Here is an 85,171-nt window from a genome sequence, read left to right as displayed (position 1 = left end):
CGCGAAGGACGCCCCGCCGTCCTTCCGCACCGGTGAGGCGCCCTTCTTCGCGGCCGCCTCGCCCACGTCCGTGAAGATCGAACCCGGCAGCTCCGTACTGCCGTTCCCGTTTGCTGCTGGATCCCGCGGGCATGGTGCGGCTCCTCTCGTGTCCTGGGACGGGCGGCGCGGTCGGCCGGGGCCCCTGTCCCCACCGCTCCCTGTCCGCCGACTACCCGATGCGGAAGGGCGCATTCACCCCGCCGCGGCGGGGTGCGGATAGCCGCGGGCGGTACGGGTACGCGCCCCGGTGAGCGAGCCGGGAGGAGGCTGCCGTCATGGCCGCGAAGGACAGACTGGCCGAATACCACCGCCGCCGCGACTTCGGGCGGACCCGCGAGCCCGAGGGGCGCGGCCGCCCCGGCGCGGACGGCGGCGAGGCGTCCTTCGTCGTGCAGATCCACGACGCCACCTCGCTGCACTTCGACTTCCGGCTGGAGGCCGACGGCGTGCTGAAGTCCTGGGCGGTGCCGAAGGGGCCGTCGGACGACCCGCACGACAAACGGCTCGCGATGCCCACCGAGGACCACCCGCTGGACTACCGCGGCTTCGAGGGCGCCATCACGGCGGGCGAGTACGGCGCGGGCACGGTCATCGTGTGGGACGAGGGCACGTACGAGAACGCCACCGAGGACCGCCGCGGCCGCCCGGTGCCCCTCGCCGAGGGCGTGGAGCGCGGCCATGTGTCCTTCCGGCTCGCGGGCCACAAGCTGCACGGCGGCTGGTCGCTGACCCGTATCCGCGGCTCCGGCGACGACGGCGGGCGCGAGGCGTGGTTGCTCGTCAAGCGCGCCGACGCGCAGGCCGGGCGGCACGCCACGCCCGACCCGCGGCGCGCCCGGTCCGCGCTCAGCGGCCGCACGCTGGGGCAGATGCGCGCGGCGGCCGACGCGGGCGAGGCGGCGACCTGGGAGAGCGACCGGTCCGGCGACGGCGGGCACGGGTCGTGAGCCCGCGGCTGCTGGACCGGCTGGACGAGCGGGAGCGCGGCATGCTGCGGCCCGCCGGTCCGGACCCGGGTGCCCCGATGCTGGCCCAGCTCAGCGATGTGCGGGACTTCGGCGAAGGCTGGATCTTCGAGCGCAAGCTGGACGGCATCCGCATGCTGGCCTCGCGCGACCGCGAGGGACGGGTGGAGCTGTGGTCCCGCACCGGGCAGCGGCTGAACGCCACCTACCCGGAGGCCGTCGAGGCGCTCGCGGGCCAGGCCTGCCAGGACTTCGTCGTGGACGGCGAGATCGTGGCGCTGCACCGCGGCCGTACGGACTTCGCCCTGCTCCAGCAGCGCAGCGGCCTCACCGCCCCGGCCGCCGTGCGGGCCAGCCCCGTCACCGTCACCTACTACCTCTTCGACCTGCTGCGGCTCGGCGGCGTGGACACCACCGGGCTGCCGCAGCGGGCCCGCAAGGCGCTGCTGCGCGACGCGCTGGACTTCCGGGCGCCGCTGCGCTTCACTCCGCACCGCAACCACGGCGGCCAGGAACTGCTGGACCGGGCGTGCGGCTGGGGCTGGGAGGGCCTGATCGCCAAGCGCGCCTCGGCGCCGTACGCGCACCGCCGGTCGCCGAACTGGCTCAAGCTCAAGTGCGCCGCGGGCCAGGAGCTGGTGGTGGGCGGCTTCACCGAGCCGGCGGGCGCCCGGACCGGCTTCGGCGCCCTGCTGGTCGGCTACCACGAGGACGGGCGGCTGCGGTACGCGGGCAAGGTCGGCACCGGCTACGACACGCGCACGCTGCACGCGCTGCGGGAGCGGCTGGACGCGCTGGAGACCGGCCGTTCGCCCTTCGCCGACCCGGTCCGCGAGCGCACCGCGCACTGGGCGCGCCCGGAGCTGGTCGCACAGGTCGCCTTCACCGAGTGGACCCGCGACGGCAGGCTGCGCCACCCGCGCTTCCTCGGCCTGCGGGAGGACAAGCGGCCCGCCGACGTGGTCCGCGAGAAACCGCCGGGGAGGCGCTGACGATGCCGGACAAGCCCTACGAGACGGTACGGGCGGGCCGCCGTTCGGTCCGGGTCAGCCGCCCGGACAAGGTGCTCTTCCCCGCGGACGGGCTGACCAAGGCGGATCTGGCCGCGTACTACAAGACCGTCGCCCCGCGGATGCTGCCACAGCTGCGCGGGCGCCCGCTCATGCTGGAACGGCACCCGGGCGGCATCGGCGACCACGGCTTCATGCAGAAGGACACCCCGGACCACGTGCCGGACTGGGTGCGGCGCGCCGAACTGCCCAAGGAGGGCGGCACGGTCACCTACACCGTGTGCGACGACACCGCGACGCTGGTCTACCTCGCCGACCAGGCCTGCGTGACGCTGCACCGCTTCCTCTCCCGCGCCGACCACGCCGACCGCCCCGACCGGCTGGTCTTCGACCTCGACCCGCCGGACTCCGACTTCGCGCCGGTCCGCGAGGCGGCCCGGCACGTGCGCGGGCTGCTGGACGAACTGGAGCTGCCGAGCACGGTGATGACGACCGGGTCGCGCGGCCTGCACGTGCTGGTCGCGCTGGACGCGCGGTCCCCCGTGGACGAGGTGCGCACCTTCGCACGGGACGCGGCGGAGCTGCTGGCCGCCCGCCACCCCGGCAGCCTCACCGCCGAGCCACGCAAGGCCGCCCGCCGCGGCCGCCTCTACCTGGACGTCCAGCGCAACGCGTACGGCCAGACGTCGGTGGCCCCCTACGCGGTCCGCTCACTCCCCGGCGCCCCCGTCGCGGCGCCGCTGACCTGGGACGACGTGGACGACCCGGAGATGACGGCGCGCCGCTGGAGCCTCCGGGACGCCGACGCGCTGGCCGCGGCGGACCCGTGGCACGGCGCGCCCCGCCCACGGGCCCTCGGCCCGGCCCGGCGGCGGCTGGACGCCCTGCGGGACGGCTGAACCTGCCATCAGGGTGGCATCGTTGCTCCACTGGAGTGCACCCTCAACCTCACCCTAGAGTTGAGGTCGAGGGTTTGCAAGGGGTCAGATCTGCCCGCGCGCCCGTCCGGACGGCAGCAGCTCACCCAGGTCCGCCGAGAAGTCGGCGGCGACCTTGTCCATCAGCTCCGGGGACAGCGCCCCGTCCAGGACCTCCAGCACGGCGGCGCTGTCCCGGACCGCCGCGTCGTCCGGCACCCCGGCGCGGCCGGAGACACGTCCGGCGAAGGCGGTCAGATCGAAGCGCTCCCCCGCCCCCCGGCCGCGTCCGTCGCGCCCGGCGTCCCGGGCCGCCGCCCGCAGGGGCGCGCCGAGGTCCGGGGGCAGTTGCGCGGCGACGTGCTCGGCGAGCCCCGGGGCGACGCGTTCGCCGAGGGTGCGCAGCACCGCGCCGGTGGCGCGCTCGGCGGAGTCGCGGTCGGGCAGCCCGGCCAGTTCCTGGACCTTTCCGATCATCTCGTTGCGCTGCATGGCTCACTCCCCGCGCGGCCCGTTCCGTCGTCGGCCGCGGAGGGCGGCTCGGGGCGCGGCTCAGGGCGGCGCACCGGAGCGGGTACCCGTTCGGGCCGGGTTTACCGCCCCCGGACCGCCCCGGACCGCCCTCGTGTCGAGCCCGCGCCGTGCCCGTGTCGAGCCCGCGCGGTGATCGGCGCGGGGACAGGCGGGACGGGGCCGGCCGGACCGGCGGGTGCCGGGTGAAAGACGATCACCTCTCGGGAAGGACGGGCCCGTTCGACGGGCGCCGCGGCGCCGAAAGCTGACGGGCCGACCCCGCCATTCGTCATGTTGCTGCATGCGATGCGTTGTTGCAAGTTCTTCGCAATAGAGGTCTAGGGTGGTTTCCGGAAGATCACCCACCCGGAAAACCCACCACGGAAAGGGGCCGTGCCTGATGGGCACTTACGCGCTGCCCGACCTCCCGTACGACTACTCCGCGCTCGCCCCGGCCATCACGCCGGAGATCCTGGAGCTGCACCACTCCAAGCACCACGCCGCCTACGTCAAGGGCGCCAACGACACCCTCGACCAGCTGGCCGAGGCCCGCGACAAGGACGCGATCACCCCGACCGGCCTGGTCGGGCTGGAGAAGACCTTCGCCTTCAACCTCTCCGGCCACGTCCTGCACACGCAGTTCTGGCAGAACCTCTCCCCCGACGGCGGCGACCGCCCCGACGGCGTGCTCGCCGACGCCCTCGACGAGAACTTCGGCAGCTTCGAGGCCTTCAGGAAGCAGCTCACCGTGGCCACCACCTCGGTGCAGGGCTCCGGCTGGGGCGTGCTCGCCTGGGAGCCGCTCGGCCGGCGGCTGATCGTCGAGCAGGTCTACGACCACCACGGCAACGTCGGCCAGGGCAGCACCCCGCTGCTCGTCTTCGACGCCTGGGAGCACGCGTACTACCTGCAGTACCGGAACGTCCGCCCGGACTACGTCACCAAGCTGTGGGACCTGGTCGACTGGACCGACGTCGCGGCCCGCTACACCGCCGCGTCGTCGACCGCGGCCTGAGGCGGGGCGACCCGCACCCGCACCGGAACGGCCCGCAACCGCACCGGGACGGCACCGGAACGGCCCGCGGGCCGGGAAGCCCGTGCGGCTTCCCGGCCCGCGCGGCAGCGGGAGATCCGGCGGTCAGCGGGCGACCGCGTCCCTGACCCGGTCCACCATCGCCGCGAAGGGGCCGGTCAGCGCCAGTACGGCGGGCCTGCCCGCGGCGGTGGGGTGCGGGTGGGTGGGCGCGAGGCGCTCGATCATGAGCAGCCGCTCGCCCATCGCCCGGCGTCGCTCCTCGGTGCAGTCGCGCATGAGCGCGGGGAACTCCTCGGACTCCTCGTGGTCGGCGTGGTCACCGACCGCCTTCTCGAACTCCGCGAGCGCCTCGGTGAACGCGGGGCTGTCGAGGTCCATCTTCTCCAGCCGCCGCAGCACCGCCGCGGCCTCCGCCTCCTCGTGGTCGCGGGCCGCCGCCTCGCGCTCGCCCGCGGAGCGCTTGGCGACCGGCCGCACGACCACCTCCTCGGCGACCTCGTGCACGGCCAGCAGCGCCCGCAATGCGTCGAACGCCTCCTTGCGGCCCTCGCCCCGGCTCTCCCGGACGGTGCCGAACAGGTCGCGGATCCGCGCGTGCTGCGTCAGCAGCACCGCGACCACGTCGCCGTCGGGCAGCCGCGCCGCCTGGGTCCGCTCGGCTGTGGCAGAACTCATCGTCCGCTCCTTCTGCGTCGTCGTCCTCGATCGGTTTCCCGGTCCTGTCGTCCTGTCGGTCCTGTCGGTCCTCGTACGACCGTGCCGCCCCGGCGTACCGGACGGCGTATTCGGGTCCGGTTATCCGCTCCCGCCGCCCGCAAACAGGCCGTGCCGCCGAAGCGCCCGTCCCCGGGGCGTCCGCGGCTCCCGCCGGAACGCACCGGGGGGCGGCACCCGCGCAGTTCACGCCGCTGCGGCAGGGGCAGGCGGGCGGCCTTCGCGGCATCGCACACAGGTGTCGGATTTCTGCCAGCCAAGGGCCGTGAGCCGATGGTTCGCTCGTCCCATGCACACCGACACGCGCGGCGACAAGGCCCGCCTCTTCCGCTCCCTCCACTCCCCCGCCCGGCCGCTGGCCCTCGCCAACGCCTGGGACGTCGCGAGCGCCCGCGTCGTCGAGGCCGCGGGCGCGCCCGCCGTCGCCACGACCAGCGCGGGGGTCGCCTGGGCGCTGGGCGCGCGGGACGGGAGCGCCGTCCCCCGCGACCGGGTCGTGGACCTGGTCGCGCGGATCGCCGCGGCCGTCGCGGTCCCGGTCACCGCCGACATCGAGGACGGATACGGCGCGGGGCCCGCCGAGGCCGCCGAGACGGCACTGCTGATCGCCGAGGCCGGGGCCGTCGGCGTCAACATCGAGGACGGCACACTGCCGCCCGCCGAACTGGCGGCCCGGCTGACCGCGGTACGCGGCGCGGCCACCGGCCTGTTCCTCAACGCGCGCATCGACACCTACCTGCGCGGCCTCGGCGACCCCCAGCACCGGCTGGACGAGACGCTGGAGCGGGCCCGCCGCTACGCGGACGCGGGCGCCGACGGGGTCTTCGTCCCCGGCGTCACCGACCCCGCCACCGTCCGCGCCCTCGCCGCCGGTGCCCCCGTACCGCTCAACGTCATGGCCGGCCCCGGCGCCCCCTCCGTCGCCGAGCTGGGCGCCCTCGGAGCCGCGCGCGTCAGCCTCGGCTCGGGCGTGGCGCAGGCCGCGTACGCCGCCGCCCGCCGCGCCACCGCCGAGCTGCTCGGCGACGGCACGTACGGCACGCTCACCGACGCCATCCCCTTCCCGGAACTCGACGGCCTGTTCACCCTGCGGCACTGAGCCACCCGCCCCCCGTGTGAGGCGCGCCGCCCGTGGTACGCGGAGGGGATGCAACCGGACGTCCAGCGACGGGGGGCCGTCATGCACGGCCTGTAGAAGGAGACAGCCCGCGACGACTTCGCGGTCAACGTCACTGGCTGTGTCAGTTCTCAGGGGGAGTCGTTTGTCGGTGAAGCCGCTGTTCGCGGAAGATCAGTCTTCGTCGTCGGCAAGTCGTTGGGGAGTGTTGCCGCCTCACTCGTCGGCGAACGCGGCTTCCCGGCCGTGTGGTTGACTCCGCTTCTCATCGGTCCGCTGGTAGTGGCGGGACTGCGCGCTGCCCGAGCGGCGCGAGATCAAGACGATCGCCAGGTCCAGGCCGGTCGAACACGGCCTGCCGTTCTCGACCTGGAGCCTGGTGAACCTGGCCGACTTCCGAGGGCCTGCGCATCTTGCTCCGCGAGGAGGGCGTCACCTTTCAACGCCTGAAGACCTGGAAGAAAAGGCCCAGAGCTGCATGATCCGCCGCTACATCATCTGGCGGAACAAGAACACCGCCTGACCCGCTACGGAAGGCGGCATCACCACAGGTGCAGGAAACTCCGCACGTCGTCGTAGCCGTCGACGGCGCGGCCGTCCACGTCCGTCGGCTCCGCCTCAGCCCGCGCGGCCAGCGACTCCGCCAGCGCCAGGGCTTCACCGCCGAGACGGCCAAAGCGTCGAGCGGTGTGTCCCAGGCACAATCCGGCCAGGCCCAGCAGCGGACTCCCCGGCACAGCCCGCGTCCCCACCTGCACGCACCAGAACTCGACGAAGCCCGCGTCGTCGTCGTTCAACGCAGTCCCGACCAGAACTCCCGCCGCCTCGCCCTCTGCGGAGCGGTCACGAAGAGCCCGTTCCAATGTCTCAACCACCACCGCGTGAGGCAACGCTGGAGGATTCTCGAAGCTCAGATGAGAATGCACCCCGCGAGACTACGCGCGATGCGCATCGCCACCCGCGAAGGTGACCGGCGGTGCAGACTCCTGCCGCGCCGGCGTGCGCTGGTGCATCGGTATACCTGCGTCGCCACGACACCCTCGCCCGCATCGCGGCGGGCTCACGCCCACCGGGCCAGCCGCGGATCTTCCGCTGATCCCGCATCAGCCCCAACCGGATGACCGTCACCGGCAAAGCCGTCCTCACCCTGGAGAGGCAACGCTGAAACGCTCCGAGTCGCTTGTACGAACCGCGCGGGCGCGGGCCGGGGTGCGTCCGGCCGGGTCGGGGTCAGGGGATGTACGTGGCCGCGCTGTAGGCGGGCGTGCTCACGCCGGTGGTCCCGTCGGGGAAGGTGACCGCGGCCTGGGCGCCGGTCTGCCACGTCCAGCCCGGGGTGTACGCGTACTCGGTGTCGGCCGCGCCCTGGAGGGTGGAGTAGGTGAACGTCTCGTTCGAGGCGACCGCCGTAGTGCTCCTGAACAGCACCACCAGCAGGTCGATGGTGTTCACGACCTGGTCGCACGTGGTGTGTGCCAGGCCCTCCACGCCGCTGCCGCTGGGGTAGTGGACGGGGCCACCGTAGAAGCGGAACGGGCTGGAGGCCGTCACCTGGCAGTTGATGGTGACGGCGGGCGAGACCTCGGGCGAGCGCGTGACGGTGACGTGGGCGCCGCCGGCCGTGGCCTGGTAGGTCGTGACCCCCGGCGGGATGGAGAAGGTCGTGCTGGTCTCACCTCGTGTGAGGTGGGAGGCGGTCGGCGCGACCGCCTGGGCCGTGGGGACCGCGACCAGGGTTCCGGCGGCGGCCAGCACGGCGACGGTGGCGGCGCCGAGAGCGCGCCCGCGGGGCGTCGTGGTTCCTCTGTTGAACATCACACTGTCTCCTCGGGCTCTTCGCTCGAATCTTCGCGGGATTTCCCCCGCGAACGCATTGCCTCGCGCATGCGGGCTTTTCGAGGCAAACGGTATGGCCCTGGAATGGTCTGGCGACGCCGGTTACCGCGTCAAGGACGACATATACACATGTCCGGAAATCGGCCCCGCGGACCCGCGGGACCAGCGGCTTCCCGCGCCGCCACTATCGGCCATTCCGGAGCAGAGCGAGTCCCACCAGGACGGTGGTTCCCGGGCCGGGGGATGCCCATGTGGTCATGGGGGGTTGCTCAGACCGTGACCGGTTTGGCGAGGCCGACGGTGCCGTCCTCGCGGAGGTCCGGCACGAGGACATAGCCCTGGCGCCGGTAGAGGGAGAGGTTGTGGTGACTGGCGGCGCCGGTGCGCAGGACGATCCGGGTGCAGCCCTCGACGGCGGACTCGGCTTGTTGCAGCAGCCATCGGCCCACACCGAGTCCGCGGAGGTCAGGTGCCACGGCGAGCCGCCCGACGTGCAGGTCGGTCCCGGCGCGTCGGGTCCGGACCATGCCGAGGAGCCGGCCGTCTCGCCACAGGCCCGACGTGTGCCAGTCGGCCAGCCATGCGCGTACGTCGGCGGGTGACTCGTGGAGCGCGGGGATGGCCAGCGTGTCGTTGGCGAGTGCCTCCTCCACCCAGCAGCAACGCTGCAGCACGGTCACCTCGGAGGCGTCCTGCGGGCCGAGCCGGCGTGCGTAGGAGCCGGGGAGCGGTCCCTCGATGGACGCCGGGTGCTCGCGCTCGCGCATCGGGGTCAGGGCACAAGCGGTCCGAACGAGTTCCTTCAGCAGGCCCTGCGCCGCCTCTGCGTGGCGGGGACCGGGCTCCGGACGGTCACCGTGCACCACCTCCGCGATGCGCAGTGCCACGGTGGCTCCCACGGGCACCAGTCGCAGCGTGGTCACGACCTGCTTGGCGTGCTGGACCGCACGGGTACCGGCCGAGGTGTGGCCGTAGCTGACGAAGCCGACCGGCTTCCAGGCCCATTCGGGTCCCAGATAGTCCAGGGCGTTCTTCAAGGTCGCCGGCATGCCGTAGTTGTACTCGGGCGTCACGATCACGAAGCCGTCGGCCTCGCTGACCATCCGGCTCCAGCGGCGGGAGTGCTCGTGGCGGTGGACGCCGGTCGAGGGGTGCTCCTCCTCGTCCAGGAACGGCAGTTCCAGGTCGCCGATCGATACAGCTACGAGATCCACGCCGAGCGCCTCGGCGCTCGGCGTGAGCGTGTCCGTCAACCAGCGCCCGACGGCCGGGCCGAGCGCGTTGGGGCGGGAACTGCACACGAGGACGAGGACTCGCGGGGTTTTCGTTGTCATGGAAACGAAATTACTTGGTATTTTGGTTACATGTCAACGAGAAGCCCCGACTCCGCCATCGACTGGCTCACACCCGACGAGGAGCGCGACTGGCGGGCGTATCTGCGCATGATCACCGCCGTCCAGGTCCGCACCGCGCACGACCTGGCCGCACTCGGCCTCTCCGAGCCGGACTACGAGGTGCTCAGCACCCTGTCCGAACGCACGGACGGCACCAGCACGCTGCACGAGCAGGCCGCCAAGATGGGCTGGTCGCGCAGCCGCCTGTCCCGGCACGCCTCCCGCATGGAGACCCGCGGTCTCATCCGCCGCGCACCCGATCCGGCCGACGGCCGAGGCTGCCTGCTCGCCCTCACCCCCACCGGCTGGGAGACACTCCGGGACGCCGCCCCTTCCCACCTCGCCTCCGTACGACGCCACTTCATCGACCGCCTCACCCCCGACGAGCTCGCGGCCCTGGGCCAGATCGCACGGAAGCTCTCGTGCGACGGGTAAGGCAGTGCCGCAACGTTCACGAACGCGGCCGTCCAGCAGGCCACCCTGGCACCCGCGCTCGGACAAGCCGTCCGCGAAGCACCAGGCAAGGCTTTCGTCCTGCTCGACGGCACTGCCCTGCCCGGAGCCGGCTCTGGCTCAACTTCTGCGGAGCGGCCTGGAAAGGCCGCCACCACAGCACAGTCCTTATCGACATCGAAACCCGCCGCCCCGTCGACCTGTTGCCCGGCCGGGCGGGCAGGCCCATGGCCGAGGCCGTCCCGCCGGGAGAGCAGCGGCCCTGCCAGGGGCGCGGGGAACCGCGCGACCGGCCACGACGCGCCGACGATCCGGCCGCGGCGCGCAGGCGGCCGTCCCGGAGGGCCGCCGGGGCCGGTCCGGGCAAGCGCCGCACGGGCTCAGCGCAGGGCCGAGCGGCCCGAGCGCCACGCGGTCAGCAGGTGGGCGGAGAAGCGGTCCTCGACGAAGGTCGTGGCGTCCGCGCCGAAGGCGACGTCCGCGGCGAGGCCGGGTTCGGCGGCCAGCAGGCCGTCGACGACGCGGTGGCGCACCACCTGCTCGTGGACGGCGTCGGCCTCCACGTGCTCGTCGTAGAAGCGCTGGGCGGCGGGCCCGGCGCCCGCACGGCGCAGGCCCGCGGCCAGTCGCCGGGAGCCGGGCGAGGAGGTGACCTCGACCCAGGCGAAGTGGCCGACCAGCGCGCCGCGCAGGGCGCGGTGCAGGCCGAGCAGCGACATCAGGTTCACCACGGCGAGCATCTGCGCCGGGGCGCGGTCGAGGTAGCGGCCGTAGGACGGGTCGAGATCCAGGTCGGCCATGAGGTCGGCGAACAGCCGGGCGTGCACCTGGTCGGCCCGCCCGGCGCCGAACTCGTCGTACTCGATCGCGGCCATCGCCGCCTTCGCCTCGCCGTGCAGCCGCGGCAGCACCCAGGCGTGCGGATCGGCCTCTTTGAGGTGGTACAGGGAGCGCAGGGCGGCGTACTGGCGGAACTGGTCCAGGTCGCCGTGGCGCCGCAGGTGGTGGGCGACGGAGCCGGAGATGTCGGCGGGCTCGACGAGCAGTTCGGCGAGGACCTGCGCCGGGTCGCGCGGCGCGGGCACGTCGCGCCGCAGGGCGCCGAGGAAGCGGTCCTCCAGCGCGCCGCGGACGGCGAGCAGTGCGGGGTCCCACTCGCGGTCGTCGGCGACTCGCGCGAAGCCGCGGTAGTGCAGCTCGTAGAGGACGTGGAGGGCGAGCTGGAGGTCGTCGCCGTACGGTGCGGCGTCCGCGGCGCGCCGCGGCAGCCCGGCGACGGGGGTCCGGCCGGTGCGCAGTGCCTGGACCACACCGTGCGAGAGCGGCCCGCGGACGGCGGGAAGCGCGGGTGCGTACGGGAGCGCGGGCGCGGTCACGTGCCGCCGTCCCCGCGGCGGGGGCGCTCGTGCGCGCGGTGGCTGGTGTCGCACCAGGGGTAGGTGGCGCTGCGGCGGCAGGTGCAGATCGCGACGGCGAAGCGGTGCGAGACCGCCACCGTGCCGTCGTCGGTGACGACCTCCACGGGGCCTTCGACGACCACGGGCCCGCCGCTCTCGACGGTCACCCGGCGTGTGGGCGCGGACGCGTCCGGCCGGGCAGCCGCCGCGTCCTCCCGGGCGGTGCCCCGCACCGGGTCGCGCTCATCGGCGTTCGGCACGGATCACCACCAGCTCCTCCTGGTCGTCGGTCGCCGCCAGCAGGCCGCTGGCGTGCAGCCAGGGCAGCCGGGAGCGCAGTACGGGGCCGAGCGGGACGTGGGCCCGGGTGCGGATCTCGGCGGACAGGCCGAGGCCGGTGAGGTGGTCCACGGTGCGCTGCGGCCCGCACAGCGCCGAGTGCACCATGAGCAGCACCCCCCGGTGGCGCAGCAGCCCGGCGGAGGCGGTGCACAGCGAGTCCACCAGCTGCCGCCCGTCGGGCCCGGCGTCCCAGGCGCGGGCCGCGCGGTGCGCGGTGGCGGGGCCGTCGGGCGGCGCGGGGACGTAGGGCGGGTTGCTGAGGACCAGGTCGTAGGCGGGTGCGTCCGCGCGGTCGGCGAGGCGGCGGATGTCGCGGCGGTGCACCTCGATCCGGCGGCCGGCGCGCAGCGCGTTGACGCGGGCGGCGGCGAGTGCCCGCCAGGAGACGTCGACGGCCTCGACGCGGGCGCCGAGCCGGGAGGCGTAGAGGGCGAGCGCGCCGCTTCCGGTGCCGACGTCGAGGACGTCGCTGCCGGGCAGCGATTCGCGGTGGAGCGCGGCGGCGAGCAGCGCGGTGTCGGCCTGCGGGCGGTAGACGCCGGGGAGGCGCCACACGCGGTCCAGCGCGGGCAACGCGTCCGGTACCGGGACGGTGGCGGTGACCTGGTTCGGCACGGCGGCTCCTGTCGGTCGGGGGTCGTGGGCACCCGGGCCGGTCAGACCGGCGGGTAGGGCGCGCCGCGCAGCACGCGCGCGAGGTGCGCGGTGGTGGCCGCGAGTGTCGCGGTGGTGGTCTTGACGCTGTCGGGCGTCTCCTCCAGGTCCAGGTAGTCGGTGCCGTGCATGGCCTCACCGACCCAGTAGGTGACGGCGTTGGGCGCGAGGGAGAAACCGACGTCGCCCAGCCCTTGGAAGAGGTCGGCGCTCACCTTGTGGGCACCGTCCTCGTTGCCGACGACGGCGACGGCGGCGGCTTTGCCGTAGGTGCGCATCCGGCCCTGCTCGTCGGTCTCGGACAGTTCGCCGTCGAGGCGTTCCAGCACCCGCTGGGCGACGCTGCACGGGTGGCCGAGCCAGATGGGCGTGGCCAGGACGAGGATGTCGGCGGCGAGCATCCGGGCGCGGATGCTCGGCCAGGCGTCGCCGTCGCCCACCGCGCCGGCGGTCACGCCGGGCCGGACGTCGTGGTCGGCGATCCGCACCGCCTCCCCGCTGACGCCGTGCCCGCGCAGCGCGTCGAGCACCTGCTCGGCCAGCAGGTGGGAGCTGGACGGCGCGGGGCCGGGCTTGAGGGTGCAGACCAGGGCAAGTGCCCGCAATTCACCGTCGGTCATACTTCGCGAATAACCCGGTGACCGGCCCGGAAACATTTGCGCGGTGCCCCTGGGCCCGCCGCAGGGCGCGGCGGGTCGAGAGCCGGTGGTCGTCGGGTCCCGCGACCGCGAGGACGCCGGCGGCGAAGACCGCCCCGCCCGGCACCTTCCGCGCCCGCGGGTCGGACCTGCGGCCCTGCCGCCCGGCAGGGCGTCGGGCACCGGGCGCAGATGGTCCGGCGTGCGGGCCGGTACGCGCGCCGTTCCCCGGACGGCGGATGCCCGGCCGCGCATGCATGGCGGGACGATCAGCGGGCAGCCGCAGGCCACACCGCTTTGCGGAAGGAGTGCCGTCATGAGCGACGAGACGATGGGCGACGAGGTCTATCAGCCGACCGGTGACGAGGACGAGCAGGCCGACCCGCTGGACATGGAGGACGCCCTCGGCGAGGACGACTACGACGCCGAACTGGACAAGGGCTACTCCCCACCCGAGCGGCCCTATGCCATGGACGGCCCCGGCACCACCGCCGAGGAGCAGCGCGAGGGCGAGTCGCTCGACCAGCGCCTGGCCCAGGAGAGGCCGGACGTGCAGCCGGGCGCCGGTGACGGCATCGGCGACACCTCCGACACCGAGGGCGAGCCGGTGGACCCGGAGGCGGGTGACGCCCGCGCCGGGCGGCTCGTCGCGCCGGACCAGGGCATGGAGCGGGCCACCCGCGACCCCGTGACGGCCGAGGACGTCGGTGTGGACGGCGCGGCGGCGGGCGCGGAGGAGGCGGCGGTGCACGTGACGGAGGACCCGGAGAGCCCGGGACGCGAATGAGCGCGAGGCCGCCGGTCTACCGGCCCGACGTGGCGGACGGTTCGGCGGGCGGGCTGAGGACGGCGCCGGTCAGCGGCCCGTACGCCGTCCAGCCCAGGTGCTCGTAGAGGGCGCGGCCCTCCGTGGTCGCGCCCAGGACGGCGGTGGGGGATCCGGCGGCGGCCGCCGCGTTGCACAAGGTGCGCATGACGAGGCTGCCGAGACCATGGCGGCGGTGGCCCGGCGCCGTCTCGATCTGGTCGATCACGGCGGCGGCGCCGGGTGCGGGGACGGCGATCTGGCCGCGGGCGGCGAAGGCGTGGTCGCCGGTGGTGACGAGCGCGCGGGTGAGGCCGCCGTGGGTCCAGGTGCGCAGCCGGTAGCCGCCGGGGCAGCGGGGCTCGGGCCCGGGGGCGAGCCGGGTGGCCATCAGGAAGCCGGGGGCGTCGAGTTCCCAGCCCGGGGCGAGCCAGGCCGCGACGGTCTCCGCTTCCAGGAAGCACTTGATCCAGGTGCCGGGCGCGGTGACGGTCCGCACGAACATGCGGACGAGCGCCTCGTCCGCGTCCGGCAGCACGTACCGCCGCACCTGCGGCACCAGACCGACGTCGACGGTGAAGCCCCACGGCTCCTCGACCGGCGGCGCCGCCGCCCGGGAGACCACCCAGCCCTCGACCCACGCGCGCTTCAGCTCCGCGAGGCCGAGTCCGTCCGTGCTGCCGACACCTGATGAAGTAATGGTCCCAGTCACGAAGTGAACCTTACACAGGTGCGCCCGGCGCGTCAGCCCGTTTCCGGTCCCCGTCGGTCCGGCGGCAAAGGAGCGGTGTGCTCAGGCCGACGCGTCCGGGAGGGCGGGCAGCACCTTGCTGCGGTAGGCGTCGAAGAACTGCCGCTGTTCCGGGCCGATCTGGGCCACGTAGACCTCGTCGAAACCCGCCTCGGCGCACGCGCGGACCGCGCGGACATGGCTGTCCGGGTCGTCGCCGAAGGTGCCCGCCGCCTCGGCCGCGTCCCGGGTGACGAGGGTGGACGCCTGCCCGATGTGCTCGGGGGCGGGCAGCACCTGGGCCAGTTCGCCCGGCAGTTGCTCGCTGGGCCACAGCCGGTGCACGGTGTCGATCGCCCGCTCCCGCGTGTGGAGGCGGGCGTTCGCCACGGTGCAGTGCGGACCGCGGTGGGTGACGCGGTCGCCGGTGCAGAGCTTGCGGACGACCTGGAGCGCTTCCTCAGGCGTGCGCGTACGGACGGGCGCGTCGGGCCAGGCACCGCCGGTGATGTGCTCGTTGAGGGCCTCGCCGGCGCCGGCGCCGAAGCGGAAACCGCCGTCCAGCAGCGTCGCGGAGGTAGCCGCGGCCTGCGCGGTGACGGCGGGGTGCATCCGCACGGTCGGCCAGGTCACGAGCCTCGTGACGGGCCGTGACGTCACCTGGGCCGGCGCGCCGATCACCGCGGACGAACCCGCTCTCGCCCTGCTCGTCGTTCCACGGGTGGTAGTGGTCGGAGATCGCCGGCGCCGTGAAACCCGCCTGCTCGGCCATGCGTGCCCTGGGCGGTGGGCCCTGGGCGGTGGACCCGGCACCCGCGGATCCCTTCCTCTCCCGGGGCCCGTCTCACGCCGGAACGGCGCCCGCCGTCTCCAGGCGGCCGGGAGCGGTCGCGGCGCCGGGCTCTTCGCGGGCCGTCCGGGCGCGTTCGGCCCAGCGGGCGGCCGGTCCCATGGCGTAGGCAGCCGCGGCCGTCACCGCCCCGAGCAGCAGCCAGCCGGGCGTGCCCCAGTCCAGCAGCAGGGTGGTCAGCACCAGGGGGCCGAGCGTGCGGGCGACGGTCACCCCGGTGCCGAAGAAGCCCTGGTACTCGCCGATCCGGTCGGCCGGGGCCAGGTCGAAGGACAGCTGCCAGGACCCCGCGGACTGCTGCATCTCGGCGACGACCTGGAGCACCGCGCCGGTGACGAGGACGACCGCGGCCGGTCCGGCCGAGCGCCCCTCCGACAGGGCGAGGACGGCGCAGCAGGCGAGCATCACCAGGCCCGACAGCCGGACCGCCCGCAGCGCGCTGCCGATGCCGGTGACGCTGCGCGCCGTCCGCACCTGGAACAGCGTGACCGCGAGGGTGTTGAGGACGAACAGCCCGGACGCCAGCCAGGCCGGAGCCCCGGTCCGCTCGGTGATCCACAGCGGCAGCACCAGGCTGAGCAGCGGCAGGCGCAGCATCAGCACGGCGTTGAGCAGCGCCACCAGCGCGTACGGCCGGTCGCCCAGCACACCGGGACGCCGGACCGGTGCCACGGCGGGCGCCTGGGCCGTACCCGTCCCGGGACCGGCCGCGGGAAGGCGCAGCAGGAGCAGCGCGCAGCCCGCGAAGCACAGCGCGTCCAGCCCCAGCGCGGCGCGGTAGGCCAGGGCCGTCCCGATGCCCAGCGCGAGCCCGCCGACGGCGGCGCCCACCGCGAGGCCCCCGTTGAGCGTGGCCTGGAGCCGCGCCAGCAGCCGGGTGCGGTCACCGGGCGGGACGAGGCGGGCGAGCAGCGCCTGCCGGGACGCCGCCAGACCGGACTGCGCCGCGGTGTAGACGCAGGCGACGGCGACGAACGCGGCGAAGCCCCGTACCAGCAGGAAGGAGCCCACCGCCGCGGAGGTGGCGAGCGCCAGCAGCACCGCGGTGCCGCGCGGCCCGCGCCGGTCGGCGAGCCGGCCGAGGGGCACACCGACGAGCGAGCCCACGCCCCAGGCGAGGGTCAGCCCGAGTCCGACGCGCCCGGCGGACAGCCCGCAGGCGCGGGTGAAGTACAGCGCCGACGTCGTGTAGAAGGCGCCGTCGCCGACGGAGTTGGCAAGCTGGGCCAGCGCGAGTCCGCGCTGCGGAGGGGTCGTCACACGGACGACGTTACGGGGCGGGCGGGCCGGTGTTCAGGCCCAGTTCCGGCGTATTTTCCTGGCCCACTTCCGCCGTCCGCCGCGCGGTGCGCGCTCACAGCTGCGCGGCGAGCGCCACCATGAGCCCGGCCAGGCCCACCATCAGCCAGGCGACGTAGTCGCCGATGTGGCCGGAGTGCAGACGGCGCAAGGGGACGACGAACCGCCGCTCGGCGGACCGCACCGCCGCACGCAGCGGGCGCCCCGCCGGGTACAGCGCCAGGAGCGCGACCGCCGCCGCGGCGCCGGCGGACAGCAGGCCGAGCAGCACACCGGGCACGGTCCACGCGGCCTCGGGCGCCGCCGGGGGCAGCGGTACGGGCGCGCCGTGGACCTGCGCCAGGTAGCCGGTGCGGTCGGCGAATGCGGCGGCCGCGGTGCCGAGCGACCGGCCGGTGGCGGGCCACAGCCCGATCGCGAGGGCGCCCAGCAGCAGGGCGGCGGGCACGGCGGTCATGGTGCGCGGCGCCCTGCGGCGCGGGTCGCGCACCTCGGGCTCCTCGCCCGAACCGCTGGTCTCGACGTCGGAGTGGCTCGGCTCGGGCCGCGGCCCGGCGCCGCGGAAGATACGCAGGCCCGCGCGCAGCACGGCGCCGCCGGTCAGCGCCGACACCAGGACGTAGAGCGCGGGGAGCCACGGCAGGTGCTCCCCCGCCGCGTGCTCGGCGACGGCCTTGCCGAGCGCGGTGCCGAACGGCGGGAGCCCGGCGAGCGCGAGGGCCCCGGTGAGGAACAGCGCGCCGGTGTACGGCGAGCCGCGCTCCGTGCCGTACAGGCCGTGCTCGTCGACCGAGCCGTGCCGGTCGAGCAGGACGCCGGTCAGGCCGAAGAGCGCGGCCTTGACCCCGGCGTGCCCGGCGACGTAGAGCGCGGTGCCCGCGGTGGCGTCCGCGCCGTGCAGGCTGAGGCCCAGCAGCCACAGCCCGGAGTGCGCGATCGTGGAGAAGGCCAGCATCCGCTTGAGGTGCCGCTGCTGCCAGCACATGACGGCGCCGGTCAGGGCGGTCAGCGCGCCGAGCGTGCCCAGGGTGCGGGTCACCGCTTCCGCGGGGATGCCGCCGGGACCCGCGAAGACCGTGAGGTAGACGCGCGCGGCGCCGTACAGGCCCAGCTCGACCATGACGCCGGACATCAGCATGCACACCGGGGTGGGCGCCACGGCGTGCGCGTCCGGCAGCCAGAAGTGGAAGGGCACGATCGCCGCCTTGACCAGTAGCCCGGCCATGACGAGGACGAAGGCGGTGACGGTGAGCGCGTCGGCGCGGTGTCCGGCCAGCGCGGCGCCGGTCTGCGCCATGCCCAGCTCGCCGGTGCGGGCGTAGAGCAGTCCGATGCCGAGCAGCGAGCAGTACGCGGCGAGCGAGTTGACGACGCCGAAGGTGAGGGCGCCGTGCAGCGGGCGCGGGTCCTCGATACGGAAGCCCGTCAGGGCGTAGGCGACGACGCCCATCAGCTCGAAGAACACGAACGCGTCGAAGAGGTCGCCGGTGAGCGCGAAGCCGCACATGCCCGCCTCGAAGAGCAGCAGCAGCGCGGGGAAGGTGCCGCGGTGCCGGGCGGGCGGCTCGTCGAAGTAGCGCCAGGAGTAGACGAGGACGGCCGTGACCAGCAGCGCGACGAGCAGGGCGAGGCCGGCGCCGAGCCGGTCGGCGACCAGGACGATGCCGACGCTGTGCCCGCCGTGCGGCGTCCACCCGCCGGCCCAGGACACCACGCGTCCGCCGCAGTTTCCGATCCGCGCCCACAGCAGGGCGATCTCCGCGGCGGTCCCGGCGGCGAACGCGGTGGCGAGCGCGTCCATGGCGGTGCGCGGCAGCACCCGCCCGGCCAGCACCAGCACCGCGGCGCCCAGCAGCGGAAGCGCCACGGCGAGCGGCAGCAGATCGGCGGTTCCCCCTCCGGTGGACGGCACGCGGACGCCCTCAGCCCCTCAGGTCGGTGAGCGCTTCCGGGTCCACCGTCCCGGTGCGCTTGCGGATCTGGATGACCAGGCTCAGCAGCAGTGCGGTGACGGTCGCCCCGACCACGACGTCGGTCAGGACCAGGGCCTGCACCACCGGATCGACCACGGTCGTGCCGACGGGGATGTCCGAGAAGACCGGGGCGGTGCCGCCGCGCCGGTAGCCGATGCCGAGCAGCAGCACGTACGTCGAGGACTGGGTCACCGCCAGGCAGCCGACGGCGTGCACCAGGTTGCGGCTGGTGACCATGCCGTAGACACCGACGAGGAAGATCCAGCCGGCCGCGAGGAAGGGCAGCACACTCACCGTTCGTCTCCTTCTTCGCGCGGGCCGCCGGGGGGTGTGGCGGGGTGTGCGGCGGGCTCGTCGATCTCCACGGCCTGGTCCAGGAACTGCGCGACCAGCACGATCACGCCCGAGGCGACCTCCACCCCGACGGCGGCGTTCACCAGCGGCACCAGACCGCCGGAGGCCAGCTGGTTGAAGGTGCCCAGCGGCAGCACGTTCTGCAGGAAGGCGCCGCCCGCGACGAGCCCGGCGAAGCCGAGCACGGTGAACGCCCCCGCCCCGACCGCGTCCAGCGCGGCGAAGACCGCGAGCGGGCGCACCCGGCGCAGCACCCGGTAGTCGGCCGCCACGTACGCCAGGTGCAGACCCGTCGCGAGCAGCACCCCGCCCTGGAAGCCGCCGCCGGGGCTGAGCTGGCCGTGCGCCACGACGTACCCGCCCACCAGCACCGTCACCGGCAGCAGCCCCGCGCCGAGCAGCAGCGTGGACGGCAGGACGGGGTGCGGCGCGGGCTCCGCGCGGTCCTCGTCGCGCGCCCGGCGCAGCAGGACGACGGAGCCGAGGACCGCGCCGAAGAGGATGGACTCCTCGCCGAGGGTGTCCAGGGCGCGCTGGTCGAAGTTGACCGACGAGATCACGTTCGCGGTGTGCTGCCGCACCGACGCCGCGACCGCCCTGGTGCCGTACGGGTGGTCGGCGGTGCCGAAGTGCGGCAGGCCGGTGCACGCGAGCGTGAAGAAGACCGCGAAGACGGCGGCGGCCAGCAGGAAGACGATGCCGCGGGCGCGCCGGTTCACCGCCCGCTCCCCCGCTCGCGCCGCGCCGCCCCGCCGTCCCGCGGGCGGTCGCGCGCGCCGCGGCGCACCTTGCGGACCGTCAGCAGGATCAGCAGCGGGGTGATCGCGCTGCCCACCGCGAGCTGGGACAGGGCCACGTCGGGCGCCTGCACCAGCAGGAACAGCAGCGCCAGGCACACCCCGAGCGCCGAGAGCAGCACCGACTGGCGCACCGGGTCGCGGGTGAGCGCGGCGGCCGTCGCGGCGGCCACCACCAGGACGAGCGCGGCGCCGACGAGGAAGTCGGCTGCCGCGGTGGGGGTGTTCACGTCGGCGGCTCTCCTTCCGCCGCCCCGTCCTGGTCCGTCCGCGCCCCGGTCGCGGGGGCGGGCGCCGCGCCGGTACGGATCATCGTGCGGCCGATGACGATCGTGACGACCGGCCCCGACACGGCGGTGAGCGCGCCGACGACCAGCAGCTTCACCGCCGCCCGGCCCGCGCCCGCGTCCACGGCGAGACCCAGGCACAGCAACGGGACGCCGAGGCCCGTCGCGGGCGCGAGCGCGTGCAGCCTGCCGTACGCGGTGGGCAGCACCGCGAGCGCCACGGCGGCCAGCAGCAGGGCGGCCGCGCCGCACCACAGCAGCGCGAGCGCGAGGACGTGGGTGGCGCTCACCCCGGCTCCTCCGCCTCGTCCGAGCCGTCCGCCCCTCCCGCGAGGCAGCGGGCGTACACCAGCGTGGACGTCGGCGCGAGCACCGCCGCGACGAGGGCGACGTCCACGTACGACGAGCGGTGCATGCCGCGCGCGGCCAGCAGGAAGACGGCGACCGCCATGGTCCCTGCGAGCGAGGTCGCCGCGAGGCGCTGCGCGGGCGCGCCGCGGCACGCCCGCCACACGCACGGCCCCACACCCGCGGGCAGCAGCACGCACGCGGCGAGCAGCCAGGCGTTCACTCCGGCCGCCGCACGCCGAGGGCCCGCTCGACCGGTGAGGGCCGCCGGTCCGTGCCGCCCAGCAGATGGACGGCCAGTTCCGGGGCCGGACCCGGCGCGATGTCCACGACGCACGCGCCCGGCGTCGCGGACAACAGCACCGCGACGACGGCGGGGTCGCCGCCCGCGGGGAGGCGGACGGCGACCGGGCCGTCGTCGGCGGACCCGCCGTCCCGGCGGAACAGGGCGCGGACGACGGCGCGGGCCAGCTCCGCCGTCTCGCGCAGCAGGGCCGCGGGCAGCGCGGCGAGCGCCGCGGCGGTACGGCGGTCGGCCCGGACCGCGGGCCGCTCCGCACGGCGGACGGCGTCCGCGGCGCAGCCGCCCAGCAGGGCGAGGCCGCCGCCGACGGCCCACTCCAGGGGGGTCACGGCCGAGATGAGGATCACGTAGAGAACGAGCAGGAGGCCCGTCCATGCGAGGACGGTGACGGCCGAGGCGAGCGCGTGGTGCGTCCTGCGCACTTCCTGGCCTCCCTCCCGCGCGTGCGCGGTGCGGCCGGGTCGGCCGCGCCTACGCATGGGCTACGCCATGGCCACCGTCTGTCCCGCGCGCCGCGCCGGAAACCCGGCGGGTGCCGCTCGTGCGGCGTAGGGGGCCTGGCCCGCTCCCGCGGGTTGGCTGCGCTCCTGGGGCGGTACGGGGGTGCGCCTTGCGGTGGGTGCCGCGGCCTTCCCGCCGCTGTGGCTGAGCGCGCAGTTCCTCGCGCCCCGGACGCCACCGGCTGCCCCCTTACGGTGGGTGCCGCGGCCTTCCCACCGTCGGAACTGGTCGCGCAGTTCCTCGCGCCCCTTGACGCCACGGGGTGCACCCTGCGGTGGGTACCGCGACCCTCCCGCCGCTGGGGTTGAGCGCGCAGTTCCCCGCGCCCCTGGGGCGCTACGGGGTGCGCCCTGCGGTGGGTACCGCGGCCTTCCCACCGTCGGGGCTGGTCGCGCAGTTCCCCGCGCCCCTGGAAGGTGCGGCCCTGGGGGGTGGGGCATGGCGGGGGTCAGGGGGAGAGGTCCGTGTCGTCCTGGGCTGCGGCTGCGCGGTCGATCGCGTCGCGGTGGGCTGCGGCGCGGGCGCGGTCGGTGGTGTCGGCGTCGACGATGTCGAGGAAGATCTCGGTGAAGGCCGGGCAGCGGCGGTGGAGTTCGGCCTTGATGCGGACGCTGACCTCCTCGACCTGCTCGCTGTCGATGCCCGCGCGCAGGTCGACGCGGGCGGCGAGCAGCGCGGTGTCGACGCCGAGGCGCATGGTCTGGAGCGCGGTGACCGTGTCGATCTCGGGCTGTTCGGCGAGGATGCCGTAGGCCTGCCGCTGCTGGCGCGGGTCGGCGGCCTGGCCGACGAGCAGGTCGCGGGCGGCGCGCCCGAGGCCGTAGGCGACGAGGACCAGCAGGACGGCGATGGCCAGCGCGGCGGCGGCCTCCCAGCGCTGGGAGCCGGTGAGCTGGTGGCCGAGGACGCCTCCGGCGGCGAGCAGCACGCCGAGGACGGCGGTGGCGTCCTCGGCGAAGACGGTCCGCACGGTCGGGTCGTCGCTCGCGGCGACCTCACGGGCGAGGGTGCGGCCGTGGGACCGCGCGCGGGCCCGCAGCTGGGCGGCGGCTCGCAGCAGCGAGGTGCCCTCGGCGACGAGGGCGACGCCGAGGACCGCGTACGTGGCCACGAAGCCGCCGGTGGACTGGTGCTCGGGCATGAACCAGGCGTGCAGGCCCTGGTAGAAGGAGAAGCAGCCGCCGGTGACGAAGATGCCGACCGCCGCGAGCAGCGCCCAGAAGTAGCGTTCCTTGCCGTAGCCGAAGGGGTGGAGGGCGTCGGGGCGGCGCCGGCTGCGGCGGACCGAGGCGAGCAGGAACACCTCGTTGAGGGTGTCGGCGACGGAGTGCGCGGCCTCGGCGAGCAGGGCCGGGGAGGCGGTGAGCGCTCCGGTCACCGCCTTCGCGAGGGTGATCAGCACATTGGCCAGCAGCGCGACGACGACGGTGCCGGTGGTGCGGCCGTCGTCGTCTGCCTGCCGCGGCGGGTCCGTGCCGTCGCCGTCGCCGGGAGTCACGGGCGACCGGGGCGCGCCGCGGGGGCGGCGGTGTCGGCGGCTTCGTCCATCGTGACGTCTCCTTGGCTCCTACGCGGCCGGCATTGTCCCTGGTCTGGCGCGTACCCGTCCTGTGCGGCGGCAATCGGCGGGGGCGCGGGACGGCGATGCATACCGGCGTTCCGGTCGGGCACGCGTGGGAGGACGGTGCGCAGGCACCCGGGAAGGGAGCAGCCCATGGCCGGCAACGATCTCCAGGGGCGCAGGGTCCTCACGGTGGTCACGAACTACGGGGTCGAGCAGGACGAGCTGATCGTCCCCGTCGACCATCTGCGCGGCAACGGCGCCGACGTCGACGTGGCGGCGGTGTCCGGGGAGCCGGTGCAGACGCTGGTCGGCGACAAGGACCCGGGCCGCAGCGTCCCGCCGACGACGACGCTCGACGACGCCGATCCGGCGGGTTACGACCTGCTGCTGGTGCCGGGCGGCGCGCTGAACGCCGACCATCTGCGGATGGACCACCGGGCGGTGGAGACGGCCCGCGCCTTCGCCGCCTCGGGGCGGCCGGTCGCGGCGATCTGCCACGGCCCGTGGGCGCTGGTCGAGGCGGACGTGGTGCGCGGCAAGACGCTCACGTCGTACCCGTCGCTGCGTACCGACATCGGCAACGCGGGCGGCCGCTGGGTGGACCGCCCGGTGGTCGCCGACGGCACCGGCGGCTGGACGCTGATCACCTCGCGGACGCCCGACGACCTGGACGACTTCCTCCGCGAGGTGGAGGCGGCGCTGGTCACATCACCCTGAGAGGCAGGCACCATGGCGACCAGGGCCCAGACCCCCGCCGCGGCAAAGGCCGCACCCTCGGGCGGACAGGCGCAGCAGGGCGAGGTCCACCGCTGGTGGACGCTGACGGCGGTGTGCGTCGGCACGTTCATGCTGCTGCTGGACATCACGATCGTGAACGTCGCGCTGCCGGACATCCAGCGGGAGCTGCACAGCAGCTTCTCCGACCTCCAGTGGGTCGTCGACGCCTACGCCCTCACCCTCGCCTCGACGCTGCTGACGTGCGGCTCGCTGGCGGACCTCTTCGGGCGCAAACGCGCCTACCTGGGCGGTCTCACCGTCTTCACGATCGCCTCGCTGCTGTGCGGGCTGGCCACCGGCACGCTCTTCCTGGAGCTGTCGCGCGGGCTCCAGGGCATCGGCGGCGCGGCGATGTTCGCGGTGTCGCTGGCGATCCTCGCCGAGACCTTCCACGGCCGCGAGCGCGGGCTGGCCTTCGGGGTGTGGGGCGCGGTCACCGGCCTGGCCGTGGCGGTCGGGCCGGTCGTGGGCGGCGCGCTGACCTCGGGGATCTCCTGGCGCTGGATCTTCTTCGTCAATGTGCCGGTCGGGCTGCTGGCGCTCGCGGTGACGTGGAAGCGGGTCCGCGAGTCGCGTGACCCGCGGCCGCGGCGGCCGGACTGGTGGGGCTTCGCGGCCTTCACCGGCTCGCTCGCCTTCCTGGTCTTCGCGCTGATCAAGTCCGGCGAGCGGGGTTTCACCGACACCCTCGTGCTGGAGTGCTTCTCCGCCGCGGCACTGCTCTTCGGCGCCTTCCTGGCGATCGAGGTCGCCGGACGCCACCCGATGTTCGACCTGTCGCTGCTGCGCAAGCCCACCTTCTCCGGCGGGCTGGTCGCCGCCTTCACCATGTCCGCGTCGATCTTCGCGATGTTCCTGTACCTGACGCTCTACATCCAGGACGTGCTGGGCTACTCCGCCTTCGGCACGGGTCTGCGGCTGTTGGTGGCCTCCGGGCCGATCTTCGTGGTGGCCGCGGTCTCCGGGCGGCTGTCGGCGCGCGTGCCGGTGCGGCTGCTGATCGGGCCGGGCGGCATCGTCGTGGGCCTGGGCCTGCTGTGGATGCGCGGGCTGGGCGCGAGTTCGGACTGGACGCACCTGATCCCCGGCCTGCTGCTCGCGGGCGTCGGCATCGGCATGATCAACCCGCCGCTCGCGTCGACCGCGGTGGGCGTCGTCCCGGCCCGCCAGGCGGGCATGGCCTCGGGTGTGAACTCGACTTTCCGGCAGGTCGGCGTCGCGACCGGCATCGCGCTGCTGGGTTCGCTGTTCGCCACCCGGGTGCAGTCGGTGGTGATGGAGCAGCTGAGCCGGATCCCCGGGCTCGGTCCGCAGGCCCCGCAGTTCGCGTCGGCGCTCACCAACGGCGAGTCCTCCGCCGCCATCGCGCACCTGCCGCCCGCACAGCGCCCCGCGGCGGCCGCCGCGGCCCGCGCCGCCTTCACCTCGGGCCTGGACCACATCCTGCTGGTCGCGGCGGTCATCGCGCTGGTCGGCGGCGTGCTCTCGCTGCTGCTGATCCGCAGCCGGGACTTCGTCTCCCCGACGGAGGGCTGACCGCACCCCCGGCTCCCCGCTCCCCGCTCTCCGCCTTCCGGCCGGGAGACGGTCCGGGCGCGTAGGCTCGGGGGATGCTGGTGTGGATCAACGGGCCCTTCGGGGGCGGCAAGACCGCGACCGCGTACGAGCTGGCCAGGCGGGTCGCGGGGAGTGTGGTGTGCGACCCGGAGAACGTCGGCTTCGGGCTGCACCGGGCGATGCCGCGGGCGCTGCGCGGGGACTTCCAGGACCTGAGGGCGTGGCGGGAGGGGGTCTTCGAGGTCCTCGACATCGCGGCGACCCGGCATCCGGGGGCGGTGATCGTGCCGATGACGGTCGTGGAGCCGGGGTATTTCGCCGAGACGGTCGGACGGCTGCGCGAGCGCGGGCACGACGTACGGCACTTCGCGCTGCTCGCCGAGCGGGAGACCGTCGTGCGGCGGCTGCGCGGCCGCGCCTTCGGGTGGGCGGTCGGGGCGGTCGCCGGGAAGGACGTCCCGCTGCGGCGGGAGAGCTTCGCGCTCGGAAAGCTGGATCTGTGTCTGGAGCGGCTGCGCGGGCCGGAGTTCGCCGAGCAGCTGTGGACCGACCGTATCGGCGTCCCGGAGGTGGCCGGGCGGATCGCCGCCCGCGCCGGGCTGGACGCGGCGCCCGACACCGACGGCCCGCTGCGGGGCGGGCTGCGGCGGACCTGGGTGAGCGTCAGGCACATCCGCCTCGGCTGACCGGGCGGAACGGCCTCAGACCCGGCGGTCCAGGACCTGTCCGGGCCAGCTGCCGGACAGGAAGCTCTCGGTGCGGGTGAAGCCGCAGCGCTCGTAGAACGCGACCAGGCCGCCCCCGCCGCCCGCCCAGCAGTCGACGCGCAGCAGCGACACGCCCGCCTGCCGGGCCTGCTCGGCGGCGTGCTCCAGCAGCGCCGCGCCGATGCCCTGCCCGGCGCGCCGCCGGTCGGAGACCAGCAGCCGGACGTAGCGCTCGGGTTCGGCGGCGGGCGCGATGGGCATCTGCGGGCTGGGGCCGGTGTCGAGCACCAGCGCCCCGGCGGGCACTCCGTCCACCTCGGCGACGAAGGGCATGTTCTCGGTGGTGTAGCGCTGCACCCGCTCCACCCCGCCGGGCTTGCGCGAGTACGGGGTGGTGCCCCACTGCTCGGTGTTGCCGCGGCTGTTCATCCACGCCACGGCGCCGTCGAGCATGTCGAGCACGGCGGGCGCGTCGGCGGGGCCGCCGGGCCGGATGCGTATGCGGGGCGCGCTGTCGTCCATGGGCGCCCAGCTTAGACGTCGTTTCTGATGGCGTGATCGTTCGTTGAGTAGTGCATGACGGATCTGGTTGAGCGGTTGGTGCCGGACGAGTTGTGGACGCTGTTCCGGCGGGTGGTCCCGCCGACGGAGGTCATACGTCCGCAAGGCGGCGGGCTGGTGACCGCGAATGCCTGGCGGCGATCATCTTCGTGGCCACCTCGGGCTGCACCTGGCGGCAGCTGCCTCCAGTGTTCGGGCCGGCCTGGCCCACCGTCTACCGGCGCTTCGCCCAGTGGAGCCAGGCCAGGGTGTGGGCCCGGCTCCACCGGGTCGTCCTCGACGAACTCGGTGCGCGGGGCGCGCTGGACTGGTCGCGGTGCGCGATCGATTCGGTCAGCGTCCGGGCGGCAAAAGGGGGCCTTTGACCGGACCGAATCCGACCGACCGTGGCAAGAGCGGATCGAAAATCCACCTCATCACCGACCGGAACGGCGTGCCGCTGTCGCTGGGCATCTCCGGCGCGAACATGCACGACAGCCTTGGCCTGCAGCCGCTCGTGCGCGGGATCCCGCCCATCCGCTCCCGCCGCGGACCGCGCCGCCGGCGTCCTGCCAAGCTCCATGCCGACAAGGGCTACGACTACGACCACCTGCGGAAATGGCTTCGCGAGCGTCGCATCCGCCACCGCATCGCCCGCAAGGGCATCGAGTCTTCCACCCGGCTGGGCCGATACCGCTGGGTCGTCGAAAGAACGGTCTCCTGGCTGGCCGGCTGCCGCCGCCTGCACCGCCGCTACGAGCGCAAGGCCGAACACTTCCTCGCCTTCGTCGGCATAGCCGCAGCCCTCATCGCCCATCGCCGACTCGCCAAGTGAAACGACGTCTTAGTGCCGCCGGGAGGTCGGGACGGGGCGGGCGGACGGGCCGGGCGGATAAGCGGTGGCGGCGGCCGCACGGCAGCGGGCAGGCTGGCCCGATGCTGATCAGGGAAGCAACCGACCAGGACTGGCCGGCCGTCTGGCCGTTCTTCCAGCACATCATCACCGAGGGCGAGACGTTCACCTACCCGCCGGATCTGACGAGCGGGCAGGCCCGCGACTGGTGGATGCTCGCGGAGCCGTTCCGTACCGTCGTCGCGGTCGACGACGAGGGTGCCGTGCTGGGCACCGCGAAGATGAACCGCAATCACATGGGCAACGGCTCGCACATCGCGAGCGCCAGCTACATGGTCGACCCCGCCCACCAGGGCAAGGGCGTCGGGCGCGCACTGTGCGCGTACTCGGTCGAGTGGGCGCGGGCCGCGGGCTACCGGGCGATGCAGTTCAACGCCGTCGTGGCCTCCAACACCCCGGCGGTGGCGCTCTACCGGTCGCTCGGCTTCGAGGTCCTCGGGACGCTTCCCGAGGGCTTCCGCCACCCGCGGCTCGGCTATGTCGGCCTGCACATCATGCACCGCGCGCTCTGACGGGGCCCGCCGTACGGGACGTCGGCCGGCCCCGTACGGCGGTACGCCGGTCAGGCGGCAGGCGTCCCCCAGCGCCCGAGCGCGGCGAAGGCGGGCTGCCACTCGGCGGCGAGCTGGGCGCGCACCGGCTCGGGCATCGGCCGCAGCGTCACCTCGGCGTCGGCGACGTCCGCGCCCTCCAGCAGCCACGGCAGCACCTGCGGCACCTTCGGGCCGAAACCCTTGCTGTGCTCGACCCCGAACTCCTGCAGCACCTCGGGCGTCGCGTGGGCGTCGACGATCGGGAGACCCTCGTCCTCCTCGTGGGCCAGGTGCGCCGTCAGCCCCTCGGTCAGCAGCCCGAGCGCGGCGGCCAGGGCGCCGTCGTCCGGGCCGTCGGCGGCGACGGCGGCGTCCACGGCCTCCAGCGCCGGGTCGATGTGCGCGTGCTCGGCCTCCATCGCGTCCAGGACCGCCAGCAGCTCCGGCTTGCCCTCGACGGCCTCCCGTATCCCCGGCCACAGCGCGGCGTCCTCGGCGCTGTGGTGGACCAGCAGGACGTCCTTGAAGAGCTGCCAGCCGGGCGCGCCGCGGAAGACCTCGCGGGGATCGATGTCCGTACGGGCGGCGAGGGCGTTCATGTGGCCCAGCTCCCGGCGGAGGGCGTCGTGCATCACGTACATCATGGTGAAATCGGTCGACAGGTCGGGATTGCGCATCAGGTCTTCCTCTCACAAGGACGCGCCCCGCGGGTGCGTGCGGCGCGTAGGACGGTCGTCCCTGTGACGATTCCGGCGCGGGAAGTGTGACGGGCCGCGCTCCCCCGCGAGTGCGAGGGGGCGCGGCCCGGTGGTGCACGGCCCTGTGCGGGCCGGTGGCTGCGGCCGGCTCAGCCGGCGGTGCGGCCGTAGCGGCGGCGGAAGCGTTCGACGCGTCCGGCGGTGTCGAGTTCGCGGGCGCGGCCGGTGTAGAAGGGGTGGCTCGCCGACGAGATCTCCACGTCGATGACGGGGTAGCTCTGCCCGTCCGTCCAGACGACGGTGCGGTCGGCGGTCGCCGTGGACCTGGTGAGGAAGGCGAGGTCGCCGGCCTTGTCGCGGAAGACCACGGGGCGGGACTCGGGGTGGATGCCGTGCTTCATGGGTGTCCTCTCGCGGTGGGGTCGGGGGCCGGTGCTGCCGTGGGCCGTGCGGTCAGCGCGCTTCGCGGAAGAGCACGTGCGCGCGGGCGACGGGGTCGTACTTGAGCAGCGTCAGCCGGTCGGGGTTGTTGCGCCGGTTCTTGCGGGTCACGTAGCTGTGCCCGGTACCGGCGGTGGAGCGCAGGGTGACCACGGGGCGCTGTTCGCTGCGGGCCATGGGACCACTTCCTCTCCGACATGGTTGTCGTTTTCGCCTTGCGGTCGGGTCAACGCACCCGGTCCCCCGGGCATTCCCGATCCCCGCGCGGCCCGTCGGTGAGCGCACGGCCGTGCGCCCCGCGCGCGTACCCTGGGGCGGATCGGCAACGGCGACCCGGCGGAGGCTTAGGTGGCGGCCACGAAATCGGCGCGGACGGCACGGGCTGCGGATCTTTCCCGTACGGCGGGGGCGGCCCGGACCGCGCGCGGCGGCGTCGACGGCAGGGTCGCGCGCGGCAACGAGACCCGGCGCCTGGTGCTGGGCCACGCGGTCGCCGTGGCGTCGGTCGAGGGCCTGGACGGGCTGACGGTCGGGCGGCTGGCGGGCGACCTGGGGCTGAGCAAGAGCGGGGTCTTCGCGCTCTTCGGCTCCAAGGAGGATCTGCAGCTCGCGACCGTGCGCACCGCGATCCGCATCTTCCTGGAGCATGTCGTGCACCCGGCGCACGAGCTGCCGCACGGCGTCGACCGGCTGTGGCAGCTGTGCACGGGCTGGCTCGCGTACTCGCGGGGGCGGGTCTTCCCGGGCGGCTGCTTCTTCTACGCCGCCGCCGCGGAGTACGACGCCCGGCCGGGCCGGCTGCACGACACGATCGCGGCGGCGCGGCGGAACTGGTTCTCCTTCCTGGAGCAGACGCTGCGCGAGGCGCAGCACGCGGGGCAGGCGCGGGCCGACGTGGACCGGGCGCAGCTCGTCTTCGAGATCTGCGCGCTGATGGAGCTGGCCAACGGGGAATCGGTGCTGCATGGCGACGACTCCGGCTACCGGATGGCGGCCCGCGGCATCCTGAACCGGCTGCGGGACGCGGCGACGGACCCGGCCCTGCTGCCCGCCGAGCCTGCGGAAACCGCCGAGCCTGCCGGGGCCTGAAGCGGCGTTCCCCGGTGGACCACGGGCCCGGAAAGGGTCCAGCTTTTAGCACGACCGTTCGTGTATATTCTGCGGCACACGGGCGGAAGGCGGGGGCATGGAGCAGTGGCAGGGCCGAAGCGAGGGCCAGGGTCGGAGCCCGCGGACGGCCGGGCGGTCCGCGGGGCCCAACCAGTGGGTCAAGGACCAGATCGACGCGATGATCGACGCGGCGCCGCTGCCGCCCATCCCGCCGCCGGGCCCGATGGGGCGCGGCTGCCGGGCGCTGCGTTCGGCGCTGCGGCGCGGACGGGCGGCCCGGACCGCGGGCGCGCTGCCCGCTACCGCTCCGTCGTCGACGAGCGCGCGAACACCGTGAACAGCCCGCCGTCCGGATCCCGGATGTCGGCCCAGGGCCCTTCGGCGTTCTCACCCGCGTCGACGACGGTGGCGCCGAGGACGCGCGCGGCCTCGACGGTGGCCGGCACGTCCTCGACGGCGAAGGCCACCGACCAGTGCGGGCGGGCGAGCGGGTCCGGCGCCGCCTCGACGGCGCCGGAGGAGATCCGGGCGACGACGCTGCTGCCCGTCCGCACGACGACCTCGGCCTGGTCGAACTCGTAGCCGACGGTGCAGCAGTCGGCCTCGTCGTCGGCCCACTGGAGCACGCCGCCGTAGAAGATCGCCGACTCGAAGGCGTCCCGGGTGTGCAGGCGTACGACGACGGGGCCGCGGTCGTGCCAGGACTGCCAGCCGCCGGGCAGCCGGCCGTCCCAGACGCCGAAGACCGCGCCGTCCCGGTCGGCGGCGAGCACCGCGCGGCCGGAGGCGAAGGACACCGGGCCCAGCGCGACGGTGGCGCTGCGCTCGCGGATCCGGGCCGTCGCCTCGTCGGCCTGCGGGACGGCGAAGAAGGGCGTCCACACGACGGCGACCTGCATGTCCCCGGCGACGGCGCCGATCGTGGCGACCGGCCGGCCGTCACTGAGGGCGACCGCGAACCGCGAGCCGAGCGTGGTCGAGCGGAACTCCCAGCCCAGCACGGTGCCGTAGAACTTCTCCGAGGCGGCCAGATCGCGCGCGGTCAGGCTGACCCAGCAGGGGGCACCGCGCGCCACATCCGTGCCGGGCGCACCGGCGGGGTGGGGGTGGGTGTGCGACGGCTGTCGCCGGGTCATCGCACCGACTCCGTTCCATGGCTCAGGGATCCCTGGCGCGCAGGGATGGTGATGCTCCGCCTGCCCGCTTTCGCAACGATCAATCATGCGATCTTTCGGCGGGCGGAACGCGGGGGATCGCGGGCACCGGGCGGCGCACGGTCAGGCCCGTGCACTGCCACGCCAGCTCGTCCGTGCCGGGCGCGGGCGGCAGGTGGCCGTACCGCCCGGCGGCGACGCTGACGCTCACCACGGGCCAGGCGCGCCAGTGCGGGCCGACGCCGCGGTTGTCGGCGTAGAGCAGGCGCCCGTCGGCGTACCACTCGACACTGCGGGCGCCGAGGACGACGCGCAGCAGGAACGGGACCCCGGGGGTGACGGCGCCCTCGGCGTAGTGCCCGGCGGCGCGGACGTGGTTGGTCAGCTCCAGCATCCGCGGGTGGTCGGGGTGGTACTCGAAGGCGTCGACCTCGCCGTGGCCGGGCTGCGGACCCTGGCCGGCGTCGCGCCCCCACGTCCACAGCGCGGGCCAGACGCCCTGGACGTCGTGGACGACGCAGGTGGCGCTCAGCTCGTCCTCCGGCAGCAGCTCGAAACCGCCGGGGGCGTACTCGGTGGAGACCAGCGCGCAGTGCCAGGCGCCGTCCGGCGCGCGGCGGGCGGTGAAGACCCCGTCGGCGGTCGGCGCGTAGCCGGGGCCGATGCGGTCGAGCTTGTTGTCGCCGGGGTTGCGCCCGTCCTCGGGATAGGCGGAGGTGCGGCCGGCCGCCCAGGCCGTCCGGTCGGTGAAGGGCGCGTCGAAGACCACCGCTGCGGCGGTGCGGTCGGTCATCATGCGGGGGCTCCCTGCTGCTGGTCGACGTAGGCCGGAATTGCCCCTATTGAATCGGGTTCGACCGGGTGACCGGCAGCGGCGTGCGGGAGCGCGCACCCGGCGCGAACCGGACGGCGTACGCCCCCACCCGTGCCGGGCACCTCCGCGGACCTGCCCCGTGTTGCCGGAACGGCACCGGCATTTGCCGTTCCGGGCGGCCTGCGCCGACGATCGCGGGCGAGGAGGCACCTGACATGACGCACACCCATCCGTACGACAGCCCCGCCGCCCACCACGAGGTCCTGGTGATCGGCGGTGGCGCCGCGGGACTCGCCGCGGCCGCGACGCTCGCCCGCGCCCGCCGCTCCGTCCTGGTGATCGACGCCGGCCGGCCGCGCAACGCGCCCGCGTCCGGCGTCCACACCTACCTCGCCCGCGAGGGCACCCCGCCCGCCGAACTGCTCGCCGCCGGACGCGCGGAGGTACGCGGATACGGCGGCGGGATCCGGCAGGGCACCGCCACCGCCGCCGAGCGCACCGCGGACGGGGGTTTCCGGGTCACGCTCGACGACGGGACCGTCCTGACCGCGGCCCGGCTGCTGGTCACCACCGGCCTGACCGACGAGCTGCCCGCCGTCCCGGGCCTGGCCGAGCAGTGGGGCCACGGCGTGCTGCACTGCCCCTACTGCCACGGCTGGGAGGTGCGCGACCGCGCCGTGGGCGTGCTCGGCACCTCGCCGCTGGCCGTGCACCAGGCGCTGCTGTGGCGGCAGTGGACCCAGCACGTGACCCTCTTCCTGCACACCGCGCCCGAACCCGACGACGAGGCGTACGAGCGGCTGGCGGCGCGCGGCATCGCGGTCGTCGACGGCGAGGTCACCCGGATCGTCGCGGAGAACGGCCGGCTCACCGCCGCCGAGCTGGCCGGCGGGCGGCGGGTCGGCGTCGACGCGCTGGCCGTCGCCACCCGTCTCACCGCCAACTCGGCGGTCCTGGACGGCCTCGGCCTGGCGGCGGAGGAGGTGCAGATGGGCGGGCTGTCGATCGGCACCCGTATCCCCGCCGACCCGACGGGCGCCACGGACGTGCCGGGCGTGTGGGTCGCCGGCAATGTCGCCAACCCGGTGGAGCAGGTCATCGGCGCGGCTGCCGCCGGGGTGCGCGCGGGCGCGGCGGTCAACGCCGACCTCGTCGAGGCCGACACCCGGCGAGCGGTGGAGGCGGCCCGCGCGGCTGCCGGGGCGTAGTCACCGGCGAACGAGGGCTTTTTGCCTCTGGGGCAAACTTTTTGCCCCAGAGGCACGCACTGCTGTTCCATGGACCCATGGCAGCCACCGACCACCCGGCCCCCGCACCGACCGCGGCCACAGCACCCGGCGACGACCTGGTCCTGGCCCCGCGGCTGCGGGACCTGCGGCAGGCGGCGGGCCTGACGCTGGAGAACGCCGCCGCCCGCGCCGGACTGTCCGCCGCGCACCTGTCGCGGCTGGAGTCCGGGCTGCGCCACCCGTCGCTCCCGGTGCTGCTCGGGCTCGCCCGGATGTACGGCACCACCGTCTCGGACCTGCTCGGCGAGACCGCGGGTGAGCCCGACCCCATCGTACGCGGTGCCACCGCCGCCGCGGTGCCCGCCGGAGGCTGGACGTACTGGCGGGCCGGCGGCAACGGGCGGGCCATGCAGGCGCTGCGGCTGCACATCCCGGCCGAGGCGGGCGCGCAGCGCGCGCTGGTGCGCGTGCACCCCGGCGAGGAGTGGCTGTTCGTCACCGGCGGCACGCTGGAGCTGACCCTCGGCGAGCGCGTCCACACGCTGGCGCCGGGCGACTCCGCGCACTTCGACTCGCTCGTGCCGCACCGCCTCGCGGCGGTCGGCGGCTCCGGGGCCGACGTGCTGTTCGTCCACACGCTCATGCAGAGCGAGACGTCGGCCCTGTGTGTCGGCGCCCCGTCGTCCCGTACTCCCGCGGCACACCGCGGACCCACCACCCACTGAGGCACATGACGCCGGGCACCCCGGCACCTTGGAGGAGCAGGACATGACCACCACCGACGGCACCCCGCACGACGTCCGCCCGCTCACCCCCGCCGTCGTCCCCACCACGAACGGCACCGAGCGCCGCAAGCAGCGCGGCGTCGTCCTGCGGGTGCTGGTCTACGTGGTCGTCGCGCACGGCCTCGCCGCCTACCTCTACTTCCTCTTCACCATCGCCGGCAAGAACTGACCCCTCCCCCGTCCCCGCGCCATGTCAGCGCCCCGCGGCTGTCCGCGGGGCGCTGACATGGTCGAATGGTCGGCAGCAACCGCGCCGCCCGACCGCGGGCGGCCCACGGGAAGGGGATCCGATGGCGCTGCCCGACGACACCTGGCGGACCGACCTCCTGCCGGACCTCGAAGCGCTCTACGAGGACCTGCACCGCCACCCCGAGCTGTCCGGCCAGGAGCGCCGCACCGCCGCCAAGGCCGCGCAGGCCCTCGAGACGGCGGGCTACGAGGTGACCGAAGGGGTCGGCGGCACGGGCGTGGTCGGGGTGCTGCACAACGGGCCGGGTCCGGTGGTGATGCTGCGGGCCGACATGGACGCGCTGCCGGTGCGCGAGAACACCGGCCTCCCCTACGCCTCCGAGGTCTTCGCGACCGGCCCCGACGGCGAGAGCGTGCCCGTCGCGCACGCCTGCGGCCACGACATGCACGTCGCGGCGCTGGCCGGGGCGGTGGCCGTGCTGGCACGGCTGCGGGCGCGGTGGTCGGGCACGGTCGTCGCGGTCTTCCAGCCCGCGGAGGAGCTGATGTCCGGGGCCAGGGCGATGATCGAGGACGGGCTCCTGGAGCGCTTCCCCAAGCCGTCGATCGTGCTGGGCCAGCACGTCGGGCCGCTGCCCGCGGGCTTCGTCGGCCACCGCGAGGGCGCGGTGATGGCGGGCGCCGACGTGGCCGACGTGCGGCTGTTCGGCCGCGGCGGCCACGGCTCCCGCCCCGAGGCGACCGTCGACCCGGTGCTGATGGCCGCCTCGATCGTGGTGCGGCTGCAGGGCATCGTGGCGCGCGAGGTGCCGGCCGCCGAGACCGCGGTGGTCACGGTGGGGCGGCTCCAGGCGGGCACCAAGGAGAACATCATCCCGGACACCGCACGGCTGGGCATCAGCGTCCGGTCCTACACCCCGGAGGTGCGGCGGCTGGTCGTCGAGGCAATCGAGCGGATCGTCCACGCCGAGGCCGCCGCCAGCGGCGCGCCCCGGCCGCCGGAGATCAGCTGGGCCCCCGGCGCGCCGGTCCTGGTCAGCGAACCCGACGCGACACGCGCGGTGGCCGCCGACCTGGCCGCGCACTTCGGCGCCGACCGGATGCTGCCGCTGCCGCCGATCGCCGCGAGCGAGGACGTCGGCCTGTTCGGCGAGGCCGCGGGGGTGCCGACGGTCTTCTGGTTCTGGGGCGGCACCGACGCCGCGGCCACGATGGCCGCCTTCCAGGAGGGCCGGATGGACCAGCTGCCCAGCAACCACTCCCCCGAGTTCGCGCCGGTGGTCCAGCCGACGCTCACCACGGGTGTGGAGGCCCTCACGGTGGCGGCGCTGGGGCGCCTCGCGGTACGGGACGCGTCCTGACGGCGGCTCAGCGGGGGTTGCCCGCCCGGAGCCAGGCCAGGTAGTCGGCGAGGCCGCCCGCCGTGTCGTACCCGGGCGCGTAGCCGGTGTCCTCGCGCAGCCGCGTGACGTCCAGCCGGACGTCGGGACCCGCCGCCGGATCGCGCCCCGGCGGCAGCGCGAGCGGCACCTGCGGGGCGAGCCGGGCCAGCACCTCCAGGACCTCCGCGTAGGTGGTGATCCGGCCGGAGGCGACGTTGTACGTGCGGTGGCCGAGCCGCGGCGCGAGCTGGAGCAGGGCGAGCGCGCGGCCGCAGTCCGCGGCGTGGACCAGGTCGGCGCCCTGCCCGGCGCGCGGCGGGGCATGCAGCGCGGAGAGGTCGGGCGCGACGCCCCGGGCGGCGGCGTGCACGAGCTGCGGCAGCGCGAAGAAGGGCGACACCGGCCGCCCCAGCGGCCCCCAGACACCGGCGATCCGCGCGCTGACGACCTCGACGCCGGTGGCCTCGCCGAGGTGGGCGGCGAGCAGCTCGCCGACCTTCTTGAACGTCGGGATGACGTGCCCGGCCCCCATCGGCAGCGGCAGGTCCTCGCGCAGCGGCCCGGCGGTGGCGGCGGTTCCGGCGTAGACGCCGATGGTGCTCGCGACGACGACCCGGGAGACCTGCCGTTCGGCCGCCACCTGGACGACGTTGAGCAGACCGGCGAGCGCGTCCCGGGCCGCCTCGACCGGGGCGGAAGCGCCCGGGGGCCAGGGGGCGGAGGGGGCGAGGTGGACGACGCCGGTGACGCCGTGGCGGGCGGCGACACGGCGCAGGGCCTCGGTGTCGGCGAGGTCGGCCTGCTCGACGTGGACGCGGGCGGCGCCGCGGGCCTCGGTGAGCAGGGCGGGGGGAGGGCCCGGCGGGCGACGCTGGACCAGGACGCAGGACGCGCCGAGGTCGAGCAGGGCGCGGGCGGTGTGCGAGCCGATGAAGCCGAGCCCGCCCGTGACGAGGATCATCCGTGGCGCTCCGTTCGGGAGGGGGGAGGTGGGAGGTGCGGGTGGGTCGCCAATGGCGTGCAGCGCCGCCTGACCGTCAGGACAGGTGATCGTCAGCAGCACTGACGATCACGCTAACTGTAAGGTTCGGGGATGTCCACCACAGCTCCCGAGCTGCACGGCCGGCTCGGCCACCTCCTGAAGCACGCTCAGGCCAGGCTCGCCGCCCTCAACGCCGAGGCGCTCGCGCCCTTCGGTATCAGCGGCCGCGAACTGGCCGTGCTCCTGGTACTCGCCGGGCAGGAGACCCCCTCCTCCCAGCAGCGGGCCGCCGCCCGCCTCGGCGTCGACCGCACCACGATGGTCGCCTTCCTCGACACCCTGGAAAGCAAGGGCCTGGTGGCCCGCCGCCCCGACCCGGCCGACCGGCGCCGCAACGTCGTCGTCCTGACCGCGCAGGGCACCGGCACCCTGCGCGACGCCTCCGCCGCGAGCGACGAGGCCGAGCGCCGCTTCCTGGCCCCGCTCACCGCCGCGGACTCGGCCGGCTTCCGTACCGCGCTCCGGGACGTGGCCTTCTACGACGGCCCCGCCTGACCGGCCACCGGCACCCGCCGCCCCGAGCCGGGGCCGCGGCACGTCCGGACGCACGGCCCCCGGGACGCCCTCACCCCGCGTGTACCGCTCCGCCGTCCTCCCACAGCTCCGCGGTGCGCGCCCGGACCAGGGCCGCGACACGGGCCACCGCGTCATCCGCCGGGAGCGCGGCGATCCGGCGCCCGTCGCGCAGCCGCAGCGCCGCGGAGCCGTCGGCGGCCTCGCGCGGGCCGAGCACGGCCTGCCAGGGAACGAGGCGCGCCGCGCGTACCCGGGCGCCGAGGGTGCCCCGGTCCGGGTGGGCGACCTCGGCGCGCAGCCCCTGCGCGAGGCAGTGGTCGAGCAGCCGCTCGGCGTACGGCACCTCGGCCTCGCCCAGCGGCAGCAGCGCCACCTGGACGGGGGCGAGCCAGCCGGGGAAGGCGCCGCCGTGCCGCTCGACGAGATGGGCGACGGCTCGCTCGACGCTGCCGATCACGCTGCGGTGGACCATCACGGGGCGGTGCCTGCGGCCGTCCGGGCCCACGTACTCCAGGCCGAAGCGCTCGGGCTGGTGGAAGTCGATCTGGACGGTGGACAGGGTGCTCTCCCGCCCGGCGGGGTCGGCGACCTGGACGTCGATCTTGGGCCCGTAGAACGCGGCCTCGCCCTCCGCCGCCTCGTACTCCAGCCCGGCGGCCTCCAGCGCCTCGACGAGCAGCGCCTCGGCCCGGCGCCACATGCCGGCGTCGCCGACGTAACCGCCGCCGGGCCCGGCGAGCGACAGCCGGTGGCGCACGGGCTCGATGCCCAGCACCCGGTGCGCGCGGGCGATCATCCCCAGCGCGGTGCGGGCCTCGGCGGCGGCCTGGTCGAGGGTGCAGAAGATGTGCGCGTCGTTGAGCTGGATGGCGCGCACCCGGGTCAGGCCGCCGAGGACGCCGGAGAGCTCCGCGCGGTACATGCCGCCCAGCTCGGCGATGCGCAGCGGGAGTTCGCGGTGGCTGCGGGCGCGGTGGCGGTAGATCAGCGCGTGGTGCGGGCACAGGCTCGGGCGCAGCACCAGTTGTTCGCCGCCGAGGTCCATGGGCGGGAACATGTCGTCGCTGTAGTGCGACCAGTGGCCGGACAGCTCGTACAGCTCGCGCTTGCCGAGCACGGGCGAGTGGACGTGCCGGTAGCCGGCGCGGCGCTCCTCCTCGCGGACGTAGGTCTCCAGCTCGTGCCGGACGGCGGCGCCGGCGGGCAGCCAGTAGGGCAGCCCGGCGCCGACGAGCGGGTCGGTGTCGAACAGGCCGAGTTCGCGGCCGAGCTTGCGGTGGTCGTGCATCGCGGGTCTCCCTCGCGGACGGCGAGGCGGGTGGCGGCACGGCGAAGCCCCGGGGCACCCGCCCCGGGGCTTCGCTCACGGACATCGGTCAGCGCGCCGGGACGTACTCCGGCGTCGTCGTGCGACCGTGGCTTCTCATGCGGCGCACGCTAGCGCGTACGTACCGGCGGCGGCACCCGGTTTTCCGCCGCCCCTTCCGCTGCCGCCCCGCCCCGCCCTCGGCTCAGTCCTCCTCCGGGCTGTAGTAGTGCAAGGTGGCGTCGAACCGCGCGATCCAGGACTCCAGTTCGGCGGGTCGGCGGGTGGTGACCGCGCAGGAGAAGACGGTGCCGTCGCGCAGCGACACGCCCACCAGGAGGGTGTGGCCGCGTCCGGCGGCCCGTTCGCACCAGGCGAAGTCGACGGCGTGCCAGGGCACTTCCACGACCTGGCCGTCGGTGCCCAGCGACACGCCCGCGGAGTCGAGGACGACGGCGTTCTTGCGGTCCATGGCGAGGAATTCGGGCATCCCCGGCTGTCCCGCGCCCGCCCCCGGCGGCGGCAGCGGCGCCCCCGGCCCGTACGGCGACGGCGGCAGCGCACCGGCGCCCGGCACGGCCCCCGGCCCGTACGGCGGCCCGGCGGTGTACCCGGGCCCGCTGCCGTACGGCTGCCCCGCGGTGTACGGCGGCACCGGCGCGGCGGACACGGACCCGGCCCCGTACGCCGACGGCGGGTACGCGGGCGGCGGCGGAAGGGGCGGCGGCGCGGCCCCGGACCCCGGCGGCGGCCCCGCGGCCGGGGCGCCCTGCCGCGGGAGGCCCGGCGCGGCGTCGGGCACCGGGGTCCCCTGCTCCCCCGTACCGGGTCCGGGCGGCACGGGCGTGTCGCGTTCGCCCGCCGCGGAGCCGGGCGGCACCGGCGTGTCGCGCTCGCGTGGCGGCGCGAGCGGGTACGACGTCGGCGCGGCGGGAGGGGCGGGCGGGGCGTCCAGCGGGCTGAGCCGGTCCAGCAGCTCGTCCGTGGTGGGACGCCACTGCGGTGACTTCGCCAGGCACGCGGCGACCAGGGCGCGCAGCCCGTCCGGGATCGCGGAGAGGTCCGGGTCACCGTGCACGGAGCGGTAGATCTGCGCGACCGGGGTGCCGCCGCCGAAGGCGCTGCCGCCCGCGGCCGCGACGAGCACCGCGCCGAAGGCGAAGACGTCGGCGGCCGGGCCGACGTCGTGGCCCTCGGCCTGCTCGGGCGCGAGGAAGCCGGGCGTGCCGAAGGCCGTGCCGGTCGTGGTGAGGCGCGCGTCGTCCATCGCGCGGGCGATGCCGAAGTCGAGCACGCGCGGCCCGTCCGCGGCCATGACGATGTTCCCGGGCTTGAGGTCGCGGTGGACCAGCCCGCAGCGGTGGATCGCCTGGAGGGCCTCGGCGAGCGCGGCCCCCAGCTCGCGCAGCCGCGGCTCGTCCATCGGCCCCTCGGCGGCGAGCAGCCGGCCCAGCGTCGGCCCGGGGACGTACGCGGTGGCGAGCCATGGTTCGGCGGCCTCCGGGTCGGCGTCGACGACCGGCGCGGTGTGGAAGCCGCCGACGCTGCGGGCGGCGGCCACCTCGGCGCGGAAGCGGGCCCGGAAGGCGGGGTCGCCGGCCAGTTCGGGCCGGACGAGTTTCACCGCCACCAGCCGCCCGCCGCGCGATTTCGCCAGCCACACCGTGCCCATGCCGCCTTCGCCGAGCTTGCGCACGACCCCGTATGTGCCGATCCGTTCCACGCACCCCTCCCGCGTCGGCCCCAGACTACGGGTCGGAGCGCGGGCGTACGGCGATCGCACTGTGGTGCGCCCGCGCCCGGGGCGGGATCATGCGGTTCTGCCGTGCCGTGTCCTGCCCGCGGCGCGGGCCGGGCCCGAACCGCGGCTGCTCTGCGGGCAGTCCCGGGAAGTCACCGCCTCGGCCGAGGTGGAACCCCGACCAGAGAGGACCCAGTGTGAGTCAGCAAGGTCAACGAGTGGGCGTCGTGTCCGAAGCACGCGACGGGGAGACACGGGTGGCGGCCACCGCGGTGACGGTCGCTCAACTGCGCGGTCTCGGCTACGAGGTGGTGGTGGAGTCCGGTGCGGGGCTCGCCGCCAGCATCGGCGACGACGCCTACCGGGAGGCCGGGGCCTCGATCGGGGACCGGACGCACGTGTGGGGCGCGGACGTCGTGCTGGCGGTCGACGCCCCCACGCAGGAGGAGATCGCGCTGCTGCGCGAGGGTGCGGTGCTGGTCTGCCTGCTGGCGCCCGCGCAGCACCCGGAGCTGCTGGAGGCGCTGGCGCGGGCGGGGGTGACGGCGCTCGCGATGGACGCGGTGCCGCGCATCTCGCGTGCCCAGTCGATGGATGTGCTCAGCTCCATGGCCAACATCGCGGGTTACCGCGCGGTGATCGAGGCCGCTCACGCCTTCGGGCGATTTTTCACCGGCCAGGTCACCGCCGCCGGCAAGGTGCCGCCCGCCAAGGTGCTGGTGGCCGGCGCGGGCGTGGCGGGGCTCGCGGCGATCGGCGCGGCGGGCAGTCTCGGCGCGGTGGTGCGGGCCACCGATCCGCGCCCGGAGGTCGCCGACCAGGTCAGGTCGCTGGGCGGCGAGTACCTGGCGGTGGAGTCGGCGGACGTCGAGGTCAGCTCGACCGGCTATGCCAAGGAGATGTCCGACGACTACAACACTCGCGCCGCCGCCCTCTACGCGCAGACCCTGCCGGACACCGACATCCTCGTCACGACCGCTCTCATCCCGGGCCGCCCGGCGCCGCGGCTGGTCACCGAGGAGATGGTGGCCGCCATGCGGCCCGGCAGCGTGATCGTGGACATGGCCGCGGCGCAGGGCGGCAACGTCGCCGGATCGGTCGCGGGCGAGACGGTCGTCACCGAGAACCAGGTCACCGTCGTCGGGTTCACCGACCTCGCCTCGCGGCTGCCCGCGCAGGCCTCGCAGTTGTACGGGACCAACCTGGTCAACCTGCTGAAGCTGCTGACGCCCGGCAAGGACGGGCAGCTGGTGCTGGACCTCGACGACGTCGTGCAGCGCTCGGTCACCGTGACGCGCGGCGGCGAGACGACCTGGCCGCCCCCGCCGGTGCAGGTGTCCGCCGCGCCGCAGCCCGCGGCTCCGCCGCCCGCCGCGCCGCCGCCCGCGCCCGTCCGCAGCCGCCGCGCGACGGCCGCCCGCCGGTACGCGGTGGTGGGCCTCGGGGCGGCGCTGCTGTTCCTCGCGACGGCCTTCGCCCCGCAGCAGCTGATCGGCAACCTCACGGTCTTCGTGCTGGCCATCGTGATCGGCTACTACGTCATCGGCCATGTGCACCACGCGCTGCACACCCCGCTGATGTCGGTGACGAACGCGATCTCCGGGATCATCGTGGTCGGCGCGATGCTGCAGATCGGGCACGCGCACACCGCGGTCACCGTGCTGGCCTTCGCCGCTGTCCTGCTGGCGTCGATCAACATCTTCGGCGGCTTCGCGGTGACGCGGCGCATGCTGTCGATGTTCGCGAAGGACTGAGCCGCCATGACCGCATCGACCGCCGCGCAGGCGGCCTACGTCGTCGCCGCGCTGCTCTTCATCCTCTCCCTCGCCGGGCTGTCCCGGCACGAGACGTCCCGCTCCGGCGTGGTCTACGGCATCGCCGGCATGGCCATCGCGCTGGCCGCGACGATCGGGCTGGCCTCGCGCAGCATCGCCGCCACCGGCATGGGGCTGCTGGTCGGCGCCATGGTCGTCGGCGCCGGCATCGGACTGTGGCGGGCCCGCCGGGTCGAGATGACCGGCATGCCGGAACTCATCGCGATACTGCACAGCTTCGTCGGCCTGGCCGCGGTGCTGGTCGGCTGGAACGGCTACCTGGACGTCGAGGCCAAGGGCTCCGGGCAGCACGAGATCGCCGCCGACCTGCTGCGCATCCACCACGCCGAGGTCTTCGTCGGCGTGTTCATCGGCGCGGTGACCTTCACCGGCTCGATCATCGCCTTCCTCAAGCTGTCAGCGCGCATCCGGTCCAGCCCGCTCATGCTGCCCGGCCGCAACCTGCTCAACCTGGGGGCGCTCGCCGCCTTCGCGGGCCTGACCGTCGCCTTCGTGGTCTCCCCCGACGTGGGTCTGCTGGTCGCCGTGACGGCGGTGGCGCTGGCCCTCGGCCTGCACTTGGTGGCGTCGATCGGCGGCGGCGACATGCCCGTCGTGGTGTCGATGCTCAACAGCTACTCGGGGTGGGCGGCGGCCGCCTCCGGCTTCCTGCTCGACAACAACCTGCTGATCGTGACGGGCGCGCTGGTCGGCTCGTCGGGTGCGTACCTGTCGTACATCATGTGCACGGCGATGAACCGCTCGTTCCTGTCGGTCATCGCGGGCGGCTTCGGCGTCGAGACGGGTCCGGCCGACACCACCGACTACGGCGAGCACCGCGAGATCGACGCGTCCGGCACCGCCAAGCTGCTCAAGGACGCCCGGTCGGTCGTCATCACCCCCGGCTACGGCATGGCGGTCGCGCAGGCGCAGTACCCGGTGGCCGATCTGACGCGCAGGCTGCGGGAGATGGGCGTCGAGGTGCGCTTCGGCATCCACCCGGTCGCCGGGCGGCTGCCGGGCCACATGAACGTGCTGCTGGCCGAGGCGAAGGTGCCGTACGACATCGTGCTGGAGATGGACGAGATCAACGACGACCTGGCGCAGACCACGGTCGTCCTGGTCATCGGCGCCAACGACACCGTGAACCCGGCCGCGGTCGACGACCCCGGCAGCCCGATCGCGGGCATGCCCGTGCTGCGGGTGTGGGAGGCGGAGAACGTCGTCGTCTTCAAGCGGTCGATGAATCCCGGCTACGCGGGCGTGCAGAATCCGCTGTTCTTCCGGGACAACAGCCAGATGCTGTTCGGGGACGCGAAGCAGCGGGTCGAGGACATCCTGCGCGCGCTGTGAGCGTACGGGGGGGGCGGCGGCCCGGCGCGGGCCGCCGCCTGCCGCGCTACGTGAACGGGCCGAGGTCGCCGCGCAGCACCTCGTCGGTGATCTGCGGGCGGCCGAAGAGCGCGAGCAGCTCGTTGCTCAGCGCGACCATCGCGGCGAGGTCGTGCCCGTGGGCGATGACGACGGCCGCCGACAGGCCGCTCGGCACCGCGCCGGCGTCCAGCAGCACCCGCCAGTCGTCCGGCCCCAGTTCCAGGAACTCCAGGCCCTTCAGCCCGGATATCTCCAGCGGATCGGCGAGCGTGCCCGGATACGCGGTGAGCGTGCGCAGCTTCGGCAGCCCGGTGACGGGGGCGAGGCTCACCGGGGGGCGGTCCAGCACGCCGATCTGCAGCACTTCCAGGTCGGGGTGGACCGCGGCCGCGACGTCCGGCAGGCTCCCGCGGTTGACGCGCGCGATCACCGGCGTCCGGTCCGCGTGCACGCGCGGGTGCGGGTGGCTGCTCGGGCGGCGGTGCACCACGAGGTCGGTGAGCGAGTCGGCCTCCAGGTCGGCGCCGGTGTCCTCCTCGTGGCCGATGAAGACGATCTGCCCGGTGCGGCCGAGCGGTCCGGGGGTGAGGTCGACGGCGTAGTAGTCCCCGCCGCCGTTGCTGCCGAAGGCGATCCAGCCGGGCGAGCCCGGGAGCCCCTGCACGGCCGCCTCCGGCGGTGTCACCACCGCCCGGCTCGCGGCGTGCGCCCAGTGCCAGTGCCGCGAGGCGGCGTCGGCGACGTACAGCTGCTCCGGCGGCAGCAGTTCGACGCCGACCGCCTCGTACACCCGCTCGGCGTACTCGTAGTCGGGGAAGTCCGACCACCGGCCGCGGACCACCCGGTAGACGGCGCGCAGTTCGGCGGGCAGCGGGAGACCGAGCCGCCGCTCGGCCTCGGCGATCTCCTCCCCGGTGGCGGGCACGGCGTCCGGCAGCCGCTCCCGCAGGGTGCGCTCCACCAGCCCGGCGTCCGCCGACCCGGCCGGGCGGGCGTCCGGCGCCGGCTCCGGCAGCCGCCGCCACGGCTCGGGAACGGCCCCCTCCACGAACACCAGCGCCGACGGGGCGTGGGTGCCGATCCCCGCTGCGGCGGCCGGGCTGGGCGCGAACACGCGTACCGCGGCGGATCCGGCGAGCGACAGCTGCGCGGTGAAGGCGACGTGCTGCCAGCCCGCCTCGCGCAGCGCCTGCTGGATGCCCTCCACCGCCGCGAACGCGTCCGCCATGTCCTCGACGAGCAGCGCTCGTCCGGGCGCCGAGGGTGCCATGCGCACCGGCACGCTCCAGGCGCTCAGGCCTATCTGACCGCTCACCACTCCTTCGGGCCCTTCCCACTTCTCGTGGCAGTCGGTCCGCAGGACGCGCAGCAGCGGCTCCCAGGTGGCGAATTCGTGCGGTGAGGGCATCCCCGGCCTCCGAGACGTGCGGGAACGGCGGCCGCTCGGCGCCGTTCGTGTGGTGCGGCCGGACGCTGCGACCGGCTGAACGCCATTGTCACAGCCGCCACTGACACTCCCCGGCACTCCCCCACCGGTGCTCTCCAGGCCCCGCAATAGGCTGGCCCGCATGACGGACCACCCGGAGCCCCGGCTCCTGCGCGAGCGACTGCTGTCGGCCGGATTCGACGTCGAGGCGGTGCGCGCCGCGGCGGGCGGGGCCGTGGCGCAGGCCGGGGTCGCCACCCTCGCCGGGGGCCGCGAGATCTTCGCCAAGACGGTGACCACCGCGATACCCGACCTCTTCGCGATCGAGGCGGCGGGCCTCGGCGTACTGCGCGAGGCGGGCCTGCGCACACCCGACGTGCTGCTCGCCTCGTCCGAGCTGCTGGTGCTCGCGCCCTTCCCCGCCTTCCCGGACACCGGCGAGGCGTGGGAGGAGCTGGGCCGGGCGGTCGCGCGGATGCACACGACGACCGTGCACGAGCGGTTCGGCTGGCACCGCGACGGCCGGCTCGGACGGCTGCCGCAGGCCAACACCTGGTCCGACGACGGCCACGCGTTCTTCGCCGAGCACCGCGTCCTGCACTGGCTCCCGTTCATCGACGACCGGCTGGACGCGGACGACCGCCGGGCGGTGGAACGGCTCTGCGCGCGGCTGCCCGAGCTGGTCCCCGAGCAGCCCGCCTGCCTCAACCACGGCGACCTGTGGTCGGGCAACGTGCTGGGCGCACCGGACGGCGGTGTCGCGGTGATCGACCCCGCCGTGTCGTACACCTGGGCGGAGTCGGAGCTGAGCATGCTGTGGTGCTCGCCGCGGCCGCCCGCCTCCGAGCGTTTCTTCACCGCCTACGCCGAGGTGGCGCCGCTCGCCGACGGATGGCGCGAGCGGCTGCCCGTCCTGCACCTGCGCGAGGTGCTCAGCGCCCTGGCGCACGGCGTCGACGGCTGGGACGCGGTCGGCTACGTGCGCGGGGTCGTCGCGCCCTTCCGTGCCCGCCGTCCGGGCGGCGCCGGGTCGCCGTCCGCCGAGAGCCGCCCGGCGACCACGGCCTGAGGGCGCCCCTGCGTCAGGCGGACGCCTGCGTGAGCGCGTCGGTCTCCGCCTGGCTCAGCCGCAGCTGCGGGAAGGCCAGCAGCGGCGGCAGCTGGCCGGGAACGCGGGCGCTGGCGATGGGCGCGACGACGCCGGGCTGCGCGGCGAGCCAGGCGAGCGCCACGGAGGCCACGTGCGTGCCGTGCGCGGCGGCGGCGCTCTCCAGCGCGGCCAGCACCCGGTTGCCGCGCTCGGTGCCGACGTACGCCTCGACGCGGGCGGTACGGGCGCTCTCCACCGTCTCGCCGGCCCGGTGCTTGCCGGTCAGGAAGCCCGAGGCCAGCGCGAAGTACGGCACGACCGCGAGGCCGTGGCGCACGGCGACGTCCTGGAGCGGGCCCTCGAAGGTGTCGCGGGACATCAGGTTGTAGTGCGGCTGGAGGGCCACGTAGCGGGCCTTGCCCTCGCGCTCGGCGAACTCCAGCGACTCGGTCAGCCGCTCGGGGCTGATGTTGGACGCGGCGACGGCGCGCACCTTGCCCTCGCGCACCAGGTCGTCGAGGGCGGTGACGATGTCCTCGACGGGCACCTCGGGGTCGTCGAAGTGGGTGTAGTACAGGTCGATGCGGTCGGTGCCGAGGCGGCGCAGCGAGGCCTCCGCGGCGGCCTTGATGTTCGCCGGGCGCAGGCCGCGGAAGTCGGGGTGCTGGCTCACCTTGGTCGCGACGACGACGCTGTCGCGGTTGCCGCGGGCCGCCAGCCACTCCCCGATGATGTGCTCCGACTCGCCGCCCACGTTGCCGGGGATCCACGCGGTGTACGCGTCGGCGGTGTCCACGAAGTTGCCGCCCGCCTCGGCGTAGGCGTCGAGGACGGCGAAGGAGGTGGCCTTGTCGGCGGACCAGCCGAAGACATTCCCGCCGAGGCTGAGCGGGAAGACCTCGATGTCCGACGGGCCGAGCTTGCTGAGTGCAGTCATGATCGTGTGCAGCAACGTGCCGCGTACAGGTTATTCCGCCCGCCCCGGCCGTATCGAGGGGCGGACGGACACCGTTGGTCAGCGGGTCGCGGCCCGTGCGGGGGTGAGGCGGACGAGGGTGTTGAGGACGTGGTCCACGGCGTCGCGGGAGGGGTCGTCGGTGAGGTTGGTCAGCAGCCGCGCCATGCCGTCGACCAGGACGGGCCGGTCGATGATGCGGGTGAGCAGCGGCTCGAAGCCGGAGCGGCTCAGCAGGTAGGTCGCCGCGGCGTTGCCGAGCCGGTAGTAGCGGCCCCAGCGGCGGTCGAGCACGGCGGGGTAGCTCTGCAGGACGCGTTCGCGGCCGGGGCCCGCCGGGCGGGTCAGCGCGAGCGCGGCGACCTCGGCCGCCGCCTCGCCGGACTCCATGGCCTGGCAGATGCCTTCGCCGTTCCACGGGCTGATCGTGCCTGCGCTGTCGCCGACGAGCATCAGCCCGCGGCCGTACTGCGGGCGGCGGTTGAGGCCCATCGGCAGGGCGGCGCTGCGCAGCGGGCCGTCGGCGCCCGCCTCGTCCAGGCCCCACTCCGGCGGGGTGCGCTCCAGCCACGCGGCCAGTGCGGCGCGCAGGTCGGGGGTGCGCCGGCCGCGGCGGCCCAGCACGCCCACCCCGACGTTCACCCGCCCGTCGCCGAGCGGGAAGATCCAGCCGTAGCCGGGCAGCCAGGCGTCGCTCTGCGGCAGCCGCAGATCCGCCCACAGCTCCAGGTACTCCTCGCCGGAGCGGGTGGGGCTGCGGAAGTAGCGGCGCACCGCGGTGGCCATCGGGCGCGCCTTGTCGCGGTGCGCGCCCAGCGCGACGGCCAGCCGCGCCGAGGCGCCGTCGGCGGCGACGACGAGCGGCGCGCGGTGCTCGACCGGCTCGCCGTCCGGTCCGGCGGCGGCGCGGACGCCGACGACCCGGCCGGTGCGGTCGGTGAGCGGCCCGGTGACCTTGACGCCGGTGTGCAGCCGGGCGCCGGCCGCCTGGGCGTGGTGGGCCAGGATCTCGTCGAAGTCGTGCCGGGTGCGGGTCAGTCCGAAGTCCGGGAAGCGCGCGAGGTTGGGCCAGTCGATGAGCACGTGCCGCTCGCCGCAGACCCAGCGCATGCCGCGCGAGCGGTGCCAGCCCTCGCCGGTGACGTCGACGCCCATGCGCACGAGCTGGTGGACGCCGCGCGGGGTCAGCCCGTCGCCGCACACCTTCTCGCGCGGGAAGTCGTCCTTCTCCAGCATCAGGACGTCCACCCCGGCGCGCGCGAGGTGGAAGGCCGCGCTGGAGCCGGCCGGGCCCGCCCCGACCACGATGACCTGCGCGTCCTGCGCGGTGCGGGTGTCCTGGTCGGGCGCCCCGGTCCGGGCGGCGCGGTGCGGGCCGCCCGGGTCGCCGCCGGAGGTCTTCGGACTGTTGTCACGGTGCTCGTCGTTCACGTCGCTCACGTTGCTCGCATCGGTGTCGCTGATATCTCTGATACCGCCGTTATCGCTCGTATCGCCGTTCTCGTCCTTCACATCACGTATGGCTACCCGCGGACCGGCCCCTCGATGCGGGCGGTCTCGCCCGCGGGGCCGAACGGCGTATCCCGCGGGGCCTCCCCCGCCGTACCCCCGTACGGGTGACGGCGGGCGTGCGGCGGTGTGTCAACTCCCGCGCGCGGGGCCCTCCGTGGCCACGATGGCACCATGATCATCAACGGTTTCTCCCCCGCCCGCCGGACCCGGCGGCTGGCGGGCGCCGGTCTTGGGGCGCTCGCCGTGGTGTGCGCGCTGGCGGCTCCCGCGCCCGCGGCGGCGTCGGGTGCGCGCTCCGGCACGGCCTCCGGTGCGCCGTCGGCCGCGGCCCGGCCGGTGACGCCCGCCGAGGCGCTCACCGATGCCTACCTGCGCTCCGTCCGCGCCGATCCGGCCCGGCTGCGCGACTTCTTCGTGGCGATGCCCAAGGGCGGCGACCTGCACAACCACCTGTCCGGCGCGGTCTCCACCGAGTACCTGATCGACCGGGCCGCGGAAGACGGCCTGTGCATCGAGACGCAGACCATGACCGCCGTCGAGCCGCCCTGCGGGCCCGGCACCCGGCCCGCCGCGGACGCGCGGACCGACAAGGCCTTCCACGACGCGATCGTGCGGGCCTGGTCCATGCAGGACTTCCCGCCGGACGGCAACGGGCACGACCACTTCTTCGACACCTTCGGCAAGTTCGGCGAGGTGACGTGGCGGCACCGCGGCGACATGCTCGCCGACGTCGCGGACACCGCGGTGCGGCAGAACCAGTTCTACCTGGAGACGATGGTCACCCCGGCCTCGGACCAGGCCAAGCAGCTCGCCCAGCAGGTGGGCTGGGACCCGGACTTCGCCGCCCTGCACGCGAAGCTCACCGCGGACGGCAAGCTCGACGCGGTCGTCGCCGCGGCCCGCAAGGAGGCCGACGACGGCGACGCCGAGTTCCGCGCCTCGGAGCGCTGCGGCACCTCCGCCGCCCGGCCCGGGTGCGCGCTCACCGTGCGGTGGATCTCCCAGGTCTCCCGCGGCAGCGCGCCCGAGCGCGTCTTCACGCAGATGGAAGTCGGCATGCGGCTGGCCGAAGCCGACCCGCGGTTCGTCGCCGTCAACCTGGTGCAGCCCGAGGACGGCGAGGTCGCGCTGCGCGACTACAGCCTCCAGATGCACATGCTCCAGTACCTGCGCACGGTCTACCCGAGGGCCCATGTGACCCTGCACGCGGGTGAGTTGTGGCCCGGCCTGGTCAAGCCCGCCGATCTGGCCTTCCACATCGAGGAGGCCGTCAGCGTCGCGGGCGCCGAGCGCATCGGGCACGGCGTGGACCTGGTCCACGAGGACGACTGGCAGGCCACCGCCCGCACCATGGCGGCCCGCCAGGTCGCCGTCGAGGTGCCGTTCAGCAGCAACGCGCAGATCCTGGGCGTCAAGGGCGCCGAGCACCCGTTCGAGACCTACCGGGCCTACGGCGTGCCCGTCGTCCTCGCGACCGACGACCCGGGGGTCTCCCGTGTCGACATCAGCCACGAGTACCAGTACGCGGCCGCGACCTACGGGCTGACGTACCCGGAGCTGAAGGACCTGGCCCGCGCCTCGCTCCAGTACGCCTTCCTGCCCGGCGCCTCCCTCTGGTCGGGCAACCCCACCGCGCTGGGCTACCGCCCGCAGCCGGCCTGCCGCGATCAGCTCCCCGGCACCGGCCGTCCGGCCTCGGCGGCCTGCCGCCGGCTGCTCGCCGCCAGCCCCCGGGCCGCCGTCGAATGGCGCCAGGAGGCGGCGTTCGCCGCGTTCGAGTACGGCGTGCTCAGCAGGCACTGACGCCCGTGGCCGCCCGCTCCCGCCGGGCGCGGGCGGCCCGGCTCCCGGCCGGGGCCCATCCTCCGGGCCCCCTCACCGACCGCCCAGCACCGCCCGGAGGACGTGGCGGGCGTTGCGGGCCATCGCCGGGTTGGTCTCCCGGTAGTAGGGCAGGGCGATCAGCGCCTGCGAGAGCGTGCGGGCGCGGCCGCGGGCCCAGGTGGCGTCGTCGGCGCCGAGGGCGGCGCGGAAGGTGTCGCGCGCGTGCGGCGGCAGCAGGTTCCAGGCCGGGAAGAGGTCGCACGCCGGGTCGCCGGCGCCCGCGCAGCCGAAGTCGATGACGGCGGACAGGCGTCCGCCGCGGACGAGCAGATTGCCCGGCATCAGGTCGGCGTGCAGCCACACCGGCGGGCCGTCCCACGCGGGGGCCCGCAGTGCCTCCTCCCACTCGGCCAGGGCCGCGTCGCAGTCCACCTCCTCCTGCGGGACCGCCCGCAGCGCCTCGATCGCCTGACGTGTCTCGGCGTCGAGTGCGGCGAGCGGTCCGCCCCGGTGGGCGCGCGGCGCGTCCGGCAGGGTGACGGCGCGCATCGCGGTCACGAAGCCCGCCAGGTCGGCCGCCAGCCCCTCGGGATCGGCGAGCGCCCCCGCCTCGGGCGGCGCGCCCGGCAGCCACCGCAGCACCGACCAGGCCCACGGATACCCCTCGCCGGGCTCCCCCTCCCCCACCACCTCGGGTACGGGCACCGGCAGCAGTCCCGCCAGCCGCGGCAGCCACCGCCGCTCCCGTTCGACGTCCGCCGCCCCGCCGGGCACCAGCGGCAGCCGCACGAGCAGGTCGTCGCCGAGCCGGAACATCGCGTTGACCGTCCCGCCGGACGCCAGCCGCCGTACCGGCAGCCCCGCCCACCGCGGGAACCGCCGCGCGACCAGCTGCGCCACCAGGTCGTCGTCGACGGGGAATTGATCGGGGTGCACAGGCTCTCCTCGGCTCTTCTCGCGCGGACCGCGCTCCGCGCGGGAACGACCGGGCCCGGTGCGCGGGCCCGCGGCGCCCGGTGGACAATGACGGGCATGTTCTCACGCTGGTCGGTCGCTTCCCGCAACTCGCTGCTGTCCATCGGCTCCACCGAGTCGGTGCTGTCCATCGGGTCGGCGGGCTCGGCCCTGTCGATCGGGTCGGTGGGCTCCTTCGCGTCCTTCGGGTCGCTCGGCTCGGCGATGTCCGCGCTGTCGATCGGGTCCTACCAGTCCTTCGGGTCGTGGCTGTCGGGCCAGTCGAGCCACTCCGCTCTGAGCTGGCAGTCCCACGGGGCGGTCCGCGCCCGCCGCGCGTACGGCGACGCGGGCGCCGCCCGGCTGCCGCGCGCCGCGGTCACGCTCACCGCGACCGCGGTGGTGGGGCTCGCGTGGTGGCAGGCGCGCCGCGTGTTCAGGTGACGAAGGCGCGGCGGGTCGCGACGTGCCGCCCCGCCGGGCGCGGGGGTGGCGAAGGCGGCGGTCGTCGTCCGGGTTCGCGCCCGTGAGCAGGCCCGGCCCAGGTGTTGTGCGCGATGCCGTGCGCGGGTGCCGTGCATGGGCCTACGCGCCGGGCATGACGCGCCGCCAGATCCGGTCGTCGTCGGTGCGGTCGCCGAGGGTGAAGGCGCAGCGGCCGGACTCCGCGAAGCCGTGCCGCCGGTAGAAGCGCTTGGCCCGCTCGTTGTGGTCGAAGACCGTCAGGTAGATCTCCGGGGCCTGCTCGGCGGCGGCCGTCGCCAGCGCCCAGTCCATGAGCCGGGTGGCGACCCCGCTGCCGTGCCACGCGCCGAGGACGTAGATCTGCTGGAGTTCGAGCGCGCCGGGGGCCGGGTCGGCGGCGGGGGCCCGTAGCGGCGTCAGCTTGGCGTATCCGACGGGGGTGGCGCCGTGGAAGGCGACCCGCCAGCGGACCGACGGGTCGGCGAGGTCGCGCGCCATGGTGCCGTCCGGCCCGTAGGCGCCGTCGAGGAACGCGCCGAACGGCTCCGGGTCGTACAGGTGCCCGAAGGTCTCCGTGAAGGAGCGGCGCGCCATGCCCCGCAGGGCGCCGTGACCGCCCGCCTCCGGTGCCTTGTAGCTGATCAGGTCGTTCCCGTCATGACGCATGGACGCCCCCCGGCGTACACAGACGCCCTTCCGGTACGGAGGAAGTCCGAGCGTGGCGGGCGCGTCGGGGCCCGTTGCAGCGTCTCTCGGACTCGCCCCGACGATACCCGTGCGGCCCCGCCGGTCACAGCCGGGTGGCGGTGCGGACGAGCGCGGCGAGGGCGAGGGAGCGGCTGTGCGCGGGCCACACGATGTGGGTGACGACCGGGGGCGCGTCGCTCAGCGGGACGGCGGCGTGCTCGGCCCACAGCCAGGCGCGGGCCGAGTCGGGGAAGACCGCCAGGGTGCGGCCGAGGGCGATCAGCTGGGCCAGTTGCGTCTGGTCGTGGATCTCGGGCCCGGGGCCGGGGGCGTAACCGCCGTCGTGCGACCAGCGGGCGAGTGGCAGGCCGGGGATGCCGGCGGCCTCGGCCAGGGACAGGCTCCGGCGCGCGGCGAGGGGGTGCCGGGCGGGCAGCACGGCGATCTGGCCCTCGGTGAGCAGCGCCTCGCTGTCGAAACCGGCGAGGGAGTTGAAGGGGGTGTGCATGAGCGCGACATCGGCCCGGCCGTCCCGCAGCATCTCGCCCTGCTCGCACGTGCCGCTCGGCAGCACCTCGACCTCGGCGGCGCCGGGTTCGGCCGCGTAGGCGTCGAGCAGTTTCCGCAGCAGCTCGTGGGAGGCGGCGGCCTTGACGGCGAGCACCAGCCGGTTGCCGGTGCCGTCCGGGGCGCCGGCCCGGACGGTGCGGCGCGCGGCGGCCGCGGCCGCGTCGAGGGCCGCGCGGCCCTCGTGCAGCAGCACCTCGCCCGCGGCGGTCAGGGCGACGCCGTGGCGGTCCCGTTCGAGCAGGCCGACGCCGAGGCGCCGTTCCAGTTGGCGGATCGCCCGGGACAGCGGTGGCTGGGCCATACCGAGCCGCTCGGCGGCGCGGCCGAAGTGCAGTTCCTCGGCGACGGCGACGAAGTAGCGCAGCTCGCGGGTCTCGACGGTGCTCATCCGCCCCAGCGTAATCCGGTGATACCCGGCGGGTATCACCGTGCACCGAGTCGGTGTTGGCCGCCGTCGCCGCCCCCGGGCGACGATCGCAGGGCCCCCGGCGGCCCCGGAGAGCCGCCGCGGGCGGCCGACGGGCCCGGCCGGCACGCGGCCTTCCACGGCACCGACACGCAGGAGAGAACCAGCGATGCAGACACCTTCGACGTCACTTCCCGGCGGCACCCTGGCCCTGGGCGATCTGCCCGTCACCCGCTTCGGCTACGGCGCGATGCAGCTCGCCGGTCCCGGGGTCATGGGCCCGCCCGCGGACCCGGACGCCGCGGTGGCCGTCCTGCGCGAGGCCGCCGAACTCGGGATCACCCATGTGGACACCTCCGGCGCCTACGGACCGCGCGTCACCAACCGGCTGATCCGCGCGGCGCTGCACCCTTACCCCGCCGCACTGCGCATCGTCACCAAGGTCGGCGCCGTCCGCGACCCGCAGGGCGGCTGGCCCCCCGCCCGGCGGCCCGGGGAACTGCGCCGCGCCGTCCAGGAGAACCTCGACGACCTCGGCCTCGACACGCTCGACGTGGTCAACCTCCGCCTCGGCGACGCCCGGGGCCCGCTGCCCGGCTCGCTCGCCGAACCGTTCGAGGCGCTCGCCGAACTCCGGCGGCAGGGCCTGATCCGGCACCTGGGGGTGAGCAACGCGACGGCGGAACAGGTCGCCGAGGCGCGGACGATCGCGCCGGTGGTGTGCGTGCAGAACATGTACAACCTCGCCCACCGCCGGGACGACGCACTGATCGACGAGCTGGCCGGGCAGGGCGTCGCCTATGTGCCCTTCTTCCCGCTCGGCGGCTTCAGCCCGCTGCAGTCCGCCGCACTCGCCGCGGTGGCCGCCCGCCGGGACACGACGGCGACGGCCGTCGCCCTGGCGTGGCTGCTCGGCCGTTCGCCCAACATCGCGCTCATCCCCGGCACCTCCTCGGTCGCCCACCTGCGCGCGAACGCGTCCGGCGCGGCGCTCGCGCTCACCGCGGAGGATCTCGCCGAGCTGGACGGGATCGGCCGCTGAGTCCTGCCGCCGTCCGGCTCCGGCCGTCACCGTTCCTCACCGGGCCCCCGCCCGGTGGCCCGCGCCCCAGAAGAACGGCCCGGCCGTCGGCGTCACGGTGATGTCCCAGCCGAGGCCGCGAAGCCGCGCCTCCAGCTCCGCGGGCTCGTGGGGGACCTTCACGATCCGGTAGGCGGTCCCGTCGGGGGTGCGCCGCTCGACGGTGGAGGACGCCGGGCCCTCGACGAGCTCCTCCGGGGTCCGGTGGTGGTCGTCGACGAAGAACACCCGGCCGCGCGGTGCGAGGGCCGCGGCCACCAGGGACCAGAAGGACTCGAACCGCCCGTCGGGGACGTGCGAGAGCCAGCACCCCATGAAGACGACGTCGTAGCGGCGGTCGGGTTCCCAGGTGAACAGGTCGGCCTCGACGAATCTGACCGGGGCGCCGTCCGGGACGCGGCCGGCGGCGAGCGCGAGCATCTCCGGGGACGCGTCGACGGCGGTGACGTCGTCGGCGTGGCGGAGCAGTCGGGGGGTCCAGGTGCCGGGCCCGCAGGCCAGCTCCAGGACCCTCCCCGTCGGCCGGAACGCGTCGAGCGCCACGGCCGGCTCGGCGCCGCCGGGAAGGTCGAGGCGCCGGCCGAGGTAGTCGGGGGCGAGGGCGCTGTAGTAGGCGCGCTGTTCTGACAGGAGCCGGTTCTGAGCCGATGAGGTGTCCATGGCTCCACCGTCGGCCCTGCCCCAGGGACAAGGTCAACCTCGCTGGGGGTGTCCGCCCGCGGGCGCTCCGCGCGGGGTTCCGCGCACACCGGGCGGTCCCGCGCTGTGTGGGCCGCGGCCATGTCCCCCGGCCGGGCGGGTGCCTATCCTGCACTGGCCGCGCGGGGCGGCGGTGGGCACGGAAGGGCGGGCGGCGGATGGGTGAGCGGGCGTACGAGGACGGCCGGGTGGAGGTCGAGGGCGGCGGGCTGGCGGTACGGCGCTGGCCCGGACGACCGGGCGGCGGCACGGTGCTGGCCGTGCACGGCATCGCCTCCAACGGGCTGGCGTGGGCCCGGGTCGCCGAGGAGCTGGACGGCGTGGAGGTGATCGCCCCCGACCTGCGCGGGCGCGGGCTGAGCCGGGACGTCACGGGGACCAGCAGCATGGCCCGGCACGCCGACGACCTGCGCGCGGTGCTCGACCGCTTCGGCGTGCCGCGGGCGGTGCTCGCCGGGCACTCGATGGGCGGCTTCGTGGCGTGCGTCGCAGCCCGCCGCCATCCGGAACGCTACGCGGCGGCCGTGCTGGTCGACGGCGGGCTGGGCTTCCCGGTGCCGCAGGACGTGGACATCGACACGGTGCTGCACGCGGTGATCGGGCCCGCGATGCGCAAGCTGGAGACGACCTTCCCGGACCGCGCCGCCTACCACGCGTTCTGGGCGGAGCACCCGGCCTTCGCGGATCTGTCCGAACCGGACGTCGCCGCCTATCTCGACCGGGACCTGGTCGGGCAGGCGCCCGAACTGCGGTCCGCCTGCCGGGCCGCGGCCGTCCGCGAGGACGCGGAGGACGAGCTGCGCAACCCCGAGGTCTTCGCCGCGATCCACTCGCTGCCCCTTCCGGCGCGGCTGCTGTGGGCGGAGCGCGGCCTGCAGGACGAGCCGGTGGGGCTGTACGCGCCCGAGGTGATCGCCGCCGGCGCTCTGGCCGGGGCCGGGGTGGCGGCCCACTTCGTCCCCGGGGTGAACCACTATTCGGTGCTGCTGGGCGAGGCCGGGGCGCGTGTCGTGGCCGCCCACGTGCGCGAGGCCCTGGGCGGCTGACCGCCAGGCGCCGAAGGGGCCCGGCCCGGGGGACGGCCCCCGGCTCCCGGGCCCTTTCCGTGCCCCGCCGCGCCCCGCCGCGCCCGGGGCCGGCGCCTGCCATGGTCCGCGCCGACACCGGTCGCCCGTGCAGAACGTGTGCCGCCCACATGTCCCGTTCACCTGGCCGCTTCTACCGTTCACCCCACCACACACCCCCTCTCCGGAAGCCGGTCGCCATGCGTCGTATCCGTACCTCCACCGCTTCGCGGCCCTCGGGTCCGCGCAGGAGCAGATCCCTCACCGCGCTCGCGGTGGCGGCCGTGGCCGCCGTCCTGCTGGCCGGGTGCAGCAAGCCGGGGCAGGCCGGCAGTTCCTCGCAGGCAGGCGGCGACGCCGCGTCCGCGCCGGTGAAGGTGGGCCTGGTGTACTCGCGCAGCGGGCCGCTCGCCGCGTACGGCAAGCAGTACGCCGAGGGGTTCAAGGCCGGTCTGGCGTACGCCACGCACGGCACCGGCAAGGCCGGGGGCCACAAGGTGGAGGTCACCGAGCAGGACGACACGGGCGACCCGGCGAAGGCCGTCGCCGAGGCCAAGTCGCTGATCGGCAAGGGCACCCGGATCATCGCGGGCACCACCGACTCGGGCGTGGCGCTGCAACTGGCCCCGCTGGCGGCGCAGAACAAGGTGCTGTACGTCGCGGGACCGGCGGCGACGGACGCGCTGACGGGCGTCAACGCGTACACCTTCCGTTCCGGGCGGCAGTCCTACCAGGACATCCTGGCCGCGGGCTCGCTGCTCGGCGGCGCCCAGGGCAAGAAGGTCACCGTCCTCACCCAGAACTCCGCGTTCGGGCAGGCGAACGTCGCGGCGGTCAAGCAGGTGCTGGGCGGTCAGGGGGCCACGGTGGACTCGGTGCTGGCGCCGCCGAGCGCGGGCGACCTCACGCCGTTCGCCCGTCAGGTGCGCTCCCGCAAGCCGGACCTGGTGTTCGTGGCCTGGGCCGGGGCGAGCGCGCCCGCGCTGTGGACCGCCCTCGACCAGCAGGGCGTGGTCGGCTCCACCAAGGTCGTCACGGGCCTGGCGGGCGTGTCCTCGTACCCGCTGTTCGGCGCCGCCGGCGCGAAGGTGTCGTTCCTGGCGCACTACTTCCCGGGCGCGGCCGGCACGCCCGTGGAGAAGGCGATGCTGGACGCGGTCACGGCCGCGGGCGGCACCCCCGACCTGTTCACGCCGGACGGCTTCACCGCGGCGCAGATGATCGTGCACGCCGTCGAGGCGGGCAGCGCCACGGACGCGACGGCCATGGCCAAGGCGCTGGAGGGCTGGTCCTTCCAGGGGCCCAAGGGCGACGAGCAGGTCCGGGCGGCGGACCACGCGCTGCTCCAGCCGATGTTCACCGCGAAGCTCACCGGCAGCGGCACGGCGGCCGTACCGCAGTTGCTCTCCCGGCTGCCGATGGCGTCGGTGGCGCCGCCGTCCCACCCGATGGCGGGCTGACCGTGGCCCCGGTACTGCGGCTGGCGGGGGTGGGCTGGTCGGTGGGCGGCGCGGCCATCGTCGACGACGTGTCGTTCAAGGTGCGCGAGGGCGAGTTCCTGGCCTTCATCGGCCCCAACGGCGCGGGCAAGACCTCGTTGTTCAACCTGATCAGCGGTCTGGTCCCGGTGGCCGCCGGGACGATCGCGCTGGACGGCGCGGACGTCACCGCGCACGGACCGGCCGCCCGCGCCCGGCGGGGCCTCGGCCGGACGTTCCAGACGTCGAGCCTGTGGCCCTCGATGACGGTCGCGGACCATGTGCGGCTGGCGGCGCAGGCCGCCGGGGGCGGCTCGTACCGCCTGTGGCGGCGGGCCGCCGGGTACGCGGGCAAGGTGGCCGGGGTGCTGGAGCGCACCGGTCTGGCGCACCGCGCGGACGCGGCGGCCGGGGCCCTGTCGCACGGCGAGAAGCGCAAGCTGGAACTGGCCGTGCTGCTGGTCGGCGAGCCCCGGCTGATGCTGCTGGACGAGCCGATGGCGGGGGTGAGCGCCGAGGAGGTGCCGGCGCTCACCGCGCTGATCCGCTCGCTGCACCGCGACGAGGGCCGCACCGTCCTGATGGTCGAGCACCACATGGACGTGCTGCTGGGCCTCGCCGACCGGCTGGCGGTGATGCACCACGGCACGCTGCTGGCCCTGGACACGCCGCGGGCCGTCATGGCGGACGCCACCGTGCAGTCCGCGTACCTCGGGGAGGCGCTGTGAGCACGGCGGAAGGGCCACTGCTGGAGGTGCGGGACCTGCGGGTCGTGCTGGGCGGCCGGCACATCCTGCACGGCGTCGACCTGGACGTGGCGCCGGCCGGCGTCACGGCGCTGCTCGGCCGCAACGGGGCGGGCAAGACCACCACGGTCCGCGCGGTGCTCGGGCTGGTGCCGCGCAGCGGCAGCGTCCGCCTCGCGGGCGCCGAGACGGTACGGCTGGCCACCCACGACCTGGTGCGCCGCGGCATCGGCTACGCGCCGGAGGACCGCGGGGTCTTCGCCGGTCTGACGGTGGCCGAGAACCTGCGGCTGGCCGAGCGCCCCGGCGCGGGCACCCCCGACTACCCGCTGGTGTACGAGCTGTTCCCGGAGCTGCGCGAGCGCGCGGACCAGCCCGCCGGGACCCTGTCGGGCGGTCAGCAGCAGATGGTGGCCATCGCCCGCACCCTGCTCAACGGCAACCGGCTGATCATCGCCGACGAGCCGACGAAGGGGCTGGCGCCGCGGGTCGTCACGGAGGTGGCCCGGGTGCTGGAGCGCGCGGCGCTCGCCGTGCCGGTGCTGCTCGTGGAGCAGAACCTGGCGCTGGTGCGGCGGCTGGCCGGCTCCTGCGTGGTGCTGGCCGACGGGCGCACCGCGCACCGCGGTCCCGCCGCCGACCTGCTGGCGGACGCCGGCGCCACCCGCCGCCTGCTGGGCGTGGGTTCGAGCTCGCACGAGGAGGCGGACGCCTGATGTCCACCGTCGTTCTGCTCGCGGTCACCGGACTGGGCCTGGGCGCCCTGTACTTCCTGGTGGCCTCCGGGCTGTCGCTGATCTTCGGTCTGATGGACGTCCTCAACTTCGCGCACGGCGCGCTGCTGTCGATCGGCGCGTACGGCAGCTGGTGGGCCGCCTCCGGGCACGTACCGGGGGCCGGGCCCGGCGGGGCGGGCTTCGTGCTCGCCGTCGCCTTCGGGACCGCGGTGGGCACCCTGGCCGCCGTCGTCCTCGAACTGCTGCTGATCCGGCCGCTGTACGAGCGGCCCCGGGAGCAGGTGCTCGCGACCGTCGGTGTGGGCCTGGCGGTGCCGGCCCTGCTGTCGGCCGTCTGGGGCTCCGACGCGCGCCCCTTCCCCGGGCCGCACGCGCTGTCCGGCACCTTCGGGCTGCTGGGCGCCCGGATCCCGGTCAACCGGCTGGTCCTGGTGGGCGCCGCGCTGCTGGTGCTCGCCGGGCTGCGGCTGTTCCTGGGCCGCACCCGGCACGGCCTGGTGGTGCGCGCCGGGGTGGAGGACCGGGCCATGGTCACCGCGCTGGGCGTTGACGTACGGCGCGCGTTCACCCTGGTCTTCGCGATCGGCGGGGCCGCGGCCGCGCTCGGCGGCGCGCTCGGCGGGCTGTACTACGGCTCGGTCGACCCGGGCCAGGGCACCTCGCTGCTGATCTTCGCGTTCGTGGTGGTGGTGATGGGCGGCATGGGCTCGGTGTCCGGCGCGGCGCTGGCCGCGGCCGGCGTGGGGCTGGTCCAGCAGTTCGCCAACTACTACACGGCGTCCGGCCTCGGCGACCTCGCCGTGGTCGTCCTGCTCGCCGCCCTGCTGCTGCTGCGGCCGGGCGGTCTCACCGGGAGGCTCGCATGACCACCGCCGCTCCGGTCCGCACCGCGGGCCCCGACACGCCGCCGGTCCGGGCGGCCGCCCGCTCCTGGACGCGCTGGTGGCCCGCGGCGGTGCTGGCGGTGCTGATCGCCGTGCCCTACAGCGCGATGCCGCTGCCGGGCCTGCTCGACGGCCCCGTCGGCTCCGCGGGCAGCCTGCAACTGCTCGCGCTCTGCCTGGTGTTCGGGGCGCTCGCGACCGGCTACGACCTGCTGCTCGGCCGGACCGGGCTGCTGTCGTTCGGGCACGCCCTGTACTTCGCCGCGGGCAGCTACGCCACCGAGATCCTGATGGCCGGGGCGGGGCTGCCGTTCGTGCCGTCGGTGCTGCTCGGCCTGCTGTCCGGGACCGTGCTCGCGGCCCTGCTGGGATCGGTGTCGCTGCGGGTGTCCGGGATCGCGTTCTCCATGGTCACCCTGGCGTTCGCGCAGGCCGGTTCGCTGCTGGTGGAGCGCGACCCGGGCGGGGTGACCGGCGGTGAGGAGGGCCGCGCGATCCCCGCCGACAAGCTGCCGTCCTTCCTGGCCGGCATCGACAACACCGCCAACCTGTACTGGATCGCGCTGGCCTACCTGGTGCTGACGCTGGCCGTGGTGCAGTGGGCGGTGCGCTCGCCCACCGGCCGGGTGTGGGAGGGCATCAGGGAGAACGAGCGCCGGGTGGAGGTGCTGGGCCTGCGCCCGTACGGCTTCAAGCTCGTCGCCTTCGTCCTGGCCGGAGCGCTCGCCGCCGCGGGCGGCGTGGTGCACCTGCTCCTCACCGGCGGGGCGACCCCGCGGACCACCACGTCCGACTTCACCCTCTCGCTGCTGGTGATGGTGGTCCTGGGCGGATCCGGCTCCCGGTGGGGGCCGCTGATCGGGGGCGTCGCCTACACCTGGGCCGACCAGCGGCTCGGCGACCTCGCCGGGTCCGGCACCGTGACGGGCCTGCCGCAGGTGCTGCGGGTGCCGCTGTCGCAGCCGCTGTTCCTGCTGGGCACGCTGTTCGTGGTCGCGGTGTACGTGCTGCCGGGCGGGGTGGCCCGGCTCCCCGAGCGGCTGCGGACCGTACGCGCCGGGAAGGCCCCGTAGCGGCCTCAGGTGCCGGACAGCAGGTGCAGCCGGAGCGCGAGCTGGAGTTCCAGCGCGCGCTCCGGGTCGTTCCAGCCCGCGCCGAGCAGCGCCTGGATCCGGTCCAGGCGCTGCACCACCGTGTTGACGTGCAGGTGCAGTTCGTCCTTGGTGCGGGTGAGCGTGCCGCCGCAGGCGAAGTAGGCGGCGAGGGTGCGCACCAGCTCGGTGCCGCGCCGGGCGTCGTACTCCAGCAGCGGCCCGAGCGTCGCGGTGACGTACGACGCCACGTCGCGGTCGTTGCCCAGCAGCACGCCGAGGAAGCCGAGTTCGGCGGCGCCGGCGCCGTCGCCGGTCCGGCCGAGCGCCTGGAGCGCCTTCAGGCAGCGCAGCCCCTCGGCGTGCGCCTCGGCGATCGCCCCCGGCCCGGCGGCGGGCCCGCCCGCGGCGACCGTGACGGGCGCGCCGACCAGCGGGGCCAGCTGGGCGACGGCCGCGCGGGCGGCGGCGCCGGGCTGCGTCCCGTCGTGCGGGAGCAACAGCACGACCGTGCCGGACTGCTCGGCGCTGATCCCGGCGCTGCCGAACAGGCAGCGGCCCGCGGCCGCGACCAGCTTGTCGTGGTGGGCGGGCGACGTCTCGGCGACGAGCACCAGGCAGGGCTGCGCCAGGTCGATCCCGAGCCGCAGGCCGCGCACCACCAGGCCCGCCGGGTCGCGGTCGGGCGCGGTCAGCAGGTCGGCGACCAGTTCGCCGCGCACCCGGTTCTCGGTCTCGGCGACGGAGCGGCTGAGCAGCAGCAGGAGCGCGGTGACGACCCCGGCCCGCTCGAACAGCCGCCGGTCGGAGTCGTCGAGCCGCCCGCGCCCGTACAGCACGAGGCTGCCCAGCAGTTCCTGCCCGGCGAGCACCGCGCACGTCCAGCGGCCGTCGCGGAAGACCGCGCGGGCCGCGGCGTGCGAGTCGGCGGCGTGCCGTGCCAGGGACGCCGCCTCCGGGACCGGACCGTCGAAGGCCCCTCCGCGGCGGCCGACCGCGGCGAGGGTACGGCCCTCCGGGTCGTGCAGGGTGATCGGCCCGCCGAGCAGCCCGGCGACCGCGGCGGCCACCTCCGGCAGGTCGCCGCCGCGCAGCACCAGGTCGGTGAGCCGGTCGTGCGCCTCCTCGGCGCGCTGCATGGCGGCCGCGTGCTCGCGGATGACGGCGCCCGCCTCGGCGAGTTCGGTGATGGACCGGGCGGTGTCGATGGCGATGGCGGCGTGCGCGGCGAGCGAGCACAGCAGCGCCACCTCGTCGGGGGTGAACGGGCGCGGGGTGCGGTCGGCGGCGAACAGCACGCCGATCACGTCGCCGTCGGCGGCTCCGGCGGACGCGGCCGCGCCGCCGCGCCCGCCGAGCACCAGCGGCACCCCGAGGATGCCGACCAGGCCCTCGTCCAGCACCCCTTCGTCGATCGAGCCGGTGTGCCGGAAACGCTCGTCGGTGCGGTAGTCGGGGGTGGCGTAGGGCCGGGCGAGCTGGGCGACGAGACCGCCGAGGCCGTCGCCGTAGCTCAGCCGCAGCCGCTGGAACAGCGGGGACACCGAACCGTCGGTGACCCGCATGTACGTGTCGCCCGCCTCGTCGTCGCGCAGCGTCAGGTAGGCGGTGTCGGTGCCCAGCAGCATCCGCGCCCGGCGCACGATGGACTGGAGCACCGCGTCGAGGTCGCGCAGCGCCGCGAGGTCGCCCGCGGTGTCGAAGAGCGCGGCCAGTTCGCTCTCCCGGCGGCGGTGCCGGCGCAGGACGCGGCGCACCCGCAGGGCGGTCCCGACGGCCTGCTCCAGCTCCGCGAGGTCGGCCGCCCCCGCGCCCGCGGCTCGGGCCCGCACGGTGACGGCCCCGTACTCCTCGGCGGGGGCGTCCTCGGCGACGAGCTCCAGGAGCCGCCGCAGGAAGGGCGCGACGGACGCGGTCTGCTCCCCCGGCTGCGGGGGCGCGGAGGGTGCGGGTGCTTCTGGCATCGGGACCACCGTGCGGGTAGGAGCGGCCCGCCGGGGGCCGCCGCGGCGGCCCTGCGCGGGAGTGCGGGCGGATCGTCGCACCTGGTACGTGCGAGGGCCGGAGCCGACGCGGGGCCCGAGACTACCGAGGCGGCCCGGCCCGCGTCAGCGTCCGTGGCCCGGCGGGGGCGGGCGTGCCGGGCGGCTCCCGTCCACACGACAGGCCCTAGTGAGCCGTCCAGCCGCCGTCCACCGGAAGCGAGCTGCCGGTGATGTAGCCGGTGTGCTGCGAGCACAGCCACAGGGCCGCGGCGGCCACCTCGGCCGGTTCGATGAGCCGCTTGATCCCCGTCCGTTCGAGCATCACCCGCTCCACCACCTCGGACTCGGGGATGCCGTGCCGGGCGGCCTGCCCGGCGATCTGGTTCTCGACCAGCGGGGTGCGCACGTAGCCGGGGTTGATGCAGTTGCTCGTGACGCCGTGCGGGGCGCCCTCCAGCGCCACGGTCTTGCTGAGCCCTTCGAGGGCGTGCTTGGCCACGACGTACGCGGACTTGTAGGGGCTGGCCCGCAGCCCGTGCACGGAGGAGATGTTGATGACCCGTCCCCAGCCGCGCGCGTACATGTGCGGCAGGGTCCGGCGCAGGATCCGGAACGGGGCCTCGACCATCACCTGCTGGATCAGCGTGAAGCGCTCCGGCGGGAATTCGTGCACCGGGGCGATGTGCTGGAGCCCGGCGTTGTTGACGACGATGTCGGCGTCCGCGGGCAGGCCGTCCACGGCGCCGGGGTCGGACAGGTCGGTGACCAGGCAGATACCGCCGATCGCGGCGGCCACCTCCTGGGCCGCGGCCGCCGCCCGGTCCACCACGTACACGGCCGCGCCGGCCTCGGCGAACGCCGTCGCGCAGGCCTTCCCGATACCGCTGGCGGCCCCGGTGACCAGGGCCGTGCGCCCGGCGAGGAAACCCGCGCCGCCGGGGCCGTGGCTGTCAGTGCTCTCCATGGCCGTCACGCTAGGAACGTTGCGGGGGCGCGCACACGTGGGCGGCGGCCATACTTCCCGCCCCGGTCATGGTGGCCGGGCCCATGCCGGGCCGGACCGCGCGGGAGCGCCCGGTGCCGTCCGGCGGCGCCCACCGCGGGCGCGGGCCCGCAATGGCGGCGGTCGCCACTGGCCCGGCGCATCGGTGGCGGTCCGTCACCTGTCGTGCCCGCGGGGGGCGGTCCTAGCGTCCACGCGAGTCCGACCAACGGATCCCCCCATGGAGCCGACGATGCCTCTTCCCCCCGGTCCTCCCCCCTCCCCCCTCGTCTCCCCCTCCCGCCGTCCCGTCGCGACGGCGGTCCTCGCCGTCCTGGCGCTGCTGGCCGCCGGTCTCGGCGTGTCGGTGTCCTGGGCCGCGGCCCCGGCGCGCGCGGCGGGCCTGACGCAGGTCTCCTCGTTCGGGTCCAACCCGGGCAACCTCACGATGTACGAGTACGCCCCGGCGAACCTGCCGTCCGGCGCGCCGCTGGTGGTCGCGCTGCACGGCTGCACGCAGAGCGCCGCCGACTACTTCGCCAACTCCGGCTGGCAGAAGTACGCCGACCTGTGGGGCTTCGCGCTGGTCCTCCCGCAGACCGGCGCCGCGAACAACGCCCTGTCCTGCTTCAGCTGGTTCGACTCGGCGAAGGACTCCCGCGGCAAGGGCGAGGCCGCCTCGGTCGTGTCGATGGTGACCGCCGCGAAGGCCCAGTACGGCTCCGACGCCCGGCGGGTGTACGTCACGGGTCTGTCGGCCGGCGGCGGCATGACCGCCGACCTGCTCGCCGCCTACCCCGACGTCTTCGCCGGCGGATCGGTCGACTCCGGGCTGCCCGCGCAGTGCGCGGCCACGCAGGCCGCCGCCTCGCAGTGCCAGTACGGCAGCCTGGGCCTGACCCCCGCGCAGTGGGGTGACAAGGTCCGGGCCGCCGACCCCGGCTACGGCGGCCCGTGGCCGCGCGTCGCGATCTGGCAGGGCACCTCGGACACCACCGTCCAGCCGGTCAACGCCACCGAGCTGCGCGACCAGTGGACCGACGTGTGGGGCATCGGCCAGACCGCGTCCCGTACCGAGTCGCTGCCCGGCGGCACCACGCTGAGCGTCTACGACGACGCGCAGGGCAGCCCCGCCGTGGAGCTGTACCAGATCTCCGGGATGGGCCACGGCCTGGCCGTCGACCCGGGAACGGCCACCGAGCAGTGCGGCGCCACCGGTGCGTACTACGCCGACACCATCTGCTCCAGCTACTGGACCGCCCGCTTCTGGGGGCTGGACGGCCCCGGCGGCGGCGGGGGCACGGGGTCGCTGCCCGCGCCGACGGGCCTGACGGTGACCTCGGCGGCCGACACCTCGGTCGCGCTGGGCTGGACCGCCGTGACCGGCGCCGCGTCGTACACGGTCTACCGCGACGGAGCCAGGGCCGGTACGGCCACCGGCCCGTCGTTCACCGACACCGGCCTGACGGCCGGGACCTTGTACACCTACACGGTCGCGGCGGTCGACTCCGCGGGAACGGCGGGACCCGCCTCCGCGGCGGTCACCGCCCGGACGACCGGAGGCGGCGGCACCGGCGGGGCCTGCTTCACCGCGAACAACTACGCACAGGTCGCGGCGGGCCGCGCCCACCAGAGCGGCGGCCACGCCTACGCCGACGGATCCGGCCAGGACATGGGGCTGTGGAACGTCTTCGTCGTGCACACGCTCCGGCAGACCGGGACGGACTACTACGTGATCACCGACGGGACCTGCTGAGCGCCCGCCCTTCCACGGCCGGGGCCGCGCCGCCCCGCCGTGGAAGGGCGGGTCCGGGCCGCCTGCACGTACGCTGGAAACGGAGCGTGAGGAGGCGTCCATGACGACCGGAACAGTGGCACGGGCACTGGACCGGGCGACGCTGGAGAAGCTCGTCGCCGCGGCCGTGACAGCGCCCTCGATCCACAACACGCAGCCGTGGCGGTTCCGCCTCGACCCCGCCACCACCACGGTGGAGGTGCACGCGGCGCCGGACCGGGCGCTCAACTCCATCGATCCCGGCGGGCGGGGCCTGCACATCTCCGCGGGCGCGGCGGTGTTCAACCTGCGGGCCGCCGTGGCGCACTTCGGCTGGGAGCCGGTCGTCCGGCTGCTGCCGCGCCCCGCCGACCCGGGCTTCCTGGCGGCGGTACGCCCGGCCGGACCGCGCGGACTCGGGGAGCGGTACGGGGAGGCGGAGCTGTACGAGGCGCTCTGGCACCGGCACAGCAGCCGCGTCCCGTTCACCGGTCCCCCGCTGCCGTCCGAGATGCGCGCGGAGATCGCGGCGGCCGCCGCCGCGGAGGACACCCGCCTGGTGTTCCCCGGGGAACGGGAGACGGCCCGGGTCCTGCACCTCACCTCCGAGGCCGAGTGGCGCGGTCTCGCCGATCCCGCGCGGGCCGCGGAGAGCCGGGAGTGGGTGCGCGACCGGGGCGCCAGCGGTGTCCCCACCTCGGCCTTCCCCACCCGTGACACCACCGGGCGGATGCCGGTACGCGACTTCACCGCGGGTCTCGGCGTCACGCCCCGGCTGCCGGAGGCCTACGAGCAGCGCCCCGCCGTGGCCGTCCTCGGCACCGTGGGCGACGAACCGGCGGACTGGCTGCGGGCAGGGCAGGGCCTGGAACGCGCCCTGCTGGTCGCCACCGCGCACGGTGTCCGCGCGTCGCTGTTCAGCCAGGCGGTGGAGTGGCCGGACCTGCGGTGGGCCCTGCGGGACCCGCGCGAGGAGTACGTGCACGTGCAGATGGTGATGCGCTTCGGCTACGGGCCGGAAGGACCCGCGACGCCGCGCCGTCCCGTCGGCGACGTGCTCGACGCCCCCGGCACCTGACCGCCGTCCCCCCGGCGCCGGGCGCGGCGCTCAGGTCCAGGTGAGCGCGAGGAGCGCCGCGTCGTCGTGGGTGCGGCCGTCCGCGTAGGCGCACGCGTCCCGCTGGAGCCAGTCGAGGAGGGCGTCCGGGGCGGTCCGCCGGGGGCACGCGCGGAGCCGGTCGGCGAGCGGGTAGAACGCTCCGGTGGCGTCGCGGGATTCGGTGATGCCGTCGGTGTAGAGCAGGACGGTGTCGCCGTGCCGCAGCCGGACGGCCGCGGGGGCGGGTCCCGGTTCGGCACCGGTCGGCAGACCGCCCAGGCCGAGCGGCAGTCCGGGGGCCGCCGGGACGTCGAGCGCGTCCTCGCCGCGCAGCAGGAGCGGCGGCGGGTGCCCGCAGGACAGCGCGCGCATGCGGCCGTCGGGGGCGATCTCGACCAGCAGCGCGGTGACGAAACCCTCGGCGTCGGTGAGGTAGCGGCGCAGGCTGAGCTCCAGCCGGCCCGCGAGACCCTCCAGGGTGGGGTGGTCGAAGGCGGTCTCGTGGAAGCAGCCGAGGACAACGGCGCCGGTGGCCACCGCTTCGAGCCCCTTGCCCCGCACGTCGCCGATGAGCACCCGCAGGCCGAATCCGGTGTCGGCGACCGCGTAGACGTCCCCGCCGATGCGGGCGAACTGCGCGGCCGCCCGGTAGCTCGCGGCGATCCGGAAGGCGCCGACGGCGGACGGCGGCGGGCGCAGCAGCGCGCGCTGCACCGTCTCGGCGACGGAGGTGACCCCCACCAGGCGCGCGGCCGCCCGCCGCCGCCGGGTGACCACGAAGCACGCCACGGCGGCGACGGCGAGCGAGGCGACAGTGGTGCCCGCGGCGGCGCCGAAGCGCCCTGGTTCCACGGCCAGGAACGCCCAGCGGGTCGCGGCCACCACCACGGCCGAGGCGACGATCACCGGCGGGCCGAAGGCGAGCGCGACCAGGGCCGGGACCGCCACCAGCACGGACGGTACGTGCGAGCGCTGCGAGGTGCCGAGTTCCAGGCCGAGCACGAGGACGTAGAGCAGGACGGTCGCCGCCAGGACCACGGCCCGCACGAACCCCGTCGCGGCCGCCTCCTCCTCCCCGCTCGCTCCCGGCACCCGCACCCTCCTCACGCCGTCCGCCCGCACTCGGGGTGAACCGTCCGTGACCGCATGGTGCCTCATGAGCGCGCGGGTGGCGGGCGGGACGCTCCGGGGTCCGCCGACATCGGCCGCCGCCCGGGGGTACCGGGCGGGGGCCGGTCTCAGTCGTGGGCGGCGAGGTCCTGCTCCAGCCGGTGCGCGGTGCTCTCCAGGGCGCCGACCAGGGACCGGAGGTGGTGGGGGTCGTAGCGGGTGCCGGGCATCGAGACCGAGAGCCCGGCCACCGCGGTGCCGTCCCGGTCGCGGACGGGGACGCCGACGGCGACCAGGCCGCGTTCGGACAGCTCCTTGTTGACGGCGAAACCGTTGCGCCGCAGCCGGGCCAGCTCCGTCCGCAGCGCCGCCAGGTCCGGGCGGTCGGCGGGGCGGTCGCGGTAGCGCTCGGGCGCGTACACCTCGGCCAGCTGCTCGTCGGACAGCTCGGCGAGCAGCAGCAGGCCCGCGGTGGTGCGGTGCGCGGGGAAGACCATGCCCTCGCGCGAGCCCACCCGCAGCGCCTGGCGGCTCTCGGCGCTGGCGATGAAGCGGGCGGTGTCGCCGGTGCGGACGGTGAGGTTGGCGGTCTCGTCGAGCAGGTCGACCACCCGGCGCAGGTGCGGCAGGGCGGCGGCGCGCAGCCGGGAGACCAGGGACTGCGAGTGCGCGGCGAGTTCCAGGACGGGCCCGGCGCGGTAGACCCGGTCGTCGCCCTGCACGGCGAAGTCGCGGTAGACGAGCATCGCGAGGATCCGGTGCGCGGTGGAGCGGGCCACACCGAGGCGCGCGGCGATCTGCGAGACGGTCGCCCCGCCCTCCATCTGGAGCATCGTCGCGACGCGCAGCGCGTGGTCGACGCTCGTGACGGGGTAGGGCGGCGGTGTCTTGAGCGGCTTGTCCACGAGGGCTCTCTCCCGGTTCCGCGCTCCCGCGCTCGGCTCGGCCGAGACCTGGTTCTGCTGTGCAGAATCTCGGTGTTCTCCTGGAAGACAGGATGCACCCTGAGCCGTGTGACACAGTCCTCCACCGCACATGACACCGCGCGGGACACCACCCTGGGCGTCCCGGCTCCCCCGGCCTCCCCGGTACGGCTCCAGGCCGTCGCCGCGGCGGGGCAGCCCGACGTCACCCCCGCGCTCGACGACCTCTACCGCGGCTTCGAACAGGAGCTGCTCGTCCCGCTGTGGACGCAGATCGGCGACCTGATGCCCGCGCACCCGCACTCGCGCGCCGTACCGCACCTGTGGCGCTGGGAGCGGCTGCGCGCACTGGCCGCGCAGGCCGGCGACCTGGTCCCGGTCGGCCGCGGCGGCGAGCGCCGGGCCATCGCGCTGGCCAACCCCGGGCTCGGCGGGCGGCCCTTCGCCACCCCGACGCTGTGGGCGGCCATCCAGTACCTGATGCCCGGTGAGGACGCCCCCGAGCACCGGCACACCCAGCACGCCTTCCGCTTCGTCGTCGAGGGCGAGGGGGTGTGGACGGTCGTCGGGCGCGACCCGGTGGCCATGCGGCGCGGCGACTTCCTCCCGCAGGCCGGGTGGAACTGGCACGCCCACCACAACGCCACCGCCGAGCCGATGGCCTGGATCGACGGGCTGGACATCCCCTTCCAGTACACCAGCGAGAGCCAGTTCTTCGAGTTCGGCCGGGACGGGATCAGCGACGCCGAGCGCATCACCCCGGACCGCTCGCGCTCCGAGCGGCTGTGGGGCCACCCTGGTCTGCGCCCGGTGTCCGCGGGCCCCACCGGTCCCGGCTCGCCGCTGCTGGCCTACCGCTGGGAGCACACCGACCGCGCGCTCGCCGACCAGCTCGCGCTGGAGGCCGAGGGCCACGGCGGCACGGTGGAGCCCGGCCACGCGGCAGTCCGGTTCACCGACCCGGCGACCGGCGCCGACGTGCTGCCGACCCTGCGGGCCGAGATGCACCGTGTCGCGCGCGGCGCCGAGACCGCGCCGGTACGGGCCACGGGCTCGTCCGTCTACCAGGTCTTCGACGGCTCCGGCCGCGTCACCGTCGGCGACGCCACCTGGTCCGTCGCCCGCGGCGACCTGTTCGCCGTCCCCTCCTGGCAGCCCTTCTCGGTGCGCTCCGAGGCGGGCGCGACCGACTCCGACTCCGGCGCGCTGGACCTCTTCCGGTTCAGCGACGCGCCCGTCTTCGAAGCCCTGCGGCTCGACCGCGCCCTCGTGGAAGGAAACCCCCGATGAAGCTCGCCACCCTGCGCACCGGTGACGGCACCCGCGCCGTACGCCTCGACGGCGACGTCCTGGTCGACCTCGGCGCCCCCGACGTCGGCGCCCTGCTCGCCGCCGAGGGCTGGGCCGGGCGCGCGGCGGCCGTCTCCGCGGCGGACGCGATGACCTACCCGGCGGCCGGCGCGGACCTGGCGCCCGTGGTGCCCGCGCCCTCGAAGGTGGTGTGCGTCGGCCTCAACTACCGCAACCACATTCAGGAGATGGGCCGCGACCTGCCCGACCACCCCACCCTCTTCGCGAAGTTCGCCGACTCCCTGATCGGCGCGGGCGACGACATCGTGCGGCCGGACGAGACGCACGGCTTCGACTGGGAGGCCGAACTCGCGGTCGTCGTCGGCGCCCCGGTGCGGCGGGCCCGCGGCGCGGCGGCCGAGCGGGCCGTCGCGGGCTTCACCGTGCTCAACGACATCACGTGCCGCGACTGGCAGTTCCGCACCCGCGAGTGGCTGCAGGGCAAGACCTGGGACTCCACCACCCCCGTCGGCCCGTACCTGGTCACCCCCGACGAACTGCCCGGCGGGGTCCGTCCCGTGCTGGACATGCGGCTGCTGGTGGACGGCGAGGTCATGCAGTCCGACAGCACCGGCGACCTGCTCTTCGACCCGGTCGCGCTGGTCGAGTACGTCTCCACCGTCGTCCGGCTGAACCCCGGCGACATCATCGCCACCGGCACCCCCGGCGGGGTCGGCCACGCCCGGCGCCCCGAGCGCTACCTGCTCGGCGGCGAGACCGTCGTCACCGAGATCTCCGGCATCGGGCGGCTGGAGAACCGCGTCGTCAAGGAGGCCGCCGGGGCGCAGGAGCAGGTGTCCTGATGCCGCGCACCCTCGCCGACGCCCGGCAGTGGACCGCGGCCGGCACCGAACTGCTGCTGCGGGCCGCCCGCTGCCTGGACGACGTCTCACTCGCCGCGCCGAGCGCGCTGCCCGGCTGGAGCCGCGCGCACGTCGCCGCGCACGTCGCGGCCAACGCCGACGCGCTGTCCAACCTGGTGCGCTGGGCCGCCACCGGCGTGCCCACCCCGATGTACGCCTCCCCCGAGGAGCGCGCCGCGGGCATCGAGCGGGGCGTGGCCCTGCCGGCGGGCGAGCTGCACGCCCGGCTGCGCACGTCGGCCCGCGAGCTGGAGGCGGGCATGGACGCGCTCGGCGAGCGGGAGTGGGCCGCCGGGGTCGTCACCGCGCAGGGCAGGACCGTACCGGCGTCCGAGGTGCCCTGGCTGCGCGCCCGCGAGGTGTGCGTGCACGCGGTGGACCTGGCGGGCGGCGTGACCTTCGCCGACCTGCCGGCCGGTTTCCTGGCCGCGCTGTGCGACGACATCGCCGCCAAGCGCGCCGCCGCGCCGGGCCCGGCCGTGCGGCTGCGCGCCCCCGGCGCCGCGGGCGCGTGGGAGCTGCCCGGCGACGGCGAGCCCGCCCTCGTCACGGGCGGGCTGCCCGTGCTGGCCGGCTACCTGGCCGGACGCGGCGCCGACCCGCTCACGGCGGACGGCGCGCCCGCGCCCGCGCTGGGCGCCTGGCTCTGACGGCCGGCCCGCCCTGGACCCCACCGCCTCCCGTACGGAACAGATCACGAGGTACCGAGCATGACACCCGACTCCTCCCCGGCCGTGTGCCCCGACGTCATCGTCGTCGGCGGCGGCATCGGCGGCCTCGGCGCCGCCTTCGCCCTGGCCCGGCAGGGCCTGCGGGTGCGCGTCCTGGAGCGCGCCCCGGAGTTCGGCGAGGTGGGCGCGGGGCTCCAGATCGCGCCCAACTGCACCCGCATCCTCGCCGAGTACGGCCTGCTGGAGGAGGCCCGGGACCTGGGCGTCGTCCCCGAGCACATGGTGATGCGCGACGCGCTCGACTCGCGCGAGCTGACCCGGCTGGACCTGCGCGACCTGGAACGCCGCTACGGCTTCCCGTACATGGTCATCCACCGCAGCGACCTGCACGGCATCCTGCTGCGGGCGTGCGGACGCGCCGGGGTCGAGCTGCTGACCGACCGCACCGTCACCGGCTACGAGAACACCGCCGAGGGCGCGCTGGTGCGGCTCGCGGACGGCAGCGCGCAGCAGGCGCCGCTGGTCGTCGCCGCCGACGGGCTGCACTCGGCGGCCCGCCGCCAACTGGTCGGCGACGACGTCGTCAGCTCCACCTACGTCGCCTACCGCGCGGCCGTGCCGATCGACGCGGTGCGCGGCAACGGCGTCGCCGAGCGCGACGTGACCGTGCACGTCGGCCCGCGCTGCCACTTCGTGCAGTACGCGCTGCGCGGCGGCGAGATGTTCAACCAGGTCGCCGTCTTCCAGTCGCCCAAGGCGCTCGCGGGCCGCGCGGACTGGGGCACCCCGGACGAGCTGGACGCCGCCTTCGCCGCCACCGGCGACACCGTGCGCAAGGGCATCCCTCTGATGTGGCGGGACCGCTGGTGGCAGATGCTCGACCGGGACCCGGTCGACACCTGGGTGCACGGCCGTGTCGTGCTGCTCGGCGACGCGGCGCACCCGCCGCTGCAGTACATGGCGCAGGGCGCGATCATGGCGATCGAGGACGGCTGGGTGCTGGCCCGGCACTACGCCCGGCAGGCGGAGGCAGCCCCCGCGGCGGGCGGACGGCCCGACTGGGACGCGGCGCTCGCCGCCTACCAGGCGGTGCGCGTCGAGCACTGCCGCCGGGTGCAGACCACCGCCCGCGTGTGGGGCGAGCTGTGGCACCTCGACGGCGAGCAGCGGCTGCGCCGCAACGCCGTGCTGCGGGCGCGCGACACGTACGACTACTCCTTCACCGACTGGGTGTACGGCCCGACCGCGCTCACCCCGCAGGAGGAGCCGCCGATGTTCACTCCGGTCCCGCTCTCCTCCGCCCCCGCACGGACCGACGCCCCCACGACGGCGGCCGGCGGCGTCTGACGCGTGTCCGGCGGGAGGACGGCCGGGACGTACGGGGGGAGATCCGGTACCTCCACGAGCCGTCGCCGGGCGGGCGATCCGGCGATACCGACGCCGAGGTCGCGATGGGCCGGTGACGGCGGCCCGGGAGGGGCTCGACCGCACGCCCCGCGCGCCGCGCCCGGTGACGGACCGTCTGTCCCGGTGGTTCCGGCCGCGGGGCTCAGGTGTGGCGGTGGTAGGCCTTGTTGGCGATGCGCCAGCCGTCCCCGGTGCGCACCAGCAGGAAAACGTCGGTGAAGCGGTCCGGGCCGTGGACGAGGGTCATCCGGGCGGTGGCGGCGCTGCCGTGGACGTCGACGGAGTCGATCCGGCGGGTGCGCGCGTCCTCGTCCGGCGCGGGGCGGCCGGGGAAGAGGGCGCAGTAGTCGTCCAGCGTCCAGGAGACGAACGACCCGTCGCGCAGGCCCTCGACGTGGGCGGTGGGCAGGAACGCGGCGCGGAAGTGCGCCGGGTCGCCGGTCGCGTGGCCGCGGGCGTAGGCGCGCAAGGGGGCGAGGACGGCCTCGTCGGGTGCCGGGGCCGCGGCGGCGGCCGCGATGTCCGCGTCCGGGGCGGCGGGTGCCGCGGCGAGCGCGGTGGCCGCGGGCAGCGGCGCGCCCGACGCGGCGGCCAGCAGGTCCATGTCCTTGACCAGCGCGGCGAGGGTGAAGTCGGCGGTGGCGGGCACCGGTCCCCCGTCGAGGAAGGCCCGCTTGCGGGCGGTGAGGCCGCCGAGCTGCCCCATCTCCAGGACGTCCAGCACCTCCGTGCGGGGCAGGCCGAGGGCGTCGCCCTGCCGCAGGCACGCGCCGAGGGCGAGCACCGCGCCCGCGAGCCCTGCGTTGGCGACGAGCTTCAGCGCGGCGGCGGCGCCCGCCCCGGCGGCCGGGTGCACGGTGCCGAGGGCGTCCAGGACCGGGCGGGCCCGCAGCAGGGCGTCGGGCTCACCGGCCGCGAGGATCCGCAGGGTGCCCGAGGCCGCGGCGGGCACCGAGCCGAGGACGGGCGCGTGCACGTAGGCCGGGCCCGTCCGGCGGGCGAGGTCCGCGGCCTCGGCGGGCGCGACGGTCGCGGTGTTGACGACGACGGCGCCGGGCCGCAGTGCGCCGCGGATCGCGTCGAGCACCTGGTGGCAGGCCCCGCCGTCGAAGAGGGCCAGCAGGACGGTGTCGGCGTCCGCGACGGCGGCGGCCGGTGTCGCGGCCGCCGTGACGCCGGGTACGGAGCGGCCGGAGCGCGTCCAGCCGGTGACGCGGTGGCCCTCGGCGGCGAGACGGGCGGCCGCCGCGCCGCCCATGCGTCCCAGGCCCAGGACGGCGACGGTATGTGCTGTGGTCATACCGGCAAGGCTCGTCGGCCGCGAGGCATGCGACAAGCGACGATTGCGCAGGGCAGCTCTGCGCGCGGCGCATGGCTGACCGGCATACTGTCGGCCATGGACCTCACCGTGTGGCGGACCTTCGTGACGGTGTGCCGACTCGGCTCGCTGTCGGCGGCGGCCGCGGAACTGCACCACACCCAGTCCGCCGTCTCCCGGCAGATCGCCGGACTCGAACGGCAGCTCGGCGTGCCGCTGGTGGAACGGCACGCCCGCGGGGTGCGCCCGACGGCCGCGGGCGAGGTCTTCCGGCGGCACGCGCTGGCCGCGCTGCACGAGGCCGACCGGGCCGTGCGCGCCGTGCGCGAGCTGCGCGAGAGCGAGCAGGTCCGGCCGCTCGCGGTGGGCGCGACGCCCTCGCTCGCCGCCGGGGTCGTCCCGCAGGCCGTACGCGAACTGCTGGCGGACGCCGGGCCCGTGCGGTGGAGCCTGCTGCCCGCGCTGAGCGCGGAGCTGCACGGCCGGGTGGCCGCCGGGGAGCTGGACGTCGCGGTGGTCACCGACGCGCCGCCGGGGCTGCCGCACGACCCGCGGGTGGAGCAGCACCCGCTGGGGACCGACGAGATGGTGGTGGTGCTGCCCGCCGGTCACCCGCTCGCGGGCGGCGGGCCGCTGCGCATCGAGGAGCTGGCCGGTGAGACCTGGGCCGAGGACAACGACGGCTCGGCGGCGCTGCTGCGCGCGCAGGCCGCCCGCGCCGGGGTCACGCCCCGGATCGACCTCGCCGCCGCCGACCTGCCCGGCAAGCTCGCGCTGGTCGCGACCGGCCTCGCCGTCGCGCTGGTGCCCGGCGTGCTGGTGCCCGCGCTGCGGGCCGACGTGACCGCCGTGCCGCTGGCCGACCCCCCGGCCCGCGGCATCCACGCCCTGACCCCGCGCCGCGACCCGCACCCGCTCGCCGCGGCGCTGCTCGGCCGGCTCGCGGCGGGCGTCACGCGTGCCCGCGCCGGTGGGCCGCGACCCGCTCCCGGGTCGCACAGCGCCGCGAGCAGTAGCGGCGCTCCAGGCCCCGGCTCCGGCTGACGAACACGGTGCGGCAGGCGGGCGAGGCGCACACCGCGCCGGGCGGCGCCTGCCGCTCCCAGAGCAGGACCGTGAGCGCCATGCAGGAGGAGGCGAGGAACCACTCGTCCCAGGGCGCCTCGTCGTCGCTGTCGAGGTGCGGATGCCAGGGGGACGCGCCGCCGTGCGCGGTCAGCCGCAGCGGCCCGGTGTGCTCGCGCAGCAGCCGGTTGAGGACGCCGGCGGCGGCGTCCGTGCGTCCGGCGGTGAAGACCTCCCGGAGCAGCGCGGCGGCCGCGCGCATCCCGGCGACGTCGGCGGCGGTGAGCCCGTCCGCCGGCTCCCCGTACGCGGCGAGCACCGCGGCGACCTCGGCCGGGGCGGGGTCACCGCCGTCGAGCACGTTGACGAGGGCGGCGGCGCGGTCGGCCATCTCCTGGACGGAGTGCCGGGCGGATCTGTCGTCTGCGGGAGGCACCGGCGCACTGTAACGCATATTGCCGCGTTGTGGGTTACCTCCGTAACGTCCACCGGATGAGAAGGCGTTACGGGCTGGGCATGTACCTCGCCGGGGCGGTCGCGGCGCGCGCGGGCGACGAGATGTCGGGGCCCGCGCTGATGCTCGCGGGATTCGCCCTCACCGGCTCGGCCGCCTCGGCGTCGGCGCTGCTCGCGGGGCTCACCGTCGCCGCGGCGGCGGGCGGCCCCGTGCTCGGGACGCTGCTGGACCGGCAGGAGCGGCCGGGCCGACTGCTGGCCGCGGCGCTCGCGGCGTACGCGGCGGGCCTGACACTTCTGCTCGCGGGCCTGGGCAGGGCGCCGTTCGCGCTGTGCGTGGCCCTCGCGGTCCTGACCGGTCTCGGGGGCCCGGCCCTGTCCGGCGGCTGGACGGCCCAGCTCCCGCGGGTGGCCGCACCCTCGCGGCTGCCGCGGGCGAACGCCCTCGACGCGCTGACCTTCACCCTGGCGAGCCTCACCGGTCCGGCCCTCGCCGGAGCCCTCGCGGAGGCCGCGAACGCCCCTGTGGCGGTGGCCGCCTCCGCCGCCCTGATCGCCGCGGCGGTCCCGGCGGCCTGGTACCTCCCGGCGCGCGGCCCCGCCCGGACGGGAGCGCCACGACACCTGCCGGACGCCCCGTCAGCCGCCGTGCCCCACCGGCCGACCGGGCCCGTCCCGAAGGCACCGGCGGCCACCGCGTCGCAACTCCCGCGCCCCCGGCGGGCGCACCGGCGACCACCACAGCCGTGGCTCCCCCGCCCCCGGGCGCCGTGCCGGGCGGCTCCGTGTGGCGGGAGCTCGGGGAGGGGGTGCGGGTCATCGGGCGGCGGCCGCGGTTGCGGCGGGCCACGGTCACCTCGGTGGGGTGCTCCGTGGCGCAGGGGATGCTCGCCGCGTGCCTTCCGCTGCTCGGGGAGCGGGAGTTCGGGAGTGCGGGGCGCGGCACGCTGCTGCTGTCGTGCGCGGCGCTCTCCTCGCTCGCGGCGGGCGGCGTGCTCGCCCGGTTCCCGCGTGCCGCCGCGCCGGACACGGTCGTGCGGGTGGCCGCGCTGGTCCAGGCGGCCGCGCTGGCACTGGCCGCCGGGTCCCGCCCGGTCCTGCTGGTCGCGGCGCTGCTGCTGGCCGGGGCCGGGGAGGGCCCGCAGCTCACGGCGCTGTTCGCGGTGCGGCACCGGGAGGCACCGGAGGCGCTGCGGGCGCGGGTGTTCACCACCGGGGCGAGCCTGAAGATCACCGGTTTCGCGCTGGGTGCGGCGGCCGCAGGACCGGTCGCGGCCCGCTCCGTCCCGGCCGCCCTGCTGGCGGCGGCAGGCGTCGCCGCGCTCTCCGCGGCCTGCCCGGCGGGCGCCGCGGGCCGGGCCGGGGGAACAGGGCGGACGGCGCGGGGCCGTTGAACAGGCCCATGGCGCGGCGGGGCGGTCCGCTCGCGCGTCCGGGTCCGGAGGTACTGGGCGTTGCGTGTCGGAGCCGCCCGGTAGCATCACCCCGCGTCATGGGGCGAACGCCGGGGAGGACCGCACATGCAGCTCGCCGGTGTCGAGGTTCGGGTGAACCACCCGGTTCTGGCGCTGGGATCGGTCGACTGGCTGCCGGTGCTGGAGCTGAGGGACGAGCCCGCGGCCGGGTGCGACACCCATGTGGTGGTCCGGGTCCAGGCTCAGACGCGACTCGTCAGGGTCCGGCTCTTCACCCGGCCGCTCGACCAGGGGCTCGGCCCGGACCCTTCCTTCACGACCGTCTTCGAGGGGCCGATCTCGTTGACCGACGGACGGCTCGTCATCGGCGACGTCATGGGCGAGACCCGCTTCGTGAGCCTCCTCGGTGAAGCGGGCAGGCGGCAGATCCGTGTCGCTGTCGACGAGCCCGGCGGGCACGCGGCCGCGGTCGACATCTGCGTGGGCCCGAAGCTCAGGCAGTGAGCGTGCCCGTCGCGGCGAAGGCCCGTCCAGGGCCGTGAAGCGCGCGGTTCAGGCGGTGGCACCGGGCGGGCCGGGGACAGGAGATCCCGGCTGGACGCGGCGCCGCCGGGGCGGACGGCGGCGGGAGCCGGTCAGCGCTCCGGGGCGGTGATGTCCTGCTCGGTCCAGATGATCTTGCCCGTGGCGGTGTGACGGGTGCCCCAGCGGTCGGTGAGCTGGGCGACCAGCAGCAGGCCGCGGCCGCCCTCGTCCCACACCCGGGCGCGGCGCAGGTGCGGGGCGGCGCTGCTGCCGTCGGACACCTCGCAGAAGAGCGACGCGTCGTCCCGGATGAGCCGCAGCCGGACGGGCGGGCGGCCGTGCCGGATGGCGTTGGTGACCAGCTCGCTGATGACCAGCTCCATCGTGAAGACGGCCTCGTCCAGCCCCCACGCGTCGAGCTGCTCGACGGCGATCTTGCGGACCCTGGCGACCTCGGCCGGGTCGTCGGAGACGTCCCAGGAGGCGACCCGGTCGGCGCTGAGCGCGCGGGTGCGGACCAGCAGCAGGGCGACGTCGTCGGCCGGCGGCGAGGGCAGCAGGGTGCGCAGCAGCAGGTCGCAGGTCTCCTCCAGCGGGCGGCCTGATGTGGTGAGCAGTGCGCGCATGGTCTCCATCGCGGAGTCCACGTCGGCGCCCGGCGCCTTGACCAGCCCGTCGGTGTAGAACGCCAGCAGGCTGCCCTCGGCGAGCCGCAGCTCGGCCGCCTCGAAGGGGAGCCCGCCGATGCCCAGCGGCGGGCCGACGGGGAGGTCGGCGAAGACCGCCTCGCCGTCGGGGCTGACGACCGCGGGCGGCGGATGGCCGGCCGAGGCCATCCAGCAGTTGCGCGACACCGGGTCGTAGACGGCGTAGAGGCAGGTGGCGCTCATCTCGCCGAGGCCCTGCTGCTCGGCGTCGGCGCTGTCGGAGACGGCGGCCTCGCGGACGAGCCGGGTGATGACGTCGTCGAGCCGGGTGAGCACCTCGTCCGGCGGCAGGTCGATGTCGGCGAGGGTGCGGACGGCCGCGCGCAGCCGTCCCATCGCCGCGGCGGCGCGCAGCCCGTGGCCGACGACGTCGCCGACGACGAGCGCGACCCGGGCGCCGGACAGCGGGATCACGTCGTACCAGTCGCCGCCCGCGCCGCTGCGCGAGCCCGCCGGGCGGTAGCGGGCGGCGGCCTCGACGGCGGTCGGCGTGGCCAGGGTGCCGGGCAGCAGGCTGCGCTGGAGCATCACGGCGGTGGCCCGCTCCCGGGTGTAGCGGCGGGCGTTGTCGACGCAGACGGCGGCGCGCCGGGCCAGCTCCTCGGCCACCCCGAGGTCGTCCGCCTCGTACGGGGCCTTGGTGCGGTGCCGGCAGAACATGGCCAGGCCCAGCGTGACGCCCCGCGCGCGCAGCGGGACGACCAGCGCGCTGTGGATGCCGTACTCCCGGATCGAGGCCTGCCGTTCGGGGGAGGCGGACCACCAGTCCAGCGTGGACTCGCTGACCTGCTGGAGAAAGCCGTGGCCGGTCGCGAGGGTGCGTCCGGCGGGCGAACCGGCGGGGTAGACGTGCTTGTCGCCGAGTGCCACGACGGCCTCGGGGCAGCCGTCCAGGACCGAGCGCTGGGCGGTGCGGCGCAGCACCACGCCGCCCTCGGGGGCGGGGTCGAGCACGTCCTCGTCGCCGCTGAGCAGTTGCTCCAGCAGGTCGACGGTCACGTAGTCGGCGAATTCCTCGGTGCTCATCAGGGCCAGCTCGTCGGCGGTGTGGAAGACGTCGAGGGTGTTGCCGATCCGCAGCGAGGCCTCGTAGACCATCGCGAGCCGGCGGCGGCTGCCGTGCTCCTGCTCGGGGGGTACGGCGTCGGCGTCGGAGAGCCGCACGGCGGTGCCCTGCGGGAGGACGCGGACGGCCCAGCAGCGGGCGCCGGCGAGGTCGCCGCCGGGCTCGCACGCGGCGGCGCCGGACCCGTCCCCGTCGCCCTCGCCGTCCGGCGCCGTCACCAGCGGCTCCGCGCACCACAGCGCGTCGATGCGCTCACCGGTACGGTCGCGGACCGGGGCGAAGGTCGTCCAGCCGGTGTCGGCGCCCCACGGCAGCAGGTCGGGCCGCACGCCGAGCAGCTCCTGCACGGGCCGGCCGACCGCCTCGGCGGGGCCGAAGCCCAGCAGCTCCTGGGCGTCACCGCCCCACGCGGTGATCCGGCCCCGGGCGTCGACCGTGCACGAGGCCGAGCCGCCCGCCGCCGGGTCACCCGCCACCGGGTCACCGGCCGGGTCACCGCCGGGGGGCGGAGGCGTGCCGGACCGCGCCTCGGGATCCCGGGAGCGGGCTCGTGAGGCGTGCGGACGCGGTCCGGCGACGCGCCGCCCGCGGTCACTGCCCAGGGTCGATCTCCGGCGGCGTGTCGGTGCCGCGGGAGCCTCCCACGGCCGGGGGTTCGTCCACCGGTTCGACCCGTGGCAGCGGGGCGTTCCGGTCGGGTGGCCGGCCGCTCTCGTCGGTGACGAACCGGGCCACGGCCTTCGCGCTGTCCAGGAGCTGCGCGGGAAAGACGACCGTGCTGTTCTTCTCGGCCGCGATCTCCGCGAGGACCTGCAGATTCCGCAGCTGCAGCGCCACCGGGTGGTCGGCGATGACGTCGGCGGCCTCGGCGAGCCGGCCGGCGCTGAGCGCCTCGCCCTCGGCCGCGATGATCTTGGCGCGCTTCTCCCGCTCGGCCTCCGCCTGGCGGGCCATCGCCCGCTGCATGGTGACCGGCAGCTCGATGTCCTTCAGCTCGACGAGGAAGACCTGGACGCCCCACTGCTCCGTGATGCCGTCCAGGATCTCGCGGATGGCCAGGTTGAGCGTCTGGGTGTCGGTGAGGACCTGGTCCAGCATCGACCGGCCGACGATGTTGCGGACCGTGGTCTGCGCGATCTGCCCGACCGCCTGGGCGACGTCCTCGATCTCCACGATCGCCTTGACCGCGTCCACCCGGCGGAAATAGGCGACCGCCGCGACGCCGATCGACACATTGTCCTGCGTGATGACCTGCTGTGACGGCACGGGCATCGTGACCGTCCGCAGACTGACCTTCCACATGTGGTCGGAGAGCGGAATCATGAAGTGGAAGCCGGGCCTGCGCACTCCGCGCAGCCGCCCGAGCCGGAAAACCACTCCTCGCTCGTACTGCCGCACGATGGCGATTCCGAGGTTCGGCATGGCGCAGCCTCCCGCTGTCGGCTCCCTTCCAGCATCCCTCGCATCGGGCCGCGACGCGCCGCGAGAGCCGCGTGAACGGGTGAGACGTCCCCGCCCGGGGCGGCGCGGGGTCACCGGCCGGGCGGCTCCCGCCCGCTTTCCGCCGCCCGCGGGGCCTCCACCTGGACCACCAGTGCGGCGATGTCGTCGTCGAGGCCGTCGCCGAAGCTGATCAGCCGGTCGTGCAGCTGGTCGAGCAGACGGCGCGGCGGCGCCGGGTCCAGGCTGCCGAGCCAGGCCAGCAGCGGAAAGAAGCGGCCCTCGTCGTCGCGGGTCTCGGTGACGCCGTCGGTGTAGAGCAGCAGCTGGTCGCCGGGGACCAGCTCGACGGTCTCGACGGCGTAGTCCGTGCCGAGCAGCGCCGCCATGTTCAGCGGCGGGGAGGCGGTGGACGGCTCCAGGGCGCGCACCTCCCGGCCGCGGATCAGGACCGGCGGGGGGTGTCCGCAGTTGAGCACCGTCGCGTCGCCGCCGCCGTGCGGGATCTGGGCCAGCACCGCGGTCGCGAAGCGCTCGGCGGACTCGCCGGACGGGAAGGACTCGCCGTAGCGGACCAGGCTGGTGTCCAGCCGCCGGGCCAGCGCGGCGAGGTCCGGCTCGTCGTAGGCGGCCTCCCGGAAGGAGTTGACCACCGCCCCCGCCACCCCCACGGCGGACAGCCCCTTGCCGCGCACGTCCCCGATGAGCAGCCGTACGCCGTACGGGGTGTCGGCCACCTCGTAGAGATCACCGCCGATCCGGGCCTCGGCGGCGGCGGCCAGGTAGAGCGTCTGGACGCACATGCCGCCGATCCGCGGCGGCACCGGCCGCAGCACGACCGACTGCGCGGCCTCCGCGACCGAGCGGACCTGGAGGAGGGCGCGCTCGCGCTCCAGGCGGACGTGGCAGGCGTAGCCCGCGGCCGCGGTGACGGCGACGATGGCGGCGCCGGTGAAGAACACGGCGTGGTGGTGGAAGGTCAGATCGACGATCACCACCACGATCAGCGCCAGCAAGCCGAGGCCGACGGTCGCGGCCACCGACCAGCTGGAGGCGGCGAGTGCGGGCGCGGCGGGAAGCATCCGGCTGATGGCGACTTCACGGGGTGTGACGACGGATGCCACGCCGATGGCCACGGTCAGCAGGATCGGCGCCAGCAGGGCGGGGACGGACCGGCCCGGCGCCGCGCGTCGTGGGCCGGGCGGCTGCGTCGTCGTCACACAAGCGAGCCTAATGGGACGAACGGGATTTTCCGCGCTACCGGGCGGCCGCACGGGGCACGCCGGCGCCGCCGTCCGACACTGGATCAACTCCTGGCACCGCCGCATCGTTCCCGTGCGGGCTGTGACTTTTGCCCTCCCGGCAGGGCGTTCCGCGGGCGCGTCGGGGCGGGTCATACTCCGGGTCGCTCCGCGGGGACCTCCCCCGCGGGAGACCTGGAGAAACGGGAGTCCATGACCTCTGCGACCTCACCCTCGGTCACCGCCGACGCGGCGGGCACCTGGCGTCTCGGCGACCTGACGGTACGCCGGATCGGGCTGGGCGCGATGCGCCTGACCGGCACCGCCGCCTTCCACAACGGGGTGCCGCGCGACCGCGACCAGGCGCTCGCGGTGCTGCGCCGGGCGGTCGAGCTGGGCGTCGACCACATCGACACCGCGGCCTTCTACTTCTCGTCGCTGCGCTCGGCGAACGAGCTGATCAACCGCGCCCTCGCGCCCTACCCCGACGACCTGGTGATCGCCACCAAGGTCGGTCCGGGCCGGGACCCGTCGGGCAGCTGGCTGCCGGCCGCCCGGCCGGACCAGCTGCGCGGCCAGGTGGAGGAGAACCTCCGCCAGCTCGGCCGCGACCACCTGGACCTGGTCAATTTGCGCATCATGCCGTCGGTCCCGGCGGGCGGCGTCGCCGAGCGCATGGGGGCCCTGGAGGAGCTGCGCACGGCCGGGCTGATCCGCCATCTGGGGGTGTCGAACGTGACGTCCGCCCAGCTCGCCGAGGCCCGCACCGCCGCCCCGGTGGTGTGCGTGCAGAACATGTACGGGCTCGCCGACCGGCGCAGCGCGGCGCTGCTGCGCGAGTGCGGCGAGCTGGGGCTGGCCTTCGTGCCCTTCTACTCGATCGCCGGGGAGGGCCGGGAGATGGGCGCGGGCACGTCCTCCGGCGACACCGACGAGGCCGTGGCGGCGGTCGCGCGGACGCACGGCGTGTCGGCCGCGCAGGTGCGGCTGGCCTGGACGCTCCGGCAGGGCCCGCACGTGCTGGCGATCCCCGGCACCGGCGACCCGGACCACCTGGCGGACAACCTGGCCGCGGGCGCGCTGCGGCTCACGGACGAGGACATGGCCCTGCTGGACGGGTCCGGACCGGCCGGGGCGACGGAGTGAACGCGGGCGGGGCCGTCCCGTCCGACAAGTCCTGAATCAACTCATCCGATGTTTTGACCTCGTTGCACAGGGCGCAATCGCCATCGGGGCGCGCGGAATGCCGCTCTTTCCGGACAATTCGCCGATCCGGTCTGGACCCTTGACGGGATGTTTGGTTCAGCAGTTGAATCCCTGCGTACCGCCAACCGCGCTTTCGGAACCACTCAGCGTGGTGCGCGTCACGGGACTGCGCGCACCTCCCCCCACCGCAGGTCAGCCCGAATCCAGCGGACTCCAGCACGGCCGTGGCCGAATCAGGCCATGGCCGTGCCCCGGGGCCTGAGTTCATCTGTTGAAGCCGCATCATGTGAAGACGGCGACAGCGGGTGAGGCGCGCTCAGTCCACCGTCGCGCCCGGCCGAGGCCGCCGTGCGCCGCCGTTCGGAGAGCTTCCATGGCAGTTTCGCGTCGTACGTTCATCGGAGCCGCGGCGGGCGGGACCGCCGCCGCGGCGCTCAGCACGCTGGGTTCCGCCCCCATCGCGTCCGCTGCCCCCGCGGTCGCGGCCGCCAGCGGGCCCGGAGACGTGGTCGGCAAGATCACGGTCGGCTACCAGGGCTGGTTCGCCTGTGTCGGCGACGGTTCACCGATCAACAGCTGGTGGCACTGGAGCCAGAACGGCGGGCAGGCGCCCTCGCCGTCCAACACGACGATCGTGGCGTGGCCGGACGTCCGCGAGTACACGAAGACGTACCAGACCGGTTACGCGGCGCTCGGGAACGGTCAGCCCGCGACGCTGTTCTCGTCGTACGACCAGCAGACGGTCGACACGCAGTTCCTGTGGATGCAGCAGAACAACATCGACACCGCCGCGCTCCAGCGCTTCAACCCCACCGGCGGCGAGGGGCCCAACCGGGACGCGATGGCGGGCAAGGTGCGCAGCGCCGCCGAGTCGCACGGCCGGAAGTTCTACATCATGTACGACGTCAGCGACTGGACGACCATGCAGTCGGACATCAAGACCGACTGGACCAACAAGATGAAGGCGCACACCGCCTCACCGGCCTACGCCAAGCAGAACGGCAAGCCCGTGGTGTGCATCTGGGGCTTCGGCTTCGCCGACAACCAGCGGCCGTTCACAGCGGCGGCATGTCTCGACGTGCTCAACTGGTTCAAGGCGCAGGGCTGCTACGTGATCGGCGGGGTGCCGACCTGGTGGCGTACCGGGGACCGGGACTCCCGCCCCGGCTTCGCGGACGTCTACCACGGCTTCGACATGCTCAGCCCGTGGATGGTCGGCCGGATCGGCAACGTCGCGGACGCCGACAACTTCTACAACCAGGCGACGGTGCCGGACCTGGCCGAGTGCGCGGCGCACGGCATCGACTACCAGCCGTGCGTGCTGCCCGGCTCGGTCACCGGCCGCCAGCGCGCGCACGGCGACTTCATGTGGCGGCAGTTCTACAACATGTGCCGCGCCGGCGTGCAGGGCATCTACATCTCGATGTTCGACGAGTA

The 85,171-nt window shown here is 75.3% G+C and carries 85 protein-coding genes and 6 pseudogenes; 46 read left to right on the top strand and 45 right to left on the bottom strand.

Features of this window, described 5'->3' with window-relative positions; translation table 11 throughout:
- The first annotated feature begins 317 nt into the window (after positions 1 to 317).
- Genes ACWERV_RS22140 through ligD (ACWERV_RS22130) form a run of 3 tightly spaced genes read left to right on the top strand, consistent with a single transcriptional unit; the run spans position 318 to position 2,916 of the window.
- A complete protein-coding gene (locus ACWERV_RS22140; RefSeq protein WP_398183964.1) occupies positions 318 to 989 on the top strand; it encodes a DNA polymerase ligase N-terminal domain-containing protein in 672 nt (223 codons plus the stop codon).
- Positions 990 to 1,030: 41 nt separating this feature from the next.
- A complete protein-coding gene (gene ligD, locus ACWERV_RS22135) occupies positions 1,031 to 1,999 on the top strand; it encodes a non-homologous end-joining DNA ligase (protein ID WP_452935584.1) in 969 nt (322 codons plus the stop codon).
- 2 nt (positions 2,000 to 2,001) lie between these two features.
- Entirely contained in the window at positions 2,002 to 2,916 is a 915-nt protein-coding gene (gene ligD / locus ACWERV_RS22130; protein WP_452935576.1) for a non-homologous end-joining DNA ligase, read from the top strand.
- An 84-nt stretch (positions 2,917 to 3,000) separates the two neighbouring features.
- Here ligD (ACWERV_RS22130) and ACWERV_RS22125 read toward each other — a convergent pair whose 3' ends face one another.
- On the bottom strand, positions 3,001 to 3,426 hold the full coding sequence (locus ACWERV_RS22125) for a DUF2267 domain-containing protein (protein WP_452935574.1): 426 nt from the start codon (positions 3,424 to 3,426) through the stop codon (positions 3,001 to 3,003).
- Positions 3,427 to 3,847: 421 nt separating this feature from the next.
- On the opposite strand from ACWERV_RS22125, the gene ACWERV_RS22120 reads away from it, so the two are divergent.
- Positions 3,848 to 4,462: a superoxide dismutase gene (locus tag ACWERV_RS22120; protein ID WP_398183972.1), complete on the top strand. Its 615-nt coding sequence runs from the start codon at positions 3,848 to 3,850 to the stop codon at positions 4,460 to 4,462.
- 123 nt (positions 4,463 to 4,585) lie between these two features.
- On the opposite strand, the gene ACWERV_RS22115 is transcribed toward ACWERV_RS22120, so the two are convergent.
- On the bottom strand, positions 4,586 to 5,158 hold the full coding sequence (locus tag ACWERV_RS22115; RefSeq protein ID WP_452935572.1) for a hemerythrin domain-containing protein: 573 nt from the start codon (positions 5,156 to 5,158) through the stop codon (positions 4,586 to 4,588).
- Between the two features lie 328 nt (positions 5,159 to 5,486).
- Between ACWERV_RS22115 and ACWERV_RS22110 the strand changes: the two genes are divergently transcribed.
- Entirely contained in the window at positions 5,487 to 6,296 is an 810-nt protein-coding gene (locus ACWERV_RS22110; RefSeq protein WP_452935570.1) for an isocitrate lyase/PEP mutase family protein, read from the top strand.
- Positions 6,297 to 6,612: 316 nt separating this feature from the next.
- Positions 6,613 to 6,775, top strand: a pseudogene (locus ACWERV_RS22105) (IS630 family transposase); the annotation flags it as partial.
- Between the two features lie 81 nt (positions 6,776 to 6,856).
- On the opposite strand, the gene ACWERV_RS22100 reads toward ACWERV_RS22105, so the two are convergent.
- Complete coding sequence (locus ACWERV_RS22100) at positions 6,857 to 7,240, bottom strand: hypothetical protein (RefSeq protein ID WP_452935567.1); 384 nt, start codon at positions 7,238 to 7,240, stop codon at positions 6,857 to 6,859.
- On the opposite strand from ACWERV_RS22100, the pseudogene ACWERV_RS22095 reads away from it, so the two are divergent.
- Positions 7,229 to 7,374 (top strand): annotated as a pseudogene (locus ACWERV_RS22095) (IS5/IS1182 family transposase); the annotation flags it as partial. The gene ACWERV_RS22100 and the pseudogene ACWERV_RS22095 sit on opposite strands and share 12 nt — an antisense overlap.
- Positions 7,375 to 7,544: 170 nt before the next feature.
- Here the strand turns inward: ACWERV_RS22095 and ACWERV_RS22090 are convergent.
- Together ACWERV_RS22090 and ACWERV_RS22085 are read right to left on the bottom strand one after the other, a co-directional pair.
- Positions 7,545 to 8,129 (bottom strand): hypothetical protein, encoded by a 585-nt coding sequence (locus tag ACWERV_RS22090; protein ID WP_452935565.1) that lies wholly within the window; start codon positions 8,127 to 8,129, stop codon positions 7,545 to 7,547.
- Positions 8,130 to 8,419: 290 nt separating this feature from the next.
- Positions 8,420 to 9,484, bottom strand: a complete 1,065-nt coding sequence (locus tag ACWERV_RS22085) for a GNAT family N-acetyltransferase (protein WP_452935562.1) — start codon at positions 9,482 to 9,484, stop codon at positions 8,420 to 8,422.
- 30 nt (positions 9,485 to 9,514) lie between these two features.
- Between ACWERV_RS22085 and ACWERV_RS22080 the strand changes: the two genes are divergently transcribed.
- Together ACWERV_RS22080 and ACWERV_RS22075 are read left to right on the top strand one after the other, a co-directional pair.
- Positions 9,515 to 9,979 carry a MarR family winged helix-turn-helix transcriptional regulator gene (locus tag ACWERV_RS22080; RefSeq protein ID WP_452935560.1) on the top strand — a complete coding sequence of 155 codons (465 nt, stop codon included), beginning with the start codon at positions 9,515 to 9,517 and terminating at the stop codon, positions 9,977 to 9,979.
- Positions 9,980 to 9,997: 18 nt separating this feature from the next.
- Positions 9,998 to 10,102: pseudogene (locus ACWERV_RS22075) on the top strand (IS5/IS1182 family transposase); the annotation flags it as partial.
- Positions 10,103 to 10,377: 275 nt separating this feature from the next.
- On the opposite strand, the gene ACWERV_RS22070 reads toward ACWERV_RS22075, so the two are convergent.
- Genes ACWERV_RS22070 through ACWERV_RS22055 form a run of 4 tightly spaced genes read right to left on the bottom strand, consistent with a single transcriptional unit; the run spans position 10,378 to position 13,010 of the window.
- Positions 10,378 to 11,373 carry an iron-containing redox enzyme family protein gene (locus ACWERV_RS22070; protein WP_452935557.1) on the bottom strand — a complete coding sequence of 332 codons (996 nt, stop codon included), beginning with the start codon at positions 11,371 to 11,373 and terminating at the stop codon, positions 10,378 to 10,380.
- Complete coding sequence (locus tag ACWERV_RS22065) at positions 11,370 to 11,654, bottom strand: CDGSH iron-sulfur domain-containing protein (RefSeq protein ID WP_452935555.1); 285 nt, start codon at positions 11,652 to 11,654, stop codon at positions 11,370 to 11,372. Before ACWERV_RS22065 ends, ACWERV_RS22070 begins: the two co-directional genes overlap by 4 nt.
- Entirely contained in the window at positions 11,638 to 12,351 is a 714-nt protein-coding gene (locus ACWERV_RS22060; protein ID WP_452935553.1) for a HemK2/MTQ2 family protein methyltransferase, read from the bottom strand. Before ACWERV_RS22060 ends, ACWERV_RS22065 begins: the two co-directional genes overlap by 17 nt.
- Before the next feature lie 41 nt (positions 12,352 to 12,392).
- Positions 12,393 to 13,010, bottom strand: coding sequence for a flavodoxin family protein (locus ACWERV_RS22055; RefSeq protein ID WP_452935550.1), 618 nt, complete (start codon positions 13,008 to 13,010; stop codon positions 12,393 to 12,395).
- A gap of 334 nt (positions 13,011 to 13,344) precedes the next feature.
- On the opposite strand from ACWERV_RS22055, the gene ACWERV_RS22050 reads away from it, so the two are divergent.
- Positions 13,345 to 13,815: a DUF5709 domain-containing protein gene (locus ACWERV_RS22050; RefSeq protein WP_452935547.1), complete on the top strand. Its 471-nt coding sequence runs from the start codon at positions 13,345 to 13,347 to the stop codon at positions 13,813 to 13,815.
- A gap of 16 nt (positions 13,816 to 13,831) precedes the next feature.
- Here ACWERV_RS22050 and ACWERV_RS22045 read toward each other — a convergent pair whose 3' ends face one another.
- The 11 genes and pseudogenes from ACWERV_RS22045 to ACWERV_RS21995 all read right to left on the bottom strand — a co-directional run bounded on the left by ACWERV_RS22045 (position 13,832) and on the right by ACWERV_RS21995 (position 22,774).
- The gene (locus tag ACWERV_RS22045) at positions 13,832 to 14,545 is read right to left on the bottom strand and encodes a GNAT family N-acetyltransferase (protein WP_452935544.1); all 714 of its coding nucleotides are present in this window, start codon (positions 14,543 to 14,545) and stop codon (positions 13,832 to 13,834) included.
- An 81-nt stretch (positions 14,546 to 14,626) separates the two neighbouring features.
- Positions 14,627 to 15,344, bottom strand: a pseudogene (locus tag ACWERV_RS22040) (LLM class flavin-dependent oxidoreductase); the annotation flags it as partial.
- A gap of 63 nt (positions 15,345 to 15,407) precedes the next feature.
- Positions 15,408 to 16,673 carry an MFS transporter gene (locus ACWERV_RS22035; protein WP_452935543.1) on the bottom strand — a complete coding sequence of 422 codons (1,266 nt, stop codon included), beginning with the start codon at positions 16,671 to 16,673 and terminating at the stop codon, positions 15,408 to 15,410.
- A gap of 94 nt (positions 16,674 to 16,767) precedes the next feature.
- Positions 16,768 to 18,513 carry a complex I subunit 5 family protein gene (locus tag ACWERV_RS22030; protein ID WP_452935582.1) on the bottom strand — a complete coding sequence of 582 codons (1,746 nt, stop codon included), beginning with the start codon at positions 18,511 to 18,513 and terminating at the stop codon, positions 16,768 to 16,770.
- A gap of 121 nt (positions 18,514 to 18,634) precedes the next feature.
- Positions 18,635 to 18,979: a sodium:proton antiporter gene (locus ACWERV_RS22025; RefSeq protein WP_398184102.1), complete on the bottom strand. Its 345-nt coding sequence runs from the start codon at positions 18,977 to 18,979 to the stop codon at positions 18,635 to 18,637.
- Positions 18,976 to 19,758 carry an MnhB domain-containing protein gene (locus tag ACWERV_RS22020; RefSeq protein ID WP_452935539.1) on the bottom strand — a complete coding sequence of 261 codons (783 nt, stop codon included), beginning with the start codon at positions 19,756 to 19,758 and terminating at the stop codon, positions 18,976 to 18,978. Before ACWERV_RS22020 ends, ACWERV_RS22025 begins: the two co-directional genes overlap by 4 nt.
- Complete coding sequence (locus tag ACWERV_RS22015; RefSeq protein ID WP_398184106.1) at positions 19,755 to 20,066, bottom strand: Na(+)/H(+) antiporter subunit B; 312 nt, start codon at positions 20,064 to 20,066, stop codon at positions 19,755 to 19,757. The genes ACWERV_RS22020 and ACWERV_RS22015 overlap by 4 nt, the downstream gene beginning before the upstream one ends.
- Positions 20,063 to 20,413 (bottom strand): monovalent cation/H(+) antiporter subunit G, encoded by a 351-nt coding sequence (locus ACWERV_RS22010; RefSeq protein ID WP_452935536.1) that lies wholly within the window; start codon positions 20,411 to 20,413, stop codon positions 20,063 to 20,065. The genes ACWERV_RS22015 and ACWERV_RS22010 overlap by 4 nt, the downstream gene beginning before the upstream one ends.
- Positions 20,410 to 20,694: a monovalent cation/H+ antiporter complex subunit F gene (locus tag ACWERV_RS22005; protein ID WP_452935533.1), complete on the bottom strand. Its 285-nt coding sequence runs from the start codon at positions 20,692 to 20,694 to the stop codon at positions 20,410 to 20,412. The genes ACWERV_RS22010 and ACWERV_RS22005 overlap by 4 nt, the downstream gene beginning before the upstream one ends.
- Positions 20,691 to 21,197, bottom strand: a complete 507-nt coding sequence (locus tag ACWERV_RS22000; RefSeq protein ID WP_452935530.1) for a hypothetical protein — start codon at positions 21,195 to 21,197, stop codon at positions 20,691 to 20,693. The genes ACWERV_RS22005 and ACWERV_RS22000 overlap by 4 nt, the downstream gene beginning before the upstream one ends.
- A 527-nt stretch (positions 21,198 to 21,724) precedes the next feature.
- Entirely contained in the window at positions 21,725 to 22,774 is a 1,050-nt protein-coding gene (locus ACWERV_RS21995) for a cation diffusion facilitator family transporter (protein ID WP_452935527.1), read from the bottom strand.
- A gap of 216 nt (positions 22,775 to 22,990) precedes the next feature.
- Here ACWERV_RS21995 and ACWERV_RS21990 point away from each other — a divergent pair, with 216 nt between their 5' ends.
- The 3 genes from ACWERV_RS21990 (at position 22,991) to ACWERV_RS21980 (ending at position 25,860) form a co-directional block, all read left to right on the top strand.
- Positions 22,991 to 23,557, top strand: a complete 567-nt coding sequence (locus ACWERV_RS21990; RefSeq protein ID WP_398184120.1) for a DJ-1/PfpI/YhbO family deglycase/protease — start codon at positions 22,991 to 22,993, stop codon at positions 23,555 to 23,557.
- A gap of 12 nt (positions 23,558 to 23,569) precedes the next feature.
- Positions 23,570 to 25,153: an MFS transporter gene (locus ACWERV_RS21985; protein ID WP_452935524.1), complete on the top strand. Its 1,584-nt coding sequence runs from the start codon at positions 23,570 to 23,572 to the stop codon at positions 25,151 to 25,153.
- 74 nt (positions 25,154 to 25,227) lie between these two features.
- Entirely contained in the window at positions 25,228 to 25,860 is a 633-nt protein-coding gene (locus ACWERV_RS21980) for an AAA family ATPase (RefSeq protein WP_452935521.1), read from the top strand.
- A gap of 15 nt (positions 25,861 to 25,875) precedes the next feature.
- Here ACWERV_RS21980 and ACWERV_RS21975 read toward each other — a convergent pair whose 3' ends face one another.
- A complete protein-coding gene (locus ACWERV_RS21975; protein ID WP_452935518.1) occupies positions 25,876 to 26,403 on the bottom strand; it encodes an N-acetyltransferase family protein in 528 nt (175 codons plus the stop codon).
- A 54-nt stretch (positions 26,404 to 26,457) separates the two neighbouring features.
- Here ACWERV_RS21975 and ACWERV_RS21970 point away from each other — a divergent pair.
- Positions 26,458 to 27,256: pseudogene (locus ACWERV_RS21970) on the top strand (IS5 family transposase).
- Positions 27,257 to 27,357: 101 nt separating this feature from the next.
- Positions 27,358 to 27,846, top strand: a complete 489-nt coding sequence (locus tag ACWERV_RS21965; protein ID WP_452935516.1) for an N-acetyltransferase family protein — start codon at positions 27,358 to 27,360, stop codon at positions 27,844 to 27,846.
- A gap of 50 nt (positions 27,847 to 27,896) precedes the next feature.
- Here the strand turns inward: ACWERV_RS21965 and ACWERV_RS21960 are convergent, their stop codons facing one another.
- The 3 genes from ACWERV_RS21960 to rpmG all read right to left on the bottom strand — a co-directional run bounded on the left by ACWERV_RS21960 (position 27,897) and on the right by rpmG (position 29,183).
- The gene (locus ACWERV_RS21960) at positions 27,897 to 28,544 is read right to left on the bottom strand and encodes a hemerythrin domain-containing protein (protein WP_452935514.1); all 648 of its coding nucleotides are present in this window, start codon (positions 28,542 to 28,544) and stop codon (positions 27,897 to 27,899) included.
- Between the two features lie 170 nt (positions 28,545 to 28,714).
- Complete coding sequence (locus tag ACWERV_RS21955; protein ID WP_452935511.1) at positions 28,715 to 28,966, bottom strand: type B 50S ribosomal protein L31; 252 nt, start codon at positions 28,964 to 28,966, stop codon at positions 28,715 to 28,717.
- Between the two features lie 52 nt (positions 28,967 to 29,018).
- On the bottom strand, positions 29,019 to 29,183 hold the full coding sequence (gene rpmG, locus ACWERV_RS21950) for a 50S ribosomal protein L33 (RefSeq protein WP_398184141.1): 165 nt from the start codon (positions 29,181 to 29,183) through the stop codon (positions 29,019 to 29,021).
- A gap of 294 nt (positions 29,184 to 29,477) precedes the next feature.
- Here rpmG and ACWERV_RS21945 point away from each other — a divergent pair, with 294 nt between their 5' ends.
- Complete coding sequence (locus tag ACWERV_RS21945; protein ID WP_452935580.1) at positions 29,478 to 30,095, top strand: TetR/AcrR family transcriptional regulator; 618 nt, start codon at positions 29,478 to 29,480, stop codon at positions 30,093 to 30,095.
- Positions 30,096 to 30,192: 97 nt separating this feature from the next.
- Positions 30,193 to 30,453 carry a hypothetical protein gene (locus tag ACWERV_RS21940; protein WP_452935507.1) on the top strand — a complete coding sequence of 87 codons (261 nt, stop codon included), beginning with the start codon at positions 30,193 to 30,195 and terminating at the stop codon, positions 30,451 to 30,453.
- Here ACWERV_RS21940 and ACWERV_RS21935 read toward each other — a convergent pair.
- Together ACWERV_RS21935 and ACWERV_RS21930 are read right to left on the bottom strand one after the other, a co-directional pair.
- The gene (locus tag ACWERV_RS21935) at positions 30,416 to 31,252 is read right to left on the bottom strand and encodes a VOC family protein (RefSeq protein WP_452935504.1); all 837 of its coding nucleotides are present in this window, start codon (positions 31,250 to 31,252) and stop codon (positions 30,416 to 30,418) included. The two genes, ACWERV_RS21940 and ACWERV_RS21935, sit on opposite strands and share 38 nt — an antisense overlap.
- A 79-nt stretch (positions 31,253 to 31,331) precedes the next feature.
- Positions 31,332 to 32,066 carry a beta-glucanase gene (locus ACWERV_RS21930; protein WP_452935501.1) on the bottom strand — a complete coding sequence of 245 codons (735 nt, stop codon included), beginning with the start codon at positions 32,064 to 32,066 and terminating at the stop codon, positions 31,332 to 31,334.
- 233 nt (positions 32,067 to 32,299) lie between these two features.
- On the opposite strand from ACWERV_RS21930, the gene ACWERV_RS21925 reads away from it, so the two are divergent.
- The 4 genes from ACWERV_RS21925 (at position 32,300) to ACWERV_RS21910 (ending at position 35,648) form a co-directional block, all read left to right on the top strand.
- Positions 32,300 to 33,292, top strand: coding sequence for an NAD(P)/FAD-dependent oxidoreductase (locus tag ACWERV_RS21925; RefSeq protein ID WP_452935499.1), 993 nt, complete (start codon positions 32,300 to 32,302; stop codon positions 33,290 to 33,292).
- 77 nt (positions 33,293 to 33,369) lie between these two features.
- Positions 33,370 to 34,038, top strand: coding sequence for a helix-turn-helix domain-containing protein (locus tag ACWERV_RS21920; protein ID WP_452935496.1), 669 nt, complete (start codon positions 33,370 to 33,372; stop codon positions 34,036 to 34,038).
- Between the two features lie 43 nt (positions 34,039 to 34,081).
- A complete protein-coding gene (locus ACWERV_RS21915; RefSeq protein ID WP_398184156.1) occupies positions 34,082 to 34,267 on the top strand; it encodes a DUF6126 family protein in 186 nt (61 codons plus the stop codon).
- Between the two features lie 121 nt (positions 34,268 to 34,388).
- Positions 34,389 to 35,648 (top strand): amidohydrolase, encoded by a 1,260-nt coding sequence (locus ACWERV_RS21910; protein ID WP_452935493.1) that lies wholly within the window; start codon positions 34,389 to 34,391, stop codon positions 35,646 to 35,648.
- A 7-nt stretch (positions 35,649 to 35,655) separates the two neighbouring features.
- On the opposite strand, the gene ACWERV_RS21905 is transcribed toward ACWERV_RS21910, so the two are convergent.
- A complete protein-coding gene (locus tag ACWERV_RS21905; protein WP_452935490.1) occupies positions 35,656 to 36,630 on the bottom strand; it encodes an NAD-dependent epimerase/dehydratase family protein in 975 nt (324 codons plus the stop codon).
- 132 nt (positions 36,631 to 36,762) lie between these two features.
- Between ACWERV_RS21905 and ACWERV_RS21900 the strand changes: the two genes are divergently transcribed.
- On the top strand, positions 36,763 to 37,206 hold the full coding sequence (locus tag ACWERV_RS21900) for a MarR family winged helix-turn-helix transcriptional regulator (RefSeq protein WP_452935488.1): 444 nt from the start codon (positions 36,763 to 36,765) through the stop codon (positions 37,204 to 37,206).
- 70 nt (positions 37,207 to 37,276) lie between these two features.
- On the opposite strand, the gene thrS is transcribed toward ACWERV_RS21900, so the two are convergent.
- Positions 37,277 to 38,515 carry a threonine--tRNA ligase gene (gene thrS / locus ACWERV_RS21895; protein WP_452935485.1) on the bottom strand — a complete coding sequence of 413 codons (1,239 nt, stop codon included), beginning with the start codon at positions 38,513 to 38,515 and terminating at the stop codon, positions 37,277 to 37,279.
- Between the two features lie 223 nt (positions 38,516 to 38,738).
- Entirely contained in the window at positions 38,739 to 40,256 is a 1,518-nt protein-coding gene (locus ACWERV_RS21890; RefSeq protein ID WP_452935482.1) for a serine/threonine-protein kinase, read from the bottom strand.
- 245 nt (positions 40,257 to 40,501) lie between these two features.
- Between ACWERV_RS21890 and ACWERV_RS21885 the strand changes: the two genes are divergently transcribed.
- Both ACWERV_RS21885 and pntB read left to right on the top strand, forming a co-directional pair.
- The gene (locus ACWERV_RS21885; RefSeq protein ID WP_398184169.1) at positions 40,502 to 42,028 is read left to right on the top strand and encodes a Re/Si-specific NAD(P)(+) transhydrogenase subunit alpha; all 1,527 of its coding nucleotides are present in this window, start codon (positions 40,502 to 40,504) and stop codon (positions 42,026 to 42,028) included.
- A 6-nt stretch (positions 42,029 to 42,034) separates the two neighbouring features.
- A complete protein-coding gene (pntB, locus tag ACWERV_RS21880; RefSeq protein ID WP_398184171.1) occupies positions 42,035 to 43,441 on the top strand; it encodes a Re/Si-specific NAD(P)(+) transhydrogenase subunit beta in 1,407 nt (468 codons plus the stop codon).
- Positions 43,442 to 43,487: 46 nt separating this feature from the next.
- Here the strand turns inward: pntB and ACWERV_RS21875 are convergent, their stop codons facing one another.
- The gene (locus ACWERV_RS21875; protein WP_452935478.1) at positions 43,488 to 44,870 is read right to left on the bottom strand and encodes an SMI1/KNR4 family protein; all 1,383 of its coding nucleotides are present in this window, start codon (positions 44,868 to 44,870) and stop codon (positions 43,488 to 43,490) included.
- Positions 44,871 to 45,030: 160 nt separating this feature from the next.
- Here ACWERV_RS21875 and ACWERV_RS21870 point away from each other — a divergent pair, with 160 nt between their 5' ends.
- Entirely contained in the window at positions 45,031 to 45,957 is a 927-nt protein-coding gene (locus tag ACWERV_RS21870) for a fructosamine kinase family protein (RefSeq protein ID WP_452935475.1), read from the top strand.
- Between the two features lie 13 nt (positions 45,958 to 45,970).
- On the opposite strand, the gene ACWERV_RS21865 is transcribed toward ACWERV_RS21870, so the two are convergent.
- A complete protein-coding gene (locus ACWERV_RS21865; RefSeq protein ID WP_452935473.1) occupies positions 45,971 to 46,915 on the bottom strand; it encodes an aldo/keto reductase in 945 nt (314 codons plus the stop codon).
- A gap of 78 nt (positions 46,916 to 46,993) precedes the next feature.
- Positions 46,994 to 48,373 carry a geranylgeranyl reductase family protein gene (locus ACWERV_RS21860; RefSeq protein WP_452935470.1) on the bottom strand — a complete coding sequence of 460 codons (1,380 nt, stop codon included), beginning with the start codon at positions 48,371 to 48,373 and terminating at the stop codon, positions 46,994 to 46,996.
- 243 nt (positions 48,374 to 48,616) lie between these two features.
- Between ACWERV_RS21860 and ACWERV_RS21855 the strand changes: the two genes are divergently transcribed.
- Positions 48,617 to 50,248: an adenosine deaminase family protein gene (locus ACWERV_RS21855; protein WP_452935467.1), complete on the top strand. Its 1,632-nt coding sequence runs from the start codon at positions 48,617 to 48,619 to the stop codon at positions 50,246 to 50,248.
- Between the two features lie 72 nt (positions 50,249 to 50,320).
- On the opposite strand, the gene ACWERV_RS21850 is transcribed toward ACWERV_RS21855, so the two are convergent.
- Entirely contained in the window at positions 50,321 to 51,205 is an 885-nt protein-coding gene (locus ACWERV_RS21850) for an aminoglycoside phosphotransferase family protein (protein ID WP_452935465.1), read from the bottom strand.
- A 96-nt stretch (positions 51,206 to 51,301) separates the two neighbouring features.
- On the opposite strand from ACWERV_RS21850, the gene ACWERV_RS21845 reads away from it, so the two are divergent.
- Positions 51,302 to 51,667, top strand: a complete 366-nt coding sequence (locus ACWERV_RS21845; protein WP_398184188.1) for a hypothetical protein — start codon at positions 51,302 to 51,304, stop codon at positions 51,665 to 51,667.
- Between the two features lie 141 nt (positions 51,668 to 51,808).
- On the opposite strand, the gene ACWERV_RS21840 is transcribed toward ACWERV_RS21845, so the two are convergent.
- Positions 51,809 to 52,354 carry an N-acetyltransferase family protein gene (locus tag ACWERV_RS21840; RefSeq protein ID WP_452935462.1) on the bottom strand — a complete coding sequence of 182 codons (546 nt, stop codon included), beginning with the start codon at positions 52,352 to 52,354 and terminating at the stop codon, positions 51,809 to 51,811.
- Positions 52,355 to 52,478: 124 nt separating this feature from the next.
- Complete coding sequence (locus ACWERV_RS21835) at positions 52,479 to 53,333, bottom strand: LysR family transcriptional regulator (protein ID WP_452935460.1); 855 nt, start codon at positions 53,331 to 53,333, stop codon at positions 52,479 to 52,481.
- Positions 53,334 to 53,520: 187 nt separating this feature from the next.
- On the opposite strand from ACWERV_RS21835, the gene ACWERV_RS21830 reads away from it, so the two are divergent.
- On the top strand, positions 53,521 to 54,393 hold the full coding sequence (locus ACWERV_RS21830; RefSeq protein WP_452935457.1) for an oxidoreductase: 873 nt from the start codon (positions 53,521 to 53,523) through the stop codon (positions 54,391 to 54,393).
- A gap of 36 nt (positions 54,394 to 54,429) precedes the next feature.
- Here the strand turns inward: ACWERV_RS21830 and ACWERV_RS21825 are convergent, their stop codons facing one another.
- Positions 54,430 to 55,092 carry a class I SAM-dependent methyltransferase gene (locus ACWERV_RS21825; protein WP_452935455.1) on the bottom strand — a complete coding sequence of 221 codons (663 nt, stop codon included), beginning with the start codon at positions 55,090 to 55,092 and terminating at the stop codon, positions 54,430 to 54,432.
- Between the two features lie 197 nt (positions 55,093 to 55,289).
- Between ACWERV_RS21825 and ACWERV_RS21820 the strand changes: the two genes are divergently transcribed.
- The 6 genes from ACWERV_RS21820 to ACWERV_RS21795 all read left to right on the top strand — a co-directional run bounded on the left by ACWERV_RS21820 (position 55,290) and on the right by ACWERV_RS21795 (position 61,113).
- Complete coding sequence (locus tag ACWERV_RS21820) at positions 55,290 to 56,177, top strand: alpha/beta fold hydrolase (protein ID WP_452935453.1); 888 nt, start codon at positions 55,290 to 55,292, stop codon at positions 56,175 to 56,177.
- 218 nt (positions 56,178 to 56,395) lie between these two features.
- Complete coding sequence (locus tag ACWERV_RS21815; RefSeq protein WP_452935451.1) at positions 56,396 to 57,655, top strand: substrate-binding domain-containing protein; 1,260 nt, start codon at positions 56,396 to 56,398, stop codon at positions 57,653 to 57,655.
- Positions 57,656 to 57,657: 2 nt separating this feature from the next.
- The gene (locus ACWERV_RS21810; protein ID WP_452935448.1) at positions 57,658 to 58,401 is read left to right on the top strand and encodes an ABC transporter ATP-binding protein; all 744 of its coding nucleotides are present in this window, start codon (positions 57,658 to 57,660) and stop codon (positions 58,399 to 58,401) included.
- Entirely contained in the window at positions 58,398 to 59,135 is a 738-nt protein-coding gene (locus ACWERV_RS21805) for an ABC transporter ATP-binding protein (protein ID WP_452935445.1), read from the top strand. The genes ACWERV_RS21810 and ACWERV_RS21805 overlap by 4 nt, the downstream gene beginning before the upstream one ends.
- Positions 59,135 to 60,022 carry a branched-chain amino acid ABC transporter permease gene (locus tag ACWERV_RS21800; protein WP_452935443.1) on the top strand — a complete coding sequence of 296 codons (888 nt, stop codon included), beginning with the start codon at positions 59,135 to 59,137 and terminating at the stop codon, positions 60,020 to 60,022. The genes ACWERV_RS21805 and ACWERV_RS21800 overlap by 1 nt, the downstream gene beginning before the upstream one ends.
- The gene (locus ACWERV_RS21795; protein WP_452935440.1) at positions 60,019 to 61,113 is read left to right on the top strand and encodes a branched-chain amino acid ABC transporter permease; all 1,095 of its coding nucleotides are present in this window, start codon (positions 60,019 to 60,021) and stop codon (positions 61,111 to 61,113) included. The genes ACWERV_RS21800 and ACWERV_RS21795 overlap by 4 nt, the downstream gene beginning before the upstream one ends.
- Positions 61,114 to 61,118: 5 nt before the next feature.
- Here the strand turns inward: ACWERV_RS21795 and ACWERV_RS21790 are convergent, their stop codons facing one another.
- Positions 61,119 to 63,095 (bottom strand): helix-turn-helix domain-containing protein, encoded by a 1,977-nt coding sequence (locus ACWERV_RS21790; protein WP_452935439.1) that lies wholly within the window; start codon positions 63,093 to 63,095, stop codon positions 61,119 to 61,121.
- A gap of 205 nt (positions 63,096 to 63,300) precedes the next feature.
- The gene (locus ACWERV_RS21785) at positions 63,301 to 64,080 is read right to left on the bottom strand and encodes a 3-hydroxybutyrate dehydrogenase (protein WP_452935436.1); all 780 of its coding nucleotides are present in this window, start codon (positions 64,078 to 64,080) and stop codon (positions 63,301 to 63,303) included.
- Between the two features lie 271 nt (positions 64,081 to 64,351).
- Between ACWERV_RS21785 and ACWERV_RS21780 the strand changes: the two genes are divergently transcribed.
- Positions 64,352 to 65,854 carry an extracellular catalytic domain type 1 short-chain-length polyhydroxyalkanoate depolymerase gene (locus tag ACWERV_RS21780; RefSeq protein WP_452935434.1) on the top strand — a complete coding sequence of 501 codons (1,503 nt, stop codon included), beginning with the start codon at positions 64,352 to 64,354 and terminating at the stop codon, positions 65,852 to 65,854.
- A gap of 100 nt (positions 65,855 to 65,954) precedes the next feature.
- A complete protein-coding gene (locus ACWERV_RS21775) occupies positions 65,955 to 66,950 on the top strand; it encodes an Acg family FMN-binding oxidoreductase (RefSeq protein WP_452935431.1) in 996 nt (331 codons plus the stop codon).
- 30 nt (positions 66,951 to 66,980) lie between these two features.
- Here the strand turns inward: ACWERV_RS21775 and ACWERV_RS21770 are convergent, their stop codons facing one another.
- The gene (locus tag ACWERV_RS21770) at positions 66,981 to 68,063 is read right to left on the bottom strand and encodes a PP2C family protein-serine/threonine phosphatase (protein ID WP_452935429.1); all 1,083 of its coding nucleotides are present in this window, start codon (positions 68,061 to 68,063) and stop codon (positions 66,981 to 66,983) included.
- A gap of 146 nt (positions 68,064 to 68,209) precedes the next feature.
- Entirely contained in the window at positions 68,210 to 68,986 is a 777-nt protein-coding gene (locus tag ACWERV_RS21765; protein WP_452935426.1) for an IclR family transcriptional regulator, read from the bottom strand.
- 108 nt (positions 68,987 to 69,094) lie between these two features.
- Here ACWERV_RS21765 and ACWERV_RS21760 point away from each other — a divergent pair, with 108 nt between their 5' ends.
- The 4 genes from ACWERV_RS21760 to ACWERV_RS21745 are packed head-to-tail and all read left to right on the top strand — an operon-like array spanning position 69,095 to position 73,235.
- A complete protein-coding gene (locus ACWERV_RS21760) occupies positions 69,095 to 70,294 on the top strand; it encodes a cupin domain-containing protein (RefSeq protein ID WP_452935424.1) in 1,200 nt (399 codons plus the stop codon).
- Positions 70,291 to 71,157 carry a fumarylacetoacetate hydrolase family protein gene (locus tag ACWERV_RS21755; protein ID WP_452935423.1) on the top strand — a complete coding sequence of 289 codons (867 nt, stop codon included), beginning with the start codon at positions 70,291 to 70,293 and terminating at the stop codon, positions 71,155 to 71,157. Before ACWERV_RS21760 ends, ACWERV_RS21755 begins: the two co-directional genes overlap by 4 nt.
- The gene (locus ACWERV_RS21750; protein WP_452935420.1) at positions 71,157 to 71,867 is read left to right on the top strand and encodes a maleylpyruvate isomerase family mycothiol-dependent enzyme; all 711 of its coding nucleotides are present in this window, start codon (positions 71,157 to 71,159) and stop codon (positions 71,865 to 71,867) included. Before ACWERV_RS21755 ends, ACWERV_RS21750 begins: the two co-directional genes overlap by 1 nt.
- Positions 71,868 to 71,927: 60 nt before the next feature.
- Positions 71,928 to 73,235, top strand: a complete 1,308-nt coding sequence (locus ACWERV_RS21745) for an FAD-dependent oxidoreductase (protein ID WP_452935417.1) — start codon at positions 71,928 to 71,930, stop codon at positions 73,233 to 73,235.
- Positions 73,236 to 73,437: 202 nt separating this feature from the next.
- Here the strand turns inward: ACWERV_RS21745 and ACWERV_RS21740 are convergent, their stop codons facing one another.
- Positions 73,438 to 74,631 (bottom strand): nuclear transport factor 2 family protein, encoded by a 1,194-nt coding sequence (locus ACWERV_RS21740; protein ID WP_452935414.1) that lies wholly within the window; start codon positions 74,629 to 74,631, stop codon positions 73,438 to 73,440.
- A 60-nt stretch (positions 74,632 to 74,691) separates the two neighbouring features.
- On the opposite strand from ACWERV_RS21740, the gene ACWERV_RS21735 reads away from it, so the two are divergent.
- Entirely contained in the window at positions 74,692 to 75,657 is a 966-nt protein-coding gene (locus tag ACWERV_RS21735) for a LysR family transcriptional regulator (RefSeq protein ID WP_452935412.1), read from the top strand.
- Here the strand turns inward: ACWERV_RS21735 and ACWERV_RS21730 are convergent.
- Positions 75,566 to 76,132 (bottom strand): CGNR zinc finger domain-containing protein, encoded by a 567-nt coding sequence (locus tag ACWERV_RS21730; protein ID WP_452935410.1) that lies wholly within the window; start codon positions 76,130 to 76,132, stop codon positions 75,566 to 75,568. The genes ACWERV_RS21735 and ACWERV_RS21730 overlap by 92 nt on opposite strands.
- Positions 76,133 to 76,170: 38 nt before the next feature.
- Here ACWERV_RS21730 and ACWERV_RS21725 point away from each other — a divergent pair.
- The 3 genes and pseudogenes from ACWERV_RS21725 to ACWERV_RS21715 all read left to right on the top strand — a co-directional run.
- Positions 76,171 to 76,728, top strand: a pseudogene (locus tag ACWERV_RS21725) (MFS transporter); the annotation flags it as partial.
- 152 nt (positions 76,729 to 76,880) lie between these two features.
- Positions 76,881 to 77,528 (top strand): hypothetical protein, encoded by a 648-nt coding sequence (locus ACWERV_RS21720; protein ID WP_452935407.1) that lies wholly within the window; start codon positions 76,881 to 76,883, stop codon positions 77,526 to 77,528.
- A 126-nt stretch (positions 77,529 to 77,654) separates the two neighbouring features.
- Positions 77,655 to 78,053 (top strand): hypothetical protein, encoded by a 399-nt coding sequence (locus ACWERV_RS21715; RefSeq protein WP_452935404.1) that lies wholly within the window; start codon positions 77,655 to 77,657, stop codon positions 78,051 to 78,053.
- Positions 78,054 to 78,184: 131 nt separating this feature from the next.
- On the opposite strand, the gene ACWERV_RS21710 is transcribed toward ACWERV_RS21715, so the two are convergent.
- From ACWERV_RS21710 to ACWERV_RS21700, 3 genes are all read right to left on the bottom strand, one after another.
- Complete coding sequence (locus ACWERV_RS21710; RefSeq protein WP_452935402.1) at positions 78,185 to 80,323, bottom strand: ATP-binding SpoIIE family protein phosphatase; 2,139 nt, start codon at positions 80,321 to 80,323, stop codon at positions 78,185 to 78,187.
- 115 nt (positions 80,324 to 80,438) lie between these two features.
- Entirely contained in the window at positions 80,439 to 81,269 is an 831-nt protein-coding gene (locus ACWERV_RS21705; RefSeq protein ID WP_398184264.1) for a slipin family protein, read from the bottom strand.
- Positions 81,270 to 81,379: 110 nt separating this feature from the next.
- The gene (locus tag ACWERV_RS21700; protein WP_452935399.1) at positions 81,380 to 82,507 is read right to left on the bottom strand and encodes a PP2C family protein-serine/threonine phosphatase; all 1,128 of its coding nucleotides are present in this window, start codon (positions 82,505 to 82,507) and stop codon (positions 81,380 to 81,382) included.
- 234 nt (positions 82,508 to 82,741) lie between these two features.
- Between ACWERV_RS21700 and ACWERV_RS21695 the strand changes: the two genes are divergently transcribed.
- Together ACWERV_RS21695 and ACWERV_RS21690 are read left to right on the top strand one after the other, a co-directional pair.
- Entirely contained in the window at positions 82,742 to 83,674 is a 933-nt protein-coding gene (locus ACWERV_RS21695) for an oxidoreductase (protein WP_452935396.1), read from the top strand.
- 433 nt (positions 83,675 to 84,107) lie between these two features.
- Positions 84,108 to 85,171, top strand: a 1,064-nt coding sequence (locus ACWERV_RS21690; RefSeq protein ID WP_452935393.1) for a glycoside hydrolase family 71/99-like protein, incomplete at its 3' end; no start/stop codon positions are given.

This window comes from Streptomyces sp. NPDC004031, assembly GCF_053604375.1.
This window is presented reverse-complemented; position numbering and strand designations above follow the sequence as displayed.

Bases quoted from the DNA above. Each gene is read 5' to 3' on its own strand.
- ACWERV_RS22140 (WP_398183964.1), top strand. From the start codon at position 318: ATGGCCGCGAAGGACAGACTGGCCGAATACCACCGCCGCCGCGACTTC.
- ligD (WP_452935584.1), top strand. From the start codon at position 1,031: ATGCTGCGGCCCGCCGGTCCGGACCCGGGTGCCCCGATGCTGGCCCAG.
- ligD (WP_452935576.1), top strand. From the start codon at position 2,002: ATGCCGGACAAGCCCTACGAGACGGTACGGGCGGGCCGCCGTTCGGTC.
- ACWERV_RS22125 (WP_452935574.1), bottom strand. From the start codon at position 3,426: ATGCAGCGCAACGAGATGATCGGAAAGGTCCAGGAACTGGCCGGGCTG.
- ACWERV_RS22120 (WP_398183972.1), top strand. From the start codon at position 3,848: ATGGGCACTTACGCGCTGCCCGACCTCCCGTACGACTACTCCGCGCTC.
- ACWERV_RS22115 (WP_452935572.1), bottom strand. From the start codon at position 5,158: ATGAGTTCTGCCACAGCCGAGCGGACCCAGGCGGCGCGGCTGCCCGAC.
- ACWERV_RS22110 (WP_452935570.1), top strand. From the start codon at position 5,487: ATGCACACCGACACGCGCGGCGACAAGGCCCGCCTCTTCCGCTCCCTC.
- ACWERV_RS22090 (WP_452935565.1), bottom strand. From the start codon at position 8,129: ATGTTCAACAGAGGAACCACGACGCCCCGCGGGCGCGCTCTCGGCGCC.
- ACWERV_RS22085 (WP_452935562.1), bottom strand. From the start codon at position 9,484: ATGACAACGAAAACCCCGCGAGTCCTCGTCCTCGTGTGCAGTTCCCGC.
- ACWERV_RS22080 (WP_452935560.1), top strand. From the start codon at position 9,515: ATGTCAACGAGAAGCCCCGACTCCGCCATCGACTGGCTCACACCCGAC.
- ACWERV_RS22055 (WP_452935550.1), bottom strand. From the start codon at position 13,010: ATGACCGACGGTGAATTGCGGGCACTTGCCCTGGTCTGCACCCTCAAG.
- ACWERV_RS22050 (WP_452935547.1), top strand. From the start codon at position 13,345: ATGAGCGACGAGACGATGGGCGACGAGGTCTATCAGCCGACCGGTGAC.
- ACWERV_RS22030 (WP_452935582.1), bottom strand. From the start codon at position 18,513: ATGGACGCGCTCGCCACCGCGTTCGCCGCCGGGACCGCCGCGGAGATC.
- ACWERV_RS21990 (WP_398184120.1), top strand. From the start codon at position 22,991: ATGGCCGGCAACGATCTCCAGGGGCGCAGGGTCCTCACGGTGGTCACG.
- ACWERV_RS21985 (WP_452935524.1), top strand. From the start codon at position 23,570: ATGGCGACCAGGGCCCAGACCCCCGCCGCGGCAAAGGCCGCACCCTCG.
- ACWERV_RS21980 (WP_452935521.1), top strand. From the start codon at position 25,228: ATGCTGGTGTGGATCAACGGGCCCTTCGGGGGCGGCAAGACCGCGACC.
- ACWERV_RS21975 (WP_452935518.1), bottom strand. From the start codon at position 26,403: ATGGACGACAGCGCGCCCCGCATACGCATCCGGCCCGGCGGCCCCGCC.
- ACWERV_RS21965 (WP_452935516.1), top strand. From the start codon at position 27,358: ATGCTGATCAGGGAAGCAACCGACCAGGACTGGCCGGCCGTCTGGCCG.
- ACWERV_RS21960 (WP_452935514.1), bottom strand. From the start codon at position 28,544: ATGCGCAATCCCGACCTGTCGACCGATTTCACCATGATGTACGTGATG.
- ACWERV_RS21955 (WP_452935511.1), bottom strand. From the start codon at position 28,966: ATGAAGCACGGCATCCACCCCGAGTCCCGCCCCGTGGTCTTCCGCGAC.
- rpmG (WP_398184141.1), bottom strand. From the start codon at position 29,183: ATGGCCCGCAGCGAACAGCGCCCCGTGGTCACCCTGCGCTCCACCGCC.
- ACWERV_RS21940 (WP_452935507.1), top strand. From the start codon at position 30,193: ATGGAGCAGTGGCAGGGCCGAAGCGAGGGCCAGGGTCGGAGCCCGCGG.
- ACWERV_RS21935 (WP_452935504.1), bottom strand. From the start codon at position 31,252: ATGACCCGGCGACAGCCGTCGCACACCCACCCCCACCCCGCCGGTGCG.
- ACWERV_RS21930 (WP_452935501.1), bottom strand. From the start codon at position 32,066: ATGATGACCGACCGCACCGCCGCAGCGGTGGTCTTCGACGCGCCCTTC.
- ACWERV_RS21925 (WP_452935499.1), top strand. From the start codon at position 32,300: ATGACGCACACCCATCCGTACGACAGCCCCGCCGCCCACCACGAGGTC.
- ACWERV_RS21920 (WP_452935496.1), top strand. From the start codon at position 33,370: ATGGCAGCCACCGACCACCCGGCCCCCGCACCGACCGCGGCCACAGCA.
- ACWERV_RS21915 (WP_398184156.1), top strand. From the start codon at position 34,082: ATGACCACCACCGACGGCACCCCGCACGACGTCCGCCCGCTCACCCCC.
- ACWERV_RS21910 (WP_452935493.1), top strand. From the start codon at position 34,389: ATGGCGCTGCCCGACGACACCTGGCGGACCGACCTCCTGCCGGACCTC.
- ACWERV_RS21905 (WP_452935490.1), bottom strand. From the start codon at position 36,630: ATGATCCTCGTCACGGGCGGGCTCGGCTTCATCGGCTCGCACACCGCC.
- ACWERV_RS21900 (WP_452935488.1), top strand. From the start codon at position 36,763: ATGTCCACCACAGCTCCCGAGCTGCACGGCCGGCTCGGCCACCTCCTG.
- thrS (WP_452935485.1), bottom strand. From the start codon at position 38,515: ATGCACGACCACCGCAAGCTCGGCCGCGAACTCGGCCTGTTCGACACC.
- pntB (WP_398184171.1), top strand. From the start codon at position 42,035: ATGACCGCATCGACCGCCGCGCAGGCGGCCTACGTCGTCGCCGCGCTG.
- ACWERV_RS21875 (WP_452935478.1), bottom strand. From the start codon at position 44,870: ATGCCCTCACCGCACGAATTCGCCACCTGGGAGCCGCTGCTGCGCGTC.
- ACWERV_RS21870 (WP_452935475.1), top strand. From the start codon at position 45,031: ATGACGGACCACCCGGAGCCCCGGCTCCTGCGCGAGCGACTGCTGTCG.
- ACWERV_RS21865 (WP_452935473.1), bottom strand. From the start codon at position 46,915: ATGACTGCACTCAGCAAGCTCGGCCCGTCGGACATCGAGGTCTTCCCG.
- ACWERV_RS21855 (WP_452935467.1), top strand. From the start codon at position 48,617: ATGATCATCAACGGTTTCTCCCCCGCCCGCCGGACCCGGCGGCTGGCG.
- ACWERV_RS21845 (WP_398184188.1), top strand. From the start codon at position 51,302: ATGTTCTCACGCTGGTCGGTCGCTTCCCGCAACTCGCTGCTGTCCATC.
- ACWERV_RS21840 (WP_452935462.1), bottom strand. From the start codon at position 52,354: ATGCGTCATGACGGGAACGACCTGATCAGCTACAAGGCACCGGAGGCG.
- ACWERV_RS21835 (WP_452935460.1), bottom strand. From the start codon at position 53,333: ATGAGCACCGTCGAGACCCGCGAGCTGCGCTACTTCGTCGCCGTCGCC.
- ACWERV_RS21830 (WP_452935457.1), top strand. From the start codon at position 53,521: ATGCAGACACCTTCGACGTCACTTCCCGGCGGCACCCTGGCCCTGGGC.
- ACWERV_RS21825 (WP_452935455.1), bottom strand. From the start codon at position 55,092: ATGGACACCTCATCGGCTCAGAACCGGCTCCTGTCAGAACAGCGCGCC.
- ACWERV_RS21820 (WP_452935453.1), top strand. From the start codon at position 55,290: ATGGGTGAGCGGGCGTACGAGGACGGCCGGGTGGAGGTCGAGGGCGGC.
- ACWERV_RS21815 (WP_452935451.1), top strand. From the start codon at position 56,396: ATGCGTCGTATCCGTACCTCCACCGCTTCGCGGCCCTCGGGTCCGCGC.
- ACWERV_RS21800 (WP_452935443.1), top strand. From the start codon at position 59,135: ATGTCCACCGTCGTTCTGCTCGCGGTCACCGGACTGGGCCTGGGCGCC.
- ACWERV_RS21795 (WP_452935440.1), top strand. From the start codon at position 60,019: ATGACCACCGCCGCTCCGGTCCGCACCGCGGGCCCCGACACGCCGCCG.
- ACWERV_RS21790 (WP_452935439.1), bottom strand. From the start codon at position 63,095: ATGCCAGAAGCACCCGCACCCTCCGCGCCCCCGCAGCCGGGGGAGCAG.
- ACWERV_RS21785 (WP_452935436.1), bottom strand. From the start codon at position 64,080: ATGGAGAGCACTGACAGCCACGGCCCCGGCGGCGCGGGTTTCCTCGCC.
- ACWERV_RS21780 (WP_452935434.1), top strand. From the start codon at position 64,352: ATGCCTCTTCCCCCCGGTCCTCCCCCCTCCCCCCTCGTCTCCCCCTCC.
- ACWERV_RS21775 (WP_452935431.1), top strand. From the start codon at position 65,955: ATGACGACCGGAACAGTGGCACGGGCACTGGACCGGGCGACGCTGGAG.
- ACWERV_RS21755 (WP_452935423.1), top strand. From the start codon at position 70,291: ATGAAGCTCGCCACCCTGCGCACCGGTGACGGCACCCGCGCCGTACGC.
- ACWERV_RS21750 (WP_452935420.1), top strand. From the start codon at position 71,157: ATGCCGCGCACCCTCGCCGACGCCCGGCAGTGGACCGCGGCCGGCACC.
- ACWERV_RS21745 (WP_452935417.1), top strand. From the start codon at position 71,928: ATGACACCCGACTCCTCCCCGGCCGTGTGCCCCGACGTCATCGTCGTC.
- ACWERV_RS21735 (WP_452935412.1), top strand. From the start codon at position 74,692: ATGGACCTCACCGTGTGGCGGACCTTCGTGACGGTGTGCCGACTCGGC.
- ACWERV_RS21730 (WP_452935410.1), bottom strand. From the start codon at position 76,132: ATGCGTTACAGTGCGCCGGTGCCTCCCGCAGACGACAGATCCGCCCGG.
- ACWERV_RS21715 (WP_452935404.1), top strand. From the start codon at position 77,655: ATGCAGCTCGCCGGTGTCGAGGTTCGGGTGAACCACCCGGTTCTGGCG.
- ACWERV_RS21705 (WP_398184264.1), bottom strand. From the start codon at position 81,269: ATGCCGAACCTCGGAATCGCCATCGTGCGGCAGTACGAGCGAGGAGTG.
- ACWERV_RS21695 (WP_452935396.1), top strand. From the start codon at position 82,742: ATGACCTCTGCGACCTCACCCTCGGTCACCGCCGACGCGGCGGGCACC.